The organism is Streptomyces sp. SN-593, from assembly GCF_016756395.1.
GTDB lineage: Bacteria > Actinomycetota > Actinomycetes > Streptomycetales > Streptomycetaceae > Actinacidiphila > Actinacidiphila reveromycinica.
Genome location: NZ_AP018365.1, coordinates 7,992,844 through 8,108,186 on the forward strand (window position 1 = coordinate 7,992,844; position 115,343 = coordinate 8,108,186).

Genomic DNA, 115,343 nt, shown 5'->3' on the forward strand with positions numbered 1-115,343 from the left:
GGCGGACGAGGCGGCGTCCAAGGCGCGCCGGCTCACCCGGCAATGGCTGCGCGACCGTTCCGCCACGGTGACGGCGGAGACCGTCGAGTCGGCGGAGCTGCTGGTCAGCGAGTTGGTGACCAACGCCGTCCGGTACGGCGCGCCCCCGATCACGCTGCGCCTGACCCTCAACGACGCCCTGACCGTCGAGGTGCGGGACCACCGCACCGCCACCCCCAGCATCCGGCACGCACGGGTCACCGACGAGGGAGGACGCGGCCTGCTCATCGTGTCCCACCTGTCCGGCAAGTGGGGCACCCGCCGGGTGGAGGAGGGCAAGGCGGTGTGGGCCGAGCAGTCCATGACCTGAGCGGGCCCATGCTCCGACCGAGCCGAAAGGCAGGCGCGATGCCCGGCATGATCGTGCCTCGACGTGAGCCGTCGTACGACTCCGCCGCCGCGTCGGCCCGCGCCGCCGCCGGGGTCAGGCGTCCGGCAGGCAGCGGCACACGAGCGGCGCCGTCCCGACCAGGCGCCCGGTCCCGCAGTGCGCGGTCGAGCGGGGCGCCCGACCGCGCCCACGGGTAGGCGGATGCAGGGTCGCGGCGGCGGGGCGGGCGGGAGCCCGCGGCGGCAGGGCGGCGGCCCTCGTCGGACCCCGCATCGCGTGGTCCGCTCCTGGTCGTCAGTCGAGCTGCGCGAGCAGATCGGTGGCGTAGTCGCACAGGGCCGAACGGTGGGGGCTCCCGGTCTTCGCGATGAGGTTGGCGACGTGCTTCTCCACCGTCCGCGGCGAGATGTACAGCCGCTCGGCGATCTCCTGGTTGCCCAGGCGCGGCGCGAGGAGCACGAACACCTCGTACTCGCGCGCGGTCAGGCCCTGGCTGCGCAGCGGGGCCGGGACGCCCGGGGTGCCGTGGCGCCGCTGCCGGACCGTCGCACCCGCCCGGCGCAGCAGGTCGCGGCAACTGTTGGCCACGGCCGGCACGCCCGCGCCGTGGAAGTACTCCTCGGCGTCGCGCAGCCAGCCCACCGGATCGCCCCAGCCGTCGGCCAGTGCCACCGGCGCCACCAGCCGCTGGCCGAGCCGGCGGGCCATCAGGAACGGCTCGCCCGCCTCCCGCGCCTGCGCCACCGCGGCCTCCGCCCGCGCCCCACGGCCGGCCCGGCCCTCGTGCACCGCGAAGGCGAGCCGCTCGAACTGCCGGTTCCACGGCAGCGCCGCGTTGGGGTCGGCCGCGATCGCCGCGTGCTCGTCGGGATCCGCCTGCCCGGTCAGCGCGCGCAGCAGCGGGCGCAGTCCGTAGCGGCCGTTGAGGTAGTGGACGGAAGGGTTCCCCTGCTCCCAGGCGAACGCCTCGTCGAGTTCGCGCAGCGCCCGGTCGTGGTCCTCCTCCAGCAGCGCGCAGATGGCGCGGCTGCCGAACGCCTGCGGCGACTGGAGCGACTGCTCACCGCCCCAGCGGCGGAACTCGGCCAGTTCCTGCTCCATCTGCCGGCGCCTCCCCTGGTGGGCGGCCAGCGCCACCCGGGTGAGCAGCACGAACTGGTGGTTGTCGGCGTCCCTGAGCCGGGCGGTGCCCTCGGCGCAGCGGTCCGCCAGCTCCCGGGCCCCGGTGTAGTCGCCGCGCAGCACCTGCTGCATGGCCATGGTCGCCTCGGCCCGGTACATCAGGGCCAGCGCGCCGTGGCCGAGGGCGGCGCGGTGGGCCCGCTCCAGCCGGGCGGAGGAGCCGGTGCACATGAAGTCGTTGACGCCCAGCCACATCAGGGTGTCGAGCTGCCACGCGGTCAACCGGTGCTCGTTGGCGAGCACGAGGCACTTCTCCAGGTAGGAGTCGGACTGCTCGAAGCCGTGCCGGCGCGCGAGCACCGCGAGCAACTGCCACGCCTGGCAGCCGATCTCCGGGAGTCCCGCGCGCTCGGCGCCGTCCGCGGCCTGCCGGGCCAGCCGCTCCGCCTCATGGGTGCGGTCACCGGCGTGCTCCCGCACCCCGGAGAGGATCAGGTGGGCCTCGACCATCTTGACCGCCGGCCCCAGCGCCGCTCCGGCCGCCGGCCCGTCGCCGTCGGGTACCAGCCGCAGCAACTGGCGGACCCGGCGGACCCGCTCGGCGGCGTCCTCGAACCGCGCGGCCGTCACGGCCGCCCACGCGATGCGGGCCTGGAGGGTGGCCGCCCGGACCGCGTCCAGCGCGCCCGGACCGGCGTCCGGCAGCTCGTCGGCCAGCGCGCAGGCCCGGTCGAGCTGGCCGTTCTCCGCCAGCGTGAACACCAACTGCTCCACCAACGGCGCCCGTTCGGCGGCCCGGTCCGGGCCGGGCAGCAGGTCGAGGGCGCGTTCGAGCAGGGACACGGCGGAGTTGACGGCGCCGCCGGCCTGCGCGGACCGGCCGGCCTCGGCGAAGCGCAGCGCGGCGGCCCGGGCGTCTCCGGCCGTCTCCCGCAGGGAGGCGACCAGGACGCACCACTCGCCCGGCAGCCCCGGGTGCGCCCGCTCGATCGCGTCGGCGCCCCGGGCGGCTATCGCGGCGCGCTCGGCGGGCACGAGCGCGGCGACCAGGGCCTCGGCGGTCAGCGCGTGCCGGAACTCGTACCAGTCGCCCACCGGACGGCTGGGGGAGATGAGGTGGGCGTCCATGCCGGCCCGCAGGTGGACCAGCAGGTCGCGGTCCGGCAGCCCGCTGACCGCCTGGAGGACGGCCAGCGAGAAGCGGCGGCCGAGGACCGCGGCGCTGTCGAGCAGGGCCCGGCCGTCCGGGCTGAGCCGGGCGGAGCGCTGGGAGACGCTGTGCACCACGGTGCGGGGGACATCGATGTCCAGATCGCCGCAGACGTGCCAGGCGCCGCCCGGTCCGCGGCGCAGCACGTCCGCGGTGATCATGCCGCTCAGCAGCTCCTCGACGACGAACGGGTTGCCGTCGGCGTCCCTGGTCAGCCGGTCGACCACCTCCTGGGGCAGCACGGCCGCCGTGTCGTGGGGAGGCGATCCGGTGGCCGCCAGCGCGGCCTCGGCCATCGCCCGCACCTCCTCGCCGCCCAGCGGGCGCGGTTCGCTGAGGATCGCGGACCGGCGCTGGGCGGCCTGCCGGGCCAACTGCTCGGCCGGCCCCGGCTCCGGGCGGAGGGTGGCCAGCAGGAAGATCGGCTGCCCCCGGAGGTTGTCGCACAGGTACTCGATCAGGGCCAGCGTCTCGGTGTCGGCGTCGTGCAGGTCCTCCAGGACCAGCAGGCAGCCGGGCTGCCGGTGCTGCGTCAGGTCCCGTCCGATGGTGACCAGCAGCCGCAGCATCGCCTCGGCGGTCTCCACCGGCGAGGCCGGCACGCCCGCATGGCCGGCGGCGCGCCACTCGGGCAGCAGCCCGCCCAACGCCGACCGGTACGGGGCGAGTTCCTCCGGCTCGGGGAGGCCGCCGAGGCGGACGAACGACAGCAGGGCCTCGGCGATCGGACGGAACGGGGTGGCGGCCGCGCCGCCGGTGGCGCCGGACCGCCCGCGCAGCACCGCGAGGCCGCGGGTGAACGCGCGGAACGCGCACTCCGCGGCCAGTCGCGACTTGCCGATCCCGGCCTCGCCGAGCAGGAACACCGCCCGGCCGTCCCCGTCACGAGCGGCGGCGAGACCCTCGTCGAGCACGGCGAGTTCGGCGCCGCGCCCGATCACCATTGGTGATGTGATGAGCACCAACGGAGGGTATCCCCGGCCCGGGTCATCTGCCAGGGGCGGGAGGGCTCCCGCGCCTCAGTACCCGCCCGTGTCGCCCCAGGAGGTGAGGGTCAGGGAGTAGGTGGGGAAGTGGTCCGGGTCCTCTCCCGTCGAGGCGAGCCCGGCCAGCAGTTGGGCGCGGCGGCCGACGACCGCGCCGGTGCCCAGGCGGATGCTCCCCGCCGGGTGGGCGGCGGCCGCCCCGGCCCGGGCCGTCGGGTTCTTCCACGCGTTGACCAGGGGGTTGTCGCTCATCGGATGCTCTCTTCCTTGTGGAGGACGGGGTGGGGGGTAACGGGGCCGGCTACCGCAGCAGCAGCACCGACGGGACACGGGAGGCGAAGCCGAGTTGCAGCAACTCGTGTCCGATGCCGGCCAGACCGGTCAGCAGCCCCGGACTGCTGACCGCGTCGGGCGTCCCGCACCGCGGGCCGAACCGGTCCAGCGCGGCCAGCAGCGCGGCCGCGCGGGGCAGGGCCGTGCCGGGTTCGGCGCGGCCCGCGCCGGTCGCCGCGAGGAGGAGGTCAAGGGCGCCCGCCTCCCCGTGGCACAGACAGTGGTCACCTGCGGTCGGAGCTGCGGAGCGCTCGACCACGACGTCGAGCAGCTTAGCCAACTCCGGTACGTCCGCCGCGAGCGCACTGTCGGCGACCGCCAGCGCGGTGCCCGACGGCCCGTCGCACCAGCCGGTCCCGACCGGCTGCGCCGCGCACCGCGCGGCGGCGGTGCGCAGCGCCGCCAGGCCGGCCGCCGCGTGATCGCGACCGCCGCCGGCCGCGGCGAACCGCAGCAGGGCCCACCCGACGCCGGCGGCGCCGGTGCCGAAACCGCCGGCCGGCAGCTCGTCGGGCGCGCGGGCGGCGAGCCGGTCGGCGCAGGCGCGCGCGGCGCGGCCGGCCGCGGCCGAGCCGGTGGCCCGCTGCACCGCGAGCATCGCCGCCAGGCAGCCCGCGTCGCCGTCCAGGACGCTCGGCTGCGGGTCGTCGCCGGCCGCGGCCGCGGCCAGGTCCACCGCGGCGGCGGTCCAGCCGGCGATCTCCGCGTCGTCCAGCAGCGTGGCGAGCCGGCCGAGCGCGTAGGCGATCCCCCCGAGGCCGGCGAAACCCGCGCCGACGGCGGGCAGGTCGGCCGGCCGGCCCGCCAGCGCGGTGAGCAGGTCCGGTAGCGGGGTCAGCGCGCGCCGCGCGACCGAGGTGTACCGCTCGGTGCCGGTGAGGGCGGCGAGCTGCGCCAGGAAGAGCGCCGTGCCGCAGTAGCCGTGCGGCAGGCCGGCGCCCTGCGGCTGGACCGCCCAGATCCGGTCGTCGAGGGGTTCCAGGCACAGCCAGTTCACGCGCCGGCCGTCGTCCTGCGCGCGGGCCAGGATACGGTCGGCGATCCCGCAGGCGGCGGCCAGCAGCCGTTCGGCGTCGGGCACGGTGGCGGCCGGTACGCCGTGCGGCGGTACCGCGGCGCGGGGCGCGTCGTGGCGCCGCCGCGTGGCGAGCGTCGCGCGGATCACCCACTCCTGGTCGAAGCGGTCCGTCTCGCCCATCGCCGCGATCCGGCGTTCGGCCCGGGCCAGACCGCCCTCGGCGACCAGGCCGTCCGCCGTCAGCGGGCCGACCATCAGGCCCGCCGTCCCGGGGGAGCAGGCGGCCACGGGGACGTCGCCGGCCCACAGTTCGGCCAGTTCGGCGCTCGCCAGCGCGCGCGCCCCCGGGCCGTCGGCCGCGTCACGCCACAGGACGTCGAAGAGCCGCTCCCGGTCGAGCGCCTCGCGCAGCACGTCGGGGTGGGTGGACTCGTCCAGCAGGTTCGCGTACCACCGGGTGGGACGGAGCACCGCCCGCGTCACGTCCCGGGTGAAGCGGGACAGCAGGCCGCCGGGGCCGGTGAGTTCCGCGCGGTGGCCGGCGATCGCGTCGTACCCCGCCCGGAAGCCGGCGACGAGCAGGTCCACGTGGGCGGCGGGGTCGGCCTCCGCGTCGCGCAGCAGCGGCCGGTTGGCCGAGCCGCGGAACGTCCCCACGGTCCGGATCAGGTGCATCTCGTCCGTCCCGGGCGCCGACCACCCGGTCACCTCCTCGGGCAGCGGGGTGTCCCGGTCGCCGCCGAGGCCCGAGACGTCCAGGACGCCGTGCTCGCCCACGAGGAAGAACGGCAGCAGTGCGGTCCGCGCGACCGACGCGGTCAGCACCGCCTGCGCCGGGTCCCCGCCGCCGGGCAGGTGCAGGTCGGGGTGGAAGAGCGTCTCCAGGTCGACCAGGACGGGCTGGTCCGCACAGGCGATCAGGTTCTCGAAGTGCATGTCGGTGGCGCCGAGGGCGTGGACCAGCGCCAGCAGCGCGCCGAGCCGCCAGTAGAACCGCCCCACCTCGGCCGGGCCCGTGCACGGCGCGGTCGCGGCGTACTCGATCCAGCCGTAGCCAGGCCGTTCGAGCACGGCCAGCCGGCGCAGCCCCAGGCCGGGCAGCCGGGAGTTGAACCAGCGGACGGTGTCGTTGAAGTGCGCGTGCACGGCGACCGGGCGGGGCTTGAACACCACGCGCCCGCCGTGCTCGAAGGACAGCACCGCGACCGCCCGGCCGCCCTGGTGGCGGTCGCCGGCGCCCATGTCCACCGCGACGAGCCGGCCGGGGTCGGTGCCCGCGAGGGGACCGGCGACCAGCGCGCTCCGGTCGCCGGCGAAGCGCCGCAGCAGTTCCTCCCACGTCTCCACGGCCTGGTCGCAGCACTGCGCGAGCAGCCGGGCCAGCACCGGGTACTCGGTGACCAGCGCGTGCAGCCCGGGCCGCGCCGAGGTCTGCCGGACGAAGTCGCGGAACCGCTGTTCCGGGGTGCTGCCGCACAACCGGCCGCGCACGCGGAGCACGTTGAGTTCGAGCACCAGGGTCCGGCGGGCGATGCGTACGAGGGCCCGGCTCAACTGGTCGGCGAAGCAGCCGCGGACGGCGGCGAGGTCGGCGATGTCCGCGAGTCCGGCGAGGTCCGCGAGGCCGGCCGGGCGGGCGGGGCCGTCGGTGCGGTCGGTGCGGTCGGCGCCGCCAGGTCTGTCGGGGCCGAGCCCTTCGACGGCCCGCAGCAGCCGCTCGTCCGCCGTGTCGGTGAACGGCGCGAGCACCGCGGCGAAGCCCTCCGACCACGAGTCCCCGGCGGGCGGCGGCGGATCGAGCGGGGCGCGCGCCAGCGCCTGCTCGACAGTAGTGGCCCAGCCTGGCCTGCCGATCCGCCCGGCCAGGGCCGCGGGCTCCTCGGCGAGCAGGGCGCGCAAGCCGCCCTCGTCCAGCCCGGTGTCCGCCAGGCGGGCCCGCAGCAGCGCGGGCGAGGAGTAGTCGGACTGCCAACTCTCCGTCAGACTGGTGGCGTTGACGGGCTCCGGGGGTGGCGGCAGCCGCTCGGCCAGGGCCACGCCGCCGACCCACCATGTCTGCGGATCGATCACGCCCGCGATCCTGCCACCAGCGCCTCGCACCTCCTATGGGGGGCGGCCCCCATATTCCGCCCGGGCGGGGGCCGCGGCCGGCCCGCGCGGTGGAATGCGGGGGGCACTCCCCATAGGAAGACGCGGCCGCGCGGGCGAGGCTCGACCCATCACGACGACGGGCTCGGCGTCGGCCGCCAGCGGGGAAGCGGGTGGCCACGTCCACGGTCCGGCTGCACGCGGCGCCGCACCGGTGCGGTGTCGCGCTCGGTGCGGTGCCGATGCGGTGCCGTGCCCGACGCGGCGCCGTACCGGCGCGGTCGCGGCGGCGCTCCGACGGGGGCGGCGCACGTCCCCGCCCGGGCTGCGCCCGGACCGCGCCGGTACGGAACAGGGGAAGCGAGGTGGCAGCGGGCGTGCGGGAGGCGTACGGGGCCGCCCGCGGGTCCGTCCCGCCCGACCTGCCCGACGCCGTGGTCCTCGGCACGTCCACGCAGGAACTTTGGGGAGGCACGCCATGAGCGATGACCACCAGGCCGTCGAGCGGCCGGCGCAGGGCCCCGGCACCGCTCAGGCACCCGCGGCGGGCAGGGAATCCGCTTCCGGCGCCGCGGGAGGCACCTCCTGGTCCGGTGCCGCGCCGCGCGCCCGGCGGTCGGCCGACCCGGACGGGCGCGTCCTCGTCCTCCGCTCCCCGGCCGCCCGCGCGGCCGGCCGGCGCCTCGCCCGGCAGCGCCCCCACCGGACCGTCCTGGCCTTCCAGCGCTCCTACCGTTCCGCGGTGCCGGCGGCGCGCGAGCGGGCCCGGATGGAGGAGGTGCTGCTGGGCGGCCGGCACCCGGCGCAGGACGGCGACGCGGCCCGGCTGGGGGCCGCGGTCGCCGAGGCGACCGCCGTCGCGGCGGTGATCGAGGCGCCCCGCAGACAACTCCTGCTGGCGGTGGACGCGGTGTTCCGCGGCCGGTTCGCGGAGGCGTCCGCGCTGGTGGAGACGGCCTGGGAGGACATCGACCGGCTGCGGCTGCACGGCCTCGGCAGCCACGCGCTGGCCGTGAAGGCGCTGATCCACGCCCACCAGGGCGAACGCGACGCGCTGGCCGAGGCGTCCACCCGCTTCGACGCCTGGCGCGGGGACCGCGAGGACGAGGTCCCGATCGTCGAGGGGCTCGGCCACGCGGTCTGCGAGCTGCTGCACGGCGCCGGCGACGCCGCGCGGGCGCGCCTGCGCCACCTCCACCCCGGGGACGACGGCCGCGCGGGGGGCGGGGAGCCTTCCGGCACCCTCCAGTTGTGCGGCCCGTACGGACTCACCCTGCTGCTGGACTGCCTCGACGGCACGGCGGGCCGTGACGACCACGCGGCGATCGCCGCCCACCCGGCCGCCCGGCTGCCGTGGAACGCGCACTTCGTCCACCTCGCCGAGGCCGTGGTGGCCGGCCGCGAGGGCGACGCCTCCGCCGCCGAGGCCGCGCTCAGGCAGGCGCTCGCGGCCGCCGCCGGCTACCCGCCGGCCCGCCACCTCGGCCTGGGACTGGTCGCCCGCGCGGCCGCCCGCGACGGCTGGGGCGAGCCGGTCCGCTGGCTCCAGGAGGCCGAACTCTTCTACGCGGCCCACGGGATCGACCCCGCCGTGCGCCACTGCCGCAGCCTGCTGCGCGAGTTGGGCGAGCGGGTGCGGCAACGCCGGCACGGCAGCGGGGACGTGCCCGACCGGCTGTGGCACCTCGGGGTGACCGTGCGCGAGTTCGAGGTGCTGGTCCTGCTCGACCGCCGGCACACCAACCGCGAGATCGCCGCGGAACTCCATCTGTCGCACCGCACGGTCGAACGCCACGTGGCCAACCTCCTGGAGAAGACACAGGCGGGCAACCGCCGCGAGCTGGCCGCGCTCCTGGCACCGGAGCCGAGGGAGTCGAGGGAGCCGAGGGAGCCCGGGGGGTTCAGGGAGCCGGTCGGGGTGGGCGGGTGATCCCCGCCCGTGTGCCCGCGCCCACCGTCGCCGGACCGACGGCCCGGGCGCTTCCGGGTGGGCCGTCCGGCGCGACGCCCCTCCAGGTGCTCGCGGTGCTCCAGGCGCCGGGCCGGGGCGGTCGGACAGGATCGCCGGGCCGGGCAGCCCGGCGGTCGCCTCGTCCAGGCGGGCGGCGAGGTCCCGTAGCTGCTCGTCGTCCCGCGGGTACGCGGTGATGATCTTGCCGCACTGGGCGCGGTCGTAGGTGCCGGAGGTCATCTGCTCGACGGTCCCCAGGTCACGGGCCGTCTTGAAGGCGCACCCGGCGCGGACCAGACTCCGGCGGCGCGGTGCGGGACCTCCGGCGCGGAGAGCCGGGTCGTCGAGACGTGCAGCTTCCAGCCCTGCACCCGGGACGTGTGCCGCGGCGGGGTGACCCGGCACCAGACGCCGTCGTCCTCGACCTTCCAGTCCCGCTCGTCCAGCGCGGCGAGCACGGAGCGCACCACGTCTTCCAGAGGAAATGTGAGCAAGTGAACCCACTTCCAACGCCCGGCCGACGGAGCCGGACCCCCGGCTCGCGAACGGCCCCACTGCGGAGGCGCCCGCCGCGACCGAGCATGGGGGGAAACCCCTGCCCCGACCCTCCCGCCCCCGCGTCGTCCCGTCTCCGTCCCGTCGCCGTCTCCGTCCCCGGGCCCGGCGGGGCGCGCCGGGAGGGTCCGGTGCGGGAGACGGGGCGACGGGCGGGAGCGGGGGAAGTTGGGTGCTCAGCACCCATGTCCGGGGCGTGGGCCGCTGACATCGTCGGTTCCGGTCGCGCAGGGCGCCCTGGTCGCCCTGGTCGCCCCGGTCGATCCGGTCGCTCCGGTCCGGTCACGGCGCGGAGCGCCGGGAACCCGACGCGCTCCGCGGCGCCGCGGCAGCGGCCCCACCGCACGAACGGCGCGCGCCGCGTGTCCACGACGAGGGAGGAGGGTCTCGTGCCGACGCATGACGAGAACGCGGGGAAGCCGCCCGCGCCCGCCCCCTCCCGGCAGTCCGCCGCCCCGCGGCCCGGCCGCCCCGGTGGCTGTGCCGACCGGAGCGGCCCGACGGTGCCCGCGGTCGGCCGGCGCGCGGAGGCCACCCCATGAGCGTCGACGTGTTCACCTTCGCCGACCCCGACTTCTACGTGCCGCCGTCCGCCGTCGCGGACCGCGGGCCCCACCTGCGGCCCGCAGCCGCACCGGACGGCTGGACCGCCGTCAGGACCGGGTGGTGGACCGGGTGGACCCCCGCGAGCGGCCCGCGGTTCGGGGACGGCGACCTGCGCGTCTACGCCTCCGCGGGCCCCGAACCGCTCCAGCCGGTCCTGGACGCCTTCGCGGCGGCGTGCTTCGCGCGCGGCGTCCCCTTCCGGCACGTCGCGAACCAAAGCGTCCACCACCACCTGAACCACCCGCGCGGATCGCGCGCGCAGGCCGGCAGGTTCTGCGTCGCCGCCCCCGCGGACGCGGCCGCCGCGGAGGACCTGGTGCGGGCGCTGCACGCGGCGGCGGTCTTCGCGGCCTCGGCCGCCCCGGCGGCCGAGGCGCACCAGCAGGCCGCGCCGACCGTGCGCCACGGCCGCGTCCCCGCGCCCTCGGCGTCCGCCGTCCGGCCCGACGGCACACGGTCCACCGAGGACTACCTGATGAACGCGCCCGCCCCGACGCCGGTGGCACCGGCGGGCTTCGAGGTGCGGGGACTGCGGGCGGCGTCCACCGACGGGTACTCCTTCACGGCGCGCAACGTGATGGACGGCTCCGAGGTCTTCGTCAAGCAGGCGCTCCCGCAGGCGGCGCCGGCCGGGGACGGGCGCTCGGCGGCCGACCGGCTGCGCGCGGAGTGGCGCGTGCTGGCCCGGGTCCACCACGAGGCCCCCGGCCTGTGCCCGCGCCCGCTGGTCTTCGTCGAGGGGCGTCCGTACCCCTACCTGCTGGCCGAGTTGGTCGCGGGAGTGCCGCTGACGTCCTGGGTGGTGGCGAACAGCCCGGTGGCCGACCCGGCCGCGTCCGCGGGCGACTGGTCGCGCTACCACCGGCGCGCCGCCGACCTGATCGCCCGGATCGAGCGCGACCTGCGCCGCCTGTGGCTGCTGGGCTACCCGGTGGACGGCGTCGAGGCCCGCGACGTCCTCGTCGACCGCGACGACGGCATCCGGCTGACCGGCGGCCTCACCCGTGGCACCGCGTCCGGCGCGGACACCGACGGCGCCGCACGGCGGGGCGGCGCCGACGGCCCGTCCAGGACGGCCGCCCGTCTGGGACTGCTCCTGCTGACCCCGCTCGCGCCGGTGGCCGAGCGCAACCCCGGCGTCCTCCCGCACATCCTGCGCGACCTCACCGAGCGCGCCCCGGTACCGCCCAGGCTATGGCACGCCGCGACGCGCCCGGCCGACTCGCGCGCCGGGGCCGGGGTCCCGCTTCCCAGCCCGGAACAGGTGGACGCCGACGAGCGCGGGGCCCTGACCGAGCTGCGCGACCGCGTCGCGGCGGGCATCCTGGACGCGGCCGCCGACCGCCCGTGGGGTGTCTTCCCCTCCGTCCCGCAGGGCTACGAGACCAACACGCTGGGCGTGGCCTACGGCACCGCCGGGGTCGTGCACGCCCTGCGCACCGCCGGCGTGGACATCCCCGCATGGATCACCCGGCGGCTGCGCGAGGACGCCCTGCGCCAGGCCGGCTCCCTTCCGCCCGGGCTGTACTCGGGCCTGGCCGGCATCGCCTGGGTGCTGGCCGACCTCGGGTTCCAGGACGAGGCGCGCGACCTGCTCGGCGCGGCCGACCGCCACCCGCTGACCCGCGACTCGGCCACCCTCGCGTGGGGCGCGTCCGGCGTCGCCATGGCGCACCTGGCCCTGTACGGGCACAGCCGTGACGCGTCCCACCTCGACCGTGCCGTGGAACTGACGCGGCTGCCGCAGCGGTCGGCGGCGCTGAGCGCCCGCCTCGGCCCGCACGACATGACCGGCCTGTTCTACGGACGCGCCGGCGTCGCCCACGCCCTCCAGCAGGTGGGGGCCGTCACCGGCGAGGACCGCCTGCGGCGCGGCGCGCTCCGGCTGCTGCACGCGGAACTCGACCGGGCCAGGCAGTCGGCCGGCGGCGAACTGGTCTTCCCGGTCTCCGCGAAGGACCGCAGGGGCATGTACTACCTGCACTGCGGCACCGCCGGCTTCCTCACGGCCGCCTCCCGCGCCCTCGCCGCGGCACCGGACGAGCGGCTGGCGCTGGCCGTGCCCCGGCTGGTGGCGAAGTCGTCGATCACGTACGTCGCCCACGCCGGGCTCTTCCAGGGGCTGGCCGGGCTCGGGTTCGCGCTGGCCGAGTGCGGCCGGCTGCTCGACGACGAGCGGGCGCGGGCCGCGTCGTGGAGGTCGGCGCGCACGCTGTTCGCGCACGCGCTGCCCAGCGGCGGCGCGGTCCGGTTCCTCGGCGACCTGCGGCTGCGGCAAAGCTGCGAGTTGTGGAGCGGCGCGTCCGGCGTGCTGCTCTTCCTCTCTCACCTGCTCGACCAGCGCCCGGACCCGCTCTTCAGCGTCGACTCCCTCGCCCGCGACGCCGCCGCCGCCCGCGGCCGCGCGCCCGCCCGCCGCGAGCCCCTCGCCCGCCGCGGCACCGCCGCCCGCCGCGCCGCCCCGGCCCCGGCGCGCACCCCCCAGATGTCCGCCCGCCAACCGGCGGCGCGGAAGCCGTGAAGGCACACGAGAGATCAGGAGAACCCCATGAGCCAGGTGCTGAACCTCCAGGAGATGGAAATCCCGGCCCCCGAGCAGGAGCAGGAAGTCGAGGGCAGCTACTTCATCTGCAGCGACGCCAGCTGGTTCCTCTGCGCCTGAGGCACCGCCGGGGCGACGCGTCCGTGCCACGCGTCGCCCCGCCCGCCCGCGGGCCGACCTCCCCGCCCGCCCGCGGGCGCACCGCCCCACCCGCCCCACCCGCCCGTCCACGCCCGGCAGACGCGAGGCAGCAGTGATCGAGCAGACGTACGCGATGGCCGACGCCGACTACTACGCGCCCGTCGAGACCCTCAAGGACCGCGGCCGTGAGTACGCCCCGGCGAAGGTCCCGGACGGCTGGCGCTCCTTCGACCGCTACCTGTGGCGGTCCTGGGGGCGCGCCGGGCTGCCGATGCCCGACCAGGGCTGGAAGGTCCACGTCTCGGCCCGCGCCGAGCGGATCGCCGACGTCCTCGACACGGTCGCCGAGGAGTGCTTCGCGCGGGACGTCCCCTTCAAGCACGTCGCGGCCGAGCGGTTCGTGCTGCTGCTCCAGCACAAGCACGCCTCGCGGACGCAGAGCGGGAAACTCGTCGTGGCCTACCCGGCCGACGAGCGGGCGGCCGCCGCGCTGATGAGCGCGCTCGCCGCCCGACTGGAGTCCGAACAGGGGCAGTTCATCCTCACCGACCGCCGCTTCGGCGACTCCCGGGTGGTCCACTACCGCTACGGCTCCTTCACGCCCCGGCGCCGGCTCCTGCCCGACGGCACCGGCACGCCGGTGCTGCGCGACGGACGCGCCCGGCTCGTCGCCGACCGGCGCGAGCCGAGGTTCCACCTGCCTGAGGGGATCACCGACCCGTTCGCAGCCGGGGGCGCGCAGGCGCCCGCGGAAACGTCCGGGACGGCGAAGGCGGCCGGGACGGCGGAAGCCGCGGGCCCCGTGGAATCCGCGGGCACCGCCGAAGCCAAGGGCCCCATCGAAGCCGCGGGCACCGCCGAAGCCGAGGGCCCCACGGAAGCTGCGAACACCGCGGAACCCTCCTTCCACGGCTTCGCCTTCGACCACGCCGTCCGGCACAGCAACGGGGGAGGGGCCTACGCGGGCCGTGAACTCGCCACCGGCCGGAAGGTGTTCATCAAGGAGGCCCGCGACCACACCGGGCTCTCCTGGGACGGCCTGACCGCCGTCGAGCGCACCCGGCGCGAGTGGGACACCCTGCGGGCGCTGCACGCGGCGCACCCCGGCATCTGCCCCGAGCCGATCGCGTACTTCCGCGAGTGGGAACACGAGTTCCTGGTCACCGAGTTCGTCCCCGGCACCACGCTCAACACCTGGGTGGCCGCCCGCAGTCCGGTGACCCGGGTGGAGGCGGAGCCGCCGGAGGCCGAGCGCTACACGGCCGACTGCGAGGCGATCGCCGCCTCGCTGGAGGAGCAGGTGCGGGTCCTGCACGGTCTGGGGTACCTCTTCGGCGACGTCAGCCCCGGCAACGTGCTGGTCGGCGACGACGGCCGGCCGCGGCTGGTGGACTTCGAGGCGGCGCGCTCCCTGGGGGACAAGGGCGTCTCGGTGGCCACCGACGGCTACGCGCCCCCGGCCCGTCTGGTGCGGGACGACCCGACCGTCCCGGACCACTACGGGATCTCGGCGCTCGTCCGGCTGATGCTCGGCCCGACCTTCGCGGTGGCCGACCGCTACCCCCGCTCGCTGGAGCACCTGCGGGCCGACCTCCAGGAGCGGATGGCGGTGCCCCAGGCGCTGTGGGGGCGCGCCGTCCGCTTCCACCCGGCCGACGGCCCGGCGCTGCTGCCGGGACCGCGGGAGGTGGCGGCCGACCCGGTGCGCCACGTCCGCGACCTGCGGGACGAGGTCGCGCGGGCGCTGACCTCGATGGCCGACCCGGACCGCGCGGACACGCTGTTCCCGACCGTCCCCGACGGGTACGCGAGCAACACCGTGTGCGTCGCCTACGGTGCGGCCGGCGTCCTGCACGCGCTGTGGCACGGCGGCGTCGCCGTGGACGAGGCCGTCGTCGCGCGCTTCCGCCGCGACGCGCTGGCCGCCGCGGGGAGCCTGCCCCCGGGGCTGCACGTGGGACTGGCGGGCGTCGCGTGGGTGCTGGCCGACCACGGGTACCTCGACGAGGCGCGCGACCTGCTCGCCACCGCCACCGAGCACCCCCTGGCCACCCGGCGGGCCGGCTTCGCCGAGGGCGCCGCCGGGGTGGCCATGGCCCACCTGTCGCTCTTCGCGCACACCGGCGACCACGGGCACGTCGACACCGCCGAGCGCCTGCTGTCCGCGCTCCCGCCGGACGGGGAACTGTCCGGACTGCTCGACCGCGACGACCCGACCGGATGGCTGCACGGCAGGTGCGGCATCGCCTGGGCGCTCCACCCGCTGGCGGCGGTCACCGGCGACGCCCGGTACCTGGAGCGCGGGGTGCGGCTGCTGCACCACGAACTCGACCGCGCGATGCCCGGCGGGGCGGCGTCACCGCACTTCCCGGTGTCGGCCACCGACCGCCGGTCGATGCCGTACCTGTTCTGCGGGACCGCCGGGACCCTGCGCGCCGTCTGCCGCTACAACACCGTCTGCCAGGACGAGCGCCTCGCGGGCGTCGAGAGCGACCTCATGCCGCGGCTGCGCACCACGTACACGGTCATGCCGGGCCTCTACCAGGGCCTGGCCGGACTGGGGTTCGCGCTCGCGGACCACGCGTCCGTCCGCGGCGACGAGGTGTCCTCCCGCGCCGCGCTGCGCACCGCCCGGGCCCTGTTCAAGTACGCGGTCCCCGGACCCACCGGGGTCCGGTTCCACGGCGAGAAGCTCAAGCGGTTCAGCGCGGACCTGTGGAGCGGCGGGGCGGGCGTCCTGCTCTTCCTCGACCAGGTACTGGACGGCGGCGCGGACCGGCTGTTCAGCCTCGACCGGCTGGTCCCGGCGGGCTCCTGAGCCGCGCTGCGGGGCAGGAACCGTCGTGCGGACGATCGTCCATCAATCCTGGAGGTCGGACGGGCTGAATGGACGTGTTCATCCGCTTTCGATAGGGGCGAACCTTGCCGCCTCGCGGCCACGGTGTTACGTTCCCACGTGATCTTGTCGGACAATCTTATGCGGGGCGGTTGCCGGTCACGCGGGCCGGTGCCCGGGTCACGGCGCCCTCCGCGGCAGGCGGCGACGCCCCACCGCGCGGGCACGGGACGGCCCCGCACCTCCGGGGCCGTGACCGGGCGCGCCGCGACCCGCCGCCGGATCGGAGACCCGCGTGAACGTACCCCCGAGCGACACCCCGCCGTCCGAGCCGTCGCCTCGGCACCGTCGGGAGGCCCCCGGCCGGACGGCCGGCGCCGGGCCCGCCCGCGGGACCGTCAGGATCGACACCGGACTGGTGTCCGGCGTCCCGGGCGCGCTGCCCGGCGTCACCGTCTACCGGGGCATCCCCTACGCGGCCTCCACCGCGGGGCCCGACCGGTGGCGCCCGCCGCGGCCGGCGCCGTCCTGGGAGGGCGTGCGCGCCGCCGACACCTTCGGCGACGCGCCTCCGCAGGCCGGCACCGGTTTCGCCATGAGCGAGGACTGCCTGAACCTCAACGTGTGGACGGCGGCGTCCGCCGGCGGCGAGCGGCGCCCGGTGTACGTGTGGATCTTCGGCGGCGGGTTCTCCGGCGGCAGGGGCTCCGACCCGGTGTTCGACGGCTCGGTGCTCGCCGGCAAGGGCCTGGTCGTGGTGACGTTCAACTACCGGCTGGGGGCCCTCGGGTTCCTCGCCACGCCCGGTCTCAGCCGGGAGTCCGCGCACCGCGCCTCGGGCAACTACGGCCTGCTCGACCAGATCGCGGCGCTGGAGTGGGTGCGGCGGAACATCTCCGCCTTCGGCGGGGACCCCGACCAGGTCTCCATCGGCGGCCAGTCCGCGGGGGCGGGCTCCGCCGGCATGCTGTCCCTGTCGCCGCTGGCCGCCGGCCTGTTCCGGCGCACCGTCGCCCAGAGCCATGCCCGCCACCCCGGCGACCCGGAACTGCGGTACCTGGGCACGTCGTACCGCCGGCTGGACGCCGCCGAGCGGCAGGGCGCCGCCTACGCCGCCGCCCACGGCGCGACCACCCCCGACGAGTTGCGCGCCCTGCCCTGGCAGGACCTCGACGACGCCGGGACGCTCGGGGACGACGGCGTGGACACCCGGTCGGCGGCCCGCCCGCCGCTGTTCCGGCCGGTGCTCGACGGCTGGGTGCTGCCGGCCGGCTACCACGACACGTACGCCCGCGGAGCCCAGAACGACGTGTGGTACCTGGCGGGCAACAACCTCGACGAGACCGGCGCGGTGCCGGAGACCGCCTTCGACCACTGGCGGCGGACCGGCCGCCGGGACCGCCCCGGCGCCCCGCCCGTGCACGTGACGCTCGACGACTTCGTCGGCTCCGCGCGGCACACCTACGGTGCGCTGGCCATGGAGTTCCTCCGGCTCTACCCGGCGGCGACGGACGACGAGGCCGCCCGCGCGGCCAACGACGCCGTGCGGGACCGCTCCCGTGCCACCACCCACCTGTGGGGCACCCAGTGGGTCCGGGGCTGCGGCCGGCCGGTCCACACCTACTTCTGGACGCACCGGCCCCCCGGCCCGGACCACGACATCCGCGGCGCCGGCCACGGCTCGGAGATCCCCTACTTCTTCGGCACCCTCCACCCGGCCGACCAGGGCTGGACCGGCCGGGACCGGGAGATCGCCGACACGATGTCCTCCTACCTGGCCAACTACGTCGCCACGGGCGACCCGAACGGCCCCGGACTGCCCGCCTGGCCCGCCTACGACCCGCGGACGCCCACCGTGATGGAGGTCGGCGCGCACTTCGGCCCGATCCCGGTCGCCCCGCCCGCCGAACTCGACTTCTGGAAACGGTACTTCGCCGCGCAACAGCCCTGGTAGCGGCGCCCGTACCGGCATCCTGGGGCCGGCCTGCGGGAATCCGCGACGCCGCGCCCGCTCGTGTGCCGGGGAGGCGGGACATCCGGAATGTCCGGCCGGCGGCGGTCTCCACCGGACTGTGCGAAAACCTCCGCAGCGTCGTAACTGCGCGCATATCTTGGGCCCCAGGTGCCCTGGCCGCGCTTCCGGCCGCGGGCACCGCCATGCCCTCCCGCACACGAAGGAGAACCCTTCCGGTGACGAGATCCCCGAAGACCACGCCGCCCCGCCCCGCGCGAGCCGAGTCCGCCGCCGCGTCAGGACGCACCCCGTCCCGGCTGGGCATGCGGGTCCTGCCCGTCGGTGCGGCCGGCGCGCTGGTGCTGGCCGGTCTGGTGATGCACTCGGCCTCCGCCGCTCCGTCCCCCGACGGGGTGATCGCCGAGGTGTACGGCGGTGGCGGCAACATCGGCGCCACGTACACCAGCGACTTCGTCGAACTGGCCAACGCCGGCACGTCCACGCTCGACCTGAGCGGCTACAGCGTGCAGTACCTGCGCGGTACGCCGACCCCGACCTCCTCGTGGCGCGCCACCGCGCTGTCCGGCACGCTCGCCGGGGGCGGCCGGTACCTGGTCCAGGAGTGGTCCAACACCGGCGGAGCCGTCTCCCTTTCGGACCCCGACGCCGTCGGCACCATCAACCTGTCCGCGACCGACGGTACCGTCGCGCTGGTCTCCGGCACCGCCCCGCTCACCTGCCTGACCGCGGCCGACTGCGCCGCCGACCCCCGGGTCAAGGACCTGGTGGGGTACGGCTCCGCGGTCGTCCACGAGGGTGCCGGGCCGGCGGCGACGGCGGACAACACCACGTCCGTGGCCCGCGGCGACTCGCTCGCCGACACCGACGACAACGCCGCGGACTTCACCGCGGGCGCGCCCACCCCGCAGAACTCCCTCAGCGCCGGGGGCGGCACCGCGGGCACCGTCAGTGGGACGTCCAGTGGGACGTCCAGTGGGACGGACGACGGCGGCGGCACCGTGGGTGTCACGAGCGGGACCACTGACGGCGGGAGCGCGGACGGCGGTGGCATTGACGGCGGGAGTGCCGACGGCGGTGGCATCGACGGCGGGAGTGCCGACGGTGGGAGCGCGGACGGTGGGGGGATTGTCGGTGGGGCCGATGACGGCGGCACCGTGGGGGTCACCGCCGGGACCACCGATGGAGGTGTGACCGGGGGCGGCACCGCGGGCACCGTCAGCGGGACGTCCAGTGGGACGGACGACGGCGGCGGCACCGTGGGTGTCACGAGCGGGACCACTGACGGTGGGAGCGCGGACGGCGGTGGTATTGACGGTGGGAGTGCGGACGGCGGTGGCATCGACGGCGGGAGTGCCGACGGTGGGAGTGCGGACGGTGGGGGGATTGTCGGTGGGGCCGATGACGGCGGCACCGTGGGGGTCACCGCCGGGACCACCGATGGAGGTGTGACCGGGGGCGGCACCGCGGGCACCGTCAGCGGGACCACCGGCGGCTGACGGTCCGTCATGACGTGAGGCGCGCAGGGGTGGGGCGTCGGCTCCGTGCTCACTCCAGCGTGCGCAGCGCCCGCGCGGCGATCTCCCGGCCGATGGGCAGCGACGCGGTGGCCGCGGGTGACGGGGCGTTGAGCACGTGGACGAAGGGGCCGGCGCCGGTGAAGAGGAAGTCGTCCACGAGGGTCCCGTCCGCCCGCACCGCCTGGGCCCGGACACCCGCCGGCGCCCTCACGAGGTCGTTCCGGGTGACGTCCGGCAGCATCCGGCGGACCGCGGCCGTGAACGCCGTCTTGGACGCCGAGCGCCACAACTCGCCGACCTCCCGGCGCCAGTGGCGGCGGGCGACGCGGCGCAACCCCGGCCAGCCGGCGATGTCCGCGGCCTCGCGGGCCCGGAAGTCCCGCCACCGGTAGCCCTCCCGGGCCGCCGCGAGGACCGCGTTGGGCCCCACGTGGACCCCGCCGTGCACGTCCCGGGTGAGGTGGACGCCCAGGAACGGGAAGGCGGGGTCCGGCACCGGGTACACCAGGTTCCGTACGAGCCCGCGGCTCCGCTCCGCCAGTTCGTAGTACTCGCCGCGGAAGGGGATGATGCGCACGCCGGGTTCGTCCCCGGCCATCCGGGCGACCCGGTCGCTGTGCAGGCCGGCGCAGTTGACCAGGACCCCGGCCCGGACCTCCCCGGCGGTGGTGTGCACCATGACGCCGTCCGGTGCGCGGGTGAGGGCGAGCACCTCGCAGCCGAGGTGGACCTCCGCCCCGTCGCGCGCGGCCAGTTCGGCGAACCGGCGGGCGACCGCCGGGTAGTCCGCGACCCCGGTGGTGCCCACGTGCACGGCGGCCAGCCCCCGCACGTGCGGCTCGTGCTCGGCGATCTCCCGGACGCCGAGGGTGCGCACCGGGATGCCGTGCTGCTCGCCACGCCGGGCCAGGTCGGCCAGGCGCGGCAGCTCCGGGGCCGTCGTCGCCACGATCAGCTTGCCGGTGACCTCGTGCGCGATGCCGTGGGCGGCGCAGAACTCCACCATCTCCCGCGCCCCTCGCAGCGCGAACCGCGCCTTGAACGAGCCGGGGCGGTAGTAGATGCCGCTGTGGATCACCCCGCTGTTGCGCCCGCTCTGGTGGCGGGCGAGGGCGGGCTCCTTCTCCAGCACCGCCACGGACCTGCCGGGCGCGGCCCGGGTCACGGCGTACGCCGTGGACAGGCCGATGATGCCGCCACCGATCACGACCACGTCGTAGTGGCTCCGCACGGTCGCCTCCTCGCGTCTCCTCGTCGGCCGCGGGTCCCCGCGCGGGACGTGCGGCTCATGCGGCGCCGGCCGGGAAGCCCCCGTCGAAGGCCGGGACCAGCTCCGAGAACCAGGCCGCGGCGGGGTCGAACTTCGCGTAGAACGGGCGGCCCACCGCGTCCGCGTCACGGCACTGGATGTAGTGCAGTGCGAACACCTTCTCACCCGCGACGTCCACGACGCCGTCCACGCAGACCTTTCCCGAGGTCGTGGACATCGACGGCCCGCGCACCGTGCGGCACAGCCCGCTGACGTCCCGGTAGGCGCGCCGGAAGATGTCGTGGGCGTCGGCGAGGGACACCTTGAAGTACTCCTGCGGGCCGGTGTCCCGCTCGACGAACATGTAGTAGGGCACCATGCCCATGCTGACCTGCCTGCTCCACATCGCGGACCAGACCGCGGGGTCGTCGTTGATGTACCGCATCAGCGGCGCCTGGGTGCGGATGCTCGCCCCCGCGCCGCGCAGCCGCCGTACCGCCTGTTCGACGACCGGGGTCCGCAGTTCCCGCGGGTGGGAGAAGTGGGCCATCACCGAGAGGTCCTTGCCCGAGCGGGACACCTCCTCGAAGAGCCGCAGCATGTCGTCGGCGTCCGGGTCGGTGGTGAACTTGTAGGGCCAGTAGCTGAGGGCCTTCGTGCCGATGCGGAGGGATTCCAACTGGTCGAGTTCGAGCAGCGGTTCGACGTAGCGGCGCAGCACGCCCGCCCGCATGATCATCGGGTCGCCGCCGGTGAACAGCACGTTGCTCACCTCGGGGTGGTCGGCGAGGTAGCGCTTCAACTGCCCGATGTCGCCGCTGGCCATCTTCAGGTCCGCGTCCCCCACGAACTGGGCCCAGCGGAAGCAGTACGTGCAGTACGAGTGGCAGGTCTGGCCCTGCTTGGGGAAGAACAGCACGGTCTCGCGGTACTTGTGCTGCATGCCCGGCAGCGGCGCGCCCGCGTGCCGGGGGACGTTCAGTTCGAGCTGGCCGGCCGGGTGCGGGTTCAGCCGGCGGCGCACCGCGTTCGCCGCGGCTGCCACCTCCTTCGGCGCGGCGCCCCTCGTCAGCAGGTCGGCGATGCGTGCCACGTCCCCGGCCGGCAGCATGTCCTCTTGAGGGAAGACCAGGCGGTAGATCGGGTCGTCCGGCACCGCGCTCCAGTCGATCAGCTCCTCGACGACGTAGCGGTTCGTCCGGAACGGCAGCACCTCGGCGACGGCGCGTATCGCGGTGACCTGGCTCCCGGTGAAGCCGGCCGCGCCGACGAGTTCGGCGAGCCGGCCGGCGGTGACGGCGGAGAACACCGGCGCGGCGGGGAAGCCGGGTACGGCCGGGTCACTCGAGCCCTGGACGACGGTCATGGACGGTCCCTTCTCTGATGGTGGCTGGACCACTGCTGCCCCCGGTGCGGGTGCGCAGGGTGGCGAGGACGACGACGCCCACCGCGAGGCCCACGAGTACGGCGGAGGGCCGCAGCGGTTCGTCGAGGAGGACGGCCGCGAAGAGCATGGTGAGCACCGGTTGCAGGAGCTGGACCTGGCTCACCTTGGCCACCCCGCCGGCGGACAGCCCCCGGTACCAGCAGAAGAACGACAGCAGCGAGCTGCCCAGGGCCAGGTAGACGAAGGCGGCCGCACCGCGCGCGTCCAGGGACGGCCCTGGCGACGGCCAGGCCAGCGCCACCGCCAGGGCCGCCGGCGGGGTGCCGGCGACCAGGGCCCAGGAGGTGACCACCCAGCCCGGCACGTCCCGGGCCAGCACGCCCCCCTCCGCGTAGCCGAGGGAGCAGGCCACGACCGCCGCCAGCAGCTCGGCGTCGCCGACGTGCAGTCCGCCGCCGAAGCCCAGCAGGACGTAGCCGCACACGAGCGCGGTGCCCAGCGCGCAGCAGACCCAGAACGTGGCCGAGGGCCGCTCCCGGCCCCGCAGGACGGCCATCACCGCGGTCGTGGCCGGCAGCAGGGCCACCACCACGGCGGCGTGGCTCGCCGAGACCGAGCGCAGGGCGTGCGCGGTCAGCAGCGGGAAGCCGATGACGGTGCCCAGGGACGTGACGACCACGCCGCGCACGTGGTGTCTCGGCGGCAGCAGCGGACGCTGCCGGGCGAGCAGCAGCGCTCCCGCGGGGATCACGGCGAGCAGGGACCGCCCCGGGCCCACGAGTTCGGGCGGGAGCGATTCCGTGCCCACTCGGGTCACCGGCAGGGTGAGGCTGAACCCGAGCACCCCCAGGAAGCCGTAGAGGAATCCCTGGAGGTCCGGGGGGAGGGTGCGTTTCATCGGGGGCGGTCATCCGTCCGGTGGGGTGGGCCGGTCAGCTCGTCTGGGCGCGCAGCTCGTCGGCGCGCACCGGTTGCTCCCAGGGCAGGCCGCCGGTGCGTCCGAAGTGGCCGAAGGTCGCGGTGGGCCGGAAGGAGGTGTGGCGCAGGCGCAGTCTGCTGATGGTCGCATCGACCCGCAGGTCGGTGAGAGAGCGCAACGCGGAGGTCAGCTTGGCCGGATCGACCCGCTCGGTACCGGAGCAGTCCACCTCGAACCACACCGGCTCGGGGCGTCCGATCGCGTAGGCCATGCCGACCTGGCAGCGCGCCGCGAGTCCGGCCGCGACGGCGGTCAGGGCGAGCTGGCGCGCCACGTAGGCGCCCGACCGGTCCACCTTCGTGGCGTCCTTGCCGGAGAAGCAGCCGCCGCCGTGGCGGGCGAGGCCGCCGTAGGTGTCGACCATGAGCTTGCGGCCGGTGAGCCCCGCGTCGGCCGCGGTGCCCCCGACCACGAACGACCCGGCCGGGTTGACCTCGGCCCATTCCACCGGCAGGTCACGCGCCGCCAGGACGGGCCCGACCACCTGTTCCGCGCAGAACTCCCGGACCGCGTCGAGCGGCCGGCCCGCGGCGTGCTGGACGGACAGCACGACCCGGCCGCGCGGGGAGCGGTCGCCGCCGGCGACCTCCACCTGCACCTTGCCGTCGGGGCCGAGCCCGGAGTCCGGCGACCGCAGCCGCTCCTCGGCCAGGGCCCGGGTCAGCCCGTGGGCCAGCACGCAACTGAGCGGGAGCAGTTCCGGTGTCTCGTCGCAGGCGTAGCCGTAAACGACGCCGGAGTCGCCGGAGCCGCCCTCGTCGACGCCGGAGCCGATCTCCCGGGACTGGTGGTCCAGGACGACGGTGACGGGGCTGCGCGCCGCGTCGATGCCGTGCACGGCCACGTCGCGGTACCCGACGTCCGACAGGACGCCGCGCGCCACCGCCTCGACGTCCACCGCCCCGGCGGCGGTCACCTGTCCGGTGACCAGGACGTGGTCCCGGGTCACCATGACCTCGCAGTTGACGCGCGCGTACGGGTCGGCGGCGAGGTAGGCGTCGAGCACGGCGTCGGAGATCTGGTCGGCGACCTTGTCGGGGTGGCCGGGCGTGACGGACTCGGCGATCTGCGACCAGGGCGGGCCGGAGGAGGGGGACGGCATGGCGGGACTCGCAATCTGCACTCGCCGGTGCGGGGTCGGGGTGGGGTGCGGTCAGAGCAGGTCGCACAGCAGCGCGAGGACCTCGGCGCGTTGGGCCGGAGGGCCGACCGACAGGCGGATCAGGTCCGGCCGCCCGGGGGAGTGCACCTGCCGGACGTAGGTCCCGCGCTGCCGCAGGGCGTCGGTCACCTCCCCGGTGCGCCCGGGATCGCCCGGTACCCGGAAGGTCACGAAGTTCGTCTCGGACGGCAGCGGGCGGCAGCCGAGCGCCGCCAGCCGTTCGCGGTAGTGGGCGCGGCCGGCCGCGGTGAGGGCAACCGTCCGCTCCAGGTGCCGGTCGTCGTCGAGGGCGGCGAGCGCGGCCGCCTCAGCGATCCGGCCGACCGCGTAGTGCTCCAGGCCGTGTTCCAGGCCGGACACCGCCGTGCGGTCGTACAGGCAGTAGCCCACCCGCAGTCCCGCCAGGCCGTAGGCCTTGGAGAAGGTGCGCAGCCACAGCAGGCGGCGCCCCACCACGTCCCGCGCGTCCAGCCGGCGGCCCGCGGCCTGGTACTCCGCGTAGGCCCCGTCCACGACGAGCACGGTCGGCTCGGGGAGCTGGTCGGCGAGCCGGCGGACCCGCTCGGCGCCGAGCGCGCCGCCCAGCGGGTTGTCGGGTTCGGCGAGGTAGACCAGGGCCGCCCGGTGCCGGTGCGCTGCCTCGGCCAGCGCCTCGGCGTCGGCGCGGTCCCGGCGGGGGCCGACGGTGTGGACCGCGGCCCCGGCCGCCTCGGCGAAGTAGGCGAACGTCGGATAGGTGCCCGCCGTGGTGACCACCGCGGCGCCCGGGCGCAGCAGCGCGCGGCACACCTGGGCCAGCAGGCCGTCGATGCCGGTCGCCACCAGGACCGCGTCCTCGTCCACCCCGTGCCGGCGGGCCAGCGCACCGCGCAGCGCCTGGTGGGCGCAGTCCGGGTAGCGGTGCGCGTCCTGCGCGCAGGAGATCAGGGCCCGCACGGCGGAGGGCGCGGTGCCGAACTCGTTCTCGTTGGTGGACAGGCGCCACCGCGCGGTACGGCCGGTGGCACGCTGCTGCATCTCGATCGAGGGGAACGGGTTCGACGCGGGGCCGGCCATCTCAGGGCCCCCCGGTGACGGCCGGGAGGTGCTCGACCTCCAGCAGGTCGGCGAGGAACTCGTTGTACCGGCGCATGGCGAGCATCCGCAGCGCCGCGCCCTGGGCCAGCTCCATGCCGGCGGCCGGGTCGTGCCGGACGATCGGGGTGACGACGTGGTCCAGCCACTCGGGCCCGTGCTCGGCGTCGCCGGCGACGTGGTTGACGAAGAACTGGAACCCGTCGTCGGGGTCGAACCCCAGCCGTCGCAGGCCCCGGACGACGATGTCGTCGCGGTCCACGTCGAACAGCTCGGGCATGGCCAGGCTGCCCAGCGCCTTGAAGTGGTGGCGGCGGTTGGTGCCGAGCGTGAAGTAGAGGTTGAACCCGGCGTAGGGCCGCCAGTCCTCCCACGGGGGCAGGTGCGGCAGGGCCACGCCGAGCCGGCGCAGCGCACCGGAGAACTGGACGGTGTGGGCGGCCGGCCCGTCACCGGCGCCGCACTCGTCCCACAAGTGGTGGCCGATCTCCTGCTTGACGCTCTCCATGAAGTGGGTCTGGGCCAGCACCAGGGCGTCGAAGAACCGGTAGTTGAGGTAGCCGTCGGCCTGGAGGAACCGGGTCATCTGCGCCGCGGACGCCGTGTGCTCCAGGTGCCCTTCCACCGCCCGGTCCAGAGGGCTGCGCTGCCGGGAGGCGGTGAGGAACCACTGCCGCAGGTAGTGCGCGGCGCGGGCCTCGGCGGCGGACGGAAGGCCGTCGGCCACCGCGGCGAGGTCCGCCGCCAGGAGGGCGTCCTCGCACTGGGCCCGGAACACGTTGAACCACGCGCTGCGCTCGTGTCGGGCCGCGGGGGCGAGCGGGTGCCCGAGCAGGGTCTCGTACACCGCGTACAGCGAGCGGTGCACGTCCAGCAGCGCCCCGGGGTCCTGGTCCGCCGCCGCGGCGCCGATCCGGTCGCGCGTGACGCGCAGCAGGGCGGTGCTGTCCTCGCCGCGGCCGTGCGGGTCGGGCGGGCCGTCCAGGCAGCGGGCGAGCCAGTGCTCGACCGTGTGCGGCTCGGTCTGCGAGGCGGCGCGCAGCGGCGGCCGCATCGACGGGATCCGCTGTCCGCTGACGGCGCTACGGCCGGTTTCGCACATGTGTCGGCTCCTGCTGTGGTGGGTCGGTGGGGCGTGCGGGCATGGCCGGGGACTCCGGTCCGGGGCCGGGCCTCGGGGCGGGACCCGGCTCGGGGTCGGGGTAGGTGACGCGTTCGCCCCGCCAGTTGACGAAGCCGAGCACCCTGGTGCCGTCGGGGTCCGCCTCGTGCCGGGGGTGTTCGTCCGCGTCGAGCAGTGGCACGGTGTACTTGCCGGTCGGGTGCGGCAGGACGTACTCGGGGACGGCCGGGTTGGACACGCGCCGTTTCAGGGACCGGACCAGGCTGCGGCCCTCGTCCACGGGAACCCAGAACAGCTCCGCCATGGGGCTGTGGGGCATGAAGTGGTAGAGGTAGCCGGCGTGCACGCCCAGCCGGTACAGGGCCATGGACAGCTCGCGCAGCGTCTCGGGGCACGCGTTGACGCCGCGCAGCAGCGGCACGTTGGAGAACACGAGCGGGACCGCGCCCTGGAGCCGGCGCAGGGCGCCGACGAACTCCGGTGTGATCTCGTGGGGGTGCGTGACGTGCAGGCCCAGGGCCTGCACCCGGTGGGCCCGCAGTGTCCCGGCCAGTCGCTCGGTGATCCGGAACGGGTTGAAGGTGAGGCTGCGGGTGTGGACGCGGATGACCAGTTCGGGGCGGACCTCGCGCAGGTCCGCCAGCACCCCGGCGAGCTGGTCGTCGCTGTGCAGGAACGGCTCGCCCCCGCTCAGGATCACCTCCTCGACCTCGGCGTGGTCGGCGAGGTAGTCCAGGGTCTGCCGCCAGTGCCGCCGCTCGAAGGACGGCTTCGCCGAGTTCCGTTCGAGGGTGCGCAGTGCCTCGTAGCAGAACTGGCAGTAGGCGTGGCAGACATTGGAGTACCGGACGATGATCCTGTTGTCGTACTTGTGCTGGGCGATCGGGGTCACCATCTCCCCGTCCAGTTCCCAGTTCTCGCTCTCCCCGTCGTAGCCGTAGGGGTCGGTGGCGGTGGCGGTGGCGGTGGCCGTGGTAGGGCCGGTGGCCGAAGGGCACACCTGGCGCCACAGCGGGTCGTCGTCGCGGGGGCGGCGCCGGTCGCCGTCGGTGCGGATCAGGCTGAGGTAGTAGGGCGTCACCTGGAACCGGCGGGTCGAGGCGTGCGCGTCGATGTCCCGGAGCACGCCGGGCGGGCACTGCGGGAAGTACTCCTTGAGCGCGCCGGCGGTCCGGACGGCGTGGCGCTGCTGCCACGTCCAGTCCTCCCAACCCGCCGGGCGGGCCGCGGCTTCCTTGTCGGTGAGGGGCACGGGGACTCTTCTCTGGACGGATCGGGACCGGTGCTTCCGGGGCCGGGACAGGGGCCGGCCGGGGCGGGGACAGGGCGGCGGGCGGGGGCGCGCCCCGCCCGGCTCACACGACGCGGACCGCCGCGGTCACGGGTTCGCCGCGCAGCACCTGTGCGGCCGCGCGGGCGGACCGGCACCGCAGTTCGGCCATCGACTCCACGGAGTAGAAGGCGGAGTGCGGGGTGAGGAGCACCCGCGGGTGCTCGCGCAGCCAGGCGGCGACCCCGGGTTCGTGCTCGGCGACGTCGAGCGCGACCGCCCCGGGCCGGCCCTCGTCCAGGACCCCGCGCAGTGCCTCCTCGTCCACCACCGCGCCCCGCGAGGTGTTGACCAGGACCGCCCCCGCGGCCAGCGTCTCCAGGGCGGCCCGGTCCAGCAGGTGCGCGGTCTCCGGGGTGAGGGGCACGTGCACGCTCACGACCGCGCTGGCCGCCAGCAGGTCGTGCAGGCTCCACAGCCGCGACCAGCCGTGCGCCTTCTCCGTTCCGGGATGCACGTAGGGGTCGTAGAACGCGACGCGCATCCCGAACGACCCGGCGCGGCGGGCCACCGCCTGCCCGATGCGCCCGCAGCCCACCACACCCCAGGTGGAGCCCCGCAGCCGCCGTATCCCTTCCGCCCGCCGCCACTCCCAGCCGCCGCCGCGCACGTGCGCGTCGAGCTCCCGGACCCGGCGCACACAGGTCAGCGCCAGGGCCAGCGTGTGGTCCGCGACCTCGTCCACGCCGTAGTCGGGCACGTGGTAGACGGCCACCCCGCTCGCCCGGGCGGCCTCGGTGTCCACGTGCTCGTGGCCCACGCTCGCGCAGACCACCGCACGGCAGGAGGAGTTGAGTGCGAAGAACTCGGCGGTCAGGGAGATCCGGTGCCAGAGGATGATGCACTCCGGGGCGTGGCGCGCCAGGTCGGGCACCTCGCTCTGGGACAGCACGCGCAACCGGACGTCGATCCCGCTGCCCGCCTCGCGCTGTTCCAGGTCGGCGCTGTCGACGTAGCCGCCGTCCGGGGCGTCGACGACCGCCACGCTCCCGCGCGCGGACGGACCGGCGGTGAACGCGCCCGTCGGTTCGAGACGGTCGATCGGTGATCGGCTCACGGCCTGCCTCCCGTGTGATGGGTCCTTCGTCCGCTCCCGGCACCCGCTGTGCGGGAAGCGCCGCTCCCGGTGCTGTTCCCGGTGCCGCTCCCGCTCCCGGCACCGGTCAGACCGGCGTGCACCAGTCGGCGTGGCCGTCCAGCCGCCCCGAGGTGGCGTCCGCGTACGCCTCGACGACCGTCTTGGTGACCGGCCCGCAGCCCGCCGACGCCGTCGGCCGGTCGTCGACGGAGGCCACCGGCACGATGCCGATGGCCGTGCCGGTCAGGAAGATCTCGTCGGCGGTGTACGCCTCGGCCCGCGCGATCCGGCGTTCGACCACCTCCACGCCCGCGTCGGCGGCCAGCGCCATGGCCGTGGCGCGGGTGATCCCCGGCAGGATGCCCTCGCTGACCGGGGGAGTGTGCAGGACACCGTCCCTGACCAGGAAGAAGTTCGCCGCCGAGCACTCGGCGATGTGCCCGGTGTCGGTCAGCAGCAGCGCGTCGTCGTAACCGGCCCGCTGCGCACCGATCTTGGCCATGCAGGAGTTGATGTAGGCACCGCTCGCCTTGGCCTGCGGCGGGATGGCGTCCTGGTGGTTGCGGCGCCAGCCGCTGGTCACCACCCGGCAGCCGCGCGCCAGCGCCTGCCGGTCCACGTAGTCCGTCCAGGGCCAGGTCGCGATGGCCACCTGGACCGCGGACAGGTCCAGCGCCACGCCCATGCTCCCGTAGCCGAGGTAGACGTTCGGCCGGATGTAGCACGGCCGCGCGCCGTTCTCCGCGACCAGGGAGACGATCGCCTCGGCGATCTCCTCGTCGGAGTAGGGGATGTCCATCATGTACACCCGGGCCGAGTTGCGCAGCCTGGCGACGTGGTCGTCGATCCGGAACACCGACGTGCCCTCGGCCGTCGGATGGGCGCGCATGCCCTCGTAGACGGCCCAGCCGTAGTGCAGGGACGGCGTCAGGAAGTGGATCCGGGCGTCGTCCCAGGGGACGAACTCGCCGTTCATCCAGATGGACTTGGAGCGGGAGAGGGTTACCACGGGTCCTCCTCGACGGCGTCAGCCGATGCCGGTGGTGGTCAGCAGGTCGTCCATGCCGTAGCCGGCCGCCAAGCGGCGCAGTTCCCGGCCTGTGCGGGGGTCCAGCGGGATGCCGTGGGCGGCGTTGCGGGCCGCCCTGATCCGTTCGGGGTCGCCCGGGACGCGCACCGGATCGGCGCCCGAGGCGGGACTGCTGCGGGTGTCGTCCACGAATGTGCGCATGCGCGCGTCGAACGCCTCCCGCCCGCCGAAGACCGCCGGGTCCAGGCACATCAGGAAGTGCGCCACCTCGCGGCCTCTGCCGTGCGGGGCGCTCTCGATGTGCTCCAGCTCCCAGTCCAGCGGGGAGTCGGCGAGCACCGCCGTCATCAGCGTGACCACCATCCCCAGGGCCTGGCCCTTGTGTCCGGCGCCCAGGGGGGTGAGCGTGGAGACCTGCGCGGCGTCCACCGTGGGCCGCCCCGCGGCGTCCTTCGCCCAGCCCTCCTCCAGCGGCACGCCCTGGCGTCCGCGCTCGCGGATCTCGCCCAGGCAGACCTGGCTGGTCGCCATGTCGAGGACGAACTCGTGGTCCCCGCCACCCGCGGCCACGCTGATCGGGTTGGTGCCCAGGTGCGCCCGGCTGCCGTTGAACGGCGCCACCCGCGGCGAGCAGGAGGTCATCACCCAGCCGACCATCCCCTCCCGCGCCATGGCCCGGCTGTAGACGGAGGCCGCGCCGAAGTGGTTGGAGTTGCGGACCACGACGACGGACACGCCGAACCGGGCCGCCCGCCGCACCGCCTCCCGCGTCCCCCCGAGGCCGGCCACGATCCCGAGGGCCGCGTCGGCGTCCACCACCGCGGTGGGCCCGGTCTCCCGGACCACGGTGCGCAGCGGTCGCGGGTTGGCGATGCCGTGGGCGATGTCGTCCAGGTACTGCGGGAGCAGGCGCAGCCCGTGGGTGCTGATGCCGCGCAGCGACGTGTGCACCAGCGCGTCCGCCACGGCGGCGCTGTCGGCCGGCGGCACCCCCGCGTCCGTGAGGGCCCTGGTCGCGATGGACTCCGCGACGTCCGGCGCGATGCGGTCCAGGCCGGCGGCCGGCATGACCTCGTCCATGTTCTCCCTTTCGGAGGCGTTGCGGAGTCGGGGCGGACCCGCGGCAGTGTCGGGGCGGGTCCGCAGTGCGGCTGGGGCGGGATCCCGACGCGGCCGCGGTCCTCGGTTCACTGGTACGGGACCTCGCCGGACACCCTGACGTTCGACCAGTCGAACTCGATCCGGTCCAGCACCTCCAGATCCTCGAACACCCGGTACAGGCCGCTGTAGTCGCGCAACAGCGCCTTGCGGCCCGCGCCCTGGACGTCCTTGAGCATCTCCTCGCCGCCCTCGACGCCGACCAGGTCCACCACCGTCTGCCACGTGCCGTAGTCGTTCGCCGCGTAGGCGTCGAGCGCGTCGCACAGCGCCCGCAGCAGGAAGCGCTGCTGCTCCTTGTTGAGTTGCGGGTAGAGCACCTTGACCAGCTCGCCGTTGATGGACCCGTGACAGACCTCGTCGTGCCGGTGCAGACGGGCCAGGGCGAGGTTCATCGGCTGGATGCCCGGTGCCTTGGCGATCAGTTCCAGGTAGCCGCCGATGCACAGCTCCGTGATGGTGGCGAAGGACAGCGTGAGCAGGCTGCGCTGCCAGCGCTCCGGGGCGTCGGCGCTGAGCCGCATGTGAACCCGCGAGTAGTACGGCAGCGGCAGGTCGGAGTCCTTGTACGGCCGGCCGCGCCGCTTGCGGGTGATCCCGCTCGCGATGTGGTGCATGAGCGTGTGGTACTGCTCGTCCACCATCGACTCCATCAGCGAGATCTCCAGCGCCTCGCCCCACAGACCGGGGAACTCGCCCTGGAGGATCAGGCTGAAGGCGGGGTTCACGACGCGCTGTTCGGAGAACATCGTGTTCCGGTTCAGCGCGATCATCGCCCAGGTCAGGATCTCCCCCTGGCGGTCGGGCGACAGCGCGCGGTAGACGGGGTGGTCCGCGAACGGCACGATCGTGTCCGGGTAGTCCGGAAGAGCCGGATCGAACAGGCCGAGCAGGTCGGGATCGTCGCGCTTGACCGTCGCCCGCTTCTGCCAGTTCAGCGCCAGCCGCTGGATGACCGGGTTGTCCACGGCGTCGAAGAGCACGGTGCCGAAGGTCGCGGTGCCGTCTTCCCGGGGGTCGGTGATCACGGGGAATGCGTCCTCTCTGTCGCTGCTACCGGCCGGTGCGGTCCGCGCCCTCCTGGGCGCCGACGAAGAAGCGGGTCAGGTGCCGGCGCCGGTCGGTGTACGCGCTGCGGCCGTGGAACATCCGGCGGTTGTCCCAGATCAGCAGCGCGTGGTCGGGAATGAGCACCGGCAGGTGGTTGTCCGTGAAGAACCTCGTGCCGTGCGCGGCGAGGTCGATGCCCTCCCGGCCCAGCGGCAGTCGGTCGACGGAGACCTCCCGGCCCAGGTCGGGCGTGTAGTCCCCGAACGTGAGGTGGGTGTAGCTGAACCGGATCACCTCGCTGCCGGAGGCGTCCCGCGAGACCATGGGCGTGCGGACCGTCCACTCCGCCTCGCCGTCCTTCCCCTGCTTCCCGTAGGCGCCGGGGAACTCGAGCTCCACGTCGAACATCAGGGCCCGCTCGCGGTCGCCGAGGTCGGCGAGGAACTTGCGGCCGTCGCAGATCGTCGTGTGGCCGCCGCCGCAGCGGGCCTGCGCGTGGCAGTACAAGGCCAGGTACTGCGGGACCGGGTCCCAGCCCGGCGCCTCGGTGTGGACGTAGATCTCCCTGGAGGACTTCGAGTGCAGCAGGCCCTCGAATCCGGGGGTGGCCTCGATCTCGTGCGAGGTGCGGCCGTCGTACTGCGGCAGGATGCGGCCCAGCCGCCCCAGCAGCCCCTCGGCGTCCTCGCGCGACCCCACGTCCTCGATGACGAAGTACCCGTCCCGGTCGAGCGCCGAGCGAAGTTCGTTGATGTCCCACGCATCGGAAGCGGACAATCGGATCACTCCTCCTTCACTGTGAACGGCCGCCGGGCCCGGCCCGATGCGCACGCGGCCGTCAGCGGCACCGCGTTGCCCGGTGATCAGGGCGGAGCAGGGATGACGGCGGGGTGTGTGCGGCGGGCAGCCGGGTCCCCCCGGGACGGCTGGAATCCGCCTCGGCGGCCTGCGACGTGCGACTCTGGTGCCGGGTTCCGCCCGACGCCCGACGTCCTGCGATGGCGGCGGCAGAGCCCGTCCAGGCCCTTCCGGTCCGCACCACGGGCAGGATTCTGCTGAGGGCCGCGACGGCTGAACAGAGGTACGCGGAAACTATGTCAAGTCGGTGGAATACGGGGCCGGTCGGGAGCGGTGGGACGGGGAGGCCCCGGCGCCGTCGGCCGGCGCCGAGCCCGCGTCGTCCGACGGTGCTCCCGTGCCGGCCGGCGCCGAGCCCGCGTCAGCCGGCGGCGGCGCCCGGCCGGCCGGCGGCGGTGATCCCGAGCAGGAGGTGCGCGATCCGCTCCCCGCCCTCCAGGAATTCGCGGCGGTCGAACACCCGCAACTCCCGGCCGCACTCCGCGGCGATGTCGTGCAGCAGGGCCAGGTCGCCGCGGTCGCTGAACTGGAGCAGCGCCGAGCCGCCCTCGGTCAGCAGTTCCGGCGCACCCGTCAGGTACCGCCGGTGTGCCCGGTAGCCCGGGTCCACGTACGCGCGCTCGTGGTCGGTCGCGTACGGGTAGTCGTCCGGCGCGAGGACGAAGTTGGAGTGCCAGTACACGGTGTCGAAGCGCTCGGCCGGGTCCAGCGCTGCGAACAGGTCGCTGTGGACGACCCGCACCCGGTCCGCCACGCCGTGCCGCGCGACGTTGGCCTCCGCGTTGCGCACGGCGGCCGGGTTCACGTCGGTGGCGACCACCCGCGGGCAGCCCGCCAACGCGGCCGAGACCGCGATGACCCCGGTCCCGCACCCGATCTCCAGGAACGACCCCTGGCGCCAGAAGTCCGGCTGCGTGCCGCCGGCGAGCCCCAGGACCTCCGCCGCCACCCGGGTCGTCGCCGAGTCCGCCGGGGAGAACACCCCGCCGAGCAGGTCCCACTCCCGCCCCGCCAGCGCGAACGTCGCCGGTCTGTCCGTCCGGTTCAGCGCCCGCCGGCTGCGCTCCAGCGACCGCGTGAAGCTCCTCAGCTCCAGCATCCGTGTCCTATCCCGAGAGCCGTCCGCACCACCGTCGTCCCCGTCGACGCCATGGTGATCAGTGCCGTCGCCTGCCGGAAGGTGGTCGCACCACACCGATCGCCCGCCGGGGAGGTGGCCCGGGCACCGGTCCGGGCGGCCCGGTGGGTGTATGCCCACGGGTGGGCCGGAATGACCTGTTACCTCAGTGTCTGCACGGTACACTGAGCAGTTCGACGGGGTCCTGGGACGAGGGGCGCTGGGTGGATCCGGATCGCACCACGCACGACGAGGACGCGGACTCGCCCGCGCTGACCGTTCTTCGGCTCCTGGCCCAGGAAGCGCCGCCCTGGCACTTCGAGGACCTGCTCAGGGAGGCGAAGCGGCGTCGGCTGACGGAGCGTCAGCAGGGCGGGCTGCGGCAGGCCGTCCGGCTGGCGCTGGACGTCCGCGCCTCGCTGGAGCGGCAGCGCGAGCGGCAGGCCGCGACGGCGGCCCTGGTCACCGCCGCCCAGGAGATGGCCGGCAGCGGCGCCGACGTGCTGAGCGCCGTCACCCGCCACGCGCGGCTGCTGCTGCACCTGGACATGACGTACGCCACCTTCCAGCAGGAGGACGGCAGTTCGTACGTGCGGCACACCCACGGCGAGACGACGGCGCTCAGCGTCGGGCTCGCACTGGGCCGGGGCAAGGGCCTGGGCCAGCTGGCCCAGCAGCACAGGGCCCCCTTCTGGTCCCCGGACTACCTGGCCGACGACCGCTTCCCGCACGCGCGGAACATCGACGAGGTGGTGCGCCTGGAAGGGCTCCACGCCATCCTCGTCGTCCCCATGCACCACGGCGACGAGCCCATCGGGGCGCTGTACGGCGCCGCCCGGAGCGTGCGCCACTTCACCGCCGACGAGGTCAGCCTGATGCGGGACCTGGCCAACCTGTCCGCCTCGGCCATCGCGGCGGTACGGCGGCAGGAGCGGTCCGACGCGCGGGTGGCGGAGGCGGAGCTCGACGCGGCCCGCGCGCGGGCCGGGTGGACGCGCCTGAACGACGTCTGCGACGTGCAGACCCGGCTGATGGACATGGTGCTCGACGGCTGCGGGCTCGGCGACGTCCTGCACACGGCCGCGGACGCGCTGGGGGGCACCCTGTGCGTACGCGACACCCACGGCCGCACCTCGGCGGCCACCGGCCCGCTCCCGGACCTCGAAGAGGCGGTGACGATCAAGGCGTTCGTGGACACGCACGCCGGCGACGGGCCCGTGGCCGTCACCGACACCGTGTGGGCCACGCGGCTGGGATCGGGCGCCTCGGACCCCGCCGTCCTCCTCTTCGAGACCGCCCACCCGCCGACGCCCGAGGCGGGGCGGCTGCTGCGGACCGCCGGACAGGCCGTCGCCCTCACCCTCCAGCGGCAGTACGCCGCGTCCTCGGCCGGACCGGTGCGGGACGAGTACCTCGACGACCTGCTCTCGCCCGCCGCGCGCTCCACCCGCCGGCTGGCCGAACGCGCCCGGCGGCTGCGGATCGACCCCGAGGACGAGCGCGTCGTCCTGGTGCTCCACCCCGAGTGCGGCAACCTGGGCGAGGCCAGCAGCTGGGCCGCCTCGTACGCCCACCGACACGGCGGGATACGGACGGTGCGCCGTGAGTGCCTGGTGCTGCTGCTGCCCGGCGCGGACCCCTCGGCGGTCGCGCGGTCCGCCTCGGCGGAACTGTCCGGCGTCCTCGGGCACCCCGTCACCGCGGGGGCGGCCGGGCCGACACGGGACCTGTCCTCGGTCCGGGAGACCTACGAGGAGGCGCGGCGGTGTCTGGACACCCTGACCGCCCTCGGCTGCGCGGGCCGCGCGGCGGCGGCCAGGGACCTGGGCTTCCTGGGGCTGCTGCTGTCGGACGACAGCGACGTCGACGGGTTCGTCACCTCGGCCCTCGGCCCGCTGCTCGACTACGACACCCGCCGATCCACCGACCTGGTCGGCACCCTGGAGGCGTACTTCGCCGCCGCCGGCAGCCCGACCCGGGCCGCCCAGCTACTGCACGTCCACACCAACACCGTCATGCGCCGCCTGGCCCGGATCACCGAACTCCTGGGCCCGACCTGGCACGAGCCCGCCGGCGCCCTGGAGATCCAACTGGCGTTACGGCTGCGGCGGGTCAAGGAGGCGATGCGTCCGTGACCCGTGGCGCATGATCCGTGGCCTGTGGCCTGTGGCCCGTGGCTTGTCGCGGGGCGCGGGGCTGCCGGCCGGGGTGGACCGCCCCCGTGGGAGCGGTCCGTGCGCGCCGCCGGTCACCCCCAGGGCACGACGGTGCCGGCCAGGGAGGTGGCGGCGTGGGCGGCGGACGCCAGCGTGACGTGCCGGTGCCAGCCGCGGAAGGAGCGCCCGTCGAAGTCCTTGAGACCGACGCCCTCCCCGGTCCCGTCCAGCGCCCGCCCCACCCGCCCGGCGAGGTCGGTGACGCGCAGGAGCGAACGGACCGGGAACGCCTCCATGTTGGTGATCCAGCACCGCGTCGGTTGCAGTCGCGGTTCCTCCAACTCTCCGAGCAGCAGCAGGTTGCCGCCGTTCCCGCCGGGTATCCCGCTCCCGCACGCGCCGGCGGAGCCGGTCCCGTCACCGGGCCCCGTCTGCCCGGGGCCGGCGAACCGGCCCGCCGTGCCGACCCGTACCCCGACCGCCCACGACGTGCCGTGGATGCCGGGGGAGCCGGCCGGACCCGGACGGTCGACACGGCGGCGCAGCCCCTTGGCCAGGGCGAGGATCTGCTGCGCGCCGTACGTCCGGCCGGCGTGCCGGGCGAGCGCGGGGTCGCGGACCGTCAGCGGTGCGGTGCCGCTCACCCGGGCCACGACCGGGACGCCCGCCGCGGTGAACCGGCCGAGCGTGTCCGCGATCCGGTCCACGGGCGCGTTCAGCACGACCGGACGCGGCGCCAGCCGCCAGTCGGCCATGGGCCGCAGGACCGTCGCGGCGGCGCACTGCTCCCAGGTCTCCTCCGGGGCCTCGTCCGGAATCTCGGCCCGGCACCGCCGGGCGGGGTCCCGTAACCACGGCTCGGGCAGGTAGAGCCGCCAGTGGACCGGGACGTCCAGGGCGTCGGACACGTGCCACAGTCCGAACGCCCGCTGGCCGTGGAACGCCTTCTCGGTGCCCGGGTCCACGTCCTCGTGGACGCCCACCGACCGGTCGCCGGCCTTCGGGATCGGCATCGGCTGGACCACCCACAGGTGCGGGGAACTGACCGTCCGCACGTAGCCGGCCAGCGCGCGCCGTACCGGCATCCAGTCCCAGGTGGAACTGCTGATGAAGTGGTGCAAGCTCTGCTCCATGCCCGCCCCGCCGACGTGGGCGCCGATGTTCCGGATCGTCTTGCGCCCCTCCGCCAGCAGTAGGCCGCGCAGGTACAGCTCCCCCTTGCGGCGCTGGTCCCGCCGTGGGAAGGAGCCGAACAGCGCGTCGGACAGCCCCCGTACGGCCTGCTCGGGCGCGTCGCGCGGAGGGGCGGCCGACCCGGGTGACCGGCCCGGGCCCGGCGGTGCGTACGCGGCGGTGTTCTCCTCGGTCCGGATGCTCACGGCGGCTCCCCTCACTATGCCGCTGGCAAGACTGACCGCGCCGAACTGCACGGACCAGGTCGGCGGGATCCCGGATGTGGGCCCCCAGAAGGTGGCCCGCCCACCTTCCGCCGCGTGCCCGCGGGGGCGTGGGCGGGCGGCGGGTGGGCGTCCGGGGCGGAGGGAGCGGCGCGGGCCGGGCGGGCCGGGCGGAGGTGAGGGCCGGGCGGAGGTGACGGGGCGACACGGTCCGCGTCGTGCTCCGGCGGTGTCCGGGCGTTTGGTAGCTTCGTCGCCGTGACCGTGGCGTTGATCGACTCAGGGCTGGGGCTCGTGCCCACCGCGGGCTGGCTCCGGCACCTCGCTCCGCAGTGCGATCTGCTGCTGCTCATGGACCCCGAGGGCGCGCCGTGGGGGTCGCGGACGGCGTCCTACGTCACCGACCGCCTGCTGACCGCCGCCCGCACCGCGGTCGCGCGGGGCGCCCGGGCGCTCGTGGTGCCCTGCAACACGGCGACCGTCACCGCGATCGACCTGCTGCGCGGCGAGTTCGAGCCCGATCTGCCGGTGGTGGGCACCGTCCCGGCGGTGAAGCCGGCCGCCGCGGGCGGCCGGAGCGTCGCGGTGTGGGCGACGGTGCGCACCACGGCGAGCGCCTACCAGGAACGCCTGATCGCGGGGTTCGCGCAGGGCATTCCGGTCGCGCGCGTCGCCTGCCCGGGGCTCGCCGAGGCGATCGACCACGCCGACACCGACGCCACGGCCGCCGCGATCACGGCGGCCGCCGAGCGCACCCCGGACGACTGCGACGCCGTGGTGCTGGGCTGCACCCACTACCCGCTCGTCGCCCCGCGGATCCTGGAGAGCCTGCCGGCCGGGGTCACGCTGTACGACAGCGCCGAGGCGGTCGCCCGCCAGACCCTGCGGCGCCTGGACCTGCCCGCGGCACCCGACGGGGGAGCCGAACGGGCCGCGGGCACCGTCGAGGTACGGCTGAGCGGCCGGCCCGGCGCGCTCCCGGCCGCCGCCCTCGCCTACCCGGTGGGGCGGGCGCTGGCCGCCGGCACCCGGGTGCCGCGCGGGGCCCTCCTGTCCGGGGCCACCCGCCGACCGATGGCCGCCGCCCCCAACTGACCGGTCCGCGGGCCCGGGGTAGGGTGCGCGCGTGGAACGGATCCTGGTGGTGGGGAGCACCGGCGCGGGCAAGTCCACGCTCGCCCGCGCCCTGGGCGGCCGACTGGGCCTGCCCTTCCACGAGATGGACGCGCTGTACTTCACCGGCCCCGGCTGGGCCGTCAACGACAACCTGGCCGGGGACGTGGCACGGCTCGCCGCGGAGCCCCACTGGGTCGTGGACTCCCTCGGCTATCCCGAAGTCCGCGATCTGCTGTGGGGCCGGGCCGACACCGTGGTCTGGCTGGACTACCCCAGGCGCGTCGTCATGCCGCGCGTCCTCCGTCGTTCCCTGCGGCGCACCGTCACCCGCGAGGTCGTCTTCGGCGGGAACCGGGAGACCTGGGCGGGCTGGCTGAGCCGGGAGCACCCGGCCTGGTGGGCGTGGTCCCACCACGGGACCCGCCGCCGCGAGGTGGGGAGCCGTACCCGCGATCCCCGTTTCGCCCCGCTCGACACGCTCCGCTTCGTCCACCCCCACGACACGGCGGCCTGGCTCGCGTCCGTTCCGGCCGGTTCCGGCTCGCCGGCGCAGCGGTCCGGCCCTGGCGGTGACCCGCGGAAGTGGTAGCTTGGCATCAAGATACTTGACGTCGACATATCCTGCGGGCGCGAGGGGGCGCGATGGAGATCGACTTCCATGACCGGTCGAACCGTATGACGTACGCGCGGCGCACCGCCGCGGACGACTGGGCGCGGCTCATGCGCGCGCTCGGCGGGGGCGAGGGGCTGCGCGTCGCGGACGTGGGCTGCGGCGGCGGCATCTACAGCGCCGCGTGGCTGGACCTGGGCGCCGCCTCGGTGGTCGGGCTGGACTTCTCGGCGGCCATGCTCTCCGGCGCGCGCGAGAACTGCGGCGACCGGGACCGCCTCTCCTTCCGCCAGGCCGACGCCTACGCCACCGGCCTGGACGACGCGAGCGTGGACGTGGTCTTCGCCCGTGCCCTCATCCACCACCTGGACGACCTGGACGCGTGCTTCGCGGAGGCGGCCCGCGTGCTGGCGCCCTCGGGACGGCTGATCGTGCAGGACCGCACCATCGAGGACGTGACGCGGCCCGGGTCGCCGTCCCACCTGCGGGGCTACTTCTTCGAGCGGTTCCCCTTCCTGCTGGACTCCGAGCGGGCGCGCCGCCCCTCGTCGGCCGCCGCCGTGCGCGCCATGACCGGAGCCGGCCTGCACTCCGTCGAGGTGCACACGCTGCGCGAGACCCGCCGGGTGTACGGCGGTGCCGAGGAGGTCCGGCAGGACCTGCTCGCCCGCACCGGCCGGTCGATCCTGCACCTCCTGGACGACGAACAGCTCGGCGAGCTGGCCGACTTCGTCGTGGAGCGGCTCGGCGGCGCCGGCGGTGTCCGGGAGTGCGACGACTGGACGGTGTGGGTCGCGACGAAGTAGCACCGGGGCCGGACCGGTCGCCGCGGTGCGGCGGAACGTCCCGGCCGGGCGGTGGGATACCGTCGGCACCATGGCGACTGCCGTGACCAGGACGGGCGACGACGTGAGCGTCGGCGCGCTGCTGCGGGGTTGGCGCACCCGGCGGCACCTCACCCAGCTTGCCCTGGCCCTGGAGGCCGACACCTCCGCCCGGCACATCAGCTTCATCGAGACCGGCCGGTCCGCGCCGAGCCGTGCCATGGTCCTGCGCCTGGCCGAGCGGCTGGACGTGCCGGTGCCGGAGCGCAACGCGCTCCTGGTGGCCGCGGGCTTCGCCCCGTACTACCCGCGCACCCCACTGGACGACGCCGCGGTGGAGCCGCTGCGCACGGGCCTCGACGTCCTGCTGACCGCCTACGAACCGTATCCCGCGCTCGTGATGGACGGGATGTACGACATCGTGGCCGCCAACAGCGGGCTGTGGGCCCTGCTCGACGGAGTGGACGACCGCCTGCTGCGGCCGCCGGTGAACGGGATGCTGCTGACGCTGCACCCGAGGGGGCTGGCGCCGAGGATCCGCAACCTCCCGGAGTGGCGTGCGCACCTGCTGGAACGGGTACGACGGCAGGCCGCGCTGCGCTCCGCCGGAGCGCTGCGCGGCCTGTACGAGGAGATGGCCGCCTATCCGCCCCCGGACGGCCGGGACCGTACCCCCGCGGACCAGGCGGCGGGCCCGCACGACACGGTGCCCTACCCCCTCGCACTGCCGCTCAGGATCGAGAAGGACGGGCGGCTGCTGTCCTTCGTCTCGACCGTCGCCACGTTCAACACGCCGATGGACGTGACCGTCTCCGAACTGGCCGTCGAGGCGTTCCTGCCCGCCGACGCGGACACGGCCGCCTTCCTGCGGTCGGCCGACCGGACCGGGCCGTCAGGCTCCCGGCAGCCGGTCGAGGAAGCCGCTGACTGAGCTGATGCGGCCGTCGTCGGCCAGCGTGATCACGTCGAATCCGGCCGCCGGCGCGGAACCGTCGGCGCCGGAGACGAGGTCCCAGGTGAAGCGGGCCACGTTGTGGTGCGCGTCCGGCGAACCGGTGAGGGTGAAGGCGAAGCCCGGGAACTGCTGGTGGGCGCCGGCGATCGCGGCGGCGATGCCCTCGTGCCCGGTCGCCACCCCGAGCGGATCGGTGTAGGTGCCGTCCTCGGTGAACGCCGCGGCGACGGCCTTGGCCAACTCCTCGGGGGCGGTGGCGTTCCAGGCCGCGAAGTAGCGTTCGACGGCGTCCTCGTGTGCGGTCACGGCGATGGTGTCCCTTCTTCGTACGGGCGCACGCGGTCGGTGCGTTGTCGCGTTCTCCGGCGACAGCGCACACCCTGCCGCAGCCGTCACGCAGCGTCGATTACCGCGGAGGTAATGCGGGGGGAGCGAAGCCGGAGCGAAGGCCCGGCGAAGGGGACGGGCGGGGAGCGGGGCGGGCGGGCCCGGACGGGGCACGGCGCCGGAACACCGCGGGCAGGGCGCGGGCAGGGCACCAGCAGGACGCGCGGGCAGGGCGCCAGCAGGGCGCGCGGGAGAGCCGGCGGGCCGGGCGGCGCGGTCCACGTGCTGGACGAACCGGCCCCCGTGGCACCGATGTTGGGAGCATGCCGCCATGACCGACGGTGTCCGGAACACGTACCTGCGGGCCGCCGAGAGCGCGGTGCGCCTGTTGGCCACCGAGCCGGTGGCCCGTCGCTGGAGGACCGGGTCCGTGCTCCCCGGCATGTCGGTGGGCGGGCTGGCCGGCCACCTGGCGCGGAGCGTGCTCCAGGTGGAGTGGTTCCTCGACGGCGCGACGGGCGCCGCCGCCGAACCGGTGTCGGCGGTGCGGTACTACGCGCGCCTCGTCGACACCGAACGCCCCGACTCCGCGCTGAACGTCGGGGTGCGCTCCCGCAGCGAGGAGACCGCGGCGGCCGGCCCGGCCGCCGTGGCGGAGCAGGCCCGCGCGGCGTGGGAGCGGCTGGCGCGGCGGCTGGGGGCGGAGAGCGCCGACCGGCGGGTGGCGGTTCTGCACCGGCCGGGCGAGGAGATGCTGCTCGACGAGTACCTGCGGACCCGCTGCGTCGAGTTGGCGGTGCACCTGGACGACCTCGCGCTCAGCGTGGGCGAGCCGTCACAGGTGCCCGAAGGGGCGGTCGCCGTGGCGGTGGACCTGCTGGTCGCGGCCGCCCGGACCCGGCACGGCGACCGGGCGGTGCTGCACGCGCTCGCCCGGCGCGAGCGGGACGCGGGCAGCGCCCTGCGCGTGCTGTGACCGCGCCCTCGTCACCGAACCGATCCCCCGCGATCGGGCGGTTGCCCTGTCCTTCGGTCGCCGGTCGCCGGTCGCCCGTCGCCTTCGCCGGGACGCGCGGTTGCCGGAGACGGCCGGGGGATGGCGCGGCCGTCTCGGTCCGCGCGGCGTGTCGCGCCGGTCGGGGCACCCGCGCCATCCCGGGCGGACGGGCCGCCGGCCCCGCTCAGGCCCGGCGGCCGCCGTCGACCGACAGGGTGGTGCCGGTGACGTAGGAGGCGTCCGGCGAGCACAGCCACACCGCCGCGGCCGCGACCTCCTCCGACACGGCCGGCTCGCCCAGCGGGGTGACGGCCGCCCGCTGCTCGGCCCTCCGCGCACCGGCCGCCGCCGCGTCGTCCCGGTCGAAGACCCCGGTCGGTAGGCGGCCCCGCGGCCTCAGGGCCGCCCAGGGGCGGGGCGCAGCCCGTCCATCAGCAGGTCCAGCAGGCGGCCGGCCTTGGCCTCGTGGCCGGGCCGGGGGGCCACGGTGAACGTGCCGACGAGGGCGGCGGCGATGTCGTCGGCGGTGACGTCGGAGCGGAGGTCGCCCGCCGCACGGCCGGCGTCGAGGATCGTGGTGATGGCGGTCAGCAGCTCGGTCCGGGTGTGCGCGTGGGCGATCTCGCCCGCCTCGATCATCGCGAGCAGCGTGTCGAGCATGCCGTTCTTGGCCGCGATCCAGTCGCCGAACAGGTCCATCCAGCGCCGCATCGCCGCAGCCGGCGGCATCCGGCCGAGCAACGCGTGGGCGCCGGACGTCAGCCGCACCACCTGGTCCCGGTAGACCGCGTCGACCAGCGACTCGCGGGTCGGGAAGTGCCGGTAGAGCGTGGCGATGCCGACCCCGGCCTCGCGGGCGATCGCCCGCATCGACGGCTCGGTGCCGGCCGACAGGAACACGCGGGTCGCCACCGCGAGCAGTTGGTCGCGGTTACGGGCGGCGTCCGCCCGTGGCGCACGCGTCGCCGCCGCCTCGGTCTCCGCCGCCGCCTCCGATGAAACGGATCGTGCTCCGTTTGTGTTACGGTCGTCCATGGAAACGGAGCATAGTCCGTTTCCATCCCGGTGGCTCGACCCCAAGGAGGCAGGTGCCCATGCAGGAGCGGCGCGATCGACCGGCGGCGGGCAGGAGCAGGGCGGTCCGGCTCGACGAGTTCGGCGGCCCCGAGGTCCTCGACGTGCGCGAGGTGCCGGTGCCTCCGGTGGGCCCGGGGCAGATCCGGGTCCGGGTCGCGGCGGCCGGTCTGAACCCGATGGACTGGGTCATGACCGCCGACGCGGACGCCGCCGCCCGGTTCGGCCTGAGCCTCCCGGCCGGGTTCGGGACCGACTACGCGGGAGTGGTCGACCAGGTCGGCGACGGGGTGACCGGGTTCGCCGCCGGCGACCGGGTGTTCGGCAGCGCCCTGTCCCGCGCGGTCGCCGACTTCGTGGTGGTCGAGTCGGCCGGGGGGATCGCGGCGAACGAGGCATATCGCACCCCCGACGCCGTCGACGACCGCACGGCCGCGACCCTGGCGATCGCCGGCCGCACGGCGTCCGCCGCCCTCGCCCTGATCCGCCCCGGTCCGCACGACACCGTGCTGATCGGCGGTGCGGGAGGCGGGGTCGGGGTGTTCGCCGTCCAGTTGGCCCGGATCGCGGGAGCGCGCGTGATCGGGACGGGGTCGGCGTCGTCGTCCGGCTTCCTGCGGGATCTCGGCGCCGAACCGGTCGCCTACGGCGAGGGGCTGGTCGACCGGGTCCGGGCGCTCGCCCCCGGCGGTGTCACCGCCGCCCTCGACCTGCACGGCACGGAGACGGTGCGGGCCGCAAGAGAACTCGGCGTCCCGGACGGCCGGATCTGCACCATCGCCGCGCAGGTCGAGGGCGTGTCCGCGGCCAACGGCGCGAACGCGGCCCCCGGCGCCCTGGAAGAGCTCGCCCGCCTGGTCGCGGCCGGCGACGTGCGGGTACCGGTCGCGGCGAGCTTCCCGGTGGAGCAGATCCGTCGCGCGGTCGAGCTCCAGGCCGGCCGGCACGTACGCGGCAAGGTCGTCGTCGACCTCTAGGGTCGCCGTTCCTCCGGCGGACCGGCCGGTGCTCGGGAACGCGCGGGGCCCGGCGGCACTCGGGGTGCCGCCGGGCCTTCGGGCACCGTCCCGGTGGGACGTCGCCGTGTCGACCGGTCGGAGGGGTCAGGATGTGCCCGCCGCGGCCCCGGCCGCGATGAGCCTGCGGTTGATGTCCCGCACCGGCCCGGGTTCGACCTTGAGGACCGCCCGGTCGTAGGTGATCAGCCCGTTCAGCTCGCCCTCGACGTCGCTGAGCTGCGTGTACACCGAACCGGACAGGTTCCCGGCGGCGGCGGACAGCAACTGACCGGTGTTGTCGACGTAGTCCTGGGTCAGTTCCTCGACGGTCGAGGCGTCACCCCCGTAGTTCTGGCCGCCGGAGACGCCCAGGATGTGGCCGGGGATGTTCAGCGAGTACCCGCCGTGCTCGCCGTCCACGGCCGCCCGGGTGGCGTCCGGCGACGGGAACGCCGGACCGTGGTAGACGTGGTAGTCGATCAGGTCGCCCCGGCCCGAGTCGCCCTGCGAGGCACAGCAGTTGACACCGGACGCGGCGTCGACCAGCCGGCTCGGGTCCTGCTGCTTGATCGAGTCGGCCAGTGCGCCGGTGGCCTCCTTGGACTGCTCGCCCCACCCCTCGTTCATCATGGTCCACACGATGACGGACGGGTCGTTGAGGTGCTGGTCCACGATCTCGTGGGCCTGGTCGCTGAACGCCTCGTCGCTGGCCTCGCTCGCGCCGGGCCCGACGTTGCGGCTCGGGATGTCCTGCCAGACCATCAGGCCGAGCTTGTCGGCCCAGTAGTACCAGCGCGCGGGCTCGACCTTGATGTGCTTGCGCACCGTGTTGAAGCCGAGCTGCTTGTCCAGCTCCAGGTCGGACTTCAGGGCCGCGTCGGTCGGCGCGGTGTAGATGCCGTCGGGCCAGAAGCCCTGGTCCAGGTTGGCCAGCAGGTAGGTCGGCTTGCCGTTCAGCTCGACCTTGTTCACCCCGCCGACCTTGGCGACGGACACCGACCGCATGCCGAAGTACGAGCCCACCGAGTCGTACGACAGGCCGTCGGTGAGGGAGACCTTGAGGTCGTACAGGTACGGGTGGTCGGGGCTCCACAGCTCCGGATGGGGCACGTGCAGCGTCAGCTTCCCGCCCACGGTGCCGATGACCGTGCCCACCGGCTTGCCGCCCGCGTACGCGGTGGCGTTGACCAGGGCCCAGGCGGGGGTGCCGGCGGACGGGCGCACGGTCACGGACAGCGTGTCGTTCGACAGGTTCGGCGTCAGGACCAGCGAGTCGATGCTCGCCTTGGCCACCGGCTCCATCCACACCGTCTGCCAGATCCCGGAGGACGGCGTGTACCAGATGCCGCTGGGGTCGCTCGACTGCTTGCCGGTGGGGGTGTTCGGGTCGATGGTGTCCTTGACCTTCAGGGTGACGGTCTGCGCACCGCGCCCGACCAGCGCGTCGGTGACGTCGGCGGTGAACGCCTCGTAGCCGCCGACGTGGTGGGCGACCTGCCGGCCGTTGACGTAGACCCAGGCTTCGTAGTCCACCGCGCCGAAGTTGAGGTTCAGCCGGTTGCCCGAGCCGACCCGCCAGTTCTGCGGAACGCTGAAGGTGCGCTGGTACAGGGACCAGTCGTGGTGCTCGGCGACGCCCGACAGCGGCGCCTCCATCGGGTACGGCACCAGGATCGACCCGCTGAGCCTGCCCTTCGGCAGCGCGGCGTCCTCGGTGGTGCCCTCGAACTGCCAGGTCCCGTTGAGGTTCTGCCACTTGTCACGCGTCAACTGGGGCCGGGGGTAGTCCGGGAGCGCGTTCTTCGGGCTGACCTCCTTGGCCCACTTGGTGGCGAAGTACCAGGTGGAGTCGTTGGTCGCCAGGCCGGAGAACAGCGGGACGGGGCCCGCGGCGGTGGCCAGGCCGCCCTGCCCGTCGTAGCTGATCCGCACCTTCGACTTCAGCGCGGCGGGGATGTCGGACTTCCCCGCGGTCAGCAGCAGTTGCGTCGGGTCGGCCGGGTTGACATCGATGTCAGGCGTCCAGCGGCTGGTGCCGGCGATGACCGCGAGGTGCTTGCCGATGTCGGACGGCAGCGAGGTGACCGCTCCGGGCAACTGCACGGTCGCGGTCGTGCCCGAGGACGTGACCGCGGCGTCGACGGTGGGCGCGGTGAAGCCGGCCGGCAGGTGCAGCGCGGAGTCGGGGATCGCCTGCCGGGCGATCCCGGGGCCCGACCACTCGGTGGTGATGTACGCGCCGCCGTTGCCCTGGTTGTAGTCGAACGCCAGGGTGTGGAGGCCGGCGGTCAACGTGATCGGCTCGGACTGCGTCTGGACGTCCCAGTCGGTCGTCCAGTGGTCGATCACGCTCGACCCGTCGAGCGACATGCGGAAGCCGTTGTCGCCCTTGATGTAGAACGTGTACGTGCCGCCGGCGGGGACGTCGAGCTGACCGGTCCAGTGCGCGGCGACGTTGAGGGTGGAGCCCGCGTAGTCGCGCAGCGTGGGGAGCAGGTCGGGGACGTTGAGGGAGTTCTCGACCCCGGTGCTGCTGTACTGCGCGAAGTCCAGGGACGTGGCGTCGGAGCTGAGGTAGTAGTCCGCGCGCAGGCCCTGCGGGGTGTCGGCGGCGGGTGCCGCGGTCCCGGCGGCGGGGGCCGGGCCCGCGGCGCCGGCGCTGGTCGGGGCGAGCAGTGCCGCGCCCAGCAGCAACGGCACGAGGGCGATGAGTCGGCGTCGGTTCGGTGGGCGGAATCTGCCTGGTCTCACTGCGGATACACCTCTCCGTGGGAGAACTCGGCGTCCAACGGCGGAGTGTGGGCCCCACCATCTTTCCAACGTTGGAAAAGTGGACGGCAAGAATGAAAGCAGGGCGCCGGGGCGGCGTCTACCCCCTGTGCAATGGCTGTGCAAAGTCGTTTTGGTGCGGTTTCGCTGCATTGATCTGTGACGTGGCGGCGGCGAACGGGATGCGAATTCGGCCGGGTTGTCGTCCTTGCCGAATGTGCCGGGTGTTTGTCATCCGTTGGGGGGAAGGTCGGCGAAGGCCGCGATGTCCCCTGCCAGGGGCGTCCTTCTGGGCGCTGGAGGGAGGGACGGCGGGTCGTCGGCTGCGGTCGGGGTCGGCGTGTGGGAGGAAAGCGGCCGGGAGCGGGGTGTTTCGGCCACTCCTCCGGGCAGGAGCACGCGGCGGGTCGGGGCGTCCTCGGCCCGGATCGGACAGGGCGCGACCGAGTGCGCGGAACGCGTGAGCCGACAGGTTCCCCGGGCGGCGAGAGGCCGTGCTCATCCCGATCGGTATACGGGCGGAATTGCCGGGCTCTCCCGCCTCCCGCCGCGCCACGGCGGCGAGCCGACCGGATCCATGACGGCGATGACCACCGGATCTGCCCTTTTCCCGGTGAATTCCGCGATGTCGGGGATCTGCCGTGGAGTAATCCGCGGCCGCCCGGCCGCGCCCGTTCGAAGGATTCGCAGCGAGTTCTTCCCGCGGACGCGCCCAGAGTTCGGATCGTCCGCCGGTCGGTCCGGTCGGATCAGGTTCGGTCGGATCGGGTCCGGTCAGGTCCGATTCGGTCCGGCTCGGTCTCTTCGACGTCGGGCTTCCGGCCGGAGCGGATCACGGCGCACGCGGGTCCGGGCAGGGCCGGCGCGGGATCGGGCGGGTCCGGCGCGGGACCGGGCGGGTCGGACCGCACCAGGGAACCCCCTGGTCACCAGGGCCCCGGCGGGGACAGAATGGGCCGGCGCCGAACCGATCGCTCGGCGGGGACCTCGATGACGGGACGTCAGGGCTCGACCGCCGCCCGAAGCGGTCCCGGGGAGGAAGGGCACGGCCTTGGCAGAACACCCCGCGACGCCGGACGGCGAGCCCACGGTCCGCGGGCCCCGGCTGGTCGGGCGTTCGGCGGAACTCCGGCGGACCGTGCACGCGCTCACCGCCGCCGCCCCGGCCACCGTCCTGATCGAGGGTGAGGCCGGCATCGGCAAGACCCGGCTGCTCCAGGAGGCGTTGGCGCAGCCCGCGCTCGCCGGCGCGCTGGTCGCGGGCTGCCCGCCCTTCCGCGAGCCCCTCACGCTCGCCCCCGTCGTGGACGCCGTGCGCCAGGCCCGTACCCATGTCACCGACCTGGGCCTGAGCTCCCTGGCCGGCGCCCTGCGGCCGCTGTTCCCGGAGTGGGCGGACACCCTGCCGCCCGCGCCGGAACCGCTCGACGACGCCGGGGCCGCCCGGCACCGCCTCTTCCGCGCTCTTCACGAACTCCTCGCGGGGTGCGCCACGACCGTCCTCGTCGTCGAGGACGCCCACTGGGCCGACCCCGCCACCTTGGACTTCCTGCTGTTCCTGGCCACCCGGCCCGCCGCGCACCGGATCAGCCTGGTGCTGACCTACCGCCCGGAGGACGTGCCGTCCGGCTCCCAACTGCTGCGCCTGACCGCCAAACCGACCGCCGGCACCACCCACCTGCGGATCGTGCTCCATCCGCTCACCGTCGCCCACACCGGGCAGTTGGTCTCCTCGATGCTCCACGACGAGCACGTCTCCGGGGCCTTCGCGTCGTTCCTGCACGAGCACACCGCGGGGCTCCCGCTCGCCGTCGAGGAGTCCGTGCGCCTGCTGAGCGACCGCGCCGACCTGATCCGGCGCAACGGGGAGTGGCGGCGCAGGACCCTCACCCGGATCGCCGTCCCGCCCACCATCCGCGACGCCGTCCTGGAGGGTGCCGCCCGGCTCGCCCCCGACGCCCGACGGGTCCTGAGAGCGGCCGCGGTCCTCGCCGAGGGCACGGAACCGCAGGTGGTGGTCGCCGTCTCCGGACTGCCCGCGGACCGCGGCCGCAGCGCGCTGGCCGCCGCGGTGAGAGCGAGGGCACTGGTCGAGGAGCCCACCGGGCGCGTGCGCTTCCGCCACCTGCTGGCCGCCCGCGCAGTCTACGACGACATCCCCGGCGGCGAGCGGCGCGCCTTCCACCTGCGCGCCGGCCGCGCCCTGGAGGCCCTGCAACCGATTCCGATCGCCCGGCTCCCGCACCACTTCGGCGAGGCCGGCGACACCGAGGGCTGGCGGCACTACACCGAACTCGCCGCCGATCTCGCCCTCGCCTCGGGCGACCAGCCGAGCGCGGTCACGGCGCTGCACGCCCTGCTGTCCTCCGGCGGCCTGCCCGCCGGCGCGGTGGTGCGGATGTGCCGGAAGTTCCCCGTCTACGCCTTCTCCGGCTACCTCCTCAGCTCCGAACTGCTCCAGGTGCTGCGCGCCCTGCTGGACGGCGGCGCCCTCGCACGCACCGAACGCGGCGAGGTACGCGCCCAGTTGGGTCGCATGCTGCTGCACGCCGGGCAGTACGCGAACGGCGCCGCCGAACTCGAACGCGCCCTCGCCGACCTCGACGACCGCCCCCACGAGGCCGCCTCGGCGATGAGCGCGCTCGGCCGTCCGGGCGGTGCGGACTGGCCGGTGACCGCCCATCGCCGCTGGTTGGAGAAGTCGACCGGACTGGTGGAGGCCCGCGTCCGCGTGGAGCGCCGACTCCCCTTCCGCATCGACCGGTTGACCGCCCTGCTGGAGATGGGTGATCCCAGCGGCTGGGACCTCCTGGGGGAGATCACCGAGGACGCCGACGGCACGGCCGACATCCTCAGTGTGATCCGGGCCGACCTCAACATCGGTGACGCCGCGCTGCGGTGGGGGTTCTACCCCGAGGCGCGGCGCCGCCTGCTGCGGGCCGTCGACCTCGCGGAGGGCAGCGGCCACCTGCGGCTGCGGGACATGGCGGGGATCACGCTGGCCCACCTCGACTGGTTCAGCGGCGCCTGGCAGGGACTCGCCGAGCGCCTCGCCGCCTTCACCGTCATCGAGGCGGAGCCGCTGATCGCCCTGGAGAGCCTCCTGCTCACCGCCCTGCTCACCTCGGCCACCTCCACCAACCCGGCGGAACTCGCCGCCGCCGACGAGCGGTTGGGGCATGTGCTGGCCGAGGCCGGCCGGCGCGGCTTCGTCGAACTGCCCCTGGAGCCCACGGCGGCCCTCGCGGCGACCCGGCTCGCCGGGGGCCGCGGCGCCGACGCGCTCGCCCTCACCGAGGAGGGCATGCGGGTCGTCACCCGCAAGGGCATCTGGCTGTGGGCCACCGAGATCGCCCCGGTCCGGGTCCAGGCGCTGACGGCGGCCGGCCGCACCGACGAGGCCGACGCACTCGTCACCCGCTACGCCCGGGGGCTCCGGGGGTGCACCGCGCTGACCGCCGCGGCCTCGCTGGCGGTCTGCCGGGCCCTGGTCGGTGACGCGCGCGAGCCCGCCGAGGTGGCGGCGGACCGCTGGGAGGCGGCGGCCGCCGCGTGGGACCGGCTGCCGCGTCCGCACGCCGCCCTGCTCGCCCGGGAACGGCAGGCCCGGGCACTGGCCGCGGCCGGCCACGCCGGACGGGCGGCCGACCTGCTCGCTCGCGTCGAAGCCGGGCTGAGGGACCTCGGCGCCCACCACGACGCCGCCCGGCTCGCCGCCCCGGCCCGCCTCGCCACCCCCGTCCGGCAGCGCGGCCGGAGCGGCCGGCGCGGTTACGGGGACCAGCTCTCGCCCCGTGAACTGGAGGTGGTGCGGCTGATGTTGACCGGACTGTCCACCCCCGACATCGCCAGGTCGCTGTCCCGCTCGCCCAAGACCGTCGCGGCCCAGCTCAACTCCGCGATGCGCAAGCACCAGGTCAACTCCCGTACCGCCCTGGCGGTGGCCGCGCTCCGGGCCGGCGTCACCCCCGCCGAGCCCGCGGCCGAACCGCCCGGGGGAGCGGAGCCGGACGTGTAACCCCGCCCGCCGCGGCGGGACCGTCGGCCCGGCGCGGCACGTCGGCGCCGCGCCGGAACACGCCGGAACACGGCCCGCGACGCACCCGGGATTCCCTCCGAGGCCGTCGGCGGGCCCGGGACAACGCCCTTCGCCCCCCGCCGCTCTCGGCCGCGCCCCGCCGCACCCGACCGCCCACCGCCGCCCCCGGCCGCCCCCGGCCGCTCCCGCGTGGGGACGAACCGGTGGGCGCGTGGGCGAACCGCCGGCGCATCCCCGGCGCATCTCCGGCGAACTTTAGGTCAGTTGACTCATCGCTCGGCGCCCGCCCCGGACCATACTCACCCGGCGTACCGCACGTTCCGCGACAGCAAACGGAGCTCAGCGCCCATGAGCAGCCCTGGTGAGGACGCCCCGACCGAGGGGCGTCCGGCCGGACCCGAACCGTCCGACGACCGACCGCCTCCCGACGACCGACCGCCTCCCGAGGACCGGCCGCTCCCCGAGGGCCGGCCGGCCGAACTCCCGCCCACCGCGGCCCCCGAGGACCCGGACGACCACCCCTGCACGGGATACGAACCCCTCTGACGCACCGGCCCGTGCCCCCGCCCACCGAAAGGTGAACACCCCTTGAAACGACCCTCAGCCCCGGCCGGGCTCCGCAGGAGCGCGACGTGGGCCCTGGCGCTCACCGCCGCCTGCGGCCTGTTCTTCGTGCCCTCGTCCGCCGCGCAGGGCAGCCCGCCGGCCGCCTTCACCCAGACCTCCGGCGCCCGGGCCGCCACCGCGGACTGCCAGGTCACCCTCCCCGGCGGCCTCGGTGCCACCGTCACCGCCGACGGCGCCCACCTCGCCGATCCGGCCGCCGCCGCGGGGCGGACCATGCTCGGCTTCACCCGCAACGGCCACCAGTACCTCGTCCCCGAGGACGTCGCCGAACAGGGCGGGACCGGCGCCCTCGCCGGCTACGACACCACGGCGCTGGCCCAACGCACCTGCGGCTCCTCCCCGTTCGCGCCGGCGGATCGGAAGGCGCAGCCGGCCGGCCACGACACGTACACCATGGGCCGGCTGACCACGCACCTGATCGACGCGGACGGGCAGCCCGCCTTCCAGGGCCTGCTCTTCCTCGTCGACGCGGACCACACCACGTACACGAACCAGTTGTTCGCCGTCACGAACGGCGTCCTGAAGCTGGCCGTGCCCACCGGCCACTACACGGCCGTCTACCTCGACGGCGGGCGCGTCACCGTCGCGCCGGAGGTCACGGTCGGGGACGGCACGAGCATCACCCTGGACGCCCGCACCGCGACGCACCAGGTCCAGGTCCCGGCCACGCCCCGCCCGGCGACGGTCACCAACACCGCGATCGCCCTCTACCGCAGCGACGGCTCGACCTCCAGCGACGCCGCGGGTCCCGTCCTCCAGCTCCAGAGTATGGGCTCCTCCCCGCTCGGCAGCCTGCTGAACACCACCGCGCCGGTCGAGCACGGCCGGTTCGAGGTGGTGACCACCGCCGACCTCGCCTCGCCGGCCGGCACGGCCCGCCCCTACGCGTACCACATAGCCAACTCCTACCAGAGCCTGCCGAGTTCGTACCCGACCTCGGTCAAGGCGTCCGCGCTGGCGACGGTCACCCGGACCTACTCCGCGCCCGAGGGGCCGACCGGCACCGACCTGCTCGTCAACGACGTGACGCCGGTGTGGGCGGCCACCGCCGGCACGCAGACCGCCACCGGATTCGAGTTCCTCACCCCGGGCACGGTCCGTACCGAGTACGTCAGCTCGCCCGGCGACCTCAACTGGCGCTCCGCGGTCGAGGACGACCAGACCTCGGACACGCTCTACGGAGCGGACACCGTCTACCGTCCCGGCAGCCGGCTCACCGAGACCTGGGAGGCGGACGCACCGCACCCGAGCGTCCAACTGGACCGGGGCTCCTCCGCGGTCTACTGCGGTGCCTGCGCCAGCGCGGACACCATGGTGTTCGCCATCGGCGACTCCGGCGACACCATGCCCGGCACCCTCGGCCTGGGCTTCGACCAGACCAGCACGGTCACCCTCACCCGCGACGGGCAACTGCTGGCCACCGGCTCCGACGGCCTGTACGAGGCCGACGTGCCGGTCCCGGCCGGCCGCGCCACCTACCAACTGGCGCAGCACACCGTCCGCGACGGCGTGACGCTGGCGCCCAGCACCGACACGACGTGGACGTTCACCGCCGACCCGGGCCGGGGCGGGGCGCTGCCGGACCGCGTGCACTGCGCCGGGCCGGTCGACTCCTGCGCCGCGCTGCCGTTGCTGTTCGCCTCCACCGACACCGACGCCGACCTCCAGCACCGGCTCACCACCGGCCGGCACACCGTGGACCTCCACGTGACCCGCCAGCAGTACGCCGCCGCCCCCGCGGTCACCGGTGCCCGGCTCCAGGTGTCCTACGACGGCGGCGGGAACTGGCAGGACCTGCACCTGACCGGCGCCCACGGCGACTACCGGGCCGACTACACCGTGCCCGCGCGTGCCGGCGGCGGAACCGTCTCCTTCAAGCTCGCCGCCTGGGACGGCCAGGGCAACCGGATCGACCAGGTACTGCCCGCCGCCTACCGGGTGCGGTGACCGCGACCATGACAGCCTCTCAGGAGTCCTCCGTGACGAAGACCCGCCTCATCCGGCCCGTGGTGGCCGCGGCCGGCGTCGCCGCGACCGTCCTCGGCCTCATCACCGCCGCCTCGCCCTCCTCCTCGGGAGCCGACGGCACGGACAGCGCCGCCACCGCGCCGGTGGCCGTGTGCTCCTCCCCGCCTCCCGGCCAACTCGCCTGCCAGGCAGAGGTGATGACGGACGGTTCGGCGGGCGCCCGGTCCTTCGGCGCCAAGAACAGCGCCGTGCTGCCCGGCGGCTACGGTCCGGCGGACCTCCAGTCCGCCTACGCCCTCGCCTCCGCGGTGGCGGCGCACGCCGGCAGGGGCCGCACCGTCGGCATCGTCGACGCCTACGACGCGCCCACCGTCGAGGCCGACCTCGCGGTCTACCGCTCCACCTACGGCCTGCCGGCCTGCACCACCGCAGGCGGCTGCTTCCGCAAGGTCGACCAGCGCGGCGACGCCGGCCCGCTGCCCGCGGCCGACGCCAGTTGGGCGGTGGAGACCAGCCTCGACGTGGAGGCCGTCTCCGCGGCCTGCCCCGACTGCGACATCCTCCTGGTCGAGGCCGACGGGGCCTCCGCCGACGCCCTCGCCGACGGCGTCGACACCGCGGTCCGACTCGGCGCCGACGCGGTGTCCAACAGCTACAGCACCACCGAGAGCACGGTCACCGACAACAACGTCACGGCGAAGGGCGGCCTGCCGCCGCGCCGCGCCTCCTACGACCACCCCGGCGTGCCGATCCTCGCCGCGTCCGGGGACTCCGGCTTCCAGTTGGACGCGCCCTACCCGGCCGACCTCACCTCGGTCATCGCGGTCGGCGGCACCTCGCTCAGCCGCAGCGACACCGCGCGCGGCTGGACGGAGACCGTCTGGGGCCCGGCCCAGGGCCCCGGCGGTGCCGGTGCGGCCTGCTCGGCGCACATCGACAAGCCGGCCTGGCAGCATGACACCGCCTGTCCCGGCCGGACCGTCGCCGACGTCTCCGCCGTCGCCGATCCCCACACCGGCCTCGCCGTCTACGACAGCACCCCCGACACGGCCGACGGCCTGCCCGGCGGGTGGCTGCACGCCGGCGGGACCAGCGCGGCCACGCCACTGGTCGCGGCCATGTACGTGATGGCCGGCCCCGCGCCCGGCATCGACGGCGCCTCGGGCCTGTACGCCCACCGCGGCGAACTCAACGACGTCGTGGGCGGTCCGGGCGTCAGCATCCCCGGCAGCGGCCAGGAGTGCCCCGCCACCAGCGGGATGTGCGCCGCCCTCAAGGGCTACGACGCCCCCACCGGGCTCGGCTCCCCGAACGGCCTCGCCGCCCTGCGCTCCTGACCCCGCCCCGGCCCCGGGGTGCGCTTCCCCGCCCCGGGGCCGGACCCGGGGCGGGCGGCGCGAACCCATCCCCTGCGCGCCCGCCGCGGGTGCGGGCTGGTGGGGGTGGGCGGGGGGACGTAGGGTGACGGCGTTCGTGGGCGGACGGGTGCGGGTGGGCAGGGGGAGGCTGGGGAATGCGCTCGGTACTGGTGCTCGGCGGCACGGTCTTCGTCGGACGGGCCCTGGTGGACGCGGCGGTCGGCCGGGGGTGGCGGGTCAGCGCCTTCACCAACGAGCCGGACCCGGTGCTGCCCCCGGCTGTCGAGCACCTCCTCGGAGACCGCACCGACCCGCGGACCCTCGACGTGCTCCGGGGACGCGAGTGGGACTGCGTCGTCGACACCTGGGCGGGCCGGGCCGAAGCGGTGCGGGACACCGTCGCCCTGCTCCGCGACACCGTCGGCCGCTACGGCTACGTCTCGACGCTGATGGCCCATCAGTGGCCGGTGGCCGAACGGCCGCTGCGCGAGTCGTCCCCCTTGCGCCCCGCCTCGCCGGGCGGGCGCACCGAGGGCTACCCGGCCCGCAAGGCCGCCGGTGAACGGGCCGTGGCCGAGGGGTTCGGCGACCGGGCCGTGGTGGCCCGGCCCGGTCTCGTCCTCGGGCCGCACGAACGGCCGGGGCGGCTCCCGCGCTGGCTGCTGCGCCACCGGGCGGCCGGCCCGGGGGAGGCCCTGCTGGCACCCGGGCGCCCGGGGCGCCGTATCCAGTACGTCGACGCCCGTGACCTGGCGGGGTGGCTGCTGGACGCGCTGGAGGGAGCCGTGGCGGGTGCGTACAACCTGGCCTGTCCGGCCGGGCACGCCACCATGGGAGGGCTGATGGAGGCGTGCGCCGAGGCCACCGGCTCCGCGGCCCGCCCGGAGTGGGTCCCCGAGCCGTGGCTGCTGTCCGCCGGCGCCCGGAGCTGGACCGAACTGCCGGTGTGGGTACCGGAGGAGGGGGACGGCGCGGCGCTGTACGACCTCGACGTGTCCGCGGCGCTCTCGGCCGGCTTCACCCCGCGTCCCCTCGCCGAGACGGTCGCGGACACCTGGGACTGGCTCGCCGGCGTCGCGCCCGGCGACCTTGACCGGGCGGTACGCCGCGCCGACTGGATCACGCCCGAGCGTGAGGCCGCGCTGCTGGAGGGCTGGGCCGCCGACCGCGCCCGGTCGCCCCGGGCGTCCTGAGCGAGCCGATCGCCTCCGCCGCCCCGGTCGCCCTGATCGGGTGACCGGGACGAAGCACCGGGCCGCACCGCCGGCGGTTCACGCGCGCTCGGCCGCCTCCACGGTGTGCCGCAGCAGGAGGGCCGTGGTCACCGGGCCCACTCCGCCGGGCACCGGGGACAGGCCCCCGGCGTGCTCGGCGACGGCCGGGTCCACGTCGCCGACCAGGCGTCCGTCCGGCGTCGGGTTGGTGCCCACGTCGACGACGAAGGCCCCCGCCGCGATGTGCCCGGGCGTCAGCAGGGCGGCGCGGCCGACGGCGGCCACCACCACCTCCCCCTCCCGGACGACCGCGGCGAGGTCGGCGGTGCGGGAGTGGCAGACGGTCACGGTGGCGTTGCGGTCCAGGAGCAGGTGCGCCAGGGGCTTGCCGACCACCGTCGAGCGGCCGACGACCACCGCCCGGCGGCCCGACAGCGGCACCTCGTGATGCTCCAGCAGCGAGACGACCGCCTCCGCCGTGGCGGGGGCGAAGGCCGGCAGGCCGGCGGCGAGCAGGCCGAGGGACAGCGGGTTGGCGCCGTCGACGTCCTTGCCCGGGCCGATCGCGCGGGCGAGCTCCTCGGCGCGGGCGCCGGCCGGCAGCGGCGTCTGGAGGATGACGCCGTGCACGGCCGAATCCGCGTCGAGCCGCGCGAGTTCGGCGCGGATCCGCTCGACCGTGGCGTCCGCGCCCAGGTCGCGCACGTCGCACTCCAACCCCGCCTTGCCCGCCGCGGAGGCGATCGAGCGCACGTACCAGGCGCTGGCCTCGTCCGCGGTGGCGGTGACGACGGCGAGCCGGGCCGGGGTGCCGCGGTCGGCCAGCACGGCGGCGCGCTCGCGCACGTCGGCCCGGATGCCGGCGGCGAGCTCCTTGCCGGAGAGCACGGCGGCACTCATCGGGTGATCTCCTCGCGGACCGCGGCCGAGACCGCGTCGGCCCGGACCATGACCTCCCCGGCCGTCCGCACCGCCTCCAGCAGCGGGCCGCGGACGGACTCGTCCTTGATGCCGCCCAGGTTGACCTCGATGTTGATACGGGCCACGCCGGCCGCGGCGCGCAGCGACTCGGCCGCCGCTCCCACGTCGCTGAGCACGTTGCGGTTGCCGACCGGCAGGAGCCGCTCGGCCAGACCCGCCAGTTCTGCGGCGACCGCGACCGTGTCGGCGGGCGGCTCCGCCGCACCCCGCAGCGCGGCGGCGATGGCGGCGGAGCGGGCCGACTTCTCCGCGTCGGTGGACTTGGGCAGCCGGTAGGCGTCGGCGACCGCGCCGAACGCGGCCGCGTCCTCCTCGGCCAGCCGCAGCGCCCGGTCCCGTACCCGGTCCGCGCCGGCCACGACGTCGTCGACCAGCGCGCGGTGCGGGTCGTAGGCGGGGCCGTCGCTGTACCGGCCGACCATGGCCAGCAGGGCCGCGGCCTGGGCCGCGTGCAGCGCGCCGCTGGCACCGCCGCCGGGCGCCGGTACGCGGGCAGCGAGCTGCTCCAGAAAAGCACTGATGGATTGGTCCCGCACCGGGTGTCCCTCCGTGACGTTCCGCCGACGAACGCGCCCAGCCCCAAGGCCGCCACGCACCGTCACCCTATCGAACCCGGGGGCCGCTGCCGGGCGAGCACGGCCCCAGGCGTTTTTCCCGCCGGGCCGTTCGAACGTCCCTGCCGCCTTGGTCTGGGAGCCTCGGCTCTGACGGCTCGGTCGCTGCGCCTCGGCCAGGTCCCTCGGGTACGACCGGCTCGGCCCGGGCGCCTCGGGCCTGACGGCTCAGCCCGACCGGCTCGGGCCTGACGGTTCGGCCCGCGACGCCTCGGTCCCGGCGCACCGCGCCTGCCCCCCCGCCCTTCCCGACCCGAGGCCCCGTGCCCCCATTGCTCCGTGCCCCCGTGCCCGGCGCCCCGGACCTGCCGGGGCGCCGGTTCACCGCGACGGCGCAGCGCCGAGCAGGTCCGCCACCGGCCGCTCGGCCGCCGCGGCGTCCAGGCGTGCGGCCCCTTCGGCGAGGCACCTGCACAGCGCGGCCACCGCGCGGTCCTCCACCACCGTCCGGTCCTGGTGGACGTAGAACGCGGGGGCCGGGTCGGAGGTGACGATCACCCACAACTGGCCGCGATAGCGGGCCTGCCGCTCGCGCCCGGGGCCGCCTCCGGCCAGCGGCCCGACCTCCAGGTCCGGCGGCGGTCCGCTCCCCGGGCCGCCGCGCATCGCGCCGGGCACGATGTTGATCGTCACGGGGGACACCGCGGGATGCCGGGCCGGAGCGGGCTCCGCCCCCGGGCCCGCCGCCCCCGAGCCCTCGGCTCCCGTGCCCCCGGCCTCGGGGCTGCCACCCCCCGGACCTTCCGCCGACCCGTCCGTCGCCGTCGCCGCCGCCGCGTCCTCCGCCTCCAGCAGCCGGCGCAGCCGGGGCAGGGTGAAAGGCGCGGCGGACCGGGCCGCGCCGTCCACCAGCCCCTGCTGGGTGCGCCGGGCCAGTTCGCCCCAGGTCACCTCGGGGCCCAGATCCGCGCGGACCAGGAACCGGCGGCAGTACATGCCGATCACGTCCCAGTCCGCCGCCGTGTCCCGGCCGTGGTACTGGTAGCAGGCGCGTACCGACGGCGTGTCGAAGGCGCGGGCCAGCGCGGCCAGGCACAGCGCGGTGACCGCGCTGGCGGACGTCACCCGCGCGGCCCGCGCGAACTCCGCCAGCCGCCGGGGGAAGCCGGCGTCCGGGCGGGCCGCCTCGATCTCGGCGCCGCCCCACCCGTCGGACGCCTGCGGCAGCGGGGGAGCGGTGCCGGCCGGCGGCCACAGCACCGGCTCGCGGCCGGCGACCGCGCGCCAGTAGGCGGCCTGTTCCCCGGTCAGCACCGGCCCCGACGCGGCCTGTTCGGCCGCGCGCACGGCGTACCGCCCCGGGGACGGCGGCAGGTGCGCGGGCGGGGCCTGCCGCTCCCGCCGGTAGGCATGCCACAGTCCCTTCCACAGCAGCCCGCCCGACCAGGCGTCCCAGGCCATGTGGTGCACCGTCAGCAGCAGTACGTGGTCGTCCGGGCCGGCGCGCAGCACCGTCGCGCGCAGCGGCGGCTCCCGGAAGGGGTCGAGTTCGGCGGCCCGCACCTGGGAGACCGCCCCGTCCAGTTCCTCCGGGGCGATCTCGCGGACGTGCAGGACCGCCGAGGCGGGCTCCCACGGCGGGAAGACCTGCCCGACCTCCCCGTCGTCGTCCCGCAGGCGCATCCGCAGGGCTTCGTGCCGCTGTGTCACCTCGGCCAGCGCGTCCCGCAGCCGCCCGGTGTCGAGGGGGCCGCGCACCCGCCAGCCGTGGGTCAGGACCCAGCGCTTCAACTTGTACGGGCTCAGGCCCATGCGCTGTTCGAGGGTCAGAGGCACCGGGACCGGCTCCCGGTCCGCCCCGCCGGTCACTGCGGGCCCGCCTCTCCGGTCACCATGTGCCCGCCTCCCGGGTCACCACGTGACGGGCAGTTCGTGGATGCCGTAGATCCGCATGGCGTGGCGGAACGGGATCTCCTCCTCCGGCACCGCGAGCCGCAGCCCGGGGAAGCGGCTCATCAGCGAGCCGAGCACCACGCGCATCTCCATCCGTGCCAGCAGCATGCCCAGGCACAGGTGCGGGCCGTGGCCGAAGGCCAGGTGGCGGTGCGCGTCGCGGTGGATGTCGAAGCGGTCGGGCTCGGGGAACTCGCGCGGGTCGCGGTTGGCCACGGAGTGCAGGACCAGCACCCCCTGGCCCTTGCGGATGAGCCGTCCGGCCACCTCGACGTCCTCGGTCGCCACCCGGGCCACCCCGCCGGTGATGGACAGGTAGCGCAGGAGTTCGTCGACCGCGCCGGGTATCAGCCGCGGCTCGGCGCGCAGTTCGGCCAGCGCCCGCGGGTTCCGGAGCAGGACGAGCACCCCGAGGCCGATCATGTTGACGGTGGTGACGTGTCCGGCGACGAGCAGCAGCCGGGCGATGTCGACCGCGTCCTCGAAGGTGCAGGTGCCGTCGTGCACCTGCTTGACGACGAACCGGCTGAGCAGGTCGTCGGTGGGGTGGTCCATCTTGCCGCGGACGATCTGTTCCAGGTAGTCGCCGAGGTCGTCGATGGCCTGGTCGATCTGCTGGTTGGTGGACTCCTTGCTCAGCGCGGCGGCGGTGCGCTCCTGGAGGTACTCGTGCTGGTCGTAGGGCACGCCCAGGAGCCGGCAGATGACCAGCGAGGGCAGCGGCATGGCCAGTTCGCGTACGAGATCCACGGGCGCGGGCCTCGCGGCCAGCCCGTCCAGCAGGTCGTCGGTGAGCCGCTGGACGTCCTCCTGGAGCTCGGTCACCCGCCGGCCCAGGAACTCGGAGGTGAGCATCTGCCGGAACCTGGTGTGGTCCGGCGGGTCGTCGCGGATCATCCGGGTGAAGGCCCGCACCAGCGGATAGCCCGGGGCGCGGGAGTCGGAGCTGAACCGGGTGTCCGCCAGGACCTCCCGGGCCTCCTGGTAGCGGGTCACCAGCCACACGTCCTGCCGCTTGCCCACCGTCATCCGGGCCAGCGTCAGCGGCTCCTCCTCCTGGAGGGCGACGTAGCCCGGGGCCGGATCGAAGGGATTCGTCCTGGCCATCGGGAAAGCGACGAGCTCTTCGGTGCCCAATCCCGGCCTCCTGAATCGGTCGTCGACTGCACGACTGTCCAGTGAAGCGGACCGCGGGGAGGAAGGCAATGGCGGATCCGTGCACGGGAGTTGGCGACCCCAAGACGGGCGGAAGGGAGTTTACAGTGACTATCCGCTGGGGTAGCGTCTGCCCGTCACGGACGGGCTCGGCGTTGTGCACCGCGGAGGTTCACGTGTTACAGGGGCGGGTCGCCGTCGTCACCGGCGGGGCACAGGGTATCGGAGCGGCGGTCGTCCGATTGCTGGTTTCCCAGGGCGCGCGGATTTGCGCGGCGGACCTCGACGCGGAACTCCTGGAGGATTTGCGCGCGGAGGTCGGCGGGGACCGCGTCCTCACGGTCGCGGGCGACCTCGCGGATCCGCTCCAGCCGCGGCGGGTGTTCGAGCGTGCCGTCGACCATTTCGGGGATGTCGACATCCTGGTGAACAACGCGGGGTATTTCTGGGACGCTCCGGTGCACCGCATGACCGACGACCAATTCACGGCGATGCTGGAAATCCACGCGCTGGTGCCCTTCCGGCTGATGCGCGAGGCGCTGTCGCGGTGGCGGCCGGTGGCCAAGAAGGAAGCGGAGTCCGGTGCGCCGCGCCGGCGCAAGATCGTCAACGTGTCGTCGCGGGCGGCCCTGGTGGGTCTGCCCGGCGCGGCCAACTACGCGGCGGGCAAGGCGGCACTGATCGGGCTGACCCGCTCCGCGGCCCGGGAGAACGCCCGCCTGGGCGTCAACGTCAACGCGGTCGCCTTCGGTGCGGTGGACACCCGGTTCGGCCGGCCGGTCCAGGAGGGGACCGTACTGGAGACCGGCGGACGGAGCGTCCCGCTGGGCCTGGGGGAGAACGCCCAGGCCCAGGCCGGCGCGCAGCGCAGGTACCGCAGCCAGAGCGGCCGGGCGGCCACGCCGGAGGAGGCCGCGGCGGCCGTGTTCCACCTCTGCTCACCCCTGTCGGACCTGATCAACGGCGAGGTCGTGCAGGTCAACGGCTGACACCGCGTCGAGCGGCCCGACACCGCCGGGAGCCGTCCGACGCCGCCTGGAGCCCGACTCCGCCGCAGGTGCCGCGGCATCCCGCCGCGAGGCGGCCCGCCGAAGTCCGGAAACGAGGTGCCCCATGCCCGACGAACTCCGCCCGCCCACGGCCGGCGACGACACCGTGCTCTACGCGCAGGACGGCCGGGTCGCCGTCCTGACGCTCAACCGACCGCACCGCGCGAACGCCTTCGACGCGGCCCTGCGCCGCCGGCTGCGCGAACTCACCGATCGGGTGGCCGGCGACGAGACGGTCGGGGCCGTGGTGCTCACCGGAGCGGGGCGGCACTTCTCCGGCGGGGCTGACCTGCGGGAGACACCCGAGCAGCGCGCGGCGGAGCGCGGCCGGCCGATCGGCCTGGACCAACTGCCGAAGCCGGTGATCGCCGCGATCAACGGCGCGGCCCTGGGCGGCGGTTGCGAGATCGCGCTGACCTGCGACTTCCGCTTCGTCGCCGAGGGGGCGACGCTCGGGCTCCCCGAGATCCGCTTCGGCGCGCTGCCCCAGGGCGGCGGCACCGCGCGCCTGCCCCGGCTGGTGGGGCCGGGACCGGCCCGCCGCATGATCATGACGGGCGATCCGGTGAGCGCCGACGAAGCCCTGCGGATCGGGCTGGCGGACCAGGTGCTGCCGCCCGGCGAACTGCTGCCCGCCGCGGTCGCGTTCGCCGCGCACCTGGCCGAACGCCCCGGATACGCCCTCGGCACCGCCAAGGCGCTGCTCAACGCCTCGCTGGAGACCGACCTGCGGACGGCGCTGGCCGCCGAACGCAGGCTGGCGGCGGAGATGGCCGGGCCCCGGGAACACGCCGCGGCCCGCGCGCGGGCGGCGCGGACCGCGGACGTCTACGCCCGTGCCTTCCGCACCGGCGCCCCGTCGCCGGAGGACTGACCGCACCACCGGCCCCGAACACCGGCTCCGGGCGGGGCCCGCGACGCCGCGACCAGAAGGCACAGGCAGGAGAAGCAGGCGTATGACCGATGGAAACCCGACCGCGGGCGGACGGATGCGGCGGCCCGAGGCATGGGTGCGCGACTGTCCCGACAAGCCGGCCGTCGTCGACGGCGAGCGCACCCTCACCTGGCGGGAGTGGAACAGCGCCGCGGACCGGCTCGCCGACTGGCTGGACCGCACCGTCCCGGACAACCCGGTGGCGGCGGTCTACCTGCACTCCCGCGTGGAGTGGTTCGTCGTCAACCTCGCGCTGGCCAAGCTCGACCGCCAGCAGGTCGCGGTCAACTGGCGGCTGTCGGTGTCCGAGGTACGGCACGTCCTGGCCGACAGCGGCGCCGGGGTGCTCTTCCTCGACGCCCCCGACCCGCTCGCGGGCGCCCGGCTGTGCGAGGGCCTCGACACGCTGGCGGTGCCGCTGCGGGGCGACGGCGCCGGCGTCGACCTGCCCACCGCGATCCGGCTTGGGCGCGACACGCCCCGGGTCAGCACCGGCCGCGCCCGGCCGGTGATCTACACCTCCGGCACCACCGGCCGCCCCAAGGGGGTGGTCAAGGCCAACGGCCGCGACGACACCGCGCCGCCCGCCGTCCTGGCCTACCTCGCCGCCCGGCGCAGGCGCTACCCGGCGACGGCGGACAACCGCACCCTGGTCTCCCTGCCCCTGCACCACGGGGCGGGGGAAGGCCAGGCCCAGCGCGCGCTGGCGGCCGGGGGCACCGTGTACCTGATGGACCGGTTCGACCCCGAGGGGGCGCTGGAGCTGATCCAGCGGCACCGGATCACCGAGTGGAGCACGGTGCCGACCATGCTCTTCCGCCTCCGCGCCCTTCCCGCGGAGGTGCTGGAGCGCTACGACGTCTCCTCGCTGGAGCGTGTCGGGGTGGGCGGGGCGAGCGTGCCGTACGCGCTCAAGGACTGGGCGATCGACTTCTTCGGCGAGGGCCGCCTCCACGAGGCGTACGGCGCCACCGAGGTCGGCACCATCACCTCCATGCCCCCGCACCTGCACCGGGAGAAGCCGTACTCCTGCGGGAAGGCGCTCGACCTGGTGGAGCTGCGCGTGGTGGACCGCCAGGGGAACACGGTGCCTGCCGGCACCGAGGGAGAACTCCAGGTACGCACACCGCTCACCATCGACCGCTACGTGGGCGGTCCCGAACTGGGCGGCGACGACCTCACCGAGGACGGCTTCTTCCGGGTCGGCGACCTCGGCCGGCTCGACGAGGACGGGTTCCTCTACGTCACCGGCCGGGCCAAGGACATGGTGGTCAGCGGCGGGGTGAACATCTACCCGGCCGAGGTGGAGCAGGCGCTGCGCGAGTGCCCCGGGGTGGTCGACGCCGCGGTGGTCGGGGTCCCGGACGAGGAGATGGGCGAACTGGTGGTCGCCTACTGCGAGGTGGGGCCGGGGTCGGACCTGACGCGGGAGGCGCTGCTGGAGCACGCCGCCGAGCGCCTCGCCGCCTTCAAGCTGCCCCGCCGGGTGCACCTGGTGCCGGAACTGCCGCGCAACGCGATGCTCAAGGTGGTCAAGAACACCCTGCGCGCGTGGGCGGCGGAGGAGCCGGAGTCCGCGCGGTGAGGCCCTGGGAGTACGCGGACGCGCCCGCCGCCGAGACGGCGGACCCGGGTGGGTCGGCGGCCGGGGCGGGAACGGCGGACCCGGGTGGGTCGGCGGCCGGGGCGCAAACGGCGCCCGGCCCCGTACCGGACTCCGGCGCCGAGCCGCCCGCGGGCGGCCGGGAGGTCGTCCTGCGCGCGGTACGCTGCCTGACCTGCCGGCACCTTTCCTTCCCCCCGCAGACCTACGGCTGTGAGCTGTGCGGTGCGTACGGCGACGCCCTCCAGCCCACCCTCCTCCCCGGGCGCGGCACGGTCCTGGCCGCGGTGGCCCTGCCCGGCGACTCCGACGCCGGACGCCCGGCGGCGCTGCTGGCCGAGGTCCGGCTCGCCGAGGATGTCGTGGTCCGTGCGCTGGCGGGAGCCCCGGCCGCCCCCGGCACGCCGGTCCGCGCGGTCGCCGGCACCTTCATGGGACGCGACACCGTCCTCATGGTGCCGGAGGAGGGCGTATGAGTTTCCTGAGTCAACCTCTATGCCGCCAGGGGGGCGTCGGCGGTCGTGTTGATCTTGTTGTTGGCTTGGTGGATGTCGGGGTCGTAGCAGGTGCCGGTGCGCCAGCAGGCCCACATCACCCGGAGCCAGGATCGGGCGAGGATTCGGACGGCGTGGGGGTGCCGCTTTTTGCGGGCCCGGGCGTCGTCGTAGATCTTGGCGGCCCACTGGCTGCCGTGTCGGCTGTTGTCGGCGAAGGTCGTGAGCGCGACGCGGGCTCTGCGGTTGGTCGCGAAGCGGAAAGCGACTGTGCGGGACTTGCCCGAGGCGCGGGTCACGGGGACGACGCCGGCTTCGGCGATCAGCTGTTCGCAGGTCTGGGCGCGTTCCAGGAGCGGGCCGATCTCGCCGATGACCTGGCCGAGGCTGATCGTGCCGATGCGCGGCAGGGTGGCGAACAGCGGCGCGTAAGGGTGCGTGGCGGTGGCCTCGGTGATGGCCTTGTCCAGGGCGCGGATGGTCGCGCGTATGCCGTGCACGAGCTGGACCTGGACACGGATGAGGTGCTCGACGACCGTCTCGCTGAGGCGGGAGGCGGCTGTGGGGGCCGAGCGCAGGCGTTCGATGAGGACGCTGCCGGGCTTCTTGCCGCAGTAGCCACGGCGTTTGCACCAGGTTTCCAGGCGCCCCGCGGTGAGCTTGGCGGCGGAGGCCGGGGTCGGGTAACGCTCCAGGAAGGCCTGGGCGATGTCGCTGTCGAGCTTGCCGAAGACTGCCTTGCCGCCGGGCCAGTGTTCGTCCAGGAGCGCGGCGAGTTGGTTGACGGCGGCGATGCGGGCCTCGATGTGGTCGGCGCGCTGGCGGGTGAGGGCCTGCAGGTCGAGAGTGGCCGGCTCGGTGGGCTCCAGCCGGGGCAGCAGGTGGCCGTCGGTGCGCAGGTAGTCGGCGAGTTTCATGCTGTCGCCGGCGTCGGTCTTGGCTTTGGAAGCGCCCCAGCGTGCCCGCATCGCGTGAAAGGCGTTCGGGTGCACCGGCACCACCGGGTGCCCGGCGGCCAGGAGCCGGTCGACGGCCAGGCCCCTGGTGGTCTCGATGGCGACCGGCAGGTCCGCGGGATCTCCGTGCTTGCGCAGCCGGGCCAGGGTCTTGGCGAACCCTTCCTCGGTGTGGGTCAGTTCCCACCGGTCGATGCGTTTGCCGGTGTCGTCCATGACCGTCACGTCGTGCGTTTCGGTCGCCCAGTCCCATCCGATGAACACGTGCGTCGTACTCCTGTACCGCTGGCGGAGCACCTGCCCGGTGGTGAGGTCGTCTGCCGGGAGCTCATTAATCGGCCCTCTGCGGGGCGTGTCCCTGAAGCCGATCAGACGGCCTCGGCCCGGCAGGGCTGGCAGAACTCACGCTGGCCGTCGAACGGCTCGCGACGATGGCCATGCACCCGCCGGGACCGAGAGGTCACAACCCTACCGAAGAGGGCTGCAGAAGGGATGGTCCTCTAATGAGCGGCCGGCCCGTCATGGGGGCCGGCCGGTTCCGCACCGGGCACGCACGTCCCCGGCGACCGCGCGAGAAGGAGTGACCGTGGCTCTCCCCGGAATACGGCCGGTGTTCGTGGCGGGCGGCGGGCTGCACGCCTACCAGCGGGCCTCCGGCACCCCGTACGTGCAGTTGGGACTCACGGCGGTGCGGCGCGCGCTGGAGGACGCCGGGCTGGCCTGGCCGTCGGTGGAGTCCGCGTACGTGGGCAGCGCCCAGGTCGGGATGGCCGCCGGGCCCGTGATGCTCCGTCACCTCGGCGCCACCGGCCTGCGGGTGGTGCAGGTGGAGAACGCCTCGGCGTCGGGTTCCTCCGCCTTCCGGCAGGCCGTGGTCGAGGTCGCCGGCGGTTTCGCCGACGTGGTCCTCGCCGTCGGGGTGGACACCCCCGACCCGCGTCCCGGCGGGCCGTCCAAGTCCGCCGTCCGCGACCTGGTGGGCCGGCTGGGGACTCCCGCCGCGCACCTCGCGCTGGCCGCGGAACACCACCTGCGTCAGACGCCGGCCACGCCCCGCCAGCTCGCGCTGGTGGCCGTGAAGAACCACGCCAACGCGGCCGCGAACCCCTACGCACAGCGGCGGCGGCGCCGCACCCTGGAGGAGGTGCTGGCCTCGGGAACCGTCGCGGGCTGCCTCACCCGCCTCCAGTGCGCGCCGCGCGGCGAGGGCGCGGCGGCGGTGCTGGTGGTGTCCGAGGAGGCGATCGGGCGCTACGGGCTGGACCGCGGCGGGTGCGTGCGGGTACTGGCGTCTGCCTCCCGGACGGTGGCCGGCCGCACCGGCCCGGGGGCCGAGGTCCGGGTCACCGCCGACACCGCGGCCGAGGCGTACGCCCAGGCCGGGGTCGGGCCGCGCGACCTGGACGTGCTCGAACTGCACGACGCCTTCAGCGTCGAGGAACTCGTCTACCTGGAGGCAATGGGGGTGTGCGCCCCCGGCGAGGCGGGGGCGCTGCTGGAGCGCGGCCGGTTCGACATCGGCGGCGAACGCGCGGTCAGCCCCTCGGGCGGACTGCTGGGCATGGGGCACCCGCTGGGGCCCACCGGCGTCGGCCAGGTCGTGGAGGTGCGGCGGCAGCTCCTGGGCCGGGCCGGAGCACGCCAGCACCCGGGTGCGCGCACCGCCCTGGCGCACATGGTCGGGGTGGGCGGGGTCTGCCTGGTGCACGTGCTGGGCCGCTGACCGCTGACCGCTGACCGCTGACCGCTGACCGCGGAGCCGGCACGCGTGAGCCGGCACGCGCACCACGGCCGCCCGCGGCGCCCCTCCCGTCCAGGGGCGTCAGTCCGAGGTGACGGCGTTCAACTGCCGCAGCACCTCGATGGCCGCCGGCGTCTGGAGCACCGAGACCAGGGGGAGCAGCCGGTTGAGGTCCCCCTCGACCGTGATCCGCCCGCTGATGACCCCGCTCACCGCGTCGATCTCGCCGCACAGCATGGCGAGTTCGACCGAGCGCTGGTACCGGATCACCGCGTGCGGCGTCGGGTGGACGCCCAGCCGGCTGTCGGTGAGCCGGCCCTCCCGGATGTCGTCGAAGTACCGGGCCGGGCCCGCGTCGCCGTGCACCTCGTGCTGCACGACGGCGGTGGCACCGGGGACGACGGGCAGGGCCGAGCCCAGGCGCAGGCGTTCGGCCAGCCACTCCTCGGACAGCAGCCGCATGACCGCCCCCGTCAGGACAGCGAGTTGAGCGTGAAGGAGGAGGTGCCCAGCCTGGCGCCGGGGGTGAACCCCACCTCCAGGCCGCGGGAGATCCGCGCCTCCCAGTTGGGCGCCGGCCGTTCCTTCCCGTCCTCGGCCCGCCAGTTGTCCTCGACGATGCGGTAGTCCGGAATCCGGGCCAGCACCTGCTGGACCATGGTGGTCGCCTCGGACTTCCCCAGGGAGCCGCCGATGCAGAAGTGCGCCCCGTGGCCGAGGCCGACGTGCCGGTTGGGCGACCGGTCCATCCGCACCGCCTTGGGCTCCTCGAAGACCGCGGGGTCGCGGTTGGCCGCCGCGTAGGCGATGGCGACCCGGTCGCCGGCCTTGATGTCCTTGCCGTAGAAGCAGACGTCCTTGGTGGCCGTACGCGACAGGAAGGGCACCGGGCTGTAGTAGCGCAGGAACTCCTCCATGGCGGCCGGCAGCCGGGACGGGTCCGCGACCAGGGCCGCACGGCGGTCCGGGTGGGCCGCCAGGTAGGACAGCGCTCCGAGCGCCAGCCGCGCGGTGGTGGCCATGCCGCCGATGACGAAGGTGAAGCAGATCTCCACGAGCTCCATGTCGGTGAACTTGCGGCCGTCCACCTCGGAGGCCAGCAGGTAGGAGACGAGGTCGTCCTCGGGCTTCTGCCGGCGGGCGACCACGGTCTGCGTGGTCCGGGTCAGCAGCAGCGACCAGGCGCTGTTGAGCTCGAAGCGGTCCTCGCCGCGCACGTGGACGGCGTCGGCGAAGATCTCGGCGTCCTCCACCGGCAGCCCGAGCAGGTGCAGGGTGGTCATGGCCGGTACCAGCTTCGCCAGGCCGTGGAAGAGGTCCGCGCGTCCGGACTCGATGAACTCGTCGATGCACCAGTCGGTGTACTCCAGGAAGCGCGGGGCCAGCTTGCGCACCGCGCCGGGGCCGAACCGGTTGTTCAGGAGCTTGCGGTACTCCTGGTGCAACGGCGGGTCTATCTCGATCGGGACCGCGCGCACGGGGGTGGAGGGGACCATGACGCCGGCGTAGGGGCTGCCCCCGTTGGGCAGTTCGTGCCGGGAGGAGAAGGTCTCCGGGTCGCGCGCCGCGGCGCAGACCGCCTCGTAGCCGGAGACGATCCAGCGCCCGCCCTCGTAGTCCCACCAGGTGACGGGTTCGTCGCCCTGCGGGCCCTCGTGGAACCGGTCGTACCGCTCATCCTTGACGAACTCCTGGGTGGACATCCCTGCGTCAGTCATGTTGGGCACCTTTTCTGGGCGGTTCCGGAAGGGGTCCGCCGCCGGCCTGGACCAGCCGGGACGCGCAGCCGTCCGGGCCGGTCGACGGGAGGAGGAATGGTCGGTCCCGGTGAACGTCCGTGCAAGATCACGCGTGCGGGAAGGAAGGAGGAGAAGCGCTTGCCGGCCTGGAAATGCGGGGGAATCCCCGTCCGCCCGGACTACGTCTGACGGAAACCATGGTGCACACGGCTTGTGGCTCCGAATACGGTATCCGGGCACTTCTTCGGCGTCAAGAAGCCCAGTGGGAAGGTGAATTGTGAAATGGCGTCGATTCGCCTCGGGAGACCGGGCCCGCCGATATCGGCAAAGGAAAGGCAAAGCCCGTGAGTTGGGGGCCCGTGGGTGCTACACGGGTGAACCGGACGGGTGTTGACTTCCCGTTTGTGTTCGATTACGCTGACATCCGCACTGGTCAGTACCATGTCTGCCCCATTGAACAGCAAGTCGAACGGTTCTCTGCCCTTCGGATCTGCCGGGGCGACGCGCACGGGATTCACCCGAAGCCGTTCCCTCACCCTTTTCCCGCCGAGCCACGCCATGAACTGGCCGGCCGTTCAGAGTTGCAGGAATTGCGTTTCGAGCGGAGGTTCACGTGCGGGGACGGGTTCTCGGGTTCAGCGGCTTCGACGGCTCGCGTGACTTCAAGCGCCGGCGCCTCGCCGGCCTCACCGACCAGGAGTACGCCGTTTTCCAGGGCGCGGACGCCGCCGCCGCGCTGGTGGCCGACGGGCAGGTGGTGGCCGCCGCGGCCGAGGAGCGCTGGGACGGGCTCAAGCACTCGGAGCGCTTCCCGAGCGGAGCCGCCGACTACTGCCTGCGCGCCGGCGGACTGGACCCCGCCGCCCTCGCGTCGGGCGCCACGGACCTGCTGGTGGCCCACAGCTTCGATTTCGCCCCCGAACGCGACTTCCTGGTCGGCCAGTCCGACTACTACCGCGAGCTGTACGACGCCGTGCTCGACCCCGCCGCGGTGCAGGAGGTGGCCCAGCGGGCGCTGGGCTGCGACCTCACCGACCGCTTCGTGCCGGTGCCCCACCACCTGGCCCACGCCACGGGCGCCTACCTGCCCAGCGGCTACCGGGACGCGCTGGTGGTCGTCTCCGACGGCCTGGGCGAACGCTGGTCGGCCACCGCGCTGGCCGCCACCCCGGAGGGCTTCGAGACGGTCTGCGAGATACCCGCCCACGACTCCCTCGGGCTGCTCTACGGGCTGTTCACCATGTACCTCGGCTTCCGCTTCGGCGACGGCGAGTACAAGGTGATGGGCCTGGCGCCGCACGGCGACCCCGAGCGCCACCTCGCGGTGCTGACCGACCAGGTCCTCCAACTCGACACCGCGGGCCGCTACCGCACGCCGATCCTGCTCAGCAACGTCAGCACGCTCGACAAGGAGACCTACCGGCCCGCGCTGGCCCGGCTGGAGGAGCTGTTCGGCCCGCGACGCGCCCCGGGCGACCCGCTCGACCAGCGGCACAAGGACATCGCCGCCTCCCTCCAGGCCGCGCTCCAGGCCGCCCAATACCACTTCCTGTCCCATCTGCGCGAGTCGACCGGGCTGGACCGCCTCTGCCTGTCCGGGGGGGTCGCCCTCAACTGCGTCGCCAACGGGACGCTGCTGCGCAGCGGGCTCTTCTCCGACATCCACGTGCAGCCCGCCGCCGCCGACGACGGAGCGGCGCTGGGGGCCGCGCTCTGGGCCGGCTGGCAGCGGGGCGAGAGGGCCCGGCCGGTCCGGCACACCCTGCTCGGCCCCGGCTACGGTCCCGCGGAGTGCGAGGCCGCCGCCGCGTCCGTCCAGGGGGTGACCGTCACCCGCTTCACCGACGACAAGGCCCTCACCGACCACGTCGCCGGACTCATCGACGAGGGCGCGGTGGTCGGCTGGTTCCAGGGGCGGATGGAGTTCGGGCCGCGGGCGCTCGGCAACCGCAGCATCCTCGCCGACCCGCGCCGGCCCGACATGCGCGCGCGGATCAACGCCCTCGTCAAGAAGCGCGAGTCCTTCCGCCCGTTCGCGCCGGCGGTCACCGCCGAGGCCGCCGCGGAGCTGTTCGAGATCGACCCCGAGGACGTGTCCCGCTTCGCCGAGATGCTCTTCGTCTGCTACGTGCGGCCCGAGCACGCCGACCGGATGCCCGCCACCACCCACGTCGACGGGTCGGCCCGGACGCAGACCGTCAGCAGCGCCGACAACGCGCTCTTCCACCAGCTCATCCAGGCGTTCGAGCACCGCACCGGGCTGCCGGTCCTCCTCAACACCTCCTTCAACCAGGCGAACCAGCCGATCGTGCGGACCCCGCAGGAGGCCGTCGACACCTTCCTGGCGGCGGGGCTGGACGCCCTCGTGCTGGGCGACCTGCTGCTCCTGCCCGACGGCCGGCCGGACGCCGCCGACGCCTCTGACGCCGCCGATGCCGCCGATGCCGCCGCCGCCAGCGCCGAGGGGAAGGCCGAGGAGCGCCATGCCGACCGCTGACCGCGCGCCCGCCGGCACCGACGAGGGGCAGCTCTCCTTCCCCGCCCTCGGCGCGCACGTCTCCGTCCCCACCCGCCGGCGCGGCACCCACACCGCGCCCGGACCCTCCGATCCGGCCGAACTGGTCGCGGCGCTCGCCCTGTTGCTCGCCCGCCACACCGATGCGGACACCGTGACCGTCGGCCTCGTACGGCGCGAGGACGGGCGGTGGGTGCTCCGCCCGGTGCGGCTCGACCTGTCGGAGCCCTCCTGGGCCCGCGCCCTGGCCGCGGTCCGGGACCAGGCCGCGGCGGCGCCGTCCGCCGCAGCCGACCGGCCGCTCCCCGCCGCGGTCCCGCCCGTCGTGGTGGTGGAGGGCGCACCCGGCGCGGGCGAGACGCCCGAGGTCCGCCGGGCGGTCCGCGCCGCGCAGGTGGCGGTGCGTACCGAACCCGGCGGCGGGGACGCCCGGTGGGAACACGACGCCGACCGCCACAGCACGACGGACATCGCCCGGCTGGCCGCGCAACTGCGCCGCGTGGCCGCCGCGGGCCGTGCGGAGCCGGACCTCCCGGTCGGCGCCATGGACCTGCTGGAGGAGCCCGAGCGGGCCGAGGTGCTCGCCGCGTCCGGCCCGCGCACCCCCTCCGACGGCCGGGACCGGCTCGACCTGATGTTCGCCCGGCAGGCGGCACGCCACCCCGAGCACATCGCCGTCACCACGGCCGAGGGCGATCTCACCTACGGCCGCCTCGACGCCTGGTCGCGCGCCGTCGCCGACGCGCTGACCCGCCGGGGCGTCGGGCCGGGCGACCGGGTGGCCGTCCGGCTGCCGCGGTCCGCGGCCCTGGTCGCCGCCCTGCTGGGGGTGCTGCGCACCGGCGCGGCCTACGTCCCGCTCGATCCGGCCCAGCCGGCCGGGCGCCAGCGCCGCATCACCGACGCGGCGCAGCCGGCCGCCCTCCTCGTGCCGGAGGGCGACGACGCACCCGGACCCGGCACGCCCGTCGTCAGCGTGCCGCCCCTCGCGGCCGCCCCGCCGGCGGCCGGCGGGACCGCGGGTACCGGGCCGCTGCCCGCCCCGGACCGGGCCGGCGGCCAGGACGGTCCCGACGCACCCGCGTACGTCCTGTTCACGTCCGGATCGACCGGGCAGCCCAAGGGGGTCGAGGTCCGGCACACCAACGTGGTGCGGCTGTTCGACACCACCCGGACGCTCTTCGCCTTCGGCGACCGCGACGTGTGGCTCAACGCGCACAACTTCGGCTTCGACGCCTCGGTCTGGGAGGTGTACGGAGCGCTGCTCCACGGTGGGCGGCTGGTCATCCCGGACACCGCCACCCTGCGCGACCCCGACGCCCTCACCGGGCTCGTCGCCCGCGAGGGCGTCACCATGCTGGCGCTCTCGCCCACCGCCTTCGAGGGCTTCCGGGACAGCGCGGTGGCGGCCGGCCTGCGGATGCCGGCCCTGCGGCACCTGGTGCTGTGCGCGGAGGCGCTCGCCCTGGGCTCGCTGGCCCGCTGGTACGAACACCTGGGCGACACCCCGACCCGGGTCTGCAACATGTACGGCATCACCGAGACGACCGTGCACAGCACCCACCTCCCGCTGACCCCGGCCGACGTGCGCGACCCGCGCCGCCGCATCGGCCGTCCGCTGCCGGACACCGCCCTGCACGTCCTCGACGCGCAGGGCCGGCCGGTGCCGTTCGGCGTGCCCGGAGAGATCTGCGTGGGCGGCCCCGGCGTCTCCGGCGGGTACCTGCGTCCGCCCGAGGACGGCCGCGACCCCTTCCTCCCCGACCCCTTCTCCGCCCGCCCCGGCGCGCGTATGTACCGGTCCGGGGACAAGGGGCGCCGGCTGGCCGACGGCTCCGTCGAGTACCTCGGCCGCTTCGACCACCAGGTCAAGATCCGCGGGCACCGGGTCGAACTCGGCGAGGTGGAGGCCGCGTTCCTCACCCTGCCCGGCATCCGCAGCGCCCGGGCGTGGACCGTGCGGCGCCCCGGCCGCCCCGCGGTCATCGCGGTGGCCGTGGTCCCCGCCGGGGACGCCCGCCCCGACACCGCGCAGTTGCGCGCCCGCGCCGCCGAGCGCCTGCCGGCCTACATGGTTCCCGCGGCGGTCGTGGCGGTGCCGGCGCTGCCCCGCACCCCCAACGGCAAGCTGGACGTCGCCGTCCTGCCCGACCCCTTCGCCGAACCGTCCGCGGACTCCTCGGCCGAACCGTCCGGCGGCCCCTCGGGTGGCCCCTCCGCCGAACCGTCCGCGGACCCGTCCGGCGGTCCCGAGGCCGCCGATCCGGCGCTGCGGGCGGTGCGGGACGCCTTCCGCGAGGTCCTGGGCCTCACCGGCGACGTGGACGCCGGCTTCTTCGCCCTCGGCGGGGACTCCATCACCGCGCTGCGCCTGGTCGCCCTGCTGCGCTCCGCCGGGCACGACGCGTCCGTCGCCGACGTCTACGCCCACCGCACCACCCGCGACCTCGCCGCCGCGCTGTCCCCGCGCGACCGCGCGTCCGACGAGGACCTGCGCCCCTTCGCGCTGCTGGCCGGCACCGACACCGCGCGGGTGCCGGCGGACGCCGTGGACGCCATGCCGGCCACCCGGCTCCAGCAGGGCATGCTGCTGCACAGCCTGCTGGACGGCGAGCACATCTACCACGACGTCCTCGGCTACACCGTGGCCGGCGCCCCGGACGAGGACACGCTGCGCGCCGCCCTGGACGCCGCCGTCCGCCGCCACCCGGTGCTGCGCACCTCGTTCAGCACCGAGGGCACCGACGCGCCGCTCCAGATCGTCCATCCCACCGCGCGGATACCGCTCCACGTCCGGGACCTGCGGGCACTGCCGGAGCCGGAGCGGCAGGACCGGATGGCGCGGTGGGTCCAGGAGGAGCGCCGCACCCCCTTCGACTGGACGGTGCCCGGACTGCTCCGGGTCTTCGCCCACCGCACCGACGACGACGCGTGGGTGCTGTCGCTCTCGGTCCACCACTGCATCCTCGACGGCTGGAGCGCGGCCACGCTCGTCACCGAACTGCTGGCCCCGGACACCGCCGCGCCGGACCGCCCCGAGGACGCCGACGCCCCCGGCCACATGGCCCGCTACGGCAGACTGGAGCGGGCCGCCGAGTCCGACGCCGCCTCGCTGGCCTACTGGCGCGACTACCTGCGCGACGCCGAACCGACGTCCCTGCCCGGCGACGAGGCGGCCGCGCCCGGGACCGCCGCCCCCCGGACCGCCCCCGGCGGGGAACCCGCCGCCGACCACGCCGCCGACCACGACGTCGACACCGTCACCGTGGCGATCCCCGCCGAGGCCGTCCGCGCGCTGCGCGAACTGGCGCGCGCCGAGGGCGTCCCGGCCAAGACCGCCTACCTCGCCGCCCACACCGCCCTGCTCGCGCACACCTGCGGCCGGCCCGAGGTGCTGACCGGGGTGGTGACCAGTTGCCGGGTCGAGGAGGAGGGCGGCGACCGCGCGCTGGGCCTCTTCCTCAACACCCTGCCGCTGCGCGTGCGCGGCGGCGACCAGACGTGGCGGGAACTGCTGCGCGAGGTGTGGCTGAACGAGTCCCGGAGCCACCCGCACCGCCGCGTGCCCTTCGAGCGCGTCCAGGCCGCCTCCGCGGCCGCCCGGCTGGCCCCCACCGCGTTCAACTACACCGACTTCCACGTGTACCACCGGCTGGCCGCGGCCGGAGTACGGCTGGAGGCCACCGACTACCGCGAGGCGACCGACTTCCGCCTGCTGCTGACCGTCGCCGAGGAACCCGTCGGCGACCGCGTCACCGTGACCCTGGCCTACGACCGCGCCGCGCTCGGCGCCGAACAGGCCGCCGCCTGGGGGCAGCGCTACGCGGACCTCGTGCACCTCGCCGGCCGGGACCCCGACCTCCCGGCCGTGCGCGCGCTGGCCGAGCGGGTCGCGGCCGAGGGGGCGGCCTGCGAACTGCCCGCGACCCCGCCGGCCGCTCCCTACCGGCCGCTGACCGCGCGCGTCGCCGAGCGCCTGCTGCGCGAGCCGTCGGCGGTCGCCCAGTCCGCCCGGGGCAGGGAGCAGACCTGCGCCCGGCTGGCCGTCGCCGTCCAGCACCTGCGCGACGACCTGGCGGCCGCCGGGGTGCGACCCGGCCAGCGGGTCGCCTGCTTCCTCCAGCGCGGACTCGACCCGCTCACCGCGCTCCTGGGCGTGTGGGCCGCCGGAGCCGTCTACACCCCGGTCGATCCGGCCCTCCCCGAGGCCCGGCAGCGCGAGATGACCGCTCGGGCGGGCTGCGTCCATGCCGTGAGGTCCCAGGGCGTCCGCGCCGAACGGGTGGCCTGGGACGGGCCGCAGACGGTCCTCGGCCCGGCACCCGCCGGAGGGCGCGCCGACCCGGCCGGCTGGCACGCCGCGCGACCCGGTGAGGAGGCGTACGTCCTGTTCACCTCCGGCTCCACCGGCGTCCCCAAGGCGGTGGCGATGCCGCACCGGTCGATCGCCGCACTGGTCGCCTGGCAACTGGACCAGCCCGAGTTCCGCACGCCCAGCCGGATCGGCCAGTACGCCGCCTTGTCCTTCGACGTCTCCGTGCAGGAGATGCTCACCGCCGCGGCCGGCGGCGGCACCCTGGTGGTCGTCCCGGACGAGGCCCGGCGGGACGCCCAGGCGCTGCTGGAGGTGCTGGGGCGGGAGTGGGTCGAGGTGCTGTTCCTGCCGCCGGCGATGCTCGCCCAACTGGGCGTCGGCCACCGCGCCTTCGGGACGGTCCCGACCGCCCTGCGGGCGGTGCTGACCGCGGGCGAGGCACTGGTGGTGACCGAGGAGGTCCGCGACCTGTGCCGGGCCGGCCGGATCGCGCTGGTCAACCAGTACGGACCCACCGAGACCCACGTCGCCGTCGCGCACCGGCTGACCGGCGATCCGGCCGACTGGCCCGAACGTCCCCCCATCGGGCGGCCGGTGGCCGGCGTCGCCGTATCGGTGCGCGACCCGCTCGGCCGCCCCGTCCCCCGCGGCACCCCGGGGGAGCTGGTGATCGGCGGCACCGCCCCGGCCCTGGGCTACGTGGACGCCGCCGGGACCGACCCGCGGACGGCCGAGCGCTTCACGACGTCCGCCGACGGCGCCCCCGCCTACCGCACGGGCGACCTGGTGCGCTGGGACGGCACCGTCCTCGACCACCTGGGACGGCTGGACGACCAGCTCCAGATCCGCGGATTCCGGATCGAGCCCGGCGAGGTCGCCCCGCGGCTGCTGGAGCACCCGGCGGTCACCGCCTGCGCCGTCATCGGCGAGCCCGGCCCCGGCGGGGCCCTCGTGCTGGCCGCCTACCTGGTCGCCGACCCGGCGCTCCCCGCCCCCACGGCCGCCGACCTCACCGCACACCTCCGGGCCCGGCTCGCCGACCACGCGGTGCCGGCCCGCTTCACGCTGCTGACCCGGCTGCCGCTGACCGCCAACGGCAAGCTGGACCGCGCCGCGCTCGCCGCCGACCCGTCGCTGCGCGCCCGTGCGGCGGAGGAACCGCCGGACGCGGCCTTGAGCGCGACCGAGCGCCGGCTGCTGTCGGCCTGGCAGGAGGTGCTCGGCCACCCGGTCGCCTCGGCCACCGTGTCGTTCTTCGACGCCGGGGGCACCTCGCTGCTCCTGCTGCCGCTCTACCTGACGCTGAGGAAGTCCTTCGCCGACGCGGACCTCACCCTCAACGACCTCTTCCGCTTCCCGACCGTCCGGCAGTTCGCACGGTACGTCGACGGCGACGGCCGCCGGCAGCCTGCCGCCGCCCCCCGCCCCGGCCGCGTACCGGCCCACATGCTCGCCGCCGCACGACGCAGCAGATCAGCCCGCGGACAGGAGAAGACCGATGAGTGAACCGGACCCCACGACAACCGAGACGGATGTCGCCATCATCGGGATGTCCTGCCGCTTCGCCGGCGCCCCGGACCCGGAGACCTACTGGCAGCGGATCTGCGAGGGCAGGGAACTGCTCACCCGCTTCACCGAGGAGGACCTGGCGGCGGCCGGCACCAGCCGCGAACTGCTCGACGACCCCGCCTTCGTCCGGGTCAGCAGCCTCATCGAGGGAGCGGGCGCCTTCGACGCCGACTTCTGGGGGATCTCCTCCAGCGAGGCCGCGCTGATCGACCCCCAGCACCGGCTGCTGCTGGAGCTGAGCTGGCACGCCCTGGAGGACGCCGGCTACGACCCCTCCCGCCACCCCGGCGACATCGGCGTCTTCGCCGGCGGCGGCCGGCACGCCTACCTGCGCTACATCGAGCCGGACTTCCGCGCCACCGAGCACCTCGACGGCTCCATCCGGGGCCTGCAGTCCGACCTCGGCAACTACGGCGACTTCCTGGCCACCCGCGTCTCGTACAAGCTCGGCCTCACCGGGCCGGCGCTCAACGTGCAGACGGCCTGCTCCACCGGCCTCGTGGCCGTCCACCTGGCCTGCCAGAGCCTGCTGCTCGGCGAGAGCGACATCGCCCTCGCCGGCGCGGTGAACGTCCACACCCCCCAGGTCAACGGATACGTCTACGAGGAAGGGTCGATCTGCTCGCCCGACGGGCACCTGCGCCCCTTCGACGCCGACGCCAGCGGGTCGGTCTTCGGCAACGGCGGCGGGGTCGTCGCCCTCAAGCGGCTCAGCGACGCACTGCGGGACAACGACCGGGTGGTCGCCGTCATCAAGGGCTCGGCGATCAACAACGACGGCGCGGACAAGATGAGTTTCACCGCGCCCAGCATCAGCGGGCAGGCCGACGTCATCCGCCGGGCGCTCCAGGCCGCCGGGGTCGAACCCGGCGGGATCGGCTTCGTGGAGACCCACGGCACCGGCACCGCCATGGGCGACCCGATCGAGGTCGCGGCCCTGACCGCCGCCTACGGCACCGACACCGCCGCCCGCCGCTGCGCGCTCGGCGCGGTCAAGGCGCAGATCGGCCACCTGGGCAACTCCGCCGGGATCGCCGGTCTGATCAAGGCCGCGCTCGTGCTCGAACACGGCGTCATCCCGCCGGTGGTCAACTTCAGCACCCTCAACCCCGCCATCGACCTGACCGGTTCGCCCTTCTACGTGCCCGTCGACAGCGAGCCCTTCGAGGGCGTGCGCCGGGCCGGGGTGAGCGCCTTCGGCGTCGGCGGCACCAACGCGCACGCGGTGCTCGAACAGGCCCCGCCCGCCGCCGCCCGCCGGGCGGCCGAACAACCGGCACCCACCGCGCGCCCCCTGCCCTTCGTGCTCTCCGCCCGCTCCGCCGAGGGGGTCGCCGCGCTGCGGCGCGCGCACGGCACCGCGCTGCGCCCGGCCGCCGCGCCGGACGCGGTCGACGCGGCCTACGTCCTGGCCACGGGCCGCAAGGGCTTCCGGTACCGGACCTTCACCGTCGCCGCCACCGCGGCCGAGGCGGCCAGGGCGCTCGCGGCCTCCGCCGAGCCGCCCGTGGTCTCCGCCGGGACCGACCTGCCGGTCGTCTTCGCCCTGCCCGGTGAGGGAGCCCAGTTCGTCGGCCTCGGCCGGGAACTGTACGCCGCGGACCCCGACTACCGGCGGCATGTCGACGCGTGCGCCCGGGTCCTGGAGGAGTTGGAGGGCTACGACATCCGGGACCTGCTGTTCCCCGATGCCGAGGACCCGGCCGCCACGGAACGCGCCACCACCCTGCTCGCCCAGGCGCCCTGGGCCCAACCGGCCACGTTCATCACGGAGTTCAGCGTCGCCCGCACCCTGATGGAGGCGGGGGTGGTGCCGGACGTCCTGGTCGGCCACAGCCTGGGCGAGTACGCCGCCGCCTGCCTGGCCGGGGTCTTCAGTGTCCGCGACGCGCTGCGGGTGGTCTCCGCCCGCGGCCGGCTCATGCAGTTCAGCACGCCCGACGGAGCCATGGCCGCCGTCGGGCTGGACGAGGAGGAACTGCTGCGCCTGCTGCCGGACGACCTGGACCTGGCCGGGGTCAACGCCGTCGGCCAGTGCGTGGTGTCCGGGACCGCGGAGGCCATCGGGCGCTTCCAGGAGCGGCTGGACGAGGAGGACATCCGCAACACCCGGCTGGCCACGTCCAACGCGGCCCACTCCCGGCTGATGGACGGCATCGCCGCCGAGTACCGGGAACTGGTCGCCTCGGTGGAGAAGAACAAGGCCGGCCTGCGGATCGTGTCCACCGTCACCGGCCGCGAGATCGCCGCCGAGGAGATGACCGACACCGAGTACTGGCTGCGGCACCTGCGCAGCCCCGTGCGCTTCCGGGCGGCGGCGCTCACGGTGCTGGAGGGCGGCCACGCGGTGGTCCTGGAGACCGGCCCCGGCCGCGCCCTGACCCGGATGTTCGAGAACAGCGGCAGCCCGGTCGGCAGCTACGGCGTCACCCCCTGGCTGAAGGACCAGCCCGGGCCCGGCTCCACCGCGGAACTCGTCGCGCGGATCTGGGCGCACGGCGGCCGCGTCGACTGGGAGCGGTACTTCGCCGGGCTCGCCCCGGCCCGGGTGGCGCTGCCCGGCTACCCCTTCGAGCGCAACGACTACTGGATCGACGTCGACCCGGCCGCGGTCCCCGCCGACCTGCCCGAACTGCGGCGTTCGGCCGGGCTGACCGGCTGGCTCCAGGCACCGAGGTGGACGGCCGCGCCCCTGCCCGTGGAACCGGCCGCCGTCCGCCGGGTGCTGCTGACCGGGGCGGCGTCGCCCGCCGCGCTCACCGACGCGGTGGCGGGAGCGCTGGCCGCGGCCGGCCACCACGTGGTGCGGCACGACGGGCCCGCCCTGCCGCCGGACGCCGTCGACACGGTGGTGCACCTGGCGGCCGGGCCCCGCTCCGAGCCCGCCGCCGGGACCCTCGGCACGGCCGTCGACACCCACTTCTGGCCGCTCCTGGAGACCGTGCGGGACCTCACCGCCCGGCCGGGAACGCAGGACCTGGACGTCCTGGTCGTCACCTCGGCGCGGCACGCCGTGCTGCCCGGCGACCTGGCCGACCCGTACGCGGCGCTGCTGACCGGTCCGAGCCGGGTCCTGCCGCAGGAGTACCCCACGGTGCGGCTGGCCGAGCTCGACCTCGCCGACCTCCACGGCCCCGGCGCCGCGGGCGACCTCTCCGGCCCCGGCACCGCGGCCGAGGCCGCCGACCTGGTGACCGCCGAACTGGGCCACTTCGTGCCGAACTCCGTGGCCGCCCACCGCGCCGGAGTGCGCCATGTGCGCGACTACCGGGCGCTCCCCAGCCTGACCGCCCCGCCCCCCTGGCACGAGGACGGCAGTTACCTGGTCACCGGCGGGCTCGGCGAGATCGGCCTGGCCCTGGCCGCGGACGCCGCCCGGCACGCCCGGGTGCGCCTGGTCCTCACCCACCGCTCCGAGTTCCCCGCCCCCGAGGACTGGGCCCGGGCCGCGCAGGACCCGGCCACCGGCGCGGACACCCGGCGCCGGCTGGAGACACTGCTGGAGATCGCGGCCGGCGGCAGCGAGGTCGTCTGCGCCCGCGCCGACGTCACCGACCGCGACGCCATGGCCCGGCTCCGCGCGCTGCACGGGCCCTTCCACGGCGTGATCCACGCCGCCGGTGTGCCCAGCGGACGGCTCGCGGGGACCCTGGACCGCGAGCACGCGGACGCCGTCCTGGCCCCCAAGGTGCGCGGCACCGTCGTCCTGCACGAGGCCGTCGCCGACGAGCACACCGAGTGGATGGTGCTGTGCTCGTCCATGGCCGCGGTCGTCGGCGGCCTGGGCCACGCCGACTACGCCAGCGCCAACGCCTTCATGGACGCCTTCGCCCAGTGGCGGGACGCCGGCGGCCACCGCACCGTGTCGGCGAACTTCGACTCCTGGACCGACGGCGGCATGGCCGTCAAGGAGGCCGAGAAGCGGCACACCGCCCCCACCGGCGACACCGAGCGCTGGGAGCCGCTGGACCACCCGCTGTTCACCGCCAGGGCCGCGGCGGGCGCCGCCTACCGGGGCGCCATGGCCCGCGGCACCCACTGGATCCTCGACGAGCACCGGGTGGGCGGCACCCCCCTGGTTCCCGGCACCGCGATCCTGGACCTCCTGGGGGCCGCGGCGGAGCTCCACCTCGGCCACGACCGCTTCGCGCTGACCGAACTCGACCTGCTGCGCCCGCTCACCGGCAGCGGCGGCCGGGTCGAGTACACCGTCCGGTTCGTCACGGCGGACGACGGCACCGACGGCCCGGACGGCCCGGACGGAGCCCCGGACCCGGCCGGCGCGCAGGACGGGTCGGCGGGCGTGGTCACCGTCACGGTGAGCGGACTGGCGCCCGACGGCTCCTGGTACCAGCAGGCCGTCGGCCGGCTCGAACCGCTGGAGAGGTCCCCGGAATCCCCGGAATCCGCCGAAGCTCCGGAGCACGCGACCGGCGCCGAACCGTCGGAACCCGCCGCGGACGCCGCGGACACGCCGCCCGCCGCCCGCTCCGACCTGCTGACCTTCGGGCCGCGCTGGGACAACCTGCGGGCGGTCCGGCGGGTCGGGCCGGACGAGGTCGAGGCCGTGTGCGTCCTCGACGACGCCTTCCGCGCCGACCTCGACACCCACCGGGTGCACGCCGCCCTGCTGGACACCGCCGCCGGCGCCATGGTGCCGCTGGTCAGCGACCGCGTCCACCTGCCCCTGTCCTACGAGCGGGTCGTGGTCCACAGCCGGATGCCCCACCACGTCGTCAGCCGCATCACCCGCAGGGACAGCGACGAGAGCGACGCGCTGGTCTTCGACGTCGCCGTCCGGGACGCCGGCGGACGGCCGGTCCTGGACATCGAGGGGTACACGCTGCGGGCGGTCGATCCCGCCCGGCTCGCCGACGAACTCGCCGACGACCCCGGCGGCGAGGGCGCCGCCCGGCCGCAGAACCGCCGCCTGGTCACCACCGATCCCGGCGACCTGTCGGCCCTGGGCATGGTGCCGGCCGCCCGCCGGGCGCCCGGTCCCGGCGAGATCGAGATCGAGGTCAGGGCCACCGGCCTGAACTTCAAGGAGGTGCTGATCGCCGCCGGGATGCTGGACGCCCCGACCGCCGACCACTCCTTCGGCCTGGAGTGCGCCGGCCTGGTCACCGCCGTCGGCGAGGGCGTCGGCCGGCAGGTGCGGGTCGGCGACGCGGTGATGGGCGTCGGCGCCTCCTGCTTCGCCGACTACGCCGTGCTGAAGGCCGCACTGACCTGCCCGATCCCGGCGGGCATGACCTTCAGTCAGGCCGCCTCGATCCCCGTCGCCTTCACCACCGCCTACGACAGCCTCATCGCCTCGGCCGGACTGGGCCGCGGCGAGCGCATCCTGATCCACGCCGGCGCCGGGGGAGTGGGACTGGCCGCACTCCAGCTCGCCACCCACGCGGGCGCCGAGGTCTGGGCCACCGCCGGCAACGAGACCAAGCGCGACTTCCTGCGCAACCTCGGCGCCACCCTTGTCGCGGACTCCCGCAGCCTCGACTTCGAGGCCGCCGTCACCGGCGCCGGCGGGGTCGACGTGCTGCTCAACTCGCTGGCCGGCGACTTCATCCCCGCCGGGCTGCGCTGCCTGCGCCCGCGCGGCCGCTTCGTGGAGATCGGACGCCGCGACATCCTCGCCGGCACCGCGCTGGACCTGTCGCTCTTCGCGGAGGGGCGCACCTTCACCGCGTACAACCCGGAGATCGACGGAGACGCCTGGGAACGCGCCTGGCGGCAGGTCGTCGGTCTGCTCCGGCAGGGGGCGATCACCCCGCTGCCGGTCCGCACCTTCCCCGTCGAGGAGGCCGACGAGGCGTTCGCCTTCATGTCCCGGGCGCACCACATCGGCAAGGTGGTCGTCGCGCGTCCGGGCGCCCAGGAACCGGCCGCGCCCACCGGCTCGGCGGACGCCACCGGTGAGGTGCAGGGGCTGACCACGGCCGTCGGTGTGCGCACCTTCCTCGACGCCCTGGGCGCCGGAGTGCCCCAGGTGCTGGTCAGCCGCCGCTCGGTGGCCGCCGCCGGCGGCCAACTGGTCGTGGCCGGCCACGTCCTGCAGGAGACCGGCGGCAGCCGCACCAGCGCCCGGCCCGACCTGCCCTACCCCTACGAGCCCCCGCAGACCGAGACCGAGGAGCGACTGGGCGGTCTGTGGGGAGCGCTGCTGACCATCGACCCCGTCGGCCGGCACGACCGCTTCCTGGACCTGGGCGGCGACTCCCTGTACGCCACCCAGATGGTCGCGCGGATCCGCAAGGTGTTCGGGGTCCGGGTCGCACCCGCCGACATCCTGGGCGGACTGGACCTCGCCGGCCTCGCCGACGCCATCGACCGCCAGGTCGACACCGCCCTGGAACAGCGGTGAACCGCCACCGCCCGGCCGCGGCCGGGCCGCTTCCCGGGGGACGGGCATGAGCGGGGACACCGGCTCCGCCCGGCCGAAGGCGGGCCGGGTCGGCCCGGCGGCCCCCAACCAGCAGCGGTTGTGGCTGGCCGGCCGCCTCCACCCCGGCAACTGGTCGTACCACATCGCCAGTTCGCTGGAGCTCACCGGCGACCTGCCGGTGGCGGTGCTGCGCCGGGCGCTCGGCGACCTGGTGCGCCGGCACGACGTCCTGCGCACCACCTTCGAGGAGGCCGGCGGAGAACTGCGGATGTGCGTCGCCGACTCGGCCGCGGCGCGTCTCGACGTCGTCGACCTGCGCTCCGAGCCCGATCCGGAGGCCGCCGCCGAGGAGGCGACCGCGGCGGTGCGGCGGGAGCCGACGGACCTGGAGACCGGGCCGCTGTTCCGGGCCCTGCTGTGCCGTACCGCGGACGACCGGCACGTCCTGACCCTGCACGTCCACCACATCCTGGCCGACGGCTGGACGCTGGGCCTGCTCTGGGAGGAACTCGGGCTGCTCTTCGGCCGCCGGCTCGGCGAGGTCGTGACGCTGCCGCCCACCGGGGTGGCGTACACGCAGTGGGCGGCCGAGCGGCACGCCGAGCAGGGGTCGCCCGCCGCGGAGAAGGAACTGCACGAGTGGCTCCACCGGCTCGGCGGGCTGGACAGCGACAACTCCCTGCGCACCGACCGTCCGCGGCCGGCCGTGCCGTCCTTCCGGGGCCGCACCCTGCAACTGCCGATGCCGACCGGCCTCACCGCCGCGCTGCGGGAGACCGCCCGGAGCCGGGGCCGCAGCCTCTTCATGCTGCTGTGCGCGGGTTTCGCCGCGACCCTGGGCCACTACGACCGGCGGGAGGAGGTGGTGGTCGCCGTCCAGAGCTCCGGCCGCGCCGACCCGCGGGTGGCGCGCACCGCCGGGTTCTTCGTCAACACCCTTCCGATGCGCTTCGACCTGGGCGGCTCGCCGTCCCTGGGCCACCTGGTCGAGCAGGCCCGCGAGGGGACCCTCGCCGTCTCGGCGGCCGAGCACGTCACCTACGAGCAGCTCACCCAGCGCACCGGCGCGTCCGGTGACCTGTCGATGAACCCGCTGGCCCAGGTGGCCTTCCAGCTCATGAGCGTGCCCATCCCGCCGGTGCGCTTCCGCGGGCTCCGGACCCGGCGCTGGTGGGACACCACCGCCGCCGCCAAGTTCGACCTCGGCCTGATGATGGTGCCCGCCGCGGGGGACGACCTCACCGCCCTGTTCAGCTACTCCGAGGAACTGTTCGACGAGAGCACCGTGCGGGAGATCTGGCAGGCGTACCTGCGCGTGCTGGCGGAACTGGCCGCCGACCCCGGCACCGCGCTGTGGGAGGTGCCGCTGCTCGGAGCCGACCGGCGCCGCGAGGCGGCCGCCGTGTCCCGCGGCCCGGCCCTGCCCGCCGCCCCGCCGAGCCGCCCCGCCCGGCTGCTGGCGGCCCTGGCCGAAGCCGCCCGGACGCCGTCCGACCGACCCGCGGTCACCTCCGGCCCGCGCAGCCTCACCCGGGCCGACCTGTGGGAGCGCGCCGGCCACCTCGCCCGGGCCCTGCGGGCCGCCGCGCCGGGCAGCCTGCCGGACCCCGCCGCGCCGGGACTCCTGCCGGACCCCGCCGACGGCTCCGCGTCCCCGGACCGGCCGGGACCGGGCGGTCCCGGGCCGCACCCGGCGCCCGGCGGCGGCTCCGTGGCCGGCGGACCCGCCCGGGTCCGCGCACCCGGCGGCGTCGTCCTCGTCTCCTGCCCGGACCGGATGGACACGCTCACGGCCGTGCTCGGCGCCTGGCGGGCGGGTGCCGCGGTGCTGGTCGCCGAGGAGGGCCCGGCCTCGCCCCGCACCGTGGACCTCGTACGGCGGCTGGGCGTCGCCCTGGGCGTCGGAACGCCGGACACCGACCCGCGCGGCCTCGACGGCGTCCGGTGGCTGGACGTCGCCGACCGCACCGGCGACCCGTCGCCGCCCCCGGACGACTGGGCCCTCGGCGACGACGACACGGCCTACGTGATCAGCACCTCCGGCACCACCGGCCGCCCCCGCTCCGTCCCCGCCCGCATGGGCGCCTTCGGCGGGTACGTCATCCGCCAGGCCGCCGCCCTGCCGGCGGAGGCGACCGTCGCCCAGGTGCCGCCGCTCGGCTACGACCCCGGCATGCGCGACACCTTCACCGCGCTCGCCGCCGGAGCCCGCCTGGTGATCCCCGAGCGGATCGCCTCCGACCCGGTCGAGGCGCTGGCCGGCGTCCTGGCCGAGGGCGGGGCCGACACGGTCCTCGCCGTGGTGCCCAGCATCCTCGAAGCCGTCTGCCGCAGGCTCGACGAGCAGGGCGCCGCACCCCGCACGCGCCTGCTGCGCTGCTGCGGCGAGGCCCTGCCGCGGGCCACCGCGGTGCTCGCCCGGCGGGTGCTCGGACAGGTGCCGCACAACGACTACGGCCCCAGCGAGGCCACCATGGTCAGCGTCAGCGGGCACACCGACCCGGACCGGGCGCACGGCTCCCTGATGCCGATCGGCCGCCCGGAGCCCGGCGTGCGGGCCCTGGTCCTCGGCCCCGGCGGCCATCTCCTGCCCCCGGGCTTCACCGGCGAGATCCATCTCGCCGGGCCGCACCTGGCGCCGGGTTACCTCGACTCCGCCGACCCGTCCGACAGCCCCTTCCTGGCCCACCCGGACGGGCCGCTGTACCGGACCGGCGACCTCGGCCACCACGACGCCGACGGCCTGCTGCACTGGTCGGGCCGGGCGGACCGCCAGACCAAGGTGCGCGGCGTACGCGTCGACGTCGTCGAGGTCGAGACGGCCCTGCTCACCCACCCCTCGGTGCGCGACGCCGTGGTCGCCGTCCGCGGCGACGGCCCCGGCCGCCGGCTGGTCGCCTACGCCGTCGCGGCCGACGGCACCACCGGGACGGCGCTGCGCGACCACCTGCGCGCCCTGCTGCCCCGGCCCGCCGTCCCCTCGGTCGTCGAACTGCTGCCCGCCATCGAGCGCGGCCCGCGGGGCAAGGTCCGCTGGTCGCTGCTCCCGGAACCCACCGCCGCCCCGACCGGACGCCGCCCGGCGCAGGACGCCACCGAGCGGCGGATCGCCGAAGTCTGGCAGGAGGTGCTCGCCACCGAGCACATCACCGGGTCCGACGACTTCTTCAGCCTGCTCGGGTCCGACGACGACTTCTTCGACCTGGGCGGCCACTCCCTGGCGGCCATGCGGATGGCCGCCAGGGTGGCCGAACTCACCGGCTGCCCGGTCACCGTCCAGCACGTCTTCGAGCACCCGACCCTCGCCGAGTTCGCGGGACTCGTCCGCTCCCTCACGAGCGACGTACCCGCCCCCGCCCCCGGAGCCGACCGGTGATGACAGCAGACAACGGCACCCCCGCCCCCCGCCTGCTCTGCCTGCCCTACGCGGGCGGCAGCGGCGTGGCCTACCGCCACTGGTCGTCGGCCTTCCCCCGCAACGAGGTCGTCGCCTTCGACTACCCGGGACACCTGATGCGGCCCGGCGAGCGCCTCGCCCGCACCATGGACGCCCTGGTCGGCCGGATCGAGGAGAGCGTCAGCGCCCACTGGGACCGCCCCTTCGTCCTCGTCGGGTCCAGTCTCGGCGCGCTCGTCGCCTACGAGTTGGCGTCGCGCGCCGAGCAGCGCGGCACCCCGCCGGCCGCGCTGGTCGTCCTGGCCTGCCCGGGGCCGGGCCGGCTGTGGAAGCACCCGCCCATCGCCGGACTGGACGACGAGCGCTTCTCCGCCGCCTTCGGCACCCGCTACGGCGGACCCGCGGCCGGACTGCTGGGAGACCCGGACCACCGGGAACTGCTCCTGCCCATCGTGCGGGCCGACATGGAGCTGTTCGAGGAGTACGCCGGAGGGCGGCACGAAGCCGTCGGCTGCGATGTCATCGCCGTCACCGGCACCGAAGACGCGGCCGCGCCCGGCGAGGACGTGGACGCCTGGCACGACCACACCAGCGGCGCGGTCCACGTCCTGAACGTCCCGGGCGGCCACTTCGTCGTCGAGGAACCCGGCCGATTCGCCGGAGCGCTCAGCAGCCTGCTCGACGGCAGGCCGGCCGCCCCGCTGCTTGGGCCGGCCGCAACGCCGTCTCCGTCCCCCGACCCGAGGACTCCGAGATGATGGACTTCGGCCCGTTCAACGTCAGCATGCTCGACCCGGACCTGCTCGCCAGCCTGACCCGCGGCATGGCCGCGGTGAACCTGGAACTGCGGCTGGCGGCGGAGTCCGCCTACCCGCCGGTCACCGAGGTCTCCCGCTACCTGATCGACGCCGGCGGCAAACGCTTCCGGCCCGCCCTCACCCTCCTCACCGCGCACTACGGTGACGCCTCGGCGCCCGGCGTGGCCGCCACCGCCACCGCGTGCGAGCTGACCCACCTGGCCACGCTGCACCACGACGACGTCATGGACGAGTCCTCGCTGCGCCGCGGAGTGCCCAGCACCAACGCCCGGTTCGGCAACCTGGTGGCCGTCCTCAGCGGCGACTACCTCTTCTCCAAGGCGTCGCAGATCATGGCCGGACAGGGGCCGGAGGCGGTGATGATCCAGGCGTCCACCTTCGAACGCCTGGTGACCGGGCAGATCCGCGAGTCCACCGGCCCGGCCCCCGGCGAGGACCCGCTGGAGCACTACCTCAGCGTCGTCTCCCACAAGACCGCCTCGCTGATCGCGACCTCGGCTCGGTTCGGCGCCCTGATGGCCGGCGCGCCGGCCGGAGTCGTCGAACGCGTCACCGAGTTCGGCGAGTACGTCGGCACCGCCTTCCAACTGGCCGACGACATCCTCGACATCGCGGGGGACAGCCGGGTGTCGGGCAAGCGCCCGGGCACCGACCTGCGCGAGGGCGTGGCGACCCTGCCCACGCTGTACGTCCGGGCCGCGCCGGCGCCGGGGGACAAGCGGCTGATCGAACTCCTCGACAGCGACCTCACCGACGACACCCTCCACACCGAGGCGCTCGGCCTCCTGCGCCGCCACCCCGCCCTGGCCCAGGCGCAGCAGGAGTGCACCGCCTACGCCGAGCGCGCCCGCGACCTGCTCAAGCCCCTGCCGCCCGGCCCGGTCACCGACGCCCTCGACACCCTCTGCGACCTGGCGGTCCACCGGGTGAGCTGAACCGTCGGACCGTCGGACCGTCGTCCGGCCGTCGTCCGGCCGAGCACGCCTGCTCGGCCGGACGGCTCCGGCCCCCGCAGCGACAGGAGGAGAGCCGGGATGACCGGGGAAGAGAGCCGCTACACCCTGCCGGTGCACGTCCACGTCCTGGTGCGCTCGGGCGACCGGGTGCTGCTGCTGCGCAGGTCCGACCAGCTCCCCGGCGGCGGCCGGTGGCAGTTGCCCGGCGGACACCTGGAGGAGGGCGAGTCGGTACCCGCGGCGGCGGCACGCGAACTCGCCGAGGAGACGGGGCTGTTCGTCCAGGAGGCGGACCTGCGCTTCGTCCACGCCACCCACTACCGCACCTCCATGGGCGCCGGGCGCCTGGCGCTGTTCTTCCTGGCCGGGCACTGCACCGGAAGCGTGCGCAACCTCGAACCCGACCGCTGCCGGGAGACGGGGTTCTTCGCGATGGACGACCTGCCCTCCGGCCTGCTCCCCGACACGGCCCGGGCGCTCGCCGCCGGGGGCGACGCCTTCAGCACGGCGGGCTGGGACCCCGCGCCGGACCCCGCGCCCCGGTGACCGCCGGTCAGGGGCGGCCGACGTACCCGTACGTCCTGGGGCTGGACCTGGACCTCACGCTGGTCGACACCCGGCCGGCCACCCGGCTGGCGCTGCACCGGGCGGGCGGGGAACTCGGCCTGCGGATCGACGTGGAGCGCGCCGCGGCCGCCACCGGCGCGGCCTTCCGGGACACCGTCCGGCCCTGGGTGCCGCCCGACGCGCTGCCCGCTTTCGCGGCGGCCTTCCGCCGTGCCTTCCTGACCGAGGGGATCGCCCTGGTGCGCCCGATGCCCGGGGCCGCGCACCTGTGCGCGGCGGTCGGTGCGGCCGGCGGGCGCTGCGCCGTGGTCACCGGCCGGCGCCCGGACACCGCCACCGCATGCCTGTCCGCCTGTTCCCTGCCGGTCGCCTCGCTGGACGGATCGGTCGTCGGCGCGGCCAAGGGCGCGGTGCTGCGGCGCCGCAGCGCGCGGCTCTTCGCCGGCGACCACCCGCTCGACATGGTGGCGGCCGCCACCGCGGGGATACCCGCCGTGGGCGTCACCACCGGTGCCCACGACGCGGCCGCGCTCCGGGCCGCCGGAGCCGACACGGTGGTGCCCTCGTTGCGCGCCCTCCTCGCCCTCCTCCCCACCGACCCCTGAAGACGGCGCCGCCCCCACGGCGTCACGCCCGCCCTCGGCGACACCGCGCGGACGACGGCGCTGTGGGCCGTGCGGACCGCCCGCGCGGCCGGCGCGGCCGTGATTCCCGGGGCTGCGCATCGTCGCCACGGGGGCGTGACGCCGTGAACGCCGCGTCCTTCCTCCAGGCCGGCGCGCGGGTGGTCGCCCTCGGGTCCGCCCTGTCCGACCCGGCGCAGCTCGACCGCGTGGCCGCGCACGTGCGTCGGCCTCAGGAGCGGTGACCGGGCCGCGGGTCGCGCCCGGTCATCCCGCGTTCCAGTCGGCCCGTCCTCCTTTTCCCAGCACACCAGCGCCCCGGTGCCGCTCGTCCGGGGACATCCCGGCGAAGGAGCGGCGGGCGGCGCGGGCGACGAGGTGGGGGAGGAGCGGCCGCAGGGGCTCCACCAGGCGCAGCCACGGCGGGGCGTACACCGCGGCCGAGCGGCGTTCGACGCCACGCGCCAGCCACGCGGCGACCTGGGAGGCGTCGTGCACCCGGCGGGCGGGGCCGGGCTGGTGCCTGCGCAGTTCGCGCAGGACCACGTGGTCGTCCAGTTCGCCGATCATGTCGGTGCCCGTCCAGTGCAGGTACGCGATGCCGACACCGACCCCGTCCGGTTCCACCTCGGCGCGCAACGCCTGGGCGAACGACTCGACGCCCGCCTTGGAGGCGCAGTACGCGCTCATCATCGGCGCGGAGCCGAAAGCGGCGGTCGAGGCGACCTGGAGCAGGTAGCCGCGGGTCCGCACGAGCTGCGGCAGGAAGACCCGGGCGGTGGTCGCGCTGCCGGACAGGTTCACCTCGATCACCCGGTTCCACAGGGCCGCGTCGCATCCGCTGAAGGGACCGGCGACGGCGATCCCCGCGTTGGCGACCACGACGGAAGCCGGCCCGAAGTGCGCGGCGGAGCTGCGCGCGACCTCCCGCATCGCCGCTTCGTCGGTGACGTCCGCCTCAAGGGAGTACGAGTCGCCCGGCAGGCTCCGGGCGACCTCGCGCAGCGTCTCCCGCTCCCGTCCGAGCAGCACCACGCGCAGACCGCGGGCGGACAGCTCGCGCGCGACCGCGGCGCCGACTCCACGGGCCGCTCCTGTGACGACGGCGACCCTCCCGTCCGGGTACCCGGCTGCCATCTTCCACCTCCCCGCGCTACCGGCCCGGCGTCGTGCCGCGCCGGGTCCAGCCGACCACGGCCCCGGGGAAGCGACCGCCCGGCCCGCTCCAATCGAGTGGTCCTCCCGGACGCCGTCGCGGCGGGGCGGCTCCGGCGGCTTGAGCGGCTCCGGTGGCTCCGGTGGTCCCGGCTCCGGTGGCTCCGGTGCTCCGGGTAGCTCCATTGGCTCCGTGCGCCGGGTGCCCGCGGGTGCACCGTGGCGTGCATGTGCGTAAACCGAGGACGATCGGGCATCGAGGACGACATGACCGAAGAGCACGCCGCCGGGCCGGACCCCCGCCACCGTCCTCCCGAGGGCCTCGGCGACGAACTGGTCGAGGCGCTGGGCACCCTCTCCAAGGCCCTGGAGACCGTGGAGCGGGCACGGGGCCGGCTGTACGACTTCCACCAGCTCATGGGCGGCGCGGACCTCACGCTGGGCAAGGCGGTCGACCAGTTGCGCCAGGCCGGGGCCCGTGCCGAAGCGGACGCGCTGGAACGCGAGATCGTGGGCCGCAACGTCCTCCCGGGCATGTGGACGTTCCAGATCGTCGAGGTGTACGACGACTCCTACTACCGGCCGTTCTCCGACCTCGAACGCCAGGTCCGGGAGCGGTTGGCGGACGGACGCCGCCACCTGTACGAGGCGCGGATGAAGGAGGAGCGCCGCACGCCCGGCCACCCCGACCACACCGCGCGGCCGTGATCCCGCGGGCCGGCGCGCCGGTCGTCGCGTGCCGTGCGCCGCGTGTCGCGGGTCGTCGTGGCGGGGCCCCGGGTCCTGCCGACACCGGCGGTCAGGTCCGGTAGGGTGAGCCGTCATCTTGTGTCGTACAGACATTCGCTGACGGGGAGCCGCCCCGGGCCGAGCCCGCGGGACCGGTTGCCCGCTTTGCCGTGCGTGGACGTTGACGGAAAGGGGATCCGCCCATGGATGCCACGACAGGCGGCGGGGCCGGCGAAAAGGCCGCCGTGGGCGGGGACAAGGTGTCCGGCGCACCTTCGCGCGGCGCGTACGAGGCGGACGAGCCCGAGCTCAGGCAGCTCCTCGCGGGTCTGACCGCGGTCCGTGACGGCGACTTCGGCATACGGCTGCCGGACGACGCCGAGGGCCTGCTCGGCGAGATCGCCGCGGTCTTCAACGGCATGACCGACCAGCTCTCGGTGTTCACCTCCGAGGTGACCCGGGTCGCGCGGGAGGTCGGCGGCGAAGGGCGGTTGGGCGGACAGGCGCAGGTGTCGGGAGTCGCCGGTGTCTGGCGCGACCTCACCGACTCGGTCAACTTCATGGCGGGCAACCTCACCGGGCAGGTGCGGTCGATCGCCGAGGTGACCACCGCCGTCGCCCAGGGCGACCTGACCCGCAAGATCGACGTGGACGCGCGCGGGGAGATCCTGGAGCTGAAGTCGACCATCAACACGATGGTGGACCAGTTGTCGTCCTTTGCCGACGAGGTCACGCGGGTGGCGCGGGAGGTCGGCACCGAGGGCCGGCTCGGCGGCCAGGCCGACGTCAAGGGGGTCTCGGGCACCTGGCGGGACCTCACCGACTCGGTCAACTCCATGGCGGGCAACCTCACCGGGCAGGTGCGGTCCATCGCCCAGGTCGCCACCGCGGTCGCCATGGGCGACCTGTCGCAGAAGATCCGGGTGGACGCGCGCGGGGAGATCCTGGAGCTCAAGACCACCATCAACACGATGGTGGACCAGTTGTCGTCGTTCGCCGACGAGGTCACGCGGGTGGCGCGGGAGGTCGGCACGGACGGCCGGCTCGGCGGCCAGGCCGACGTGCGCGGCGTCTCCGGCACCTGGAAGAACCTCACGGAGTCCGTCAACGTCATGGCGGCCAACCTCACCGGGCAGGTGCGGTCGATCGCCGAGGTGACCACCGCCGTCGCCCAGGGCGACCTGACCCGCAAGATCGACGTGGACGCGCGCGGGGAGATCCTGGAGCTGAAGTCGACCATCAACACGATGGTGGACCAGTTGTCGTCGTTCGCCGACGAGGTCACGCGGGTGGCGCGGGAGGTCGGTACCGAGGGCCGGCTCGGCGGCCAGGCCGAGGTCGAGGGCGTCTCGGGCACCTGGAAGCGCCTCACGGAGAACGTCAACGGCCTCGCGGGCAACCTGACCCGGCAGGTCCGGGCGATCGCCGAGGTCACCAGCGCCGTCGCCGAGGGCGACCTGACCCGGTCCATCAGCGTCGAGGCGTCCGGGGAGGTCGCCGACCTCAAGGACAACATCAACGCCATGGTCCGCTCCCTGCGCGAGTCCACCCGCGCCAACCAGGAGCAGGACTGGCTGAAGTCCAATCTCGCGCGCATCTCGGGCATGCTCCAGGGCCACCGTGACCTGTCGCTGGTCGCGGACCTGGTCATGCAGGAACTCGCCCCGCTGGTCGGCGCGCACTTCGGGGCCTTCTACCTCGCGCAGGACGCCCCCGGCCGGACCGAGCTGGTGCAGATCGCCGGCTACGCGTGCGGCGACGAGGCGCCCCGCCGGTTCCGCTTCGGGCAGTCGCTGGCCGGACAGGCCGCCGCCGGCCGGCGGACCATCACCGTCGACGACGTTCCCGCCGGCTACGCGACGATCTCCTCCGGGTTCGGGAGCATGGACCCCGTCTGCCTGATCGTCCTGCCGCTGGTGGTGGAGGACCAGGTGCTGGGGGTGATCGAGCTGGCGTCCGTGCACCGGTTCACGCCCGTGCAGAGGGACTTCCTCGGACAACTGCGCGAGAGCATCGGCGTCAACGTCAACACGATCATCGCCAACGCGCGTACCGACGAACTGCTGGACGAGTCGCAGCGGCTGACCGCGGAGCTCCGGGCACGCTCCCAGGAACTACAGGCCCGGCAGGAGGAGTTGCAGTCCTCCAACGCCGAACTGGAGGAGAAGGCGGCCCTGCTGGTCATCCAGAACCGCGACATCGAGACCAAGAACCTGGAGATAGAACAAGCCCGCCAGGAACTGGAGACCCGCGCCCAGGAACTGTCGCTGGCCTCCAAGTACAAGTCGGAGTTCCTGGCCAACATGAGCCACGAGCTGCGCACCCCGCTCAACAGCCTCCTCATCCTCGCCCAGTTGCTCGCGCAGAACCCCGGACGGAACCTGACCGTCAAGCAGGTCGAGTTCGCCGAGATCATCCACTCGGCCGGCTCGGACCTCCTCCAACTGATCAACGACATCCTCGACCTGTCGAAGGTCGAGGCCGGCAAGATGGACGTCGCGCCCGAACGGGTGCCGCTGCGCCGGCTGCTGGACCACGTCGAGGTCACCTTCCGGCCGATGACCAGTCAGAAGGGCCTCGGCTTCGAGGTCGTCACCTCTCCCGGCGCGCCGGTCGACCTGCTCACCGACGACTCACGGCTGCGGCAGATCCTGCGCAACATGCTGTCCAACGCGGTGAAGTTCACCGAGTCCGGCCGCGTCGAGCTGCGGGTCGAGCCCGCCCCCTCCGACGAGGTGCCGCCGGCGGTGAGCCGGCACGGCGCGGCCGTGGCCATCCGCGTCGTCGACACCGGGATCGGGATCGTCCCCGCGCAACTGGAGACGATCTTCGGAGCGTTCCAGCAGGCGGACGGCACGACCAGCCGCAAGTACGGCGGGACCGGACTGGGGTTGTCCATCAGCCGCGAGATCGCCTACCTGCTGGGCGGATCGATCACCGTCGACAGCACGCCGGGCGAAGGCAGCACCTTCACGCTCTTCCTGCCGATCGCGCGTCCCGACTTCCAGGAGATCACCGCGCCGGCCGCCGCCGCCGCGCCGGCGCCCGGCGCCGTGCCGGTGCCCGCCCCCGCGGCCGGGAGCACCGGTACGCCCCGAGTCGCGGCCACGCCCGCCCCGGTGCCCGCCCCCGCGGCCGCGGAGCAGTCCGTCCCCCGGCAGCGCCGGCTGCTCGTCTTCGAGGACCAGCCGCGGGGACTGCTGTCGATGGTCGCCGAGAGCTCCAAGTCCCACCTCGTGGGCGACGCCTTCGCGTCCCCGGGGGCCATCGACATCGTCGCCGCCGCCGACAGCCAGGAGGCCGCGTCGGCGCTGGCGGCCCGGCCCTGCCACTGCGTGGTGCTGGACCTGGACATGGCCGACGGCGCCGCGGTGCGCTTCATCGAGGCCATGGAGGCCGATCCCGCGCTGCGCAGCGTGCCGGTCCTGGCCCACAGCACGCGGCGGCTGGACGCCGAACAGGAGGAGAGGCTGCGTTCCTGGGCGGCGGCCCGTCCGCTGGAGCGGCTGTCCGGCCTGGACGAACTGCGCGAGCGGATCGCCCTGCACCTGACCGCGGACCGGCCCGGCGACGTGCCGTCCTTCACCAGGGCGGAGCACGCCGCGCAGCCCGCCCCCGTCCGCGACACCCCCCAGGACGCCGCGCTCGCCGGCCGTACCGCGCTCGTGGTCGACGACGACGCGCGCAACCTCTACGCCCTCACCGGCATCCTCGAACTGCACGGGATGACCGTGCTGCACGCGGAGAACGGCCGGGAGGGCATCGAGACGCTGACCCGCAATCCGCAGATCGACGTGGTGCTGATGGACGTGATGATGCCCGAGATGGACGGATACACCGCGACGGCGGCGATCCGTGCCCTGCCCCAGTACGCCGATCTGCCGATCCTCGCCGTCACGGCCAAGGCCATGCCCGGCGACCAGGACAAGAGCATGGCCTCCGGCGCGAACGACTACGTCACCAAACCGGTGGACGCCAACGACCTGATGGCCCGTATCCACCGCTGGCTGAACCGGTGAGCGCCGGCCGTGAGGACGGGCCGGACGGCGACCGCGCGGACGGCGTGCTCGTGCGGGACGGCGCGCCCGCGCGGGAGCAGGAGGCCGCCGACCCCGACGCGCCCTCGGCGGAGTCGGGCCTGGGCCGCCTGACCGCCACCGTGGCCCGGCTGCGCGAGCAGGTCCGCCGTGCGCACGCCGACGCCGACGGCCGCGCGCTGCTGGAGATGGCCACCGGTGTCCTGGTGGAGCGCCTGCACTGCGGTCCGTCCCACGCCGCGCGGCAGTTGACCGACCTCGCGGAGAGCGCCGGGGTCCCGCCGCTCGAACTGGCCGCCGACATCATCGACCAGGCGGCCCAGGACCGGCTCAGCCAGACGGCGCGGGAGTTCCTCACCCGGCTGGGAACCGAGACGGCGGACGGCCTCGCGGCACGGCCCGGGACGGGGATGCCCGGCGCCGGGCAGGGCGGGGACGGCCCCGGCGCGGCCGTGGCGACGCCCGCGCTGCGGCTGCGTACCGCGGAGAGCCGCGTCCTGGCCGCCGACGACTGCCAGACGGTCGCCGAGTCCATCCTCGAACACGCGCTGGCGCCCCTCGGCGCGACGGCCGTCGCCATCTGGGCGACCGGCCCGGGCGCCTCGCTGCGACTCGTCGGCCACGCCGGACTGCCGGCCGAGGAGGCCGGCCTGTGGCACTACGTGCCGCCCGGCGTGATCAGCCCGGCCATCCAGGCCATGACCGCCCGTCGCCCCGTGTGGATCGACTCGCTGTCCGAGGCGGGCGTACCCTCCATCGGCCACCGCAGCTTCCCGGACGGCGGCCGGGTCGCGGCACCGGCCGAGATCGCCGGCCGTATCCACGGCGTCCTGGAGATCTGCTGGCCCGACCGCGTCGAGCCGCAGCCTCCGCCGATCCACCGGCAGGTCGAGGCGCTGGCCGAACTCGTGGCCCACACCATCGAGACCGTCCCCGCCGACTCCTACGGCGGGACCCCCGCCACGCGTGAGGCGCCCGACACCACCGAGTTGATCGACCTCGTCGACGCGCTGCACGACCCGGTGCTGCTGCTCCTGCCGCACCTGGACTCCGCCGGGCGGCTCGTCGACTTCCGCATCCACCACGCCAACAGCGGTTTCGCCGACCCGGGCGGCCGTCCCCGCAGCCTGATCACCGGCGCCCTGCTGCTGGAGGCGTACCCGGAGATGGCGGACGACAACGGGCTCTTCGACGCCGTCTCGCGGGTGCACGCCACCGGGGAACCCTTCCGCGACGCCGCCATGCCGCTGACCACGGTCGTCGGCCAGGTCCGGGTCCCCACCCGCTGCGACGTCGGCATCACCCGCCACGGCAACGCCGTCGTCCTGGTCTGGCGGGTCGAGGACGAGACCGCGCGCCTGGCGAACCTGTTGCAGCACGCCCAACGCCTCGGCCGCATCGGCGGGTTCGAGGAGGACCACGTCACCGGCCACATCACCTGGAACAGCCAGCTCTACGACCTGTACGACCTGCCGCGCACCACCGCGCCCCTGCCCCTGGACCAGTTGCCCGCCCACACCCACCCGGACGACACCGCCGCCGTCGGCCGCTTCCTGCGGTCCGTGGTCCACCACCGGCGGCCGACCTCCGCCGCGTTCCGCCTCCAGCGGCCCGACGGGGTCACCCGGTACGTGCGCCTCGTCGCCGAACCGGTGGTGGACGCCGACCAGCGGCTCGTCGCCGTCCGCGGCGCCTACCAGGACGTCTCGGCCCAGCACTGGACCGAGGTGGCACTGGCCGTCACCCAGGACCAGTTGGCGCACAGCGAGCAGCAGACCGCCGCCCGCAACCGCCTCGCCAAGCAGCTCCAGCACGCGATCATGCCGCCCGCGCACGAGGGCGTGGACGCCCCCGACCTCGACGTGGCCGTGCGCTACCGCCCCGCCGAGGACGAGCACCTGGTGGGCGGCGACTGGTACGACGCGGTGGTGCTGCCGACCCGGCAGGTCCTGCTGTCCGTCGGCGACGTCGCCGGCCACGGCATCGACGCCGCCACGGGCATGGTCGCCCTGCGCAACGCCCTGCGCGGCCTGGCCGCCACCGGTGCCGGACCCGCCCAGATCCTGACCTGGCTCAACGTCGTCGCCCACCACCTCACCAAGAACGTGACCGCCACGGCCGTCTGCGCCCTGTACGACCCCCCGACCCGGACACTGACGTGGGCCCGGGCCGGCCACCTGCCGCCGGTCCACATCCGCGACGGCCGTGCCGCGCAGGTGCCCCTCGCCAACGGCCTGTTGCTCGGCGCCATCGGCGAGGCGGACTACGAGGAGCAGCAACTGGTCCTGGAACCGGGCGACATCCTGCTGATGTACACCGACGGGCTCATCGAGCGGCGCGACCGTTCGCTCCAGGAGTCCCTCGACCAGCTCGTGGCCACCGCCGCGCACGCGAGCGAGACCCTCGACCAGCGCCTGGACCACCTGCTGACCCACAGCACCTCCGACACCGACGACGACACCTGCATCGTGGGCATCCAACTGCCGCTCGCCGCAAGGGCGTTGGCGGTTCCGACCGCGGGCTGACCCGCGCGGCGGGAGAGCAGGTGTCCGGCGGTCGGGGCAGGGCAGACGACGGCCATGGGAACGGTGAGGAACGCGACGGTCCGGCGGTCGCGGGCGGTGGCGGTGGGGGTGGCCGCCGCGGTGGTGGCCGTCGTCGTCGGCCTGGTGGCCGGCGGCCACGCGGGCGGGCACGGCACCGGTCTGCCGACGCCGCCCGCCACGTCGGCAAGCGGCGCCGGCACGCGCTTCACGGCCGCGGCGCCGCGCACCCTGGTGCTCGACGGGGTCTCCGGGAAGGTGCGGGTCACCGCGAGCGGTGCCGCGCACGCGGTCAGCGGGACCTTCCGGCGTGACGACGGGGCGCCCGCGCGGGCGCGGTGGTCGGCGGGCGACGGCGGCGCACTCGTCCTGGGCTGCCGGGACGGCTCCGGCGCGGCCGTCCCCTGTGCCGGCGACCTCGCGCTCACCATGCCCTCCTCCGTCGGGCTGCGGTTGCGCCAGACCTCCGGGGACACCGTCCTGGCCGGTATCGGCGGGCCGCTGACCGTCGCCGCCTCCTCGGTGCGGCTGACCGCCACCGGGCTGCGCCCCGGCAGCGCCGACGTCCAGGTCACCTCGGGCAGCGTCGACCTGGCCTTCGCCGCCGCCCCGGCCGACCTCGCCGTGCGCGCGGTCTCCGCGTACGCCGCCCTACGGCTGCCCGCCCGTCCCTCCGGGAGCTACAGCGTGGCCACCACCGCGGCCTCCGCGGACGTACGGGTGCAGGTCCCGCACACCACGGCAGGCGCGTCGCCGGACGGTGCGCCGCCCCGGCACCGCGTCACCCTCGACGTGGTCTCCGGCTCCGTCGCCGTGCTCCCGCTGTGAGCCGCCCCCCGGCCGCCCGGCGCGGCTCCCCACCTCCGAAGGCGTCCTGACGCCGAGCGGGCACACCGGGTGACGCCCGACCGCGGACACGGCATCCGGGCGGACGGCGCCGGCCGGTGCGCCGCGTCCGTGGCGGCCCGTGATCCCGGCGGCGAAGTTGCAGGCGGACCCGGACGGTGCCCAGCATGGGAGGAGTGTCCGGTACGCCGAGCGAAGGACCACCGAGATGGACACCAGGGAAGCCCACCGAGCCGTACCGCCCTGGCCACGGCTGCGCGTCGAGGACTGGGGCGACACGCGGGAGACGCTGCACATGTGGGTCCAGATCGTCGGCAAGATCCGGCTCGCGCACGCACCCCTCCTCAACCACTGGTGGCAGGTGACCCTCTACCCCAGCCCACGGGGGCTGACCACCTCCGCGGTTCCCTACGGCGGCGAGGTCTTCGACGTCGAGTTCGACTTCGTCGACCACTGCCTGCGCCTGCGCAGCAGTGACGGCGGACTGCGCACCGTTCGCCTGGAGGCCATGACGGTGGCGGACTTCGCCGCGCGCGTCCACCGGGCCCTGGAGGAACTGGGCCTGCCCACCACCATCCAAGACCATCCGAACGAGGTCGAGCCGGCGATCCCGTTCTCGGAGGACCACCGGCACCACACGTACGACCCGCATGCGGCGCACCTGTTCTGGCGCCAGCTCCTCCAGGCCGATCGCGTGATGGGCGCCTTCCGCGCCCGCTTCGTCGGCAAGGCCAGCCCGGTGCACTTCTTCTGGGGTGCCATGGACCTGGCGTGCACCCGCTTCTCCGGACGCCGCGCCCCCAGGCACCAGGGCGGGGCCCCGAACTGCGGTGACTGGGTCATGGTGGAGGGGTACTCGCACGAGCTGAGCAGTTGCGGGTTCTGGCCCGGCGGCGGTGAGGAAGGCGCCTTCTACTCCTACGCCTACCCCGAACCGGCCGGCTTCTCCGCAAGCCGTGTCACGCCGTCGGACGCCTTCTACAGCCGGCAGCACGGGCAGTTCCTGCTCCCGTACGAAGCGGTGCGCACGGCCGGCGATCCGGACGCGGCGCTGACCGGATTCCTGCAGAGCACCTACGAGGCCGCCGCGGAGGGGGCCGGGTGGGACAGGGCGTCGCTGGAGACCGATCCGGGGCGGTGGGCCCCGGCGGGCGGGCGTTGAGGAACGGTCCCCCCGCCTCCGACACCGACCTGACCCCTTCCCCCGGACCCCCGGCCCGCAGCCTGGCCGTGGCTGCGGGCTGCGGGGCCGGTCACTCGGACGAACGGGCGACGAGCTGGGTGGGGTTGACGAAGCGGAGCGCGATCAGCAGGAGCACGGCCATCGTGCCGGTGTAGAGCACGGCCATGGCGTCGATGGACTGGGTGCTGCGGATGCCGGCCGAGTTCACCGCGGAGAACAGGGTCACGACGAGGGTCTGGCTGGTCGGGCCGGCGGTGAGGAAGGTGAGCTCGAACATGCCGAAGGTGCGCACCAGCACCAGGATTCCGGCCGCCAGGATGCCCGGCAGCAGCAGCGGCGCGAGGACGCGGGTCAGCACGGTCCGGGTGGGGGCCCCGCACATCCGGGCCGCCGCCTCGATCTTCGGGTCGACCTGCTCGATGAACGGCGTCATCGTGAAGATCACGAAGGGGATGGACGGCACGAGGTTGGCCAGTACCACCCCGGTGATCGACCCGGCCAGGTGGAACTTGTACAGCACGGTGGCCATCGGAATCCCGTAGGCGATCGGCGGCACCAGGATGGGCAGCACGAACAGCGTGGTGAGCAGCTTCTTCCTGGGGAAGTCCCGGCGGGCCAGGGCGTAGGAGGCCGGCACCGCCAACACCAGCGACAGGAGGACCACGAGGAAGGTCACCTCCACGGTGGTGCCCAGCACCCGGCCCAGGCCGAACTCCTTCCAGGCGTCGCTGTACCAGTGGCCGGTCCACCCCGACGGCAGCCAGCTCGCGAACCACCTGCGGCCGAGGGAGTCGACCAGCACGGTGCCGATGACACCGAGCAGGTTGACGAAGAAGAACGTCAGCACCGCCCAGGTCAGCCAGGTTCCCGGCCGCAGGGAGAGTCCCCGGGGCCGGTCCGCCCCGGGACCGGCCGTCCGCACGCTCGCGCTCATCCCTTGCCTCCGGTCGATCCGCGGTAGAGCCGGGAGCGCAGTGCGGTGACGGCGACCAGGACGACCAGCATGAGCGCGGTCATGATCATCGCGTCGGCGCTGCCCTGCGCGTAGTCGAAGCGCTCCAGGGCGGCCTGGTACGCCTCGATGGAGATGACGTGGGTGCTGCCGTTCGGGTCGCCGACCATCATCGCCGAGGGGAAGACGGCGAAGGCCATCACGAAACTCAGACTGAAGGTGGTCATCAGCCCGGGCAGCAACAGCGGGAAGGTCACGTGGCGGAACCGCTGCCACCAGCCGGCACCCAGCGTGGCCGCGGCCTTCTCCAGACTGGGGTGGATACCGGAGAGGTAGGAGTGGGTCAGCAGGTACGCGAAGGGGAAGCCGCTGATCACCAGGGACAGCAGCACGCCCGTGTAGTTCATGGTGAGGTGCATCGGGGAGGCGGTCAGCCCCAGCAGGTGCAGGGTGCGGTTGAACCAGCCGGCCGGACCGTAGAACTCCAGGATGCCCTCGGCGGTGAGCACCGTGCCCAGGGTGATCGGCACGACCAGCAGCGCGAGCAGCAGCCGCTTGCCGCGGAACTCCCGCCGCATCCGGTACGAGATCGGCACGGAGACACCGACGTTGATCAGCGAGGCCGGCACGGCCAGCGAGAACGTGGCCCAGATCGACTTGCGGGAGAAGGGTTCGGAGAAGAACTGCCGGTACGCCCCGAGCGCGCCGCCCCTGGTCGGCTGGAAGGAAAGCTGGAGCCCGTACAGGAACGGATAGCAGAACAGCGCGATCACCGCGAGGGCGGCGGGCAGCACCAGCAGCAGTGTCCGGTCCACGCCGCGTTCGGCCAGCCGGTGGCGCAGGGCGGCTCTCGGCCGGGCACCGGCGGGGGGCGTCGGGGCGGTCACGGGGGGAGCGCTCACCGCGATCCCCCCTGCCCCGCCCCGTCGGCGTCCGACGGGGGCTCGGCGCCGGTCGGGGAGTCGCCTTCGGTCCCGGCGCCGACGGGACGGGCGGCCCCGTCCGCGGCGGCTCCCGCGGCGAAGACCAACGCGCGTTCGGCGTCCACCGCCAGGGCGAGCGCGTCGCCCGGCCGTACCTCGCGGCCGGTCCGGAGGTGGACCCGGTCGCCGTCGGAGGTGACGGCCTCCACGTGCAGCACCCGGCCGTGGTACTCCACGATCTCGGCCACGGCCCGCGCGACCTGCGGCTCGTCCTGCTCGGCGATCCGCACGTCCTCGGGGCGGATCGCGACGGTGGCCTCCTGCCCCGGCGTCGCCTTCGCGCCGCCGACGGCGGTCCCGACCAGCCGCACCCCGCGCCGTCCGAGGACCGTCCGCGCGCCCTGCACGGAGACGACGTCGAGCGCGAGCAGGTTGCGGTAGCCCATGAAGGCGGCGACGTGCGGGTCGGCGGGGTGCTCGTAGAGCTCGGCGGGGGTGCCGATCTGGCTGACCCGGCCGGCCTCCAGCACGACCAGCCGGTCGGCCAGGGACAGCGCCTCCTCCTGGTCGTGCGTCACGTAGAGGGTGGTCAGCCCGAACTCCTGGTGGATCCGGCGGATCTCGCTGCGCATCTCCAGCCGCAGCGCGGCGTCCAGGTTGGACAGCGGTTCGTCCATCAGCACCAGCGGCGGCTCCATGACGATCGCGCGGGCGATGGCCACCCGCTGCTGCTGGCCGCCGGACAACTGCCCGGGGTGCTTGTGCGCCTGCTCGGAGAGCCGCACCACGCGCAGCACGTCGTCGACCCGCCGCGTGGTCTCGGCCTTGCCGACACCGCGCATCTTCAGCCCGAAGGCCACGTTGGCGCGCACGGTCAGGTGCGGGAACAGCGCGTAGTTCTGGAACACCATGCCGAAGCCGCGCTTCTCCGGCGGCACGGTGTCCATCCGCCTGCCGTCCAGCACGATCTCGCCCGCGGTCAGCGGGAGCAGTCCGGCCAGGCAGTTCAGCGCGGTGGTCTTGCCGCACCCCGAGGGGCCGAGCAGGGCGACGAACTCGCCCCCGGTGACGGTCAGATCGAGCGGGTGCAGCGCGGTGTACGCGCCGTACGCGCGGCTGATGCCGTGCAGCCGCAACTCGCCGAGTTGGGACCCGGGCCGGTCCCCGCCCGCCCTCGCGGCGGGATACTTCGCGCCGGTGGTCATGTCGCTCACCGCGCTCACTTGGTCGAGCCGATCCGCTTGTCCCAGAGGTCGAACGCGGTCACCTGGGCGGTGGCGGGCAGCGAGTTCTTGATCGGACTGCCGGAGATCCAGTCGGCGAAGCGCGGGTCGCCGTACGTCGCGATGGTCTTCCGGGACGCGGCGGGCGCCTGGTCGATACTGACGTCCTTCACGGCGGGCCCGGGGTAGAAGTACCCCTGGTCGTAGGTGACGGCCTGCTGCTCGGGGGTGAGGACGAACGCCAGCAACCGCAGCGCGGCGATCAGTTCGTCGTTCGAGACCCCCTTGGGGATGACGCCGTACTGCGCGTCGCTGACCCAGGTCATGCTGTCGAACTTGGCGACCCGCATGGACTTCGGCACGGTGCCGAGCGCGCGCGGGTTGATGTACCAGCCGGTGGTGGTGGCCATCAGGTGCGTGGTGCCCTGGGCGATGTTCGTCATCGTCGCCGAGGTCTTGGACGGGTAGGAGGCGGCGTACTTGTTGAGTTCGGTCAGGTACGCCCAGGTCTTGGACCAGCCGTTGGTCGGGTCGGTCGGGTCGGAGTCCCCGAGCAGGTACGGCAGGCCCATCAGGAAGGTGCGGCCCGGCCCGGAGTTGCGCGGCTGGGCGTACTGGAACCTCCCCGGGTTGGCCTTCGCCCAGTCGAGCAGCGCGTCCGTGGTGGTGGGCGGGTTCGGGACCTTCGCGGGGTCGTACTCCAGCAGCGGCCCGGAGGGGTACCACACCAGTTCGATGCCCTGGTCCTGGGCGAGGGTGGCCATCGACGCCGCCGAGGGCTGGTAGTTGGTCATCAGGTCCGGGAAGAAGGTGGCGTAGTACGGCTTGAGGTCGTACCACAGGCCATTCTGGATGCCCGCGGACAGGCCGTCGGTGCCGGTGAGGACCAGTTGGATCTGCACGTTGCCCGCCTGCTGCTGCGCCTGCACCTTGGGGGCGAGTTCGGGGGCGGTGCCGGTGGTCGTGGTGATCTTCGAGACGTAGCCGGGGTTCGCGGCCTTGAACGCGTCGATGATCGGCTGGGTCAGGGCGAGGTTGCCGGCGACGTCCAGGATGTTCAGGGTGACGGGCTTGGACGGCTTGGTGGCCAGCGCGGTGGGAGCCGGCTTGTCGGAGGTGCCGCCGCTGCTGGGCGCGCCGCACGCGGCGAGCACGGGGCCGGCGGCGACCGCGCTGGCGAGGGTGCCGAGCACCCGTCGGCGGGGCAGCCCTCGCGGGCTGTCGGCGGACGTTCCGAGTGGTGAGGTGCCGGTGGGAGACATGTCCGGTGGAACCCTTCGGTCGCGGGAAGCGTGCGGTGGCCTTGCTCCGATGGGGATCTGGGATGCGGGGGCGTGGGGGGCGTGGGGCGTGGGGGCGGGGAGGCGGGATGCGGGGGAGGGGACGTCGGGTCAGCCGGGGTCGGGCGCCGGGTTGTGCCCCGGCCGGGCGAGGAAGTCGAAGTCGCAGCCTTCGTCGGCCTGGGTGATGTGCTCGGCGTACAGGGCGCCGTAGCCGCGTGCGTAGGGGGCCCGCGGGGGTTGCCACTCCCGGCGCCGGCGGGCCAGTTCGGCGTCGTCGACCTCCAGGCGCAGCAGACGGCGGGGGACGTCGAGGGTGATCAGGTCACCGGTGCGCACCAGCGCCAGCGGGCCGCCGACGTGCGACTCGGGCGCCACGTGCAGCACGCAGGTGCCGTAACTGGTGCCGCTCATCCGGGCGTCGGAGATCCGGACCAGGTCCTTGACCCCGCGGGCCAGCAGGTACGCCGGGATCGGCAGCATGCCGTACTCGGGCATGCCCGGCCCGCCCAGCGGACCCGCGCCGCGCAGCACCAGCACGGTCTCCTCGGTGACGCCGAGCGCCGGGTCGTCGATCCGCTCCTGGAGTTCCCGGTAGGAGTCGAAGACCACGGCGGGACCGGTGTGGGTGAGCAGCCCCGGGTCGGCGGCGAGGTGCTTGATCACCGCGCCGTGCGGTGCCAGGTTCCCGCGCAGCACGGCGACCCCGCCCTCCCGCGCCACCGGGTCCCCGGCGGTGCGGATCACGGTGGACTCCCCGCCGTCGGGCCCGTACGCCTCGGCCTGCGCGTAGTACGCGCCGAACTCCTCGCCGGTGACGGTGATCCGGTCCGGGTGCAGCGCTCCCGGCACCTCGGAGAGCCGGCGCAGCAGCGCGGGCAACCCGCCGGCGTAGTGGAAGTCCTCCATCAGGAAGGCGCCCACCGGGCGGACGTCCGCGAGCACCGGGACCCGGCGGCCGATCCGGTCGAAGTCGTCGAGCGACAGCTCCACGCCCAGCCGGCCGGCCATCGCGACTAGGTGGATGAGGGCGTTGGTGGAGCCGCCCAGGGCCAGCACCGTGGTCGCGGCGTCGGTGAAGGCGTCCCGGGTCATGATCTTCGCGGGGGTCAGGTCCTCGCGCACCGCGGCCACCGCGCGGGCGCCCGAGGCGGCGGCCATCCGGTGGTGCCCGGAGTCCACGGCCGGGATGGACGAGGAGCCGGGCAGGGCCATGCCGAGCGCCTCGGCCACCGCGGTCATCGTGGAGGCCGTGCCCATCGTCATGCAGTGCCCCGGTGAGCGGGCGAGCCCGCACTCCAGTTGCGCCATCTCGCACTCGCCGGTCCGGCCGGCCCGGTACTCGTCCCAGTACGCCCACAGGTCGGTGCCGCTGCCGAGGGTGGTGCCGCGGTGGTGGCCGCGCAGCATCGGGCCCGCCGGCACCACGACCGCCGGCAGTCCGGCGCTCGCGGCGCCCATCAGCAGCGCGGGCACGGTCTTGTCGCAGCCGCCCATCAGCACGGCGCCGTCCACCGGGTAGGACCGCAGCAGTTCCTCCGCCTCCATGGCGAGCAGGTTCCGGTAGAGCATCGGGGTGGGCTTCTGGAACGTCTCGGACAAGGTGGCGACCGGGAACTCCAGCGGGAAGCCGCCGGCCTGCCAGACACCGCGCTTGACCTGTTCGGCGCGCTCGCGCAGGTGCATGTGGCAGGGGTTGATGTCGGACCAGGTGTTGAGGACGGCGATGACCGGCTTGCCGAGGTGCTCCTCGGGCAGGTAGCCGAGCTGCCGCATCCGGGAGCGGTGGCTGAAGGCGCGCAGCCCGCCGCCGGTGGCGTCGCCCTCGCCGAACCAGGCCGCGCTGCGCAGCCGCTTCGCGCCGGCGCCGTCCGCGGGGCCGCTCACAGCCAGCCCTCCCGCCGCCACTGCTCGACCAGCTCCGCGATCCGCTCCCGCAGGTCCGGCGGCAGCACGCGGGAGGGCGGGCGCACCGCGCGTCCGCACAGGCCGAGGTGCGCCAGCGCCTCCTTCACCACGCTGACGTTGTCCGCGGACGCGTCGGCGGCGCGCAGCTCCTCGAAGGCGCGGGCGGACTCCCACACGGCCATCGCCTTCCGGTAGTCCCCGCCGCGCAGCGCCCGCAGCAGCGCGGTGGACAGCCCCGGTGCCACGTTCACCAGGCCCGAGGTGAACCCGGTGGCGCCCACCGCCCAGTAGCCCGGCGCGGACAGCTCGGCCAGTCCGGCGATCCAGACGAACCGGCGCAGCCCCGCGTCGCGCGCGACACCGGCGAAGCGCACCGGGTCGGGCACGGCGTACTTCACGCCGATGACGTTGGGGCTGTGCTCGCCCAGGGCGCGGATCTGCGCGCCGCCGATCCGCGGGTCGCGGACGTAGAGCACGACGCCGAGTTCCGGCACCGCGTCCGCGATGTTGCGGTGGTACTCGATCCACCCCTCGGCGGACCGGTAGGGGTGGACCGGCTGGTGCACCATGAGCGCGCCGGCGCCGGCCTCGCGGGCGTGCCGCGCGGCGAGCACCGCGCTCTCCACGTCGAGGCCGACACCCGCCATCACCACGGCCGCGCCGTCGACGGCGGCGACCGCCGACTCCACCGAGCGCCGGGTCTCGGCCTCGGTGAGCGTGTAGAACTCGCCGGTGTTGCCGTTCGGCGTGACGGCGTCCACGCCGTGCCCGACCAGGCGCCGGATCAGCGCGGTGTGGTGGTCCCAGTCCACGGCGCCGTCCGCGCGAAAGGGCGTGACCGGGATCGCGATGATCGTCGCCAGCCGGGTGCGCAGTGCTTCCAGGGGGGTGGGCGGGTCCTGCGTCTCCAAGATCACGGGTACGCCTCGTTTCCGCTTGGTGGGTGGCAGTCGCGCGATCGGCGACGGGCGGCCTGCTCGGGCTCAGGCTCCGTCCTCGGGGAAGTTGCGGGCCGCGAAGGAGCTGATGTGACTGCGCATCAGGTCGCGCACCAGCTCGGAGTTCCCGTCCTCGGCGGCCCGCAGGATCGCCCGGTGCTCGGCCGCCTCCTGCTGCCAGGAGGGCTGCCTCGACCAGGCCGCGCTGGACAGCAGCGCGGTCTGGTCGCGGAGTTCGTCCAGCGACCGGACCAGCAGGGGGTTGCCGCAGCCGGAGTACAGCGCCCGGTGGAAGGCCCGGTTCGCCAGCGAGCGCTCCGCCGTGTCGGCCGCGCGGTCCGCCCGCTCCAGCGCCTCCTCGGCGTGCTGCCCGATCCGCCCCGCCGCGGCGCTGCGGGCCGCGGCGGCGGGTTCGAGCAGTAGCCGCATGTCGTACACGCAGCGCGCGTGCGCCTGGTCGACCTCCCGCACGGCGGCGCCCTTGTACGGGCTCATGATCACGAGTCCGGAGCCGGCCAGCGTCTTCAGCGCCTCCCGTACGGGGGTCTTGGAGACCTCCAACTGCTCGGCGAGTTCGGCCTCGACCAGTGCCTGACCCGGCTTCAGCTCACCCGTCAGGATGCGGTGCTTGATGGACTCCAGCACCGCCTCCGTACGGGACGGCAGGGGGCGGGACGGGTTGCGGTGGGCGAGCGTGTCGGACACGTCTTCCTGCTCCCGGGGTCGCAGCCGGCGAGGCCCTGTCGTCGCGGCCTCTCATATACGATGTGCGCCGACGTTAGAGTCTGGGATATGGGCGGTCAAGAGGGTGCGCGGCAACCCGTGCGGCCTCTCCCGGCAGGCGAATCCGGCGGTTTCGGCACCTTCCGGCATCTACCGCGCCCCGGTGGGCGGCGGCCGGGTGCGGGGCGGGGCCGCCCCCGCTGATATCTGATCCGCGGTCCCGGGGCGGTCCCATGGCGGTCTCGCGGCGCCCCCGTGACGGCGCCGTGGCGGCGGTTTTCGGCCACCCTGGCCCGGGGTGGCGGCTCCGCCCGAGTGCCGCGGGTCAGGGCGCGTCGCCCACGAGGGCGAGCGCGCGCGCCTCGGGGACGCCCAGCATCAGCAGGGTCGTGATCGTCGCCGCTCGCGCGTCGAGGGTCTTCCGCGACACGGCGCCGTCCGCGATGGCGAACACCACGCCGTAGGCGGTCTGGCTGAGGACGTCCGGCGGCAGATGCCGTGCGAACACGCCGCTGTCCTGGCCCCGCCGCACGAGGTCGGCGAGGAGTTCGTCGACCGGCCCGAGCAGGCGGTGGATCTCCTCGCCGTACTCCCCGCGGCGCAGTGCCAGCAGCACCCGGTACCGGTGCGCCACCGGCCAGACGCGGGCGACGAACTCGACCCACCCCGCGTCCGCGCCCGCGTCGGAGGCGCTGATCCCGGTGAGCACGGCGGTCATCTCGGTGACGGCCCGTTCCGCGAGCGTCCGGACCAGGTCGAGGCGCGAGGGGAAGTGCCCGTAGACGGTGCGGCGGACCACCCCGGCGGCGGAGGCGATGTCGCCCATTCCGGCGTCGGGGTCGTCTCCCAGCACGTCGAGGGCGACGCCGAGGATGCGCTCGCGTGTCTCGTTCGTGGAACGCACGCGGGAGGACTCTGTAGCCATGAGGCCATGGTTGCACAGTGGTGTGCAATGACGTACGTTGCACAGCAGTGTGCAACGAACGGTTGTGCCGTGCCGCCAAGCCCAGGAGAAGAGGAGAAGGCCATGAGCGCACCGACGCCGACCTCAGCCCTCGTCCGCCCGTTCACCGTCTCGATCCCGGACGCGGAGATCGACGACCTGAAGCAGCGACTGGCCAGGACCCGGTGGCCGGATCCGGAGACGGTGGGCGACTGGTCGCAGGGCGTCCGCGTGGAGAACGCCCGGTCCCTGGTCGAGTACTGGGAGCGCGATTACGACTGGCGGCGCTTCGAGTCCGACCTCCGCCGCTTCCCCCAGTTCCTGACCGAGGTGGACGGGCTGGACATCCACTTCCTCCACGTCAGGTCCGAGAACCCCGGCGCGATGCCGCTGATCCTCACGCACGGGTGGCCGGGCTCGATCGTCGAGTTCCTGAAGCTGATCGGACCGCTGACCGACCCGGTCCGCCACGGCGGGGACGCGGCCGACTCGTTCGACGTCGTCGTTCCCTCGCTCCCCGGATTCGGGTTCTCCCAGAAGCCCGCGCGGACCGGGTGGACCGTGGAGCGCGTCGCCGGCGCGTGGGCGGAGCTGATGAAGCGCCTCGGCTACACGCGGTGGGCCGCGCAGGGCGGCGACTGGGGCGCCGTGGTCACCACCGTCCTGGGCGCCATGCGTCCTGAGGGGCTTCTCGGCATCCACCTGAACACCCAGTACGCCTTTCCCGCCCGGGTGCCCGAGACCCTGTCGCCCGAGGAGCGCCACGCCGTGGACACCCTCGCCCTCTACATGGGCGATCTCGGGGGGTCGAACCACCTCCAGGGCACGAAGCCGGAGACCGTCGGATTCGCCCTGGCGGACTCTCCCGCGGGCCAGGCGGCCTGGATCTACGAGAAGTTCCAGTCCAAGACCGACAACCAGGGGCTCGCCGAGGACGCCCTCAGCAGGGACGACATGCTCGATGCGATATCGCTCCACTGGTTCACCAACAGCGCGGCGTCGTCCGGCCGCATCTACTGGGAGAACAGGTCGCGCACCTTCGCCGGCCCGAAGCTGACGCTCCCGGTCGCGGTGACCGTCTTCCCGAAGGACGTCCCACGCCTGCCGCGCAGTTGGATCGAGGACGCCTACAGCGATCTGATCCACTACGGCGAGGCCGACCGGGGCGGGCACTTCGCGGCCCTGGAGCAGCCCGGGATCCTGGTCGAGGAGATCCGCACCGGCCTGCGCGGCCTCCGCTCCTGACCCCGCCCCGCCCCTTCGGCTCCCTGCTCTCCTGCTCCGGCGGAACCCGCCCGGCCGCGCCCCGCCCGGCCGCGCCCCGGCCCCCGCCCGCCCTTCGCGTCTGCTCGCGCGACGCCGGGCGGGCGGGGGCCGGGGCGCCCCACGGAACGGGGATCAGGTGGCGAGGAAGCTCGCCACCGCGCTCAGGGTGACCGTGTCGGTGAGGTAGCCGATGTGGTTCTGGCAGGCCACGAGGTGGTTGTCCGCACCGCTCAGCTCCGTGCTGGTGTACGGCAGGATGATGCCGTCGCACGGCGAGTACCACGTCGCGTACTTGGTGGCGCCGGGCGTCTCGTCCCCGGCGTTGACCGTGCTCAGGAAGGCCGACCCGGGGTACATCTCGACGCAGGAGGCGTAGACCAGGCAGGAGCCGGCGTAGGTGGTGCCGTGGTTCGCGCCGGCGATGGAGGCGAGGTGGCGGACGTACGGCTGGCCGCCCAGTTGCTTGACGTACCAGTCGCTGACCAGGCCGCCCATCGAGTGGTTGACGATGTCCACCTGCTGCGCGCCGGTTCTGGCCAGCACCTGCTGGACGTAGGCGGCCAGGCTCGCCGCGCTGCTCTTGTTGGACTGCGTCCAGTCGTACTGGAACGCGTAGAGCTCGTCGCTCGTGTACCCCCTGGCGGCGAAGGTGGCCTCGGCGGTCGTCCAGTTGCTCGCGCTGCCGCTGAAGCCGTGCACGAAGACCACCGGAGTGTGCGCGGTGGCGGCGCCGGCCGGGGCGGGCTGGGCGAAGACGGCCAGCCCGATCGCGGCGAGCAGCGCCACGAGGACGGCGGAAATCCGTCGCATGAAGACTCCTCTGTCTCGGATGCCCCCCGAGCTGTCGTCGGGGGACGGTCGGAGTGTCGGCGACCGCGGCCCGGCGCGGACCGGTGGAATCACCGGCCCTCTGCGGCGCCGGACCGCGCCGGTACGGCCCGGGGCCCGAGCGGCGTCCGGAGTGCGCGCAGCACCCTTCCGTTGCCGCTACCCACGCGTAACACTGACGTGATGGACCCTCAGGAGGACTCCTGCGTCACACGGTCGGGTCCGCTGTACGGACGTGACCACGAGCGGGCCGAGATCGCCGGCCTCGTGGCCGAGGCGCGCACCGGGCGGGGAGGCGCGGTGTCCGTCGTCGCGGATCCCGGCTCCGGCCGCTCGGCGCTGCTGGACGCGGTCGCCGCGGACGCCCCCGACTTCGGGGTGCGGCGGATCGGCGGCGCGGCCCCGGAGGCCGGTGTCCAGGGGGCCGGCCTGCACCGGCTGCTGGTGCCGCTGGCGGGCGAGGTGGCCGCGCTGCCCGCCGCGCGGCGCGGGGTACTGGAGGAGGTGCTGGCCGGGGCGGTGCCCGCGGCCGGTGAACTGCCGCTGGGCGCCGCGCTGCTGGGGCTGCTGGCGTCGCTCGCGCGGCGACGGCCCCAGTTGTGGTGCGTGGACGACGCGCACTGGCTGGACGCGACCTCGGTACGCGCCCTGGGGTTCGTCGCCCGGCGGTTGGCCGAGGTGCCGGCGGCGCTGGTGTTCGCGGCCGATCCGCAGTCCCGGGCCGGCGTGGCGCTGGACGGCCTCCCCGTGCTGGGCCTGCGGCCGCTGACCGCGGAGGAGGCCGGCCGGCTGGTGGCCGACCTGGGGTGCGGGCCGCCCGGCGGCGGAACGGCCGACGAGATCGTCGACCTGGCGGCCGGCAGCCCGTTGGCGCTGGTGGAGCTCGGACGGGCGGCGGGCGCCCGGCAGCCCGCCGCGCCGTGCCTTCCGGCGCCGGAAGGCCGGCTGCGCACCCGCTGCCGGCGGCGGCTCGCGGGGCTCTCGCCCGCGGCGCGCACGGTGGTGGCCCTCGCCCTGGCCGGAGCGCCGCTGCCCACCGGCGTGCTGATGGCGGCGGCGGGAGGGGCCGGCCTGGCCCGGGAGACCCTGGCCGCCGCACTCGACGAGGCGCACACGGCACGCCTGGTGGCCACCGGGAGCGGCCACGTCAGCGTTCCGGGACGGCTGCTGCGGACCATGCTGTCCGCGGAACTGCCCTGGGCCGAGCAGGTGTCGGCCCACCGGGCGCTGGCCGCGCTCACCGGACCCGGCGCCTCCCGGCCGCGCCAGGCCCTGCACCGCCTCGCCGCGGCCGGGGGGACGTGGCCGGAGCCGGTCGCCGAACTGGAGGCCGCGGCCGGGGCCGTTCGGGCGACCGGCGACCCCGCGGAGGCCGCGGCCATCCTGGAGCAGGGCGCCGACTTCACCGTGCAGGGGCCGGTACGGGCCCGCTGGCTGGTCACCGCGGCGGCCGACCGGCTCGCGGCCGGCGATCTGCGCCCGGTGCGCGGGCTGCTCGCCCGGGCGCCGTCGCACGGCGGTTCCGCGTCGACCCAGGGACTGCGCAGGCTGGTCCAGGGCGAGATCGAACTGCGCGACGGCGTGCCCGCGCTGGCCGGCCGCCATCTGGTGCGGGCCGTCGACCACTTCGCCGCCGGCCGGGGGGAGACGTTGGCCAGGGCGCTGATGCTCGCGGGCGAAGCGACGTGCCTGGCCGGGGACTTCAACGGGTACTTCGCGCTCGCGGACCGGGCGCGGAGGCTGCGGCGGGACGACGACCCGCCGACGCTGCGCCTGGTCTTCGAGCACTTCGCCGGGATGTCGGCGACCTTCCGCGCGCACCACGAGGAGGCGAACCGCGCCCTGGGACGCGTGGTGCGGCTCGCCGGAGCGTCCGGCGGGCCCGAACCGGCGATCTGGGCCAGCCAGGCCGCGTACACCCTCGGTGACGCGCGCCGCGCGTACGAACTGGCCGTCTCGGCGGCGCACGGCGCGGGCGAGCTGGGCGCGCACGCCCTGGTGCCGGCCGCGCTGGTCTACCAGGCCCTGTCCGCGCTGATGCTCGACCGGCACGCGGCGGCGGAGGCCGCCGCCCTGGAAGGACTGGGGCTGGCGCGGTCCACGGGACAGCGGAACCTCGCGGTGGACCACCTCTCCCTGCTGGCGCTGCTGGCGGCGCTCCAGGGGGACCGGGCGGCCGTGTCACTCCGGCTGGAGGCAGCGGCACACGAGGTCGCGGCACGCGAACTGGGCCGGCCCGGCGCCTTCAACTGCTGGGCGTCGGCGTGTCTGGACCTGGTGGAGGACCGACCCGCGGACGCGCTGGCCCGCTTCCGCCACATGGCCGCGGGCGCGGGCCAGACGAACCTGGCGATCCGGGGGATGGCCGCCCCGCACTTCGTCGAGGCGGCAGTCCGCTGCGGGCGCCGGGACGAGGCGGCCTCGGCGCTGCGCGGCTTCGAGAGCTGGGCGGCCAGCAGCGCCGCACCGGGCCGACTGGCGCTGGCGCACCGCTGCCACGGCCTGCTCGCCGAGAGCGAGACGAGCGCGGAGGAGCACTTCAGGGAGGCGCTGCGGCTGCACCGCGACGACGACGCGGCGCTGGAGATGGCCAAGACCGAGCTGTTCTACGCCCACCGGCTGCGGCGGGCCCGCAGGCCGCGCGCCGCGCGGGGCCTGCTGAGGGACGCGCTGGCGATCTTCCAGCAGTACGAGGCGCCGCCGTGGGCGGCGCGGGCCGCGGCCGAGCTGCGCGCGGCCGGCGACCGCGCCGGCCCCGCCGTCCAGCCGGTCGAACGGCAGCTCACCGCGCAGCAGATCCGCATCTCCGGGCTGGTCGCGCGCGGCGCGACGAACCAGGAGATCGCCGAACTCCTCGTGCTCAGCTCGCGCACGGTGGAGTACCACCTGCGCAACGTCTACAGCCGGCTCGGCGTGCGCTCCCGGACGGAGCTGGCCGCGCTCTTCGCCGAACCCGTCCCACGCGCCGGCCCCGCCACCCGCGGCTCGGGACGGGCGGTTTCCGGCTGACGCCCGGGCAGGACGGCGCGGCTTCCGGAGCGGTGCACGTGCACAGGGCCGCGGCACCGACGACCGGTCCCGGCCGCCCCGGTTCCGGCGGGGGCGCCCCTTCCTGCCGGTGGGCGCGATCCGGGGCGGTGGGCCGCGGCACGACCCGCCGGACGGGCCTCAAGCGGACGGGTGCGGGGGGTCGCGCGGGGTGGGCGGCTGTTCGAGGGCGGCGATGAGGTGGCCGAGGTCGCGGCGGTGGGAGCCGGCGTTCCACACCGCCCAGGTGCGTCGGAC

The 115,343-nt window shown here is 75.0% G+C and carries 77 protein-coding genes and 1 pseudogene (2 of these 78 only partly in view); 38 read left to right on the forward strand and 40 right to left on the reverse strand.

Annotated features, from left to right (window positions below; translation table 11 throughout):
- Positions 1 to 349 carry the end of a SpoIIE family protein phosphatase gene (locus tag RVR_RS33945; protein WP_202237750.1) on the forward strand. 2,036 nt of this gene lie to the left of the window's left edge, so 349 of the gene's 2,385 nt are visible here — the last part of the coding sequence; the start codon falls outside the window, past its left edge; it ends in the stop codon at positions 347 to 349.
- Between the two features lie 315 nt (positions 350 to 664).
- On the opposite strand, the gene RVR_RS33950 is transcribed toward RVR_RS33945, so the two are convergent.
- The 3 genes from RVR_RS33950 to RVR_RS33960 are packed head-to-tail and all read right to left on the reverse strand — an operon-like array spanning position 665 to position 7,109.
- Positions 665 to 3,664 carry a helix-turn-helix transcriptional regulator gene (locus tag RVR_RS33950; RefSeq protein WP_237405134.1) on the reverse strand — a complete coding sequence of 1,000 codons (3,000 nt, stop codon included), beginning with the start codon at positions 3,662 to 3,664 and terminating at the stop codon, positions 665 to 667.
- Between the two features lie 57 nt (positions 3,665 to 3,721).
- Positions 3,722 to 3,940, reverse strand: coding sequence for a hypothetical protein (locus RVR_RS33955; protein ID WP_202237751.1), 219 nt, complete (start codon positions 3,938 to 3,940; stop codon positions 3,722 to 3,724).
- A gap of 49 nt (positions 3,941 to 3,989) precedes the next feature.
- Positions 3,990 to 7,109 (reverse strand): type 2 lanthipeptide synthetase LanM family protein, encoded by a 3,120-nt coding sequence (locus tag RVR_RS33960; protein WP_202237752.1) that lies wholly within the window; start codon positions 7,107 to 7,109, stop codon positions 3,990 to 3,992.
- 496 nt (positions 7,110 to 7,605) lie between these two features.
- Here RVR_RS33960 and RVR_RS33965 point away from each other — a divergent pair, with 496 nt between their 5' ends.
- The gene (locus tag RVR_RS33965; protein ID WP_202237754.1) at positions 7,606 to 9,057 is read left to right on the forward strand and encodes a helix-turn-helix domain-containing protein; all 1,452 of its coding nucleotides are present in this window, start codon (positions 7,606 to 7,608) and stop codon (positions 9,055 to 9,057) included.
- 177 nt (positions 9,058 to 9,234) lie between these two features.
- On the opposite strand, the pseudogene RVR_RS33970 reads toward RVR_RS33965, so the two are convergent.
- Positions 9,235 to 9,548: pseudogene (locus RVR_RS33970) on the reverse strand (class III lanthionine synthetase LanKC N-terminal domain-containing protein); the annotation flags it as partial.
- Positions 9,549 to 10,171: 623 nt separating this feature from the next.
- Between RVR_RS33970 and RVR_RS33975 the strand changes: the two are divergent.
- From RVR_RS33975 to RVR_RS39245, 4 genes are all read left to right on the forward strand, one after another.
- Positions 10,172 to 12,760 (forward strand): lanthionine synthetase C family protein, encoded by a 2,589-nt coding sequence (locus tag RVR_RS33975; protein ID WP_202237757.1) that lies wholly within the window; start codon positions 10,172 to 10,174, stop codon positions 12,758 to 12,760.
- A gap of 274 nt (positions 12,761 to 13,034) precedes the next feature.
- Positions 13,035 to 15,740 carry a class III lanthionine synthetase LanKC N-terminal domain-containing protein gene (locus RVR_RS33980; RefSeq protein ID WP_202237758.1) on the forward strand — a complete coding sequence of 902 codons (2,706 nt, stop codon included), beginning with the start codon at positions 13,035 to 13,037 and terminating at the stop codon, positions 15,738 to 15,740.
- A 313-nt stretch (positions 15,741 to 16,053) separates the two neighbouring features.
- Positions 16,054 to 17,712: a carboxylesterase/lipase family protein gene (locus RVR_RS33985; RefSeq protein ID WP_202237760.1), complete on the forward strand. Its 1,659-nt coding sequence runs from the start codon at positions 16,054 to 16,056 to the stop codon at positions 17,710 to 17,712.
- A 236-nt stretch (positions 17,713 to 17,948) separates the two neighbouring features.
- Positions 17,949 to 19,229: a lamin tail domain-containing protein gene (locus RVR_RS39245; protein ID WP_430393201.1), complete on the forward strand. Its 1,281-nt coding sequence runs from the start codon at positions 17,949 to 17,951 to the stop codon at positions 19,227 to 19,229.
- A gap of 49 nt (positions 19,230 to 19,278) precedes the next feature.
- Here the strand turns inward: RVR_RS39245 and lhgO are convergent, their stop codons facing one another.
- The 13 genes from lhgO to RVR_RS34055 all read right to left on the reverse strand — a co-directional run bounded on the left by lhgO (position 19,279) and on the right by RVR_RS34055 (position 33,827).
- Positions 19,279 to 20,481, reverse strand: a complete 1,203-nt coding sequence (lhgO, locus tag RVR_RS33995; protein ID WP_202237762.1) for an L-2-hydroxyglutarate oxidase — start codon at positions 20,479 to 20,481, stop codon at positions 19,279 to 19,281.
- 55 nt (positions 20,482 to 20,536) lie between these two features.
- On the reverse strand, positions 20,537 to 21,865 hold the full coding sequence (locus RVR_RS34000; protein WP_202237763.1) for a KamA family radical SAM protein: 1,329 nt from the start codon (positions 21,863 to 21,865) through the stop codon (positions 20,537 to 20,539).
- A complete protein-coding gene (locus tag RVR_RS34005; RefSeq protein WP_202237765.1) occupies positions 21,840 to 22,784 on the reverse strand; it encodes a DMT family transporter in 945 nt (314 codons plus the stop codon). The genes RVR_RS34000 and RVR_RS34005 overlap by 26 nt, the downstream gene beginning before the upstream one ends.
- Before the next feature lie 34 nt (positions 22,785 to 22,818).
- Positions 22,819 to 23,967 (reverse strand): methionine adenosyltransferase, encoded by a 1,149-nt coding sequence (metK, locus tag RVR_RS34010; RefSeq protein ID WP_202237767.1) that lies wholly within the window; start codon positions 23,965 to 23,967, stop codon positions 22,819 to 22,821.
- 51 nt (positions 23,968 to 24,018) lie between these two features.
- Positions 24,019 to 25,083: a pyridoxal phosphate-dependent aminotransferase gene (locus RVR_RS34015; RefSeq protein WP_202237768.1), complete on the reverse strand. Its 1,065-nt coding sequence runs from the start codon at positions 25,081 to 25,083 to the stop codon at positions 24,019 to 24,021.
- Position 25,084: 1 nt separating this feature from the next.
- Positions 25,085 to 26,203, reverse strand: coding sequence for an iron-containing redox enzyme family protein (locus RVR_RS34020; RefSeq protein WP_202237769.1), 1,119 nt, complete (start codon positions 26,201 to 26,203; stop codon positions 25,085 to 25,087).
- Entirely contained in the window at positions 26,184 to 27,476 is a 1,293-nt protein-coding gene (locus RVR_RS34025) for a KamA family radical SAM protein (protein WP_202237770.1), read from the reverse strand. Before RVR_RS34025 ends, RVR_RS34020 begins: the two co-directional genes overlap by 20 nt.
- A gap of 103 nt (positions 27,477 to 27,579) precedes the next feature.
- Positions 27,580 to 28,611 carry a C-terminal binding protein gene (locus tag RVR_RS34030; protein ID WP_202237771.1) on the reverse strand — a complete coding sequence of 344 codons (1,032 nt, stop codon included), beginning with the start codon at positions 28,609 to 28,611 and terminating at the stop codon, positions 27,580 to 27,582.
- Between the two features lie 106 nt (positions 28,612 to 28,717).
- Positions 28,718 to 29,641: a branched-chain amino acid transaminase gene (locus RVR_RS34035; RefSeq protein ID WP_237405135.1), complete on the reverse strand. Its 924-nt coding sequence runs from the start codon at positions 29,639 to 29,641 to the stop codon at positions 28,718 to 28,720.
- 18 nt (positions 29,642 to 29,659) lie between these two features.
- The gene (locus tag RVR_RS34040) at positions 29,660 to 30,742 is read right to left on the reverse strand and encodes an Ldh family oxidoreductase (RefSeq protein ID WP_202237772.1); all 1,083 of its coding nucleotides are present in this window, start codon (positions 30,740 to 30,742) and stop codon (positions 29,660 to 29,662) included.
- 107 nt (positions 30,743 to 30,849) lie between these two features.
- Positions 30,850 to 31,848, reverse strand: a complete 999-nt coding sequence (locus RVR_RS34045; RefSeq protein WP_202237773.1) for a diiron oxygenase — start codon at positions 31,846 to 31,848, stop codon at positions 30,850 to 30,852.
- A gap of 25 nt (positions 31,849 to 31,873) precedes the next feature.
- Positions 31,874 to 32,647 (reverse strand): TauD/TfdA family dioxygenase, encoded by a 774-nt coding sequence (locus RVR_RS34050; RefSeq protein ID WP_202237774.1) that lies wholly within the window; start codon positions 32,645 to 32,647, stop codon positions 31,874 to 31,876.
- Between the two features lie 442 nt (positions 32,648 to 33,089).
- Positions 33,090 to 33,827 carry a methyltransferase domain-containing protein gene (locus RVR_RS34055; protein WP_202237775.1) on the reverse strand — a complete coding sequence of 246 codons (738 nt, stop codon included), beginning with the start codon at positions 33,825 to 33,827 and terminating at the stop codon, positions 33,090 to 33,092.
- A 242-nt stretch (positions 33,828 to 34,069) separates the two neighbouring features.
- Here RVR_RS34055 and RVR_RS34060 point away from each other — a divergent pair, with 242 nt between their 5' ends.
- Positions 34,070 to 35,980, forward strand: coding sequence for a helix-turn-helix domain-containing protein (locus tag RVR_RS34060; RefSeq protein WP_202237776.1), 1,911 nt, complete (start codon positions 34,070 to 34,072; stop codon positions 35,978 to 35,980).
- Between the two features lie 113 nt (positions 35,981 to 36,093).
- Here RVR_RS34060 and RVR_RS34065 read toward each other — a convergent pair whose 3' ends face one another.
- A complete protein-coding gene (locus tag RVR_RS34065; RefSeq protein WP_430393257.1) occupies positions 36,094 to 37,374 on the reverse strand; it encodes an IS701 family transposase in 1,281 nt (426 codons plus the stop codon).
- A gap of 282 nt (positions 37,375 to 37,656) precedes the next feature.
- On the opposite strand from RVR_RS34065, the gene RVR_RS34070 reads away from it, so the two are divergent.
- The 4 genes from RVR_RS34070 (at position 37,657) to RVR_RS34085 (ending at position 40,879) form a co-directional block, all read left to right on the forward strand.
- Entirely contained in the window at positions 37,657 to 38,493 is an 837-nt protein-coding gene (locus RVR_RS34070) for a glutamate racemase (protein ID WP_202237777.1), read from the forward strand.
- Between the two features lie 31 nt (positions 38,494 to 38,524).
- Positions 38,525 to 39,103, forward strand: a complete 579-nt coding sequence (locus RVR_RS34075) for a P-loop NTPase family protein (RefSeq protein ID WP_237405137.1) — start codon at positions 38,525 to 38,527, stop codon at positions 39,101 to 39,103.
- A gap of 53 nt (positions 39,104 to 39,156) precedes the next feature.
- Entirely contained in the window at positions 39,157 to 39,930 is a 774-nt protein-coding gene (locus tag RVR_RS34080; RefSeq protein WP_202237778.1) for a class I SAM-dependent methyltransferase, read from the forward strand.
- 70 nt (positions 39,931 to 40,000) lie between these two features.
- Entirely contained in the window at positions 40,001 to 40,879 is an 879-nt protein-coding gene (locus RVR_RS34085; RefSeq protein WP_202237779.1) for a helix-turn-helix domain-containing protein, read from the forward strand.
- Here the strand turns inward: RVR_RS34085 and RVR_RS34090 are convergent.
- Positions 40,841 to 41,209 (reverse strand): nuclear transport factor 2 family protein, encoded by a 369-nt coding sequence (locus RVR_RS34090; RefSeq protein ID WP_202237780.1) that lies wholly within the window; start codon positions 41,207 to 41,209, stop codon positions 40,841 to 40,843. The genes RVR_RS34085 and RVR_RS34090 overlap by 39 nt on opposite strands.
- A 352-nt stretch (positions 41,210 to 41,561) precedes the next feature.
- Between RVR_RS34090 and RVR_RS34095 the strand changes: the two genes are divergently transcribed.
- The gene (locus RVR_RS34095) at positions 41,562 to 42,206 is read left to right on the forward strand and encodes a maleylpyruvate isomerase N-terminal domain-containing protein (RefSeq protein ID WP_202237781.1); all 645 of its coding nucleotides are present in this window, start codon (positions 41,562 to 41,564) and stop codon (positions 42,204 to 42,206) included.
- A 205-nt stretch (positions 42,207 to 42,411) separates the two neighbouring features.
- Here RVR_RS34095 and RVR_RS39250 read toward each other — a convergent pair whose 3' ends face one another.
- Together RVR_RS39250 and RVR_RS38205 are read right to left on the reverse strand one after the other, a co-directional pair.
- Positions 42,412 to 42,627: an SDR family oxidoreductase gene (locus RVR_RS39250; RefSeq protein ID WP_430393258.1), complete on the reverse strand. Its 216-nt coding sequence runs from the start codon at positions 42,625 to 42,627 to the stop codon at positions 42,412 to 42,414.
- Positions 42,624 to 43,262, reverse strand: a complete 639-nt coding sequence (locus RVR_RS38205; RefSeq protein ID WP_237405138.1) for a TetR/AcrR family transcriptional regulator — start codon at positions 43,260 to 43,262, stop codon at positions 42,624 to 42,626. The genes RVR_RS39250 and RVR_RS38205 overlap by 4 nt, the downstream gene beginning before the upstream one ends.
- A gap of 59 nt (positions 43,263 to 43,321) precedes the next feature.
- On the opposite strand from RVR_RS38205, the gene RVR_RS34105 reads away from it, so the two are divergent.
- Positions 43,322 to 44,278: an NADP-dependent oxidoreductase gene (locus RVR_RS34105; protein ID WP_202237782.1), complete on the forward strand. Its 957-nt coding sequence runs from the start codon at positions 43,322 to 43,324 to the stop codon at positions 44,276 to 44,278.
- A gap of 126 nt (positions 44,279 to 44,404) precedes the next feature.
- On the opposite strand, the gene RVR_RS34110 is transcribed toward RVR_RS34105, so the two are convergent.
- Positions 44,405 to 46,999, reverse strand: a complete 2,595-nt coding sequence (locus tag RVR_RS34110) for a PA14 domain-containing protein (RefSeq protein ID WP_237405139.1) — start codon at positions 46,997 to 46,999, stop codon at positions 44,405 to 44,407.
- Positions 47,000 to 48,119: 1,120 nt separating this feature from the next.
- Between RVR_RS34110 and RVR_RS38765 the strand changes: the two genes are divergently transcribed.
- The 5 genes from RVR_RS38765 (at position 48,120) to RVR_RS34135 (ending at position 56,253) form a co-directional block, all read left to right on the forward strand.
- Positions 48,120 to 51,086 carry a helix-turn-helix transcriptional regulator gene (locus RVR_RS38765; protein WP_202237784.1) on the forward strand — a complete coding sequence of 989 codons (2,967 nt, stop codon included), beginning with the start codon at positions 48,120 to 48,122 and terminating at the stop codon, positions 51,084 to 51,086.
- A 369-nt stretch (positions 51,087 to 51,455) separates the two neighbouring features.
- Entirely contained in the window at positions 51,456 to 51,653 is a 198-nt protein-coding gene (locus tag RVR_RS34120; RefSeq protein ID WP_202237785.1) for a hypothetical protein, read from the forward strand.
- A 42-nt stretch (positions 51,654 to 51,695) separates the two neighbouring features.
- A complete protein-coding gene (locus RVR_RS34125; RefSeq protein WP_202237786.1) occupies positions 51,696 to 53,681 on the forward strand; it encodes a hypothetical protein in 1,986 nt (661 codons plus the stop codon).
- A 32-nt stretch (positions 53,682 to 53,713) separates the two neighbouring features.
- Positions 53,714 to 55,039 carry a S53 family peptidase gene (locus tag RVR_RS34130; protein ID WP_237405140.1) on the forward strand — a complete coding sequence of 442 codons (1,326 nt, stop codon included), beginning with the start codon at positions 53,714 to 53,716 and terminating at the stop codon, positions 55,037 to 55,039.
- Between the two features lie 176 nt (positions 55,040 to 55,215).
- Entirely contained in the window at positions 55,216 to 56,253 is a 1,038-nt protein-coding gene (locus tag RVR_RS34135) for an NAD-dependent epimerase/dehydratase family protein (protein ID WP_237405141.1), read from the forward strand.
- A 78-nt stretch (positions 56,254 to 56,331) separates the two neighbouring features.
- On the opposite strand, the gene RVR_RS34140 is transcribed toward RVR_RS34135, so the two are convergent.
- From RVR_RS34140 to RVR_RS34155, 4 genes are all read right to left on the reverse strand, one after another.
- Positions 56,332 to 57,174, reverse strand: coding sequence for a bifunctional 5,10-methylenetetrahydrofolate dehydrogenase/5,10-methenyltetrahydrofolate cyclohydrolase (locus RVR_RS34140; RefSeq protein WP_202237787.1), 843 nt, complete (start codon positions 57,172 to 57,174; stop codon positions 56,332 to 56,334).
- On the reverse strand, positions 57,171 to 57,791 hold the full coding sequence (locus RVR_RS34145) for a cyclodeaminase/cyclohydrolase family protein (RefSeq protein ID WP_202237788.1): 621 nt from the start codon (positions 57,789 to 57,791) through the stop codon (positions 57,171 to 57,173). The genes RVR_RS34140 and RVR_RS34145 overlap by 4 nt, the downstream gene beginning before the upstream one ends.
- A 399-nt stretch (positions 57,792 to 58,190) precedes the next feature.
- Positions 58,191 to 59,645, reverse strand: a complete 1,455-nt coding sequence (locus tag RVR_RS38770) for a condensation domain-containing protein (RefSeq protein ID WP_202237789.1) — start codon at positions 59,643 to 59,645, stop codon at positions 58,191 to 58,193.
- A gap of 75 nt (positions 59,646 to 59,720) precedes the next feature.
- Complete coding sequence (locus RVR_RS34155; protein ID WP_237405142.1) at positions 59,721 to 60,899, reverse strand: cytochrome P450; 1,179 nt, start codon at positions 60,897 to 60,899, stop codon at positions 59,721 to 59,723.
- A 68-nt stretch (positions 60,900 to 60,967) separates the two neighbouring features.
- Here RVR_RS34155 and RVR_RS34160 point away from each other — a divergent pair, with 68 nt between their 5' ends.
- From RVR_RS34160 to RVR_RS34175, 4 genes are all read left to right on the forward strand, one after another.
- A complete protein-coding gene (locus tag RVR_RS34160; RefSeq protein WP_272933125.1) occupies positions 60,968 to 61,906 on the forward strand; it encodes an SDR family NAD(P)-dependent oxidoreductase in 939 nt (312 codons plus the stop codon).
- A gap of 124 nt (positions 61,907 to 62,030) precedes the next feature.
- On the forward strand, positions 62,031 to 62,840 hold the full coding sequence (locus RVR_RS34165) for an enoyl-CoA hydratase/isomerase family protein (RefSeq protein ID WP_202237791.1): 810 nt from the start codon (positions 62,031 to 62,033) through the stop codon (positions 62,838 to 62,840).
- Positions 62,841 to 62,922: 82 nt separating this feature from the next.
- The gene (locus RVR_RS34170) at positions 62,923 to 64,485 is read left to right on the forward strand and encodes a class I adenylate-forming enzyme family protein (RefSeq protein WP_202237792.1); all 1,563 of its coding nucleotides are present in this window, start codon (positions 62,923 to 62,925) and stop codon (positions 64,483 to 64,485) included.
- Positions 64,482 to 64,979, forward strand: a complete 498-nt coding sequence (locus RVR_RS34175) for a PhlB family protein (RefSeq protein ID WP_202237793.1) — start codon at positions 64,482 to 64,484, stop codon at positions 64,977 to 64,979. Before RVR_RS34170 ends, RVR_RS34175 begins: the two co-directional genes overlap by 4 nt.
- A gap of 17 nt (positions 64,980 to 64,996) precedes the next feature.
- On the opposite strand, the gene RVR_RS34180 is transcribed toward RVR_RS34175, so the two are convergent.
- Entirely contained in the window at positions 64,997 to 66,217 is a 1,221-nt protein-coding gene (locus RVR_RS34180; RefSeq protein WP_202237794.1) for an IS110 family RNA-guided transposase, read from the reverse strand.
- Between the two features lie 322 nt (positions 66,218 to 66,539).
- Here RVR_RS34180 and RVR_RS34185 point away from each other — a divergent pair, with 322 nt between their 5' ends.
- The gene (locus RVR_RS34185) at positions 66,540 to 67,676 is read left to right on the forward strand and encodes a thiolase family protein (protein ID WP_202237795.1); all 1,137 of its coding nucleotides are present in this window, start codon (positions 66,540 to 66,542) and stop codon (positions 67,674 to 67,676) included.
- Between the two features lie 99 nt (positions 67,677 to 67,775).
- On the opposite strand, the gene RVR_RS34190 is transcribed toward RVR_RS34185, so the two are convergent.
- Together RVR_RS34190 and RVR_RS34195 are read right to left on the reverse strand one after the other, a co-directional pair.
- Entirely contained in the window at positions 67,776 to 68,156 is a 381-nt protein-coding gene (locus tag RVR_RS34190; RefSeq protein ID WP_202237796.1) for an SCP2 sterol-binding domain-containing protein, read from the reverse strand.
- 11 nt (positions 68,157 to 68,167) lie between these two features.
- Positions 68,168 to 69,412, reverse strand: coding sequence for a cytochrome P450 (locus RVR_RS34195; RefSeq protein WP_202237797.1), 1,245 nt, complete (start codon positions 69,410 to 69,412; stop codon positions 68,168 to 68,170).
- A 634-nt stretch (positions 69,413 to 70,046) separates the two neighbouring features.
- On the opposite strand from RVR_RS34195, the gene RVR_RS34200 reads away from it, so the two are divergent.
- From RVR_RS34200 to RVR_RS34235, 8 genes are all read left to right on the forward strand, one after another.
- Entirely contained in the window at positions 70,047 to 71,930 is a 1,884-nt protein-coding gene (locus tag RVR_RS34200) for a carbamoyltransferase family protein (RefSeq protein WP_202237798.1), read from the forward strand.
- The gene (locus RVR_RS34205; protein ID WP_202237799.1) at positions 71,917 to 77,769 is read left to right on the forward strand and encodes a non-ribosomal peptide synthetase; all 5,853 of its coding nucleotides are present in this window, start codon (positions 71,917 to 71,919) and stop codon (positions 77,767 to 77,769) included. Before RVR_RS34200 ends, RVR_RS34205 begins: the two co-directional genes overlap by 14 nt.
- Positions 77,762 to 84,199, forward strand: a complete 6,438-nt coding sequence (locus tag RVR_RS34210) for a type I polyketide synthase (RefSeq protein WP_202237800.1) — start codon at positions 77,762 to 77,764, stop codon at positions 84,197 to 84,199. The genes RVR_RS34205 and RVR_RS34210 overlap by 8 nt, the downstream gene beginning before the upstream one ends.
- 46 nt (positions 84,200 to 84,245) lie before the next feature.
- Positions 84,246 to 87,596: a condensation domain-containing protein gene (locus tag RVR_RS34215; protein WP_202237801.1), complete on the forward strand. Its 3,351-nt coding sequence runs from the start codon at positions 84,246 to 84,248 to the stop codon at positions 87,594 to 87,596.
- Complete coding sequence (locus RVR_RS34220) at positions 87,596 to 88,375, forward strand: thioesterase II family protein (protein ID WP_202237802.1); 780 nt, start codon at positions 87,596 to 87,598, stop codon at positions 88,373 to 88,375. The genes RVR_RS34215 and RVR_RS34220 overlap by 1 nt, the downstream gene beginning before the upstream one ends.
- Entirely contained in the window at positions 88,372 to 89,370 is a 999-nt protein-coding gene (locus tag RVR_RS34225) for a polyprenyl synthetase family protein (RefSeq protein WP_202237803.1), read from the forward strand. Before RVR_RS34220 ends, RVR_RS34225 begins: the two co-directional genes overlap by 4 nt.
- 99 nt (positions 89,371 to 89,469) lie before the next feature.
- Positions 89,470 to 89,937 (forward strand): NUDIX domain-containing protein, encoded by a 468-nt coding sequence (locus RVR_RS34230; protein WP_202237804.1) that lies wholly within the window; start codon positions 89,470 to 89,472, stop codon positions 89,935 to 89,937.
- Positions 89,934 to 90,563 carry an HAD family hydrolase gene (locus RVR_RS34235; RefSeq protein WP_202237805.1) on the forward strand — a complete coding sequence of 210 codons (630 nt, stop codon included), beginning with the start codon at positions 89,934 to 89,936 and terminating at the stop codon, positions 90,561 to 90,563. The genes RVR_RS34230 and RVR_RS34235 overlap by 4 nt, the downstream gene beginning before the upstream one ends.
- 285 nt (positions 90,564 to 90,848) lie before the next feature.
- Here RVR_RS34235 and RVR_RS34240 read toward each other — a convergent pair whose 3' ends face one another.
- Complete coding sequence (locus RVR_RS34240) at positions 90,849 to 91,718, reverse strand: SDR family oxidoreductase (RefSeq protein WP_202237806.1); 870 nt, start codon at positions 91,716 to 91,718, stop codon at positions 90,849 to 90,851.
- Between the two features lie 285 nt (positions 91,719 to 92,003).
- On the opposite strand from RVR_RS34240, the gene RVR_RS34245 reads away from it, so the two are divergent.
- From RVR_RS34245 to RVR_RS34265, 5 genes are all read left to right on the forward strand, one after another.
- Positions 92,004 to 92,444 carry a hypothetical protein gene (locus tag RVR_RS34245; protein WP_202237807.1) on the forward strand — a complete coding sequence of 147 codons (441 nt, stop codon included), beginning with the start codon at positions 92,004 to 92,006 and terminating at the stop codon, positions 92,442 to 92,444.
- A 224-nt stretch (positions 92,445 to 92,668) separates the two neighbouring features.
- Positions 92,669 to 96,484 carry a HAMP domain-containing protein gene (locus RVR_RS34250; RefSeq protein ID WP_202237808.1) on the forward strand — a complete coding sequence of 1,272 codons (3,816 nt, stop codon included), beginning with the start codon at positions 92,669 to 92,671 and terminating at the stop codon, positions 96,482 to 96,484.
- Positions 96,481 to 99,027, forward strand: coding sequence for a SpoIIE family protein phosphatase (locus RVR_RS34255; protein WP_430393202.1), 2,547 nt, complete (start codon positions 96,481 to 96,483; stop codon positions 99,025 to 99,027). The genes RVR_RS34250 and RVR_RS34255 overlap by 4 nt, the downstream gene beginning before the upstream one ends.
- A 54-nt stretch (positions 99,028 to 99,081) precedes the next feature.
- A complete protein-coding gene (locus RVR_RS34260) occupies positions 99,082 to 99,873 on the forward strand; it encodes a DUF4097 family beta strand repeat-containing protein (protein WP_202237809.1) in 792 nt (263 codons plus the stop codon).
- 226 nt (positions 99,874 to 100,099) lie between these two features.
- Complete coding sequence (locus RVR_RS34265; protein WP_202237810.1) at positions 100,100 to 101,053, forward strand: DUF5996 family protein; 954 nt, start codon at positions 100,100 to 100,102, stop codon at positions 101,051 to 101,053.
- Positions 101,054 to 101,144: 91 nt separating this feature from the next.
- Here the strand turns inward: RVR_RS34265 and RVR_RS34270 are convergent, their stop codons facing one another.
- The 8 genes from RVR_RS34270 to RVR_RS34305 form a co-directional block, all read right to left on the reverse strand.
- The gene (locus RVR_RS34270) at positions 101,145 to 102,008 is read right to left on the reverse strand and encodes an ABC transporter permease (RefSeq protein ID WP_202237811.1); all 864 of its coding nucleotides are present in this window, start codon (positions 102,006 to 102,008) and stop codon (positions 101,145 to 101,147) included.
- Complete coding sequence (locus tag RVR_RS34275) at positions 102,005 to 102,928, reverse strand: ABC transporter permease (protein WP_237405143.1); 924 nt, start codon at positions 102,926 to 102,928, stop codon at positions 102,005 to 102,007. Before RVR_RS34275 ends, RVR_RS34270 begins: the two co-directional genes overlap by 4 nt.
- Positions 102,925 to 104,172, reverse strand: coding sequence for an ABC transporter ATP-binding protein (locus RVR_RS34280; protein ID WP_237405144.1), 1,248 nt, complete (start codon positions 104,170 to 104,172; stop codon positions 102,925 to 102,927). The genes RVR_RS34275 and RVR_RS34280 overlap by 4 nt, the downstream gene beginning before the upstream one ends.
- Positions 104,169 to 105,434, reverse strand: coding sequence for an extracellular solute-binding protein (locus tag RVR_RS34285; RefSeq protein ID WP_202237812.1), 1,266 nt, complete (start codon positions 105,432 to 105,434; stop codon positions 104,169 to 104,171). Before RVR_RS34285 ends, RVR_RS34280 begins: the two co-directional genes overlap by 4 nt.
- 129 nt (positions 105,435 to 105,563) lie before the next feature.
- Positions 105,564 to 107,339 carry an L-arabinonate dehydratase gene (araD, locus tag RVR_RS34290; RefSeq protein WP_202237813.1) on the reverse strand — a complete coding sequence of 592 codons (1,776 nt, stop codon included), beginning with the start codon at positions 107,337 to 107,339 and terminating at the stop codon, positions 105,564 to 105,566.
- Positions 107,336 to 108,271, reverse strand: a complete 936-nt coding sequence (locus RVR_RS34295; RefSeq protein ID WP_202239605.1) for a dihydrodipicolinate synthase family protein — start codon at positions 108,269 to 108,271, stop codon at positions 107,336 to 107,338. The genes araD and RVR_RS34295 overlap by 4 nt, the downstream gene beginning before the upstream one ends.
- Positions 108,272 to 108,343: 72 nt before the next feature.
- Positions 108,344 to 109,003, reverse strand: a complete 660-nt coding sequence (locus tag RVR_RS34300; protein ID WP_202237814.1) for a GntR family transcriptional regulator — start codon at positions 109,001 to 109,003, stop codon at positions 108,344 to 108,346.
- A gap of 343 nt (positions 109,004 to 109,346) precedes the next feature.
- Positions 109,347 to 109,946 (reverse strand): TetR/AcrR family transcriptional regulator, encoded by a 600-nt coding sequence (locus RVR_RS34305; protein ID WP_202237815.1) that lies wholly within the window; start codon positions 109,944 to 109,946, stop codon positions 109,347 to 109,349.
- A gap of 102 nt (positions 109,947 to 110,048) precedes the next feature.
- On the opposite strand from RVR_RS34305, the gene RVR_RS34310 reads away from it, so the two are divergent.
- Positions 110,049 to 111,209 (forward strand): epoxide hydrolase family protein, encoded by a 1,161-nt coding sequence (locus tag RVR_RS34310; RefSeq protein ID WP_202237816.1) that lies wholly within the window; start codon positions 110,049 to 110,051, stop codon positions 111,207 to 111,209.
- 153 nt (positions 111,210 to 111,362) lie between these two features.
- On the opposite strand, the gene RVR_RS34315 is transcribed toward RVR_RS34310, so the two are convergent.
- Positions 111,363 to 112,040, reverse strand: a complete 678-nt coding sequence (locus tag RVR_RS34315; RefSeq protein ID WP_202237817.1) for an esterase/lipase family protein — start codon at positions 112,038 to 112,040, stop codon at positions 111,363 to 111,365.
- 201 nt (positions 112,041 to 112,241) lie between these two features.
- On the opposite strand from RVR_RS34315, the gene RVR_RS34320 reads away from it, so the two are divergent.
- Complete coding sequence (locus RVR_RS34320; RefSeq protein ID WP_202237818.1) at positions 112,242 to 115,067, forward strand: helix-turn-helix transcriptional regulator; 2,826 nt, start codon at positions 112,242 to 112,244, stop codon at positions 115,065 to 115,067.
- Between the two features lie 159 nt (positions 115,068 to 115,226).
- Here the strand turns inward: RVR_RS34320 and RVR_RS34325 are convergent, their stop codons facing one another.
- Positions 115,227 to 115,343, reverse strand: the end of a protein-coding gene (locus tag RVR_RS34325; protein WP_202237819.1) for a LysR family transcriptional regulator. 702 nt of this gene lie beyond the right edge of the window; only the last 117 of its 819 coding nucleotides appear in the window; the start codon falls outside the window, past its right edge; the stop codon is at positions 115,227 to 115,229.

Coding starts and splice junctions, on each gene's coding strand:
- RVR_RS33955 (WP_202237751.1), bottom strand. CDS start 3,940: ATGAGCGACAACCCCCTGGTCAACGCGTGGAAGAACCCGACGGCCCGG.
- RVR_RS33965 (WP_202237754.1), top strand. CDS start 7,606: ATGAGCGATGACCACCAGGCCGTCGAGCGGCCGGCGCAGGGCCCCGGC.
- RVR_RS33975 (WP_202237757.1), top strand. CDS start 10,172: ATGAGCGTCGACGTGTTCACCTTCGCCGACCCCGACTTCTACGTGCCG.
- RVR_RS34000 (WP_202237763.1), bottom strand. CDS start 21,865: ATGACCGTCGTCCAGGGCTCGAGTGACCCGGCCGTACCCGGCTTCCCC.
- RVR_RS34005 (WP_202237765.1), bottom strand. CDS start 22,784: ATGAAACGCACCCTCCCCCCGGACCTCCAGGGATTCCTCTACGGCTTC.
- metK (WP_202237767.1), bottom strand. CDS start 23,967: ATGCCGTCCCCCTCCTCCGGCCCGCCCTGGTCGCAGATCGCCGAGTCC.
- RVR_RS34015 (WP_202237768.1), bottom strand. CDS start 25,083: ATGGCCGGCCCCGCGTCGAACCCGTTCCCCTCGATCGAGATGCAGCAG.
- RVR_RS34020 (WP_202237769.1), bottom strand. CDS start 26,203: ATGTGCGAAACCGGCCGTAGCGCCGTCAGCGGACAGCGGATCCCGTCG.
- RVR_RS34040 (WP_202237772.1), bottom strand. CDS start 30,742: ATGGACGAGGTCATGCCGGCCGCCGGCCTGGACCGCATCGCGCCGGAC.
- RVR_RS34055 (WP_202237775.1), bottom strand. CDS start 33,827: ATGCTGGAGCTGAGGAGCTTCACGCGGTCGCTGGAGCGCAGCCGGCGG.
- RVR_RS34080 (WP_202237778.1), top strand. CDS start 39,157: ATGGAGATCGACTTCCATGACCGGTCGAACCGTATGACGTACGCGCGG.
- RVR_RS34085 (WP_202237779.1), top strand. CDS start 40,001: ATGGCGACTGCCGTGACCAGGACGGGCGACGACGTGAGCGTCGGCGCG.
- RVR_RS34095 (WP_202237781.1), top strand. CDS start 41,562: ATGACCGACGGTGTCCGGAACACGTACCTGCGGGCCGCCGAGAGCGCG.
- RVR_RS38205 (WP_237405138.1), bottom strand. CDS start 43,262: ATGGACGACCGTAACACAAACGGAGCACGATCCGTTTCATCGGAGGCG.
- RVR_RS34105 (WP_202237782.1), top strand. CDS start 43,322: ATGCAGGAGCGGCGCGATCGACCGGCGGCGGGCAGGAGCAGGGCGGTC.
- RVR_RS34120 (WP_202237785.1), top strand. CDS start 51,456: ATGAGCAGCCCTGGTGAGGACGCCCCGACCGAGGGGCGTCCGGCCGGA.
- RVR_RS34135 (WP_237405141.1), top strand. CDS start 55,216: ATGCGCTCGGTACTGGTGCTCGGCGGCACGGTCTTCGTCGGACGGGCC.
- RVR_RS34140 (WP_202237787.1), bottom strand. CDS start 57,174: ATGAGTGCCGCCGTGCTCTCCGGCAAGGAGCTCGCCGCCGGCATCCGG.
- RVR_RS34160 (WP_272933125.1), top strand. CDS start 60,968: ATGGCGGATCCGTGCACGGGAGTTGGCGACCCCAAGACGGGCGGAAGG.
- RVR_RS34165 (WP_202237791.1), top strand. CDS start 62,031: ATGCCCGACGAACTCCGCCCGCCCACGGCCGGCGACGACACCGTGCTC.
- RVR_RS34170 (WP_202237792.1), top strand. CDS start 62,923: ATGACCGATGGAAACCCGACCGCGGGCGGACGGATGCGGCGGCCCGAG.
- RVR_RS34190 (WP_202237796.1), bottom strand. CDS start 68,156: ATGCGGCTGCTGTCCGAGGAGTGGCTGGCCGAACGCCTGCGCCTGGGC.
- RVR_RS34195 (WP_202237797.1), bottom strand. CDS start 69,412: ATGACTGACGCAGGGATGTCCACCCAGGAGTTCGTCAAGGATGAGCGG.
- RVR_RS34205 (WP_202237799.1), top strand. CDS start 71,917: ATGCCGACCGCTGACCGCGCGCCCGCCGGCACCGACGAGGGGCAGCTC.
- RVR_RS34210 (WP_202237800.1), top strand. CDS start 77,762: ATGAGTGAACCGGACCCCACGACAACCGAGACGGATGTCGCCATCATC.
- RVR_RS34215 (WP_202237801.1), top strand. CDS start 84,246: ATGAGCGGGGACACCGGCTCCGCCCGGCCGAAGGCGGGCCGGGTCGGC.
- RVR_RS34220 (WP_202237802.1), top strand. CDS start 87,596: ATGACAGCAGACAACGGCACCCCCGCCCCCCGCCTGCTCTGCCTGCCC.
- RVR_RS34225 (WP_202237803.1), top strand. CDS start 88,372: ATGATGGACTTCGGCCCGTTCAACGTCAGCATGCTCGACCCGGACCTG.
- RVR_RS34230 (WP_202237804.1), top strand. CDS start 89,470: ATGACCGGGGAAGAGAGCCGCTACACCCTGCCGGTGCACGTCCACGTC.
- RVR_RS34240 (WP_202237806.1), bottom strand. CDS start 91,718: ATGGCAGCCGGGTACCCGGACGGGAGGGTCGCCGTCGTCACAGGAGCG.
- RVR_RS34245 (WP_202237807.1), top strand. CDS start 92,004: ATGACCGAAGAGCACGCCGCCGGGCCGGACCCCCGCCACCGTCCTCCC.
- RVR_RS34250 (WP_202237808.1), top strand. CDS start 92,669: ATGGATGCCACGACAGGCGGCGGGGCCGGCGAAAAGGCCGCCGTGGGC.
- RVR_RS34260 (WP_202237809.1), top strand. CDS start 99,082: ATGGGAACGGTGAGGAACGCGACGGTCCGGCGGTCGCGGGCGGTGGCG.
- RVR_RS34265 (WP_202237810.1), top strand. CDS start 100,100: ATGGACACCAGGGAAGCCCACCGAGCCGTACCGCCCTGGCCACGGCTG.
- RVR_RS34270 (WP_202237811.1), bottom strand. CDS start 102,008: ATGAGCGCGAGCGTGCGGACGGCCGGTCCCGGGGCGGACCGGCCCCGG.
- RVR_RS34285 (WP_202237812.1), bottom strand. CDS start 105,434: ATGTCTCCCACCGGCACCTCACCACTCGGAACGTCCGCCGACAGCCCG.
- RVR_RS34305 (WP_202237815.1), bottom strand. CDS start 109,946: ATGGCTACAGAGTCCTCCCGCGTGCGTTCCACGAACGAGACACGCGAG.
- RVR_RS34310 (WP_202237816.1), top strand. CDS start 110,049: ATGAGCGCACCGACGCCGACCTCAGCCCTCGTCCGCCCGTTCACCGTC.
- RVR_RS34315 (WP_202237817.1), bottom strand. CDS start 112,040: ATGCGACGGATTTCCGCCGTCCTCGTGGCGCTGCTCGCCGCGATCGGG.
- RVR_RS34320 (WP_202237818.1), top strand. CDS start 112,242: ATGGACCCTCAGGAGGACTCCTGCGTCACACGGTCGGGTCCGCTGTAC.